This window comes from Micromonospora saelicesensis (assembly GCF_900091575.1).
GTDB lineage: Bacteria > Actinomycetota > Actinomycetes > Mycobacteriales > Micromonosporaceae > Micromonospora > Micromonospora saelicesensis.
In genome coordinates this window covers 856516-971858 of record NZ_FMCR01000002.1, presented here as the reverse complement: position 1 = coordinate 971858, position 115343 = coordinate 856516, and the positions used below count along the sequence as shown (strand labels likewise).

97 protein-coding genes and 1 riboswitch (2 of these 98 only partly in view) are annotated in these 115343 nt (G+C 71.3%); of the genes, 57 read left to right on the top strand and 40 right to left on the bottom strand.

The features are described from left to right. The 10 genes from GA0070561_RS12255 to GA0070561_RS12210 form a co-directional block, all read left to right on the top strand. Positions 1–89, top strand: partial view of a MarR family winged helix-turn-helix transcriptional regulator gene (locus GA0070561_RS12255; RefSeq protein ID WP_244166166.1) — the final stretch only. 391 nt of this gene lie to the left of the window's left edge; the window shows 89 of its 480 coding nt (coding positions 392–480); the start codon falls outside the window, past its left edge; it ends in the stop codon at positions 87–89. Positions 90–188: 99 nt separating this feature from the next. Continuing rightward, positions 189–1379 carry an MFS transporter gene (locus GA0070561_RS12250; protein ID WP_091399750.1) on the top strand — a complete coding sequence of 397 codons (1191 nt, stop codon included), beginning with the start codon at positions 189–191 and terminating at the stop codon, positions 1377–1379. 64 nt (positions 1380–1443) lie between these two features. Next, positions 1444–2073, top strand: a complete 630-nt coding sequence (locus tag GA0070561_RS12245) for a VOC family protein (RefSeq protein ID WP_091399748.1) — start codon at positions 1444–1446, stop codon at positions 2071–2073. 311 nt (positions 2074–2384) lie between these two features. Then, positions 2385–3209: an AfsR/SARP family transcriptional regulator gene (locus tag GA0070561_RS12240; RefSeq protein WP_091399745.1), complete on the top strand. Its 825-nt coding sequence runs from the start codon at positions 2385–2387 to the stop codon at positions 3207–3209. 33 nt (positions 3210–3242) lie between these two features. After that, a complete protein-coding gene (locus GA0070561_RS12235; protein ID WP_167362379.1) occupies positions 3243–6560 on the top strand; it encodes a type 2 lanthipeptide synthetase LanM family protein in 3318 nt (1105 codons plus the stop codon). 72 nt (positions 6561–6632) lie between these two features. Continuing rightward, on the top strand, positions 6633–6884 hold the full coding sequence (locus GA0070561_RS12230; RefSeq protein ID WP_091399741.1) for a mersacidin/lichenicidin family type 2 lantibiotic: 252 nt from the start codon (positions 6633–6635) through the stop codon (positions 6882–6884). Between the two features lie 88 nt (positions 6885–6972). Continuing rightward, on the top strand, positions 6973–7251 hold the full coding sequence (locus tag GA0070561_RS12225) for a mersacidin/lichenicidin family type 2 lantibiotic (protein WP_091399738.1): 279 nt from the start codon (positions 6973–6975) through the stop codon (positions 7249–7251). Positions 7252–7344: 93 nt separating this feature from the next. Next, entirely contained in the window at positions 7345–10689 is a 3345-nt protein-coding gene (locus GA0070561_RS12220; RefSeq protein WP_091399735.1) for a type 2 lanthipeptide synthetase LanM family protein, read from the top strand. Then, a complete protein-coding gene (locus GA0070561_RS12215; protein ID WP_141710364.1) occupies positions 10682–11176 on the top strand; it encodes a hypothetical protein in 495 nt (164 codons plus the stop codon). The genes GA0070561_RS12220 and GA0070561_RS12215 overlap by 8 nt, the downstream gene beginning before the upstream one ends. Then, positions 11173–13347, top strand: a complete 2175-nt coding sequence (locus GA0070561_RS12210; protein ID WP_091399730.1) for a peptidase domain-containing ABC transporter — start codon at positions 11173–11175, stop codon at positions 13345–13347. Before GA0070561_RS12215 ends, GA0070561_RS12210 begins: the two co-directional genes overlap by 4 nt. A 52-nt stretch (positions 13348–13399) precedes the next feature. Here GA0070561_RS12210 and GA0070561_RS12205 read toward each other — a convergent pair whose 3' ends face one another. Next, positions 13400–16222, bottom strand: a complete 2823-nt coding sequence (locus tag GA0070561_RS12205) for an AfsR/SARP family transcriptional regulator (protein WP_091399728.1) — start codon at positions 16220–16222, stop codon at positions 13400–13402. Positions 16223–16383: 161 nt separating this feature from the next. After that, positions 16384–16992: a TetR/AcrR family transcriptional regulator gene (locus tag GA0070561_RS12200; RefSeq protein ID WP_091399726.1), complete on the bottom strand. Its 609-nt coding sequence runs from the start codon at positions 16990–16992 to the stop codon at positions 16384–16386. A 116-nt stretch (positions 16993–17108) separates the two neighbouring features. Here GA0070561_RS12200 and GA0070561_RS12195 point away from each other — a divergent pair, with 116 nt between their 5' ends. Continuing rightward, complete coding sequence (locus GA0070561_RS12195; protein ID WP_091399724.1) at positions 17109–18119, top strand: aldo/keto reductase; 1011 nt, start codon at positions 17109–17111, stop codon at positions 18117–18119. Positions 18120–18134: 15 nt separating this feature from the next. Here GA0070561_RS12195 and GA0070561_RS12190 read toward each other — a convergent pair whose 3' ends face one another. Beyond that, a complete protein-coding gene (locus tag GA0070561_RS12190) occupies positions 18135–18962 on the bottom strand; it encodes a GNAT family N-acetyltransferase (RefSeq protein ID WP_091399722.1) in 828 nt (275 codons plus the stop codon). A gap of 7 nt (positions 18963–18969) precedes the next feature. Then, positions 18970–20550, bottom strand: coding sequence for a helix-turn-helix transcriptional regulator (locus tag GA0070561_RS12185; protein WP_091399720.1), 1581 nt, complete (start codon positions 20548–20550; stop codon positions 18970–18972). Positions 20551–20748: 198 nt separating this feature from the next. Between GA0070561_RS12185 and GA0070561_RS12180 the strand changes: the two genes are divergently transcribed. Together GA0070561_RS12180 and GA0070561_RS12175 are read left to right on the top strand one after the other, a co-directional pair. Further along, positions 20749–21009: a hypothetical protein gene (locus GA0070561_RS12180; RefSeq protein ID WP_091399718.1), complete on the top strand. Its 261-nt coding sequence runs from the start codon at positions 20749–20751 to the stop codon at positions 21007–21009. A 13-nt stretch (positions 21010–21022) separates the two neighbouring features. Then, positions 21023–22156 carry an oxalate decarboxylase family bicupin gene (locus GA0070561_RS12175; RefSeq protein WP_091399716.1) on the top strand — a complete coding sequence of 378 codons (1134 nt, stop codon included), beginning with the start codon at positions 21023–21025 and terminating at the stop codon, positions 22154–22156. A gap of 48 nt (positions 22157–22204) precedes the next feature. On the opposite strand, the gene GA0070561_RS12170 is transcribed toward GA0070561_RS12175, so the two are convergent. The 5 genes from GA0070561_RS12170 to GA0070561_RS12150 all read right to left on the bottom strand — a co-directional run bounded on the left by GA0070561_RS12170 (position 22205) and on the right by GA0070561_RS12150 (position 28293). Then, a complete protein-coding gene (locus GA0070561_RS12170; RefSeq protein WP_091400226.1) occupies positions 22205–23680 on the bottom strand; it encodes a PepSY-associated TM helix domain-containing protein in 1476 nt (491 codons plus the stop codon). Positions 23681–23880: 200 nt separating this feature from the next. Beyond that, entirely contained in the window at positions 23881–24465 is a 585-nt protein-coding gene (locus GA0070561_RS12165; protein WP_091399714.1) for a copper resistance CopC family protein, read from the bottom strand. After that, a complete protein-coding gene (locus GA0070561_RS12160; protein WP_373861683.1) occupies positions 24462–25703 on the bottom strand; it encodes a Dyp-type peroxidase in 1242 nt (413 codons plus the stop codon). The genes GA0070561_RS12165 and GA0070561_RS12160 overlap by 4 nt, the downstream gene beginning before the upstream one ends. Then, positions 25700–26302 carry a copper chaperone PCu(A)C gene (locus GA0070561_RS12155; RefSeq protein WP_091400224.1) on the bottom strand — a complete coding sequence of 201 codons (603 nt, stop codon included), beginning with the start codon at positions 26300–26302 and terminating at the stop codon, positions 25700–25702. Before GA0070561_RS12155 ends, GA0070561_RS12160 begins: the two co-directional genes overlap by 4 nt. A 65-nt stretch (positions 26303–26367) precedes the next feature. Next, the gene (locus tag GA0070561_RS12150; protein WP_091399712.1) at positions 26368–28293 is read right to left on the bottom strand and encodes a copper resistance CopC family protein; all 1926 of its coding nucleotides are present in this window, start codon (positions 28291–28293) and stop codon (positions 26368–26370) included. Positions 28294–28423: 130 nt separating this feature from the next. Beyond that, a riboswitch (cobalamin riboswitch) is annotated at positions 28424–28637 on the top strand. A gap of 197 nt (positions 28638–28834) precedes the next feature. Between GA0070561_RS12150 and GA0070561_RS12145 the strand changes: the two genes are divergently transcribed. From GA0070561_RS12145 to GA0070561_RS12135, 3 genes are all read left to right on the top strand, one after another. Beyond that, complete coding sequence (locus GA0070561_RS12145; protein ID WP_258400666.1) at positions 28835–29281, top strand: acyl-CoA thioesterase; 447 nt, start codon at positions 28835–28837, stop codon at positions 29279–29281. 114 nt (positions 29282–29395) lie between these two features. Next, a complete protein-coding gene (locus GA0070561_RS12140) occupies positions 29396–30382 on the top strand; it encodes a zinc-dependent alcohol dehydrogenase family protein (protein WP_091399708.1) in 987 nt (328 codons plus the stop codon). Positions 30383–30459: 77 nt separating this feature from the next. Then, on the top strand, positions 30460–30699 hold the full coding sequence (locus GA0070561_RS12135) for a hypothetical protein (protein WP_141710363.1): 240 nt from the start codon (positions 30460–30462) through the stop codon (positions 30697–30699). Between the two features lie 171 nt (positions 30700–30870). Here GA0070561_RS12135 and GA0070561_RS12130 read toward each other — a convergent pair whose 3' ends face one another. Both GA0070561_RS12130 and GA0070561_RS12125 read right to left on the bottom strand, forming a co-directional pair. Beyond that, positions 30871–32376, bottom strand: coding sequence for a restriction endonuclease (locus GA0070561_RS12130; protein WP_091399704.1), 1506 nt, complete (start codon positions 32374–32376; stop codon positions 30871–30873). Positions 32377–32752: 376 nt separating this feature from the next. Further along, complete coding sequence (locus GA0070561_RS12125) at positions 32753–32992, bottom strand: winged helix-turn-helix domain-containing protein (protein WP_088948848.1); 240 nt, start codon at positions 32990–32992, stop codon at positions 32753–32755. Between the two features lie 415 nt (positions 32993–33407). On the opposite strand from GA0070561_RS12125, the gene GA0070561_RS12115 reads away from it, so the two are divergent. The 3 genes from GA0070561_RS12115 (at position 33408) to GA0070561_RS12110 (ending at position 34939) form a co-directional block, all read left to right on the top strand. After that, the gene (locus tag GA0070561_RS12115; protein WP_091399700.1) at positions 33408–33626 is read left to right on the top strand and encodes a flavin reductase; all 219 of its coding nucleotides are present in this window, start codon (positions 33408–33410) and stop codon (positions 33624–33626) included. Then, entirely contained in the window at positions 33623–33796 is a 174-nt protein-coding gene (locus GA0070561_RS33565; protein WP_167362378.1) for a hypothetical protein, read from the top strand. Before GA0070561_RS12115 ends, GA0070561_RS33565 begins: the two co-directional genes overlap by 4 nt. A 249-nt stretch (positions 33797–34045) precedes the next feature. Further along, positions 34046–34939: a sigma-70 family RNA polymerase sigma factor gene (locus GA0070561_RS12110; RefSeq protein WP_091399698.1), complete on the top strand. Its 894-nt coding sequence runs from the start codon at positions 34046–34048 to the stop codon at positions 34937–34939. 60 nt (positions 34940–34999) lie between these two features. Here GA0070561_RS12110 and GA0070561_RS12105 read toward each other — a convergent pair whose 3' ends face one another. Further along, complete coding sequence (locus GA0070561_RS12105) at positions 35000–35359, bottom strand: ankyrin repeat domain-containing protein (RefSeq protein ID WP_091399696.1); 360 nt, start codon at positions 35357–35359, stop codon at positions 35000–35002. A 206-nt stretch (positions 35360–35565) separates the two neighbouring features. On the opposite strand from GA0070561_RS12105, the gene GA0070561_RS12100 reads away from it, so the two are divergent. Then, entirely contained in the window at positions 35566–36465 is a 900-nt protein-coding gene (locus GA0070561_RS12100) for an ABC transporter substrate-binding protein (protein WP_091399694.1), read from the top strand. A gap of 90 nt (positions 36466–36555) precedes the next feature. Here the strand turns inward: GA0070561_RS12100 and GA0070561_RS12095 are convergent, their stop codons facing one another. From GA0070561_RS12095 to GA0070561_RS34205, 5 genes are read right to left on the bottom strand one after another with little or no spacing between them, the layout of a single operon-like run. Continuing rightward, complete coding sequence (locus tag GA0070561_RS12095) at positions 36556–37236, bottom strand: ABC transporter ATP-binding protein (RefSeq protein WP_244166165.1); 681 nt, start codon at positions 37234–37236, stop codon at positions 36556–36558. Further along, complete coding sequence (locus tag GA0070561_RS12090; protein WP_208603745.1) at positions 37233–38237, bottom strand: ABC transporter ATP-binding protein; 1005 nt, start codon at positions 38235–38237, stop codon at positions 37233–37235. Before GA0070561_RS12090 ends, GA0070561_RS12095 begins: the two co-directional genes overlap by 4 nt. Next, positions 38234–39118, bottom strand: a complete 885-nt coding sequence (locus GA0070561_RS12085; protein ID WP_091399692.1) for an ABC transporter permease — start codon at positions 39116–39118, stop codon at positions 38234–38236. Before GA0070561_RS12085 ends, GA0070561_RS12090 begins: the two co-directional genes overlap by 4 nt. Beyond that, positions 39111–40130, bottom strand: coding sequence for an ABC transporter permease (locus GA0070561_RS12080; protein WP_244166164.1), 1020 nt, complete (start codon positions 40128–40130; stop codon positions 39111–39113). Before GA0070561_RS12080 ends, GA0070561_RS12085 begins: the two co-directional genes overlap by 8 nt. Further along, positions 40100–41689: an ABC transporter substrate-binding protein gene (locus GA0070561_RS34205; RefSeq protein ID WP_091399690.1), complete on the bottom strand. Its 1590-nt coding sequence runs from the start codon at positions 41687–41689 to the stop codon at positions 40100–40102. Before GA0070561_RS34205 ends, GA0070561_RS12080 begins: the two co-directional genes overlap by 31 nt. 186 nt (positions 41690–41875) lie before the next feature. Here GA0070561_RS34205 and GA0070561_RS12070 point away from each other — a divergent pair, with 186 nt between their 5' ends. Beyond that, positions 41876–42385 (top strand): signal peptidase II, encoded by a 510-nt coding sequence (locus GA0070561_RS12070; RefSeq protein WP_091399688.1) that lies wholly within the window; start codon positions 41876–41878, stop codon positions 42383–42385. Here GA0070561_RS12070 and GA0070561_RS12065 read toward each other — a convergent pair. From GA0070561_RS12065 to GA0070561_RS12050, 4 genes are read right to left on the bottom strand one after another with little or no spacing between them, the layout of a single operon-like run. Next, complete coding sequence (locus tag GA0070561_RS12065; protein WP_244166163.1) at positions 42374–42976, bottom strand: LutC/YkgG family protein; 603 nt, start codon at positions 42974–42976, stop codon at positions 42374–42376. The genes GA0070561_RS12070 and GA0070561_RS12065 overlap by 12 nt on opposite strands. After that, complete coding sequence (locus GA0070561_RS12060; protein WP_091399684.1) at positions 42973–44418, bottom strand: LutB/LldF family L-lactate oxidation iron-sulfur protein; 1446 nt, start codon at positions 44416–44418, stop codon at positions 42973–42975. Before GA0070561_RS12060 ends, GA0070561_RS12065 begins: the two co-directional genes overlap by 4 nt. After that, complete coding sequence (locus tag GA0070561_RS12055) at positions 44415–45125, bottom strand: (Fe-S)-binding protein (protein WP_091399682.1); 711 nt, start codon at positions 45123–45125, stop codon at positions 44415–44417. The genes GA0070561_RS12060 and GA0070561_RS12055 overlap by 4 nt, the downstream gene beginning before the upstream one ends. A gap of 28 nt (positions 45126–45153) precedes the next feature. Next, positions 45154–45873, bottom strand: coding sequence for a GntR family transcriptional regulator (locus GA0070561_RS12050; protein ID WP_091399680.1), 720 nt, complete (start codon positions 45871–45873; stop codon positions 45154–45156). Between the two features lie 124 nt (positions 45874–45997). Between GA0070561_RS12050 and GA0070561_RS12045 the strand changes: the two genes are divergently transcribed. The 11 genes from GA0070561_RS12045 to GA0070561_RS11995 all read left to right on the top strand — a co-directional run bounded on the left by GA0070561_RS12045 (position 45998) and on the right by GA0070561_RS11995 (position 57347). Beyond that, positions 45998–47047: a sugar ABC transporter substrate-binding protein gene (locus GA0070561_RS12045; RefSeq protein WP_181541253.1), complete on the top strand. Its 1050-nt coding sequence runs from the start codon at positions 45998–46000 to the stop codon at positions 47045–47047. After that, positions 47047–48135: a mandelate racemase/muconate lactonizing enzyme family protein gene (locus GA0070561_RS12040; protein ID WP_091400214.1), complete on the top strand. Its 1089-nt coding sequence runs from the start codon at positions 47047–47049 to the stop codon at positions 48133–48135. Before GA0070561_RS12045 ends, GA0070561_RS12040 begins: the two co-directional genes overlap by 1 nt. Continuing rightward, positions 48132–49205, top strand: a complete 1074-nt coding sequence (locus GA0070561_RS12035; protein WP_196923753.1) for an ABC transporter permease — start codon at positions 48132–48134, stop codon at positions 49203–49205. Before GA0070561_RS12040 ends, GA0070561_RS12035 begins: the two co-directional genes overlap by 4 nt. A 5-nt stretch (positions 49206–49210) precedes the next feature. Further along, positions 49211–50152: an ABC transporter permease gene (locus GA0070561_RS12030; RefSeq protein ID WP_167362377.1), complete on the top strand. Its 942-nt coding sequence runs from the start codon at positions 49211–49213 to the stop codon at positions 50150–50152. Continuing rightward, on the top strand, positions 50149–51681 hold the full coding sequence (locus GA0070561_RS12025; protein ID WP_091399675.1) for a sugar ABC transporter ATP-binding protein: 1533 nt from the start codon (positions 50149–50151) through the stop codon (positions 51679–51681). The genes GA0070561_RS12030 and GA0070561_RS12025 overlap by 4 nt, the downstream gene beginning before the upstream one ends. Further along, complete coding sequence (locus GA0070561_RS12020) at positions 51678–52655, top strand: aldo/keto reductase (RefSeq protein WP_091399673.1); 978 nt, start codon at positions 51678–51680, stop codon at positions 52653–52655. The genes GA0070561_RS12025 and GA0070561_RS12020 overlap by 4 nt, the downstream gene beginning before the upstream one ends. After that, positions 52652–53416 (top strand): amidohydrolase family protein, encoded by a 765-nt coding sequence (locus GA0070561_RS12015; RefSeq protein WP_091399671.1) that lies wholly within the window; start codon positions 52652–52654, stop codon positions 53414–53416. Before GA0070561_RS12020 ends, GA0070561_RS12015 begins: the two co-directional genes overlap by 4 nt. Beyond that, a complete protein-coding gene (locus GA0070561_RS12010) occupies positions 53413–54252 on the top strand; it encodes a fumarylacetoacetate hydrolase family protein (protein ID WP_091399670.1) in 840 nt (279 codons plus the stop codon). Before GA0070561_RS12015 ends, GA0070561_RS12010 begins: the two co-directional genes overlap by 4 nt. Further along, complete coding sequence (locus GA0070561_RS12005; protein ID WP_091399668.1) at positions 54252–55556, top strand: L-fuconate dehydratase; 1305 nt, start codon at positions 54252–54254, stop codon at positions 55554–55556. The genes GA0070561_RS12010 and GA0070561_RS12005 overlap by 1 nt, the downstream gene beginning before the upstream one ends. Before the next feature lie 81 nt (positions 55557–55637). Next, the gene (locus GA0070561_RS12000; protein ID WP_091399666.1) at positions 55638–56426 is read left to right on the top strand and encodes an SDR family NAD(P)-dependent oxidoreductase; all 789 of its coding nucleotides are present in this window, start codon (positions 55638–55640) and stop codon (positions 56424–56426) included. Positions 56427–56438: 12 nt separating this feature from the next. Beyond that, a complete protein-coding gene (locus GA0070561_RS11995; RefSeq protein WP_091399664.1) occupies positions 56439–57347 on the top strand; it encodes a hypothetical protein in 909 nt (302 codons plus the stop codon). A 164-nt stretch (positions 57348–57511) separates the two neighbouring features. Here the strand turns inward: GA0070561_RS11995 and GA0070561_RS11990 are convergent, their stop codons facing one another. Further along, positions 57512–57781, bottom strand: a complete 270-nt coding sequence (locus GA0070561_RS11990) for a DUF6959 family protein (protein WP_091399663.1) — start codon at positions 57779–57781, stop codon at positions 57512–57514. Positions 57782–57891: 110 nt separating this feature from the next. Between GA0070561_RS11990 and GA0070561_RS11985 the strand changes: the two genes are divergently transcribed. Both GA0070561_RS11985 and GA0070561_RS34200 read left to right on the top strand, forming a co-directional pair. Next, positions 57892–58890 carry an RNA polymerase subunit sigma-70 gene (locus GA0070561_RS11985; protein ID WP_091399661.1) on the top strand — a complete coding sequence of 333 codons (999 nt, stop codon included), beginning with the start codon at positions 57892–57894 and terminating at the stop codon, positions 58888–58890. Positions 58891–58894: 4 nt separating this feature from the next. Beyond that, positions 58895–59635: a DUF6069 family protein gene (locus GA0070561_RS34200; protein ID WP_091399659.1), complete on the top strand. Its 741-nt coding sequence runs from the start codon at positions 58895–58897 to the stop codon at positions 59633–59635. 56 nt (positions 59636–59691) lie between these two features. On the opposite strand, the gene GA0070561_RS11975 is transcribed toward GA0070561_RS34200, so the two are convergent. Beyond that, positions 59692–60462 (bottom strand): FadR/GntR family transcriptional regulator, encoded by a 771-nt coding sequence (locus tag GA0070561_RS11975; RefSeq protein ID WP_091399658.1) that lies wholly within the window; start codon positions 60460–60462, stop codon positions 59692–59694. A gap of 135 nt (positions 60463–60597) precedes the next feature. Here GA0070561_RS11975 and GA0070561_RS11970 point away from each other — a divergent pair, with 135 nt between their 5' ends. The 10 genes from GA0070561_RS11970 (at position 60598) to GA0070561_RS11925 (ending at position 71671) form a co-directional block, all read left to right on the top strand. After that, a complete protein-coding gene (locus GA0070561_RS11970) occupies positions 60598–61884 on the top strand; it encodes an ABC transporter substrate-binding protein (protein WP_244166162.1) in 1287 nt (428 codons plus the stop codon). Between the two features lie 75 nt (positions 61885–61959). After that, on the top strand, positions 61960–62913 hold the full coding sequence (locus tag GA0070561_RS11965) for a carbohydrate ABC transporter permease (RefSeq protein WP_208603744.1): 954 nt from the start codon (positions 61960–61962) through the stop codon (positions 62911–62913). Continuing rightward, positions 62910–63725 carry a carbohydrate ABC transporter permease gene (locus tag GA0070561_RS11960; protein WP_091399654.1) on the top strand — a complete coding sequence of 272 codons (816 nt, stop codon included), beginning with the start codon at positions 62910–62912 and terminating at the stop codon, positions 63723–63725. The genes GA0070561_RS11965 and GA0070561_RS11960 overlap by 4 nt, the downstream gene beginning before the upstream one ends. Before the next feature lie 7 nt (positions 63726–63732). Then, entirely contained in the window at positions 63733–64881 is a 1149-nt protein-coding gene (gene dgoD / locus GA0070561_RS11955; RefSeq protein WP_091399653.1) for a galactonate dehydratase, read from the top strand. Positions 64882–64912: 31 nt separating this feature from the next. Continuing rightward, the gene (gene manD / locus GA0070561_RS11950; RefSeq protein WP_091399633.1) at positions 64913–66142 is read left to right on the top strand and encodes a D-mannonate dehydratase ManD; all 1230 of its coding nucleotides are present in this window, start codon (positions 64913–64915) and stop codon (positions 66140–66142) included. Continuing rightward, positions 66132–66725: a gluconokinase gene (locus tag GA0070561_RS11945; protein ID WP_091399630.1), complete on the top strand. Its 594-nt coding sequence runs from the start codon at positions 66132–66134 to the stop codon at positions 66723–66725. Before manD ends, GA0070561_RS11945 begins: the two co-directional genes overlap by 11 nt. A 51-nt stretch (positions 66726–66776) precedes the next feature. Beyond that, entirely contained in the window at positions 66777–68483 is a 1707-nt protein-coding gene (locus GA0070561_RS11940) for an ABC transporter transmembrane domain-containing protein (RefSeq protein ID WP_091399627.1), read from the top strand. Continuing rightward, positions 68480–70306 carry an ABC transporter ATP-binding protein gene (locus tag GA0070561_RS11935; RefSeq protein WP_091399624.1) on the top strand — a complete coding sequence of 609 codons (1827 nt, stop codon included), beginning with the start codon at positions 68480–68482 and terminating at the stop codon, positions 70304–70306. The genes GA0070561_RS11940 and GA0070561_RS11935 overlap by 4 nt, the downstream gene beginning before the upstream one ends. A 170-nt stretch (positions 70307–70476) precedes the next feature. Continuing rightward, a complete protein-coding gene (locus GA0070561_RS11930) occupies positions 70477–71055 on the top strand; it encodes a sigma-70 family RNA polymerase sigma factor (protein WP_244166161.1) in 579 nt (192 codons plus the stop codon). Positions 71056–71209: 154 nt separating this feature from the next. After that, on the top strand, positions 71210–71671 hold the full coding sequence (locus GA0070561_RS11925) for a hypothetical protein (protein ID WP_091399619.1): 462 nt from the start codon (positions 71210–71212) through the stop codon (positions 71669–71671). 69 nt (positions 71672–71740) lie between these two features. On the opposite strand, the gene GA0070561_RS11920 is transcribed toward GA0070561_RS11925, so the two are convergent. Beyond that, a complete protein-coding gene (locus tag GA0070561_RS11920; RefSeq protein WP_091399617.1) occupies positions 71741–77203 on the bottom strand; it encodes an ATP-binding protein in 5463 nt (1820 codons plus the stop codon). A 347-nt stretch (positions 77204–77550) separates the two neighbouring features. Between GA0070561_RS11920 and GA0070561_RS11915 the strand changes: the two genes are divergently transcribed. Next, positions 77551–78807, top strand: a complete 1257-nt coding sequence (locus GA0070561_RS11915; RefSeq protein WP_091399615.1) for a phosphodiester glycosidase family protein — start codon at positions 77551–77553, stop codon at positions 78805–78807. 124 nt (positions 78808–78931) lie between these two features. Then, a complete protein-coding gene (locus GA0070561_RS11910) occupies positions 78932–80029 on the top strand; it encodes a winged helix DNA-binding domain-containing protein (protein ID WP_091399613.1) in 1098 nt (365 codons plus the stop codon). A 37-nt stretch (positions 80030–80066) separates the two neighbouring features. On the opposite strand, the gene GA0070561_RS11905 is transcribed toward GA0070561_RS11910, so the two are convergent. Further along, a complete protein-coding gene (locus tag GA0070561_RS11905) occupies positions 80067–81140 on the bottom strand; it encodes a hypothetical protein (RefSeq protein ID WP_091400208.1) in 1074 nt (357 codons plus the stop codon). Between the two features lie 315 nt (positions 81141–81455). On the opposite strand from GA0070561_RS11905, the gene GA0070561_RS11900 reads away from it, so the two are divergent. After that, complete coding sequence (locus tag GA0070561_RS11900) at positions 81456–82178, top strand: cellulose binding domain-containing protein (protein ID WP_091399611.1); 723 nt, start codon at positions 81456–81458, stop codon at positions 82176–82178. A gap of 55 nt (positions 82179–82233) precedes the next feature. Here the strand turns inward: GA0070561_RS11900 and GA0070561_RS11895 are convergent, their stop codons facing one another. From GA0070561_RS11895 to GA0070561_RS11880, 4 genes are all read right to left on the bottom strand, one after another. Further along, entirely contained in the window at positions 82234–83031 is a 798-nt protein-coding gene (locus GA0070561_RS11895) for an SAM-dependent methyltransferase (RefSeq protein WP_091399609.1), read from the bottom strand. A gap of 129 nt (positions 83032–83160) precedes the next feature. Beyond that, positions 83161–83817 (bottom strand): response regulator, encoded by a 657-nt coding sequence (locus GA0070561_RS11890; protein ID WP_091399607.1) that lies wholly within the window; start codon positions 83815–83817, stop codon positions 83161–83163. After that, positions 83814–85109 carry a sensor histidine kinase gene (locus GA0070561_RS11885; RefSeq protein ID WP_091399605.1) on the bottom strand — a complete coding sequence of 432 codons (1296 nt, stop codon included), beginning with the start codon at positions 85107–85109 and terminating at the stop codon, positions 83814–83816. The genes GA0070561_RS11890 and GA0070561_RS11885 overlap by 4 nt, the downstream gene beginning before the upstream one ends. Positions 85110–85150: 41 nt before the next feature. Then, on the bottom strand, positions 85151–87112 hold the full coding sequence (locus GA0070561_RS11880) for a serine hydrolase domain-containing protein (RefSeq protein ID WP_208603743.1): 1962 nt from the start codon (positions 87110–87112) through the stop codon (positions 85151–85153). 397 nt (positions 87113–87509) lie between these two features. On the opposite strand from GA0070561_RS11880, the gene GA0070561_RS11875 reads away from it, so the two are divergent. After that, positions 87510–89591, top strand: coding sequence for a PQQ-dependent sugar dehydrogenase (locus GA0070561_RS11875; protein WP_091399602.1), 2082 nt, complete (start codon positions 87510–87512; stop codon positions 89589–89591). Positions 89592–89727: 136 nt separating this feature from the next. On the opposite strand, the gene helR is transcribed toward GA0070561_RS11875, so the two are convergent. Beyond that, positions 89728–91875: an RNA polymerase recycling motor ATPase HelR gene (gene helR, locus GA0070561_RS11870; RefSeq protein ID WP_208603742.1), complete on the bottom strand. Its 2148-nt coding sequence runs from the start codon at positions 91873–91875 to the stop codon at positions 89728–89730. A 142-nt stretch (positions 91876–92017) separates the two neighbouring features. Further along, a complete protein-coding gene (locus tag GA0070561_RS11865) occupies positions 92018–92398 on the bottom strand; it encodes a YccF domain-containing protein (protein ID WP_181539259.1) in 381 nt (126 codons plus the stop codon). 240 nt (positions 92399–92638) lie between these two features. Between GA0070561_RS11865 and GA0070561_RS11860 the strand changes: the two genes are divergently transcribed. From GA0070561_RS11860 to GA0070561_RS11850, 3 genes are all read left to right on the top strand, one after another. Next, positions 92639–93406, top strand: coding sequence for a glycerophosphodiester phosphodiesterase family protein (locus tag GA0070561_RS11860; protein ID WP_167362376.1), 768 nt, complete (start codon positions 92639–92641; stop codon positions 93404–93406). Position 93407: 1 nt separating this feature from the next. Then, a complete protein-coding gene (locus GA0070561_RS11855; protein ID WP_112642952.1) occupies positions 93408–93956 on the top strand; it encodes an SLATT domain-containing protein in 549 nt (182 codons plus the stop codon). A 125-nt stretch (positions 93957–94081) separates the two neighbouring features. Continuing rightward, positions 94082–94678, top strand: coding sequence for a hypothetical protein (locus GA0070561_RS11850; protein ID WP_141710362.1), 597 nt, complete (start codon positions 94082–94084; stop codon positions 94676–94678). 49 nt (positions 94679–94727) lie between these two features. On the opposite strand, the gene GA0070561_RS11845 is transcribed toward GA0070561_RS11850, so the two are convergent. From GA0070561_RS11845 to GA0070561_RS11815, 7 genes are all read right to left on the bottom strand, one after another. Beyond that, positions 94728–96644, bottom strand: coding sequence for a glycerophosphodiester phosphodiesterase (locus GA0070561_RS11845; RefSeq protein WP_091399592.1), 1917 nt, complete (start codon positions 96642–96644; stop codon positions 94728–94730). A gap of 101 nt (positions 96645–96745) precedes the next feature. Continuing rightward, the gene (locus GA0070561_RS11840; protein WP_146758540.1) at positions 96746–97483 is read right to left on the bottom strand and encodes a cellulose binding domain-containing protein; all 738 of its coding nucleotides are present in this window, start codon (positions 97481–97483) and stop codon (positions 96746–96748) included. 74 nt (positions 97484–97557) lie between these two features. Continuing rightward, entirely contained in the window at positions 97558–97938 is a 381-nt protein-coding gene (locus GA0070561_RS11835; protein ID WP_091399588.1) for a DUF742 domain-containing protein, read from the bottom strand. Continuing rightward, the gene (locus GA0070561_RS11830; RefSeq protein WP_091399587.1) at positions 97916–98365 is read right to left on the bottom strand and encodes a roadblock/LC7 domain-containing protein; all 450 of its coding nucleotides are present in this window, start codon (positions 98363–98365) and stop codon (positions 97916–97918) included. The genes GA0070561_RS11835 and GA0070561_RS11830 overlap by 23 nt, the downstream gene beginning before the upstream one ends. Then, positions 98362–100314 carry a sensor histidine kinase gene (locus GA0070561_RS11825; RefSeq protein WP_141710361.1) on the bottom strand — a complete coding sequence of 651 codons (1953 nt, stop codon included), beginning with the start codon at positions 100312–100314 and terminating at the stop codon, positions 98362–98364. Before GA0070561_RS11825 ends, GA0070561_RS11830 begins: the two co-directional genes overlap by 4 nt. Further along, on the bottom strand, positions 100311–102872 hold the full coding sequence (locus GA0070561_RS11820; RefSeq protein WP_208603741.1) for a LuxR C-terminal-related transcriptional regulator: 2562 nt from the start codon (positions 102870–102872) through the stop codon (positions 100311–100313). The genes GA0070561_RS11825 and GA0070561_RS11820 overlap by 4 nt, the downstream gene beginning before the upstream one ends. A 5-nt stretch (positions 102873–102877) precedes the next feature. Continuing rightward, positions 102878–104137: an Hsp70 family protein gene (locus tag GA0070561_RS11815; RefSeq protein WP_091399583.1), complete on the bottom strand. Its 1260-nt coding sequence runs from the start codon at positions 104135–104137 to the stop codon at positions 102878–102880. Between the two features lie 300 nt (positions 104138–104437). On the opposite strand from GA0070561_RS11815, the gene GA0070561_RS11810 reads away from it, so the two are divergent. The 6 genes from GA0070561_RS11810 (at position 104438) to GA0070561_RS11785 (ending at position 114538) form a co-directional block, all read left to right on the top strand. Then, positions 104438–105319: an IniB N-terminal domain-containing protein gene (locus GA0070561_RS11810; protein WP_091399582.1), complete on the top strand. Its 882-nt coding sequence runs from the start codon at positions 104438–104440 to the stop codon at positions 105317–105319. A 115-nt stretch (positions 105320–105434) separates the two neighbouring features. Further along, positions 105435–107291 carry a dynamin family protein gene (locus GA0070561_RS11805; protein ID WP_091399580.1) on the top strand — a complete coding sequence of 619 codons (1857 nt, stop codon included), beginning with the start codon at positions 105435–105437 and terminating at the stop codon, positions 107289–107291. Next, a complete protein-coding gene (locus tag GA0070561_RS11800; RefSeq protein WP_091399579.1) occupies positions 107288–108748 on the top strand; it encodes a P-loop NTPase family protein in 1461 nt (486 codons plus the stop codon). The genes GA0070561_RS11805 and GA0070561_RS11800 overlap by 4 nt, the downstream gene beginning before the upstream one ends. 332 nt (positions 108749–109080) lie before the next feature. Continuing rightward, positions 109081–113016, top strand: coding sequence for a ThuA domain-containing protein (locus GA0070561_RS11795; protein WP_208603740.1), 3936 nt, complete (start codon positions 109081–109083; stop codon positions 113014–113016). Positions 113017–113120: 104 nt separating this feature from the next. Beyond that, on the top strand, positions 113121–113468 hold the full coding sequence (locus tag GA0070561_RS11790) for a PadR family transcriptional regulator (protein WP_091399577.1): 348 nt from the start codon (positions 113121–113123) through the stop codon (positions 113466–113468). Beyond that, positions 113465–114538 carry a hypothetical protein gene (locus GA0070561_RS11785; protein WP_091399575.1) on the top strand — a complete coding sequence of 358 codons (1074 nt, stop codon included), beginning with the start codon at positions 113465–113467 and terminating at the stop codon, positions 114536–114538. Before GA0070561_RS11790 ends, GA0070561_RS11785 begins: the two co-directional genes overlap by 4 nt. 81 nt (positions 114539–114619) lie before the next feature. On the opposite strand, the gene GA0070561_RS11780 is transcribed toward GA0070561_RS11785, so the two are convergent. Further along, positions 114620–115072 carry a hypothetical protein gene (locus tag GA0070561_RS11780; RefSeq protein WP_091399573.1) on the bottom strand — a complete coding sequence of 151 codons (453 nt, stop codon included), beginning with the start codon at positions 115070–115072 and terminating at the stop codon, positions 114620–114622. Between the two features lie 44 nt (positions 115073–115116). Continuing rightward, on the bottom strand, positions 115117–115343 hold the final stretch of the coding sequence (locus GA0070561_RS11775) for a septum formation initiator (RefSeq protein ID WP_091399571.1). The gene runs 292 nt beyond the window's last position; 227 of the gene's 519 nt are visible here — the last part of the coding sequence; the start codon falls outside the window, past its right edge — the gene reads right to left on this strand; its stop codon occupies positions 115117–115119.

The window sequence follows — 115343 nt, the reverse complement described above, 5'->3', positions numbered from 1 at the left end:
TCGGCCCCGACCGGTACCGCGACTTCAGGGACGCGCTGGCCCGCGGCGTGGCGAGCCTCCCGGCGACCGGCCAGGACACCGAGGGCTGAGCTGGCATGTGCCGGCGCCAACCGGGTACGCCGCCGTGGCCCCGGGGGCCGGCGGGACGCCCAGGCTGACCGCTTTTCACGCAGCCGAGGAGCACCGACATGCCTATCGCGGGGCGGGCCCGACTCACACCGACGGTCTCCCTGGTGCTGCTGGCGTCGATCCTGGTGTCGTTCCTGGCCGCGTCGGCGGCCCCGACCCCGCTCTACGGTGTGTACCAGGAACGTTGGCACTTCTCGCCGGTCACCACCACCGTGGTGTTCGCCGTCTACGCCCTCGCGGTGCTGGCGTCGCTGCTCACGTTCGGCAAGTTGTCCGACCACGTCGGTCGACGGCCGGTGCTGGCCGTCGCGATCGCGGTGCAGATGCTCGCGTTGGTCGTCTTCATCTTCGCCAACGGCGTTGCGGCCCTGCTGGTCGCCCGCCTCGTGCAGGGGCTGGCAGCCGGCGCCGCCACCGGCGCGGTGGGCGCCGCCATGCTGGACATCGACCGGGCCCGGGGCACGCTCGCGAACTCGATCGCCCCCGGCATCGGAACCGGAAGCGGCGCCCTGCTCTCGGCGCTGCTCATCCAGTTCCTGCCCGCGCCGACGCGACTGGTGTACGTCGTGCTGCTCGTGATCCTGCTGATCCAGGCCGTCGGGGTCGCGCTGATGCCGGAGACGGTCACCCCGATGGCCGGGGCCCGAGCCAGCCTGCGGCCGGACATCACACTGCCCCGCTCCGTGCGCCAACCGGTCCTGGTCGTCGTCCCGGTGCTCTTCGCGGTCTGGGCGCTGGCCGGGTTCTTCGGCGCGCTCGGCCCGGCGCTGATCCGCAGCCTCATGAACACGTCGATCGTGATCGGCGGTCTGGTCCTCTTCGTCTTCGCCGTCTTCGGGTCGATCGCCGTGCTGGTGCAGCGCAACACCGCCGCGCGGACCGTGATCCTGACCGGAATCGTCGCGCTCATCCTGGGCATGATCGTCACGTTGGTGGCGGTCATGGCGCAGTCCATCCCGGTCTTCTTCGTCGGCCTCGCGCTCGGGGGCGTCGGCTTCGGCAGCGGCTTCCAGGGCAGCCTCAAGACGGTCATGCCGCTGGTCGAGGCGCACCAACGCGCCAGCGTGCTGTCCGTGCTCTACGTCGTCTGCTACGTCGGTTTCGGTCTCCCCACGGTGATCGCCGGCTTCCTCGTGGTCTACGCCGGCGGCCTGCCGAGGACAGCCGACGAGTACTCCGTCGCCGTCATCCTCCTCGCTTTGGTCGCCCTGTTGGGGGTACGCAGGGCCACCAGGATGGCGCCGGGTTGAGCCCGGGAAGCCGGCGACGAGCACTGACGCAAGCAGCAGCGTGATGATCAGAAAGGGAGGGGCGATGAGCCCGAAGGTGGCCCAGGGCGACGCGAGTGCGACGTCGCGGATCGAGAGCCTGGACGTCAAGCTTGAGGTGATCGTCATCCCGGTGTCGGATGTCGACCGGGCGAAGGCGTTCTACGAACGACTCGGGTGGCGGCTCGACCAGACCCCGCCCGGCATCGTCCAGTTGACGCCGCACGGCTCCGCGTGTTCCGTACAGTTCGGCACCGGGCTGACGTCGGCGGCACCCGGCTCGGCCATGGCGTACCTGATCGTGTCCGACATCGAGGCGGCCCACGACACCCTCGCTGCCGCCGGTGTCGAGGTCGGCGACGTCTTCCACGTCAGCCCGGACGGCCCGGTCGACGGGCCGGACCCGCAGCGGCGCAGCTACTTCTCGCGCGCCACGCTGCGCGACCCGGACGGCAACACCTGGCTGATGCAGGAGATCACCACCAGGCTTCCCGGACGCATCGAGGGTGGCCTCACCTCGTTCGGCTCCACGAGCGACCTGGCGAGCGCGCTTCGACGCGCGGCCGCCGCGCACGGCGAGCACGAGAAACGTACGGGCGAGCATGACGAAAACTGGCCCGACTGGTACGCGGCGTACATGGTCAGCGAGCAGTCGGGGGCCACGCTGCCCGAGTGAGCTACGCCCACGCGTAAGACCTGCTGATCGCGGTGCTGCCGGTGAGTCACCTGATGACTCACCGGCAGCACCGTTTCCGTTTCGGAGTGCGCGGCGCTACTGGCTGCGCGCTGTTCGTACGGGCGATGTACGCGAGTTGTACGCCGACCGTCCTACCATCCCCTGAACACGATGATCTTCGATCCATGCGGCACCGCCGGATTCAGAGCTGACCCGGGTGCGTGCCGTGCCTCGTCGCCTGTGTGCGGTCCCCCGGCCGCCGGTAGGGAGGAGACCTCGATGACGAGTCCTGGTGCGGGCGGTGCGATGCCGTGACGCGGGTACGGTTTCTCGCCCTCGGCCCGCTGCACGCCGAGGTCGGCAGAGAGTGGCTCGACCTCGGGCCCGTCCGGCAACAGGCGGTCTTCGCGATCCTGCTGTTCAACGCGAACCGCGTGGTCACACCGGCGTCGATCCTGCAGGGAGTCTGGGGCGGCCAGACCCCGGCGACCGGCACGAAGCTGATCCCGCCGTACATCTACCGTCTGCGGCGCACGCTCCAGGCGGCGTGCGTCGGCCGCGACGGTCCCACGATCGACAGCTCCCGGATCGGCTACCGGCTGCGTCTCGGTTCGGCCCGCACCGACGTCGCGGACTTCGACGAGGCGGTTGAGCGGGCGGCTGCCGCCGAGGCGGCCGGCGACCTCGCCGGGGCCGCGGCGCTACTGGCCGAGGCCGAGCAGAGCTGGGCGGGCGAGCCGTTGGCGGGCCTGACCGGTCCGTACGCGGAGAGCCGTCGGCAACATCTGCTCGAACGCCGCATCGTCTGCCTGGAACACCGGCTGGAACTGCACCTGCGGCTGGGCGACTGCCGCCGGGCGATCCCCGCGCTCATCGCTTTGCAGACGGAGTATCCCCTGCGGGAACGGCTGGCGATCATGCTGATGACCGCCCTGTACCAGACCGGCAGGCAGAGCGAGGCGATGGACGTGTTCAGCGCCTTCCGTACCCGTCTGGCGACCGAGTTGGGCGTCGAGCCGACCCCGGCGCTGCTCGCGGCGTACACCTCGATGTTGCGCGGCGACCTGGGCCCGCCCTGGGTGTCGGACCTTTTTCTCGAAGGACCCGCCCGGGCACGGGCGGCCACCACCACGTGATGCGCGGCGATGCCGCGCGGTGAGGCGGAGCAGATGGACGACGGCCTTGCCCCGGTGCAGCCGGGGGACGCCGGATGGTTTCTGGGTCACTCCCTGCGGGAGCGGCTGACCGGCGCGGTGCCGACCGGCCCGGTCGACGAGGATCTCGGCCGGATCCGGCTGAAGATGTGGCTGGACGAGCCGGTGCACGCGAGGCGGCCCGACCTGATCCCGCAGCGGCTGGCCCAGCACGGGCTCGACGAGGCCGGTCTGATCCGGGCCCTGGGCGAGCAGCCCGAGACCGTTCGGGCCCGGTTCGGCACGGCACCGGATTACGCCCGGCGGCTGGTCGAGGCCGCGCGGCGACATCCGGCCGCCACCGTGGCGCCCGGCCACGGCGCGGCCGGACACGATGACAGCGCGGGATTCGCGGCGCTCGTCGCGCCACTGATCGCCGCCGCACTCGAACGGTTGGGCGCCCGGGTGGCGGCGTTGGTCGACGGCCACCCGCACCTGTCCGCCGACGCGCTGACCACGCGGTTGGGCCCGGGGCCGGTCGACACCGTCAACATGCTGGTGGCCCGGACGATGGCGCTGGAACTCAACGTGCTGCGGATCCGGGGCGAGCTGTCCGGAAGCAGCCCGCACGAGCGCTTCCACGACTTCCTCCACCGGTTGGAGCAGCCGCAGCACGCGCTGCGCCTGCTGCGCGAATATCCGGTGCTGGCCCGGGATCTGGTGCGGGTCGTCGACAACTGGGAGGCCAGCCGGCTGGAGTTCGCCGAGCGCGTCGTCGCCGACCACGCGGAGCTGTCCGACCGGTGCGGCGGGCCGGACTCGCTCGGCGACCTGGCCGAGGTGAGCTTCGGGGCGGGGGACAACCATCGGGGCGGTCGCTCGGTGGCGGTCGTCCGCTTCGCGACCGGCGCGCGGGTGATGTACAAGCCCCGGCGCCTACAGGTCGACTGCCACTTCCAACACCTGTTGGCCTGGCTCAACGAGCGCGGCGCGCACCCCGCGCTGCGGACGTTCTGGGTCGTCGACCGCGAGGTGTACGGGTGGACCGAGTTCGTCGAGAGTGGACCGTGCGCCGACCGCGACGCCCTCGGCCGGTTCCATCGGCGGCAGGGCGCGCTCCTGGCCCTGTTGCAGGCCCTCGGCGCGACGGATTTCCATCAGGAAAATGTGATCGCCTCCGGTGAGCACCCGATGCTCATCGATCTGGAGGCGATGCTGCACAACTGGCAGTGGGAGCGGCCGATCGGCGACCAGGCGGGCTACCTGCAGAGCGCCGGGGTCGGGTTGATGAGCAGGTCCGTCATCACGGTGGGGCTGCTGCCGGCACCCGTGGTCTGGACCGAGGGCAACCAGGTCAACCAGTTCGACATGAGCGGGATGTCCGGGGCTGGTGGGCAGTTGACCGCCCGGCCGGTCACGGTCTGGGACGGGTTCGGCACCGACGAGATGCGCCTGGATCGGCGGCGGGTCCCGCTGCCCGGTTCGGGGAACCTGCCCACCCTCGGCGAGCAGCGTCTGGACGTGACGGAGTTCGCGCCCGAGATCGGCGACGGATACCGCACGCTCTACCGGATCCTGCTGCGACACCGGGACGAGTTGCTGGGGCCGTCCGGCCCGTTGGCCGCGTTCGCGCACGACGAGGTGCGGGTGGTCCTGCGCGCCACCGAGTCGTACGTCCGGCTGCTCGCCGAGGCGCAGCACCCGGACCTGCTGCGGGACGCGTTGGACCGGGACCGGTACTTCGAGAACCTGTGGGCCGGGCACGAGCACCGCGAGGACCGCGACCTCCTCATCGCCGCGGAACTGACCCAGATGTACGCCGGCGACGTGCCGATCTTCGTGACCACACCGTCGTCGACGGACCTCACCGGTGGCGACGGCACAGTGGTGCCGGGGGCACTGCGCCAGACCGGCCTGGACGCGGTCCGCGACCGACTGGTGGGCATGTCCGAAGACCACCTGGCCCAGCAGAGCTGGATCATCGAAGCCTCGCTCACCGCGCTGATCATGGGAGACCCGTCGCGGTGGCGTCCACCGAGCCGCCCCGGCACGGTGGTCCTGCCGTCGCCGGTCGTACCCGCGAAGGTCGTGCACTCGCCTGTTGCCCCCGCGACGGTCGCACCTGAGCGCTTCGTCGACGCGGCGCGCATCATCGGGGATCGGATGCTGGCGACCGCGCTCACCGAGGACGACCGGATCTGCTGGCTGGGCCTGAGCCTGATCGCCGACAAGGTGTGGATGCTCGGCCCGAGCGCCATGGACCTCTACAACGGCATCAGTGGCATCGCCCTGTTCCTCGCCCGGCTGGCGGACGTCACCGGCGACACGGTCTACCGGCAGGCCGCCGACCGGGCCGCCACGATGATGCTCCGCGAGGCGCGGAGCTGGCTCGCCGGCCCGACCGCGACCGCGGGCGTCGGCGGCTTCGACCACCTGGGCGGTTCGGTGTACGCCCTGAGCCACCTCACCGCCGTCCTGGACCGCGCCGACCTGGTCGACACCGCCGTGGGCCTGGCCGCGTCGATGGTCACGCACGCCACCGAAAGCCGCGAGTACGACATCATCAACGGCAGCGCCGGCGGGCTGCTGGCCCTGCTGTCGCTGCACCGGGTCACCGCGGACCCCAGCCTGCTCGACGGCGCCCGGACGCTGGCCCGGCACACGCTCAGCGGCGCACGGCCGGTCGGCGACGGGGTCGGCTGGTCCGGCACCCTCTACGCGGACACGCCGCTGGCCGGTTTCTCCCACGGCGCGTCCGGTATCGCGACCGCCCTGGCCCGATGGGACCGGTACACCGGGACGCACGAGCATCGCGACGCGGTGGACGCGGCGCTGCGCTACGAACGCACGGTGTACGACGAGGCGACCGGCAACTGGCGCGACCTACGCCCGGACACGCCCGAAGGCGACTCCATGGTCGCCTGGTGCCACGGCGCGGCCGGGGTCGCGATGGCACGCGCCGAACTCCTGGGCTACGCCACCGACGACGCGCTGCTGCGCGACGACCTGCGGCGTGCGCTGACGGCGACGCTGGAGCCGAGCAACCTGCTGCACAACCACTCGATCTGCCACGGGGACCTCGGCAACGCCGAGGCCGCACTGGCCGCCGCCCGAGCCCTCGGGGACGACGAGGCGGCCCAGCGCGCCGCCGCGATCGCGGCGACCGCCGTCGCGGACATCGAGAACCGTGACTGGCGGTGCGGCGTGCCACGGGGCGTGGAGACACCGGGGCTGATGAGCGGCCTGGCCGGCATCGGCTACGCGCTCCTGCGGTGGGCCGACCCGGCGGGTGTGCCGTCGGTGCTGCTGCTGGAGCCGCCGACCGACCATCGCGGTGCCATCGATCTGCCATAGCGCGGTCCTACGGTTCCGCCGTGGAGGTCCATCCACGTATCGCGCTTCACCACCTATAGATCGGAGTTTCACATGGACTACATCAGGGCGTGGAAGGACCCGGTCTACCGGGCGTCCCTCAGCCCCGAGGACCGGGCCAGCCTGCCGGCGAACCCGGCCGGCTTCGTCGAGCTGAACGACCAGGAGCTCGACGGCGCCGACGGCGGAACGTGGACCCCGACTCCCACGATCACCGTGGTCACCGGGGCCGCCGGCTGCTTCTCCTTCAACGGCACCTTCTGCAACGGCACCTGCGCGGCGTTCACCGCCGGCTGCTGCGGCTGACCGATCCACCTCGGCGAGGAACCCGAACCGTCCCGCACGGATGCGTTTCCTCGCCGGCACACCCCGAACTCCCTGAGGAGAGCACTTAATGAACATCGTGCAAGCCTGGAAGGACCCCGAGTACCGGGCGAGCCTTTCCGCCGAGCAGTTGGCGGCGCTGCCGGAGCACCCCTGCGGCGTCGTCGAGCTCGGTGACGACGTCCTCGCGCACATCGCCGGCGCGCGTACCGAGGGACTGTGGACCCTCGGCTGCTGCGGCGGCTTCACCGCCCGGGAGACCCCGTGCGGTTCCTGTGGCGCGACGTGCGGCGGAACCACCTGTGGCACCTGCCAGACGCAGTCGACCTGCGGTCTGTGCACCGCCTGATTCACCCGCTCCACCGGTGGTGCCCGGACACCTGAGGTGTCCGGGCACCGTCCCCCGCGAGACCCGACCGCTGCGCGAGAGAGAGCACCCCCGATGACGCAGTCGCACCTGCCCGGCCACGACCCGGTGGACGTTTCGAACCCCTGCTGGTACCTGGCGTACTCCCTGCCGGAGAGGCTCGGCGGCGCGGCGCCGACCGGCTCGGTGGACGAGGACCGGGGGCGGCTCCGGCTCGATCGGTGGAAGAACGAACCGGTCTTCGCCGGTGACACGCACCTGTTCGAGAGCTGGCTCGACGCCCTCGACCTCGACGAGCCCACGCTGACCACTGTGCTCGGCGAATCGCCGGAAACGGTCCGCAGCAGGTTCACCGACATCCCGGGCTACGTGCGCACCATCGAGCGCGCATGGCGCGACCACCGGCCGGGCGAGACCGCTGACGCTGACCACCACGGGGACGACCACGGGCACGACCACGACCATGACCACCACCACGAGCCGCACCCGCACGCCGCGTTCGTCGAGTTGGTGCGCCCGCTGGTGGACGACGGCGTCCGCCGGGTACGCGAGGCGGTGCACGCGGCCTGCGTCGAAACGCCGGGAGGACACCTCGATGCCGACCTGCTCGCCGACCAACTCTGCGAGCCGCCCTACGGGGCGATCAACCTGCTCGTCGGCCGGGTGCTCGTGCTGGAACTCAACGTCCTGCGGTTGCAGGGGCAGTTGGAGGGGGAGACCTCGCAGCAGCGCTTCCAGGACTTCGCCCGGCGGCTGCGCGACCCGAAGTACACGCTCGACGTCCTGATGGAGTATCCGGTGCTGGCCCGGGACGCGACCATCCTCATCGACAACTGGGTGGACGCCCGGATCGAGTTCGCCCAGCGCCTCACCGCGGACGCCACCGCCCTGACCGCCCGGCTGGGCGACCCGGCGGAGCTGGGCAGCGTGACGGAGGTGTCGTTCGGCGCCGGTGACTCACACCGCGGTGGCCGCTCGGTCGGGTTCGTCCGCTTCGCCAACGGCGCCCGCGCCGTCTACAAGCCCCGCGGACTGCAGGTCGAGCTGCACTTCCAGCAACTGCTGGACTGGCTCAACACGCGTGGCGCGCAACCGTCGCTGCGCACCATGTGGGTGCTCGACCGCGGTGACTACGGCTGGTCGGAGTTCGTCACCGCCGGGCCCTGCGCCGATCACGACGCGCTGCGCCGCTTCTACACCCGGCAGGGCAGCTACCTGGCGTTGCTGCACAGCCTCGCGGCCGTCGACTTCCACCTGGAGAACATCATCGCCGCCGGCGAGCACCCGATGCTGGTCGACCTGGAAGCCCTCTTCCACCCGCAGGGCGAGCAGACGGACCAGCAGATCGGCGTCTCGGCGGAGTCGTTCCGGACGATGCGGGAGTCGGTCCTGGAGGTCGGGCTCCTGCCCCGGCCCATCATCTACCAGGACGACGACGGCGTCGGCGGCGTCGACTTCAGCGGTCTGGCCGGCACCGCCGGGCAGCTCACGCCCACCCCGGTTGCCACCTGGGAGGAGTCCGGCACCGACGAGATGCGCCTGGTCCGCAAACGGATCGAGATGGGCGGCGGGCAGAACCTCCCCAGCCTGAGCGACGCGGCACACCACACCCTCGACTTCAGCGCCGACATCATGGCCGGGTTCGAGCAGACCTACCGGCTGCTGCACCGCCACCGCGACGAGCTGCTGGCACCGGACGGGCCGGTGGCCGCGTTCGCCGGTGACGAGGTACGCGTGATCCTGCGCGCCACCCGCACCTACGGCAAGCTGTTGCAGGAGAGCCGCCACCCCGACCTGCTGCGCAACGCGCTGGACCGGGAGCGGTTCTTCAGCTTCCTCTGGTTGCAGGAGGAGTGGCCGGGCGCCGAGGCCCGGATCGCGACCGCCGAGCAGGCACAGCTGAGCCGCGGCGACATCCCCTTCTTCAGCACGACGCCCGCCTCGCACGACTTCGTCGCCGGAGACGGCTCGGTGGTCGCCGGGGTGCTGCCCACCAGCGGTCTGGAGCGCTCGCGGCAGCGCATCGGCGCCCTCTCCGAAACGCATCTGGCCCAGCAGACCTGGATCCTGCGCAGCTCGCTCGCGGCGCTGACGATGGGCGTGGAGAGTCAGGGGCAGTGGTCGGAGTACCAGGTCACCGCCGCCACCGTTCCCGCCGACGTGGACCGGTTCATCGCCGCCGCGCGCGCCGCCGGCGACCGGCTGCTGCTGTCGGCCGACACCGGCGAGGACTCGATCGCCTGGCTCGGGCACACCCTGGTGGCCGACAAGATCTGGCAGCTGGGCCCGGTCGGGATCGACCTCTACAGCGGGCTGTCCGGGATCGCGTTGTTCCTCGGCTACCTCGGCGAGGTCAGCGGCGAGCAGCGCTTCCGCGGCGCGGCCGAGGTGGCCGCCGGCATGCTGGTACGTCAGATCGACCTGCTCGACGAGACGCCGACGGAGAGCCTCGAGAACTTCACCGTCGGCGCCTTCAACGAGCTGGGCGGACCGCTGTACGCGTTGAGTCACCTGGGCGCCCTGTGGCAGCGCGACGACCTGTTGGACGCCGCCGGGCGGATCGTGCCCGTCCTGCTGCACCTCGCGCCGCAGGACGAGGCGTACGACGTGATCAGCGGCGCGGCCGGAGCGATCCTCGCGCTGCTGGCGCTGCACGCGGCGCGGCCGTCGGAGCCGATCCTCGACGCGGCCCGCACGTTCGCCCGGATCCTGGCGGACAAGGCCGAGCCGGCCGGCGACGGGATCGGCTGGGCGGGCGCGGTGAACCCGAGTCGGCCGCTGGCGGGTTTCTCACACGGGGGGTCCGGCATCGCCGTCGCCCTGGCCCGGCTGGACCGGGCCCTCGGCAACCGCGACCATCTGCCGCTGGTCGAGGGCGCGATGCGCTACGAACGCTCGGCCTTCGACCCGGAGCACATGTGCTGGCTCGACCTGCGCGACACCACGCCGGAGCGGTACTCCATGGTCGCCTGGTGCCACGGCGGGCCCGGCATCGCGCTCGCCCGCGCCGACCTGGCCGGCTACGTCGACGACCACGAACTGCTCGATCGCGACCTCTCCGACGCCAGCACCGGCATGCTGCGGTTCGGCCTGACCGGCGAGGTCATCACGGGCACCGGCAACCACAGCATCTGCCACGGCGACCTCGGCAACGTCGAGGCCCTGCTGGCCGCCGCACGGGTCCGCGGCGACGAGGACGCCGCCCGGCAGGCCGAGCTGGTGGCCGCCAGCATCCTGGACTACATCGACCGGGACGGCTGGCTGTGCGGGGTTCCGCTCGGTGCGGAGACTCCCGGCCTGATGAGCGGCATCGCCGGCATCGGCTACAACCTGCTGCGCCTGGCCTTGCCCGAGCGGGTTCCGTCGATCCTGCTGGTCGAGCCTCCGGTCGCGGCGGTGGGCGGTGACCCGCGTGGCTGAGCAGCAGCTCTGGCCGTACCGGCCGCAGGCGTTGGCGACCTACCGCGATGGCGTGCACGACGGTCCCGGACGGAGCCCGATCCGGTCCTCACGACGACCGCTGGTCGCGCTCGCCGTGCTGCTGCTGATCGGCGTGGGCTTCGCGGCGGTCATGCGGGTGCCGCGGACGGTCGACGGCGCCGTGATCGGTGCCGACGGGCCGAATCTGGTCTCCATGTTCGCCGGGCGCCTCAATCCTGAGCCGGTGCCCGGCACGGAGGTCACCCTCGTGCAGGAGGGTGGCCGGGCGACCCTGCGGGTCGTCCGGGCCGAGGTCGTCGACGACCCCGCCGATCGGCGCTGGAACATCCCGGCGGAGGTGCCCCGACCGATCACCATCGTCTGGCTCGCCGGAGACGCGAAGGAGAGCTTCGGTCGGCTCAGTCTCGTGGTCGCCAACCCCACCCTGCTGGAGTTGGTGCCGGGCGTTGAGGGGGTCCTGCGATGACGATGAGCTGGCTGCGACCGCGTCGCCGGGTGCCGATCATGCTCCAGATGAGCGCCACCGAATGCGGTGCCGCGTGCCTGGCCATGGTCTTCAGCTCCTACCGGCGGTGGACCTCCGTCGCCGAGTGTCGGGAGCAGTTGGGCATCGGCCGCGACGGGGCCACGGCGTTGCAGATGACCCAACTCGCCCGCCGGACGGGGATGCGGGCCCGAGGCGTCAGCGTCGACCTCGACGGACTGCCGCAGCTGCGGTTGCCGGCGATCGTGCACTGGAACTTCCGGCACTATCTGGTGCTGGAGCGGTGGGACCGACGCGGCGCCGTCGTCGTCGACCCGGGGATGGGCCGGCGGCGGATGAGCCGCGAGGAGTTCGGCGAGGGATTCACCGGAATCGCCATCGAACTCACACCGGGCGAGGAGTTCGAGCGACGCCCCAGCCCGGGACGGTTGGCCTCGCTGCGCTTCGCCCGCAGCATGCTGACCTTCTCCCGTCCGCTGCTCGGCCTGGTCCTGGTCGTCTCGCTGCTGCTCCAGTTGGCGGTGCTGCTGCCCGCACTGATCACCAAGTTCGCGGTCGACACGGTGATCGGGAAGGGACAGGTCGACGCCCTGACCGTCCTCGGCCTCGGCATGCTCCTGCTGTTGGCCACCCAGGGGGTGGGCACCTACGCCCGAGGTGCCGCTCTCAACGTGTTGCACGCGCGCATGGACGACACCATGATGCGGCGCTTCTTCGACCACCTGCTCGCCCTGCCGTACTCCTACTTCCAGTTGCGCAGCAGCGGCGACCTGCTGATGCGGATGTCCAGCAACACCGTCATCCGCGACCTGGTCACCAGCCAGACGATGTCGCTCGTCCTCGACGGCCTGTTCGTCGTCGTCTACATCGGCATGCTCCTGGCGTTCACACCGCTCTACGCCTGGCTGGTGCTGGGCCTGGGTCTGCTGCAACTGGGCGCGATCGTGGCGACGTACCGGGCCATGCGGGAACGCACGCACCGCGACATCGCCGCCCAGGCCGAGGAGCAGAACTACGCGGTCGAGGTGCTGGCCGGCGCCGAGACGGTGAAGGCGATGGGCGCCGAGCAGCAGGTCCTCGGCCGCTGGTCCGGTCTCTTCCAGACCCGGCAGTTCGCCTCGCTGCACCGCCGTCAGCTGGAGACCGGGTTGGAGGCGACGCTCGGGGTGTTCCGGATGGGCTCGCCGCTGCTCCTGCTGTGGGTCGGCGCCCACCAGGTCGTCGCCGGCGCGATGTCGCTGGGCACCATGCTGGCGCTCAACGCCCTCGCCGCAGCCGTGCTCACCCCGTTGATGGGCCTGGTCAACACGGCCCGTCAACTACAGACGGTCGGCACCCACCTGGAACGGATCCGGGACGTGATGGACGAGGCCGCCGAGCAGGACCGGTCCACGTCCCAGCCGCCGGGCCGCATCTCCGGGCAGGTGACGCTGACCGGGGTCGGCATGCGCTACAGCGCCAACGCCGCCTGGGCCGTACGCGGGGTCGACCTGACCATCCCGCCCGGCGCGAAGGTGGCGCTCGTCGGGCGGACCGGATCGGGCAAGACGACGCTCGCCAAGACCATCATCGGGCTGTACGTGCCCAGCGAGGGCGAGGTCCGATTCGACGGGCGTCTGCTCCAGGACCTCGACTTCCGCGAGCTGCGCCGCTGGTGTGGCATGGTCACCCAGGAGCCCGCCCTGTTCGCCGGGTCCGTCCGCGACAACATCTCCCTCGGACATCCGTCGGCGACCTACGACGAGGTTGTCCTCGCCGCCGAGCGCGCGCAGATCCACGACGAGATCATGGCGATGCCGATGGCGTACGAGACCCGACTCACCGAGGGCGGCGGAGGGCTCTCCGGCGGCCAGCGGCAACGGCTGGCCCTCGCCCGCGCCCTCGTGCACAACCCGCCGCTGCTGCTGCTCGACGAGGCGACCAGCCACCTGGACGTGGTCACCGAGCGTCGGGTGGACGAGGTCCTCTCGGCGCTGTCGTGCACCAGGATCGTCATCGCGCACCGGTTGAGCACAGTGCTCAACGCGGACCTGATCGGTGTGATGGAGGAGGGTTCCCTGGTGGAGCAGGGCACGCACGACGAGCTGATCGCGCACGGGCGCTACTACGAGGCGCTGATCCGCGACCAGCTCCAGACGGCCCGGCCGCTGTAGCCGGGGGTCCCAGTGCGCCGGGTCAGCGAGCCGGGGTGCCGGGCGCTCCGGGTCAGCGAGCCGGAGTGCCGGGCGCGACGCGTGCCAGCAGCTGTCGCACCACGTCGGCGGCGGGGTCGCCCAGGTCGTCGTAGATCCGGATGGCCCGCTGCCATGCCTCGGCAGCGGCCGGAGGGTCCGCCATCGCCTCGCGCGCCTCGCCGAGCCGGACGAGGGTCAGCCCTTCGTGATACCGGTTGGCCGATTCCTGGAAGCGTTGGACGGACTGCTCGTAACAGGCCGCCGCCCGGGCCGGGTCACCGAGCCGGTGGTACGCGAAGCCCAGACTGTCCAACGTCGCGGCCTGCCCGACCCGATCGTCGATCGCCTCCTGTTCGGCCAGCGCCTCGGCGCAGTCGACGACGGCCTGGTGGTAGTCGCCGGTCAGGGCGTGCAGGTAACCCTTGACGTTCAGCGCGCGCGCCTCGGCGTACCGGTTGCCGATGAGCCGCGAGACCCGCAGCGCCTCGGCACTGTGCTTGAGCGCCTCGTCCAGCCGGCCGTACTGGGTGCAGTGCTCGGTGTACTGGCGCAGGATCAGCGCCAGGCTGTCCAGGTCCTCAAGCTGTTCGTACAGTTCGAGCGCCCGCTGCACGTGGTGCTCGGCCGCGTGCTGGTCGCCGAGCCGCATGAGTGCGCGGGCGAGCATCCGGCTGGCCTGCGCCTGCGCCCGGACGTCGCCGATCCGCTGCGCCGCCGCGAGCGCCGCCTGCTGCGCGGCGAGCTGCTCCTGGAACATGCCCCGAGGCGCGAGGTACGCGGCCAGGGCCCAGGCGAGCTGGCAGGCGTACCGCTCGAAGCCGGTCTCCGCGGCCTGACGCAGCACCCGCAGCAGAACGGGGTGCTCGGCGTGGAACCAGGCCGCCGCGACGACCCGGTCGGGCATCGGCACGTGCACGTTCACCGGCATCGGTGGTTCCAGCGCGATGGGTGCCCAGGTCGGCTGGAGCAACACGGCGCCGGGGTGCGCGCTGTGCAGGTAGTGGTCGTACATCCGGCGCGCGGCGGCCTGTCGCTCCTCCGCCAGGTCGGATGCCTGGGCCAGTTCGGCCGCGTATGACCGGAGCAGGTCGTGCAGGGCGTACCGCTCGGGTAGGTGCTCGGTCAGCAGGTGCAGCCGGGTCAGCTCCTTCAGCAGCGGGGTGACGGCCGCCCGGGGACGGCCGAGCAGCGCGGCGGCGGCGTCTCCGGTCAGGTCCGGGCCCGGGTGCAGGCCCAGCAGGCGCAGCAGGCGGGCCGCCTCGGTGCTCAGCGCCCGGTACGACCAGGAGAAGATCCGGCGGACGTCCCCGTCGGCCAGTTGCTCCAGCCGGGACTCGGACGGACGTAGTTGGGCCGCGACGGCGTCGATCGGGAAGCTGGGCCGGGCGGTCAGCCGGGCCGCCACGATGGACAGGGCGAGCGGGAGGCGACCGGTCGACTCGATCACCTCGCTGGTCGCCGCCGCTTCCGCGATCACCCGGTCGTCACCCAGCCGGCTGCGGAGCAGCCTCGTCGACTCGGCGGCCGTCAGCACCTCCAGCGTCAACGGTCGGGCGCCCTCGGCCACGATGAGGCTGCTGAGCTGGTCGCGGCTGGTCACCAGGACCGCGCACTGGCCCACGCCGGGCAGCAGCGGTCGTACCTGGTCGGCGTCGCGCGAGTTGTCGAGGACGACGAGCATCCGACGCGAGGCCAGCAGGCTGCGGTACAGCCCGGCCCGAGCGTCGACGCTGCTGGGGATGCGGCCGACCGGTACGCCGAGCGCCTCGAGGAAGTCGACCAGGGCATCGGCGGGGGACACCGCGTCCGCGTCGTCGTAGCCTCGGAGGTTGACGTACAACTGGCCGTCGGGAAAGCGGTCGGCGGCCCGATGGGCCCAGTGCAGCGCGAGCGTCGTCTTGCCCACGCCGGCCATGCCGCTGATGGTGACGATGTCCACTGTGGCTGGTCGTTCGAGCCGGGCGCCGAGGGTCGCGTCGAGGAGGTCGAGTTCGGCGCTGCGCCCGACGAAACCGGGCAGGGCCAGTGGCAGTTGCTGAGGACGGCCCGGTGCCGCGCCGGCCGACGCGTCGTCCGCCGGCCCGGTCGTCGCGACCTGCTGGCCGAGGCGGTGGTGCAGGATGTCGTCGTGCAACCGGGTCAGCTCGGGGCCGGGGTCCATCCCGGTCTCCTCGGCCAGCGCGCGCCTGGCCTGCTGAAACGCTGCCAGAGCCCCGGCGATGTCGCCGATCTGGTAGAGGCCGGTCATGAGGTGGGACCAGGCCCGTTGCCGCAGTGGGTGACGGTCGAGCAGCGCCCGCAACCGGGGTATCACCTGGGCCGCCTCGCCGAGCGCGAGCCGAGCCGCGGCGTGGTCCTCCTCGGTCAGCAGCCGCCGCTCGGTGATCCGCGCGACCCGGCCGGTGAGGAGCCGGGGCAGCGGCAGCCCGGCGAAGGCGGGCCCCCGCCACATGCCGAGCGCGAGGGCCAGCTCCGGCTGCGCCGCCGCCGGGTCGCCGGCGGCCAGCGCTGCCCGTCCGCGCGCCGCCGCCGCGTCGAACCGGTCCACGTCCCGCTCGTCCGGCTCGACGCGAAGCAGGTAACCGCCCGGTGTGGTGACGATCCGGCGGCGCTCGCCCGCGGCGCAGTCGAGTGCCTGGCGCAGCCCTCGCAGGTAGGTGCGCAGGTTCGCGGCGGCCGAGGCGGGGGGCTGGTCGCCCCACACCATCGTCATCAGCTCGTTGGCGGAGATCGCCTCACCGGGGCGTAGCAGCAGCGCGGCCAGCACCAGCTGCTGTTTAGTCGACCCGAGGGCGACCGGTCGGCCGTCCCGTGACACTGTCAGCGGCCCGAGCAGGTCGAAGTGGAGGGGCATCCTCACCTCAGTTTGCGGTGCCGGCCGGGCGAGAGTGACGATCGTATGAGCATCGATCAATGACGTTAGCATCGATTGAACATGATCTTCATGTTTGGTCAGTGGTCGCCCACGGGGCCCGGTCGCTCCGTGGCATGCGCGGTGGCCGGACCGGTTGCCGGTCAGCGCAGTCCGCGGATGAGGTTGTCGACCAGGGTGCGGGCGAAGTCCTCGGTGAGCGGCAGGTCGGCGATGAGAAGCCGGTGGTAGCAGGCGCCCCAGAGCTGGTCGACGACGGATTCGCTGTCGATGTCGGGCCGTAGCTGCCCCCGGGCCATGGCCCGGGTGAGGGTCTCGACGGCGAGGGCCCGACGGGGGCCGGAGTAGCGCTCGCGGTAGGCGGCAGCCAGTTCCGGATCGGTCTGCGCCTGCCCGATGAGCTGGCTGATGACCCGCCCGGCGGTGGTGTCCCGCACCAGGTGGACGAAGGCGACGAGCTGGTTGGTCAGGTCGGCGACGATGTCGGCGGTGTCGGTGAAGGCCAGGGTGGGCGCGACGACTGTGAAGTAGCCGTCCAGGGCGAGCGCCCCCTTGGAGGGCCACCACTTGTAGATGGTCATCCGGCTGGCTCCGGCGTGGGCCGCGACCTTCTCGATGGTGAAGCCGGCCATGCCCTCGGCCAGCAGGAGTTCACCGGCGGCCGTGAGGATCTCCGCGCGTACCTGATCGGCGGGGCGGCGGCCGCGACCACGGCGGGCTGGCGTCTGGGCGTCCGGCGTGAGCTCGGCCACTGGTCCTCCCGGTTATATGGACACGCTGTCTACATGCTGGTTATATGGACACAGCGTACACAGCGGTGCCCGGACACGATGACGCACCGCCACGACGACCGAAGGAGACGAGCGACATGACGGGTCTACGACGGCGACGGTTGGGTGCCTCCGGGCCGGAGGTGTCGATCATCGGGCTCGGCGCGATGGGCATGTCCGACCTGTACGGGCCGGCCGACGAGGCGGAGAGCGTCGCGACGCTGCACGCGGCGATCGACGCCGGTGTGAACCTGATCGACACCGCGGACTTCTACGGGTCGGGTCACAACGAGATGCTGATCGGCCGTGTGCTGCGGGAGCGTCGCCGGGACGAGGTGGTGCTCAGCGTGAAGTTCGGCGCACGCCGGACACCCGACGGCGGCTTCCAGGCGGCACCGTACGACGTGTCGGCGGCGGCGGTGAAGGACCGGCTGGCGTACTCACTGCGACGGTTGGGCACCGACTACATCGACATCTACCGGCCGTCGCGGCTGAACCCGCAGGTGCCGGTCGAGGAGACCGTGGGCGCGCTGCTGGAGATGCAGCAGGCCGGCTACATCCGGCACATCGGGCTCTCCGAGGTGAGCGCGGAGAGCATCCGCAGGGCCGCGGCGGTGGCGCCAATCAGCGACGTCCAGATCGAGTACTCGCTGCTCTCCCGGGGCCCGGAGGCCACCATCCTGCCGGCGCTGCGGGAGCTGGGCATCGGGTTGACCGCCTACGGGGTGCTGTCCCGAGGTCTGCTCAGCGGCCACTGGTCCGCCGACCGTGCGCTGACCGGCACGGACTTCCGGGCCAACAGCCCACGGTTCCAGGGCGAGCACCTGGCCGCCAACCTGCGCCTGGTGGACGCGCTCGGCCGGGTCGCGCAGCGGCTGGGTGCGACCACGAGCCAGGTGGCGATCGCCTGGGTGGCGGCACAGGGCGAACAGATCGTGCCGCTGGTCGGGGCGCGGCGGCGGGACCGGCTGGCCGAGTCGCTGGCCGCTGTCGACCTGGTGCTCGACCAGGACGCGCTGGACGAGATCGAGCGTGCCGTGCCGGCCGGCGCCGCCTCCGGCCAGCGGTACGCGACCGCCATGATGGCGCTGCTCGACAGCGAGAAGTGACAGCGGCGGGCGGCCTCAGGAAGCTGCTCGCCAGACCCAGTTGCGGCGTTCGTAGAGCGGCACCAGCCCGGCCCGGCGCATGTTGTTCAGCGACGGGTTCTGCTGGCCGGGCGCGGGCTTGCCGGTCTCGGCGAACAGCCACCGGCATCCCGCCTCGGCCGCGGCTCGGGCGCGGGCGGCGATCAGCGCCGACTGTGCCCCGAGGCCGCGGTGACCGGTGGCCGTCGCGGCGGCGTTGAGCGACGCGGCCTCGCCGTGCAGGAACAGGTTGCCGCCCGCGACCAGTTCGCCGTCGTCCCAGGCCGCGTACGGTCGCCACGCCGGCTGGCCGACAGTCGCGGCCAGCATGTCGGTGAGCCCACCGGTCGGCATGCCGAAGCCGGTGAGCACCACGTCGGCCCAGCGCCGCGCCTCGGCAGCCGGCACCGGGGCGACGCGCAGGCGGGTCTGCGCCGTGGCGACGTCGCCGGGTCGGGCGCCGAGCTTGACCCAGGTGCTTCCCGGCTCAAGCCCGCGCGCGGCAGCGACCTCGTCGAAGCCCGCCGGCAGCACCGACGGAACGAGCTGGAGGACTGCCTGGTCGACGCCCTGCTTCCGATAGAAGTCGAGGACGCGGTCCAGGGTCTGCACGGTGAACGGCTCGGTGGTGCCGAAGCCGAGGGCCTTGTTCCAGTACCCGCCGGAGGGATCGTTGCGCATGGCGAGGGCGACACCGCCGCCGATGCGGGTGGTCGCGATCCCGAGTCCGGTGTACGTGGGCCCGGGCGCCTGCGACTCGTAGGAGTGCATGAATTCGCACTCCACGGCTTCGGCGAGCGGGGTCAGGTCGGCTGGCGCGGTCATCGGCCGATTATCGTCTGGTCCGTTCCCAGGCCCGCATCAACTGCATCCGATTGTGAATGCCCAGCTTGTGGTATATGGAGCGGAGTTGGGTGTCCACGGTGTGGAAGGAGACGAAGAGGCTCCGGGCCGCCTCCTTCTTGGTGGCACCAGTGGCGAGCATCTCGGCCACCCGCTCCTCGGCCGGGGTGAGCGCGCCGATGCCCCGGCTTGGCGGCTCGTCGATCGACGGCCGGTGGCGCGGGGTGGCGGCGAGGTCGGCGCAGCGCCGGTCCGCGATCGCCTGGTCGCCAGGAGCGCCGATCCGGGCGTAGAGGGCAGCCGCCTCGTGCGCGGCATCGCGCGCCTCCCCGGATCGTGCCCGGGGACTGTTCGCGAGGTCGAGCAACGCGTCGGCCAGCGCCGGCCGCGCGGCGGTGGTGCGCAGCCGGTCGACCGCCGAACGGAGGGCGTCCGGGTCGCCGTCGCGCAACCCGCGGCTCTGGTCGGCCAGCGCGTGCCACAGCGGCACCGGGGTACGGGTGGAGACCAGCTCGACCAGTTCGGTGACCCGGCGGGCGGCCCGGGTGTCGTCGGCCGCCACCGCCGCGCGTACCAGTCGGGGGCCGAAGTGCGGCACGGGCAGGAGCGACCGGACCGACCGGTGCAGGTCGGCGACGACAGTGGTGAGCAGGCCGGCCGGCGCGCTGAGGGCCGGGTCGCGCACCGCCACGCAGAACGCGAACGTCCACATCGTCCGGTCGGGCCACCGGTCCTCGGCGAGGCAGGTGCGCAGGATGGCGCGGGCGTCGTCGTGTTCGCCCCGGCGGTAGCGGACCTCGCCGATCACCGCGACCAATAGGGCACGCACCTCCCTACTGAGGTCCGCAGAGCCGGAGCTGAGTGTCGTGACGGCCAGCGCGGCCGCCTCGGGCAGCTCTCCCACTGCCACCATGCGCAGGCAGTCCAGCGCGGTCAGTCCGGTGAGTGGAACGTCGGCCGCGTCGGGCGTCTGGCGGGTCGCGGCCCGCGCGTCCTGGTGTCGGCCGAGGCCGAGCTGCACGAGGATCCGTTCCGCCCGGATGGACGGGGCGTCGGCGCGTGCCGCCCAGGAGTCCGGGTCGAGGGCCGCCAGCACGGCCTGGGCACCCGGCAGATCACCGTGTGCGAGCGAACGGGCGGCCCGGCCGAGGGCGAGGTGGCGAGCGGAGGTCGGGTCACCCGACGCGGCGTGCGCGGTGCCCGCGTCACGCAGCAGGGCATCGGTGTCCGGATGTCCCGTGCGGGCCGCGATCGTGGCGACCAGGGCGAGCAGGGTGCCGCGGCTGCCGGTGTCCAGTCGGAGGTTCAGCGCCTCCCGCAGACCGGCGAGGGCGGTGGTCGGCTGCTCCAGTGCCACGATCTGCGCCAGGCGACCGAGCAGGAGGGCGCGGTGGCGCTCGCCGCTGCGACTCGTGGCGAGCTCCGCCGCCAGGACGTGCAGCGCCTCCATCCCGCGTCCGGCGAGCCGGAGCTGGTCCGCCGTGGCGAACAGCCGGTGCCGTCGTTGCTCCGCGTCGGTGGCGATGTCGTCGGCCGGAAGCGTTCCGGCGTTGAAGGGTGATTCGGACAATGGCGTTCTCCCCGGTTGTTACCAGGCGCGTCGAAAGGCCGTCCTGCGACCGAGCCTAGCCATGGCGGCAGGTACGGGCGAGCAGATCGACGAACCGGCGGGATTGCGCCGAATGACCCCCACCGTCCGGGATTTGACCTGCGGTAATGGCGCGATCACGTGATGCGACCGGCGACGTGCGCCGCCGATCATCGGGTCATGGCCCAGTTCACCGAACTTCCCGGTCTGCGTCGGCTCCGGGTCGTACTGCTGATGTTCGTCCTCTACGCCAGCACCGGGGCGGGTGGTCACGCTCCGGCGTGGGCCCGCCTGGTGCTGATGGCGACCGCCGCGGCGATTCCGGTCGCGATCGCGGTCCAGTACGGCTGGCCCGGACTGCGTGCCCTGCTGGGGATCTCGTCCCGGCTACGGCTGCGCGGCGGATCCGTTCCCGCGCCCAATCCGATCCAACCCGAGTGAGGAGTCAGCGATCATGGCGAACAGCGATCCCGAGCCGCGACGCGGTGACCAGGGCGCGCCGCCCTTCGCGGGCCGCAACGTCGAGCTCGAACGGCAGAACCCGGACCTCCTGGTTCCCCCGACGACCGACAGCCGGCTGGTGCCCAACCTCAAGTTCTCGTTCTCGCAGGCGCACACCCGGGTGGAGAAGGGCGGCTGGACCCGCGAGGTCACCAGCCGGGACCTCCCGATCGCCAGTCAGTTGTCCGGCGTTCAGTTCGGTCTCGAGCCGGGCGCGTACCGGGAGATCCACTGGCACCAGCAGTCGGAGTGGGCGTACATGCTCAGCGGCAGCTGCCGGATCAGCGCCGTCGACCACGAGGGCCGCAACTTCATCGAGGACGTGAAGGCCGGCGATCTGTGGTTCTTTCCGCAGGGCGTGCCGCACAACATCCAGGCGTTGGAGGACGGCGCGCAGTTCCTGCTGGTCTTCGACGACGGGGCGTTCTCGGAGAACAACACCTTCCTGCTCAGCGACTTCTTCGCACACACCCCTCGACACGTGCTGGCCAAGAACTTCGGCTGGACGCTGGAACAGATGGAGAACCTGCCCGAGCGGGAGAAGTACATTTTCCAGGGCGACGTCCCCCCGCCCCTGCAACAGGACCGGGTGGTCAGCCCGACCGGCGACATCCCACGAAGCTTCAAGCACCGGATGCTCGCGCAGACCCCGCAGCGATTCCGCGGCGGAACGGTCCGGATCACCGACTCGACCAACTTCGCCGCCTCCGTGACCACCGCCGCGGCCCTGGTGGAGGTCGAGCCGGGAGGGATGCGCGAGTTGCACTGGCATCCCACCACCGACGAGTGGCAGTACTACATATCCGGCACCGGGCGGATGGGCGTCTTCGCCTCGCAGGCCGCGGCCCGGACGTTCGACTTCCAGGCCGGCGACGTGGGCTACGTGCCGTTCGCGTACGGCCACTACATCGAGAACACCGGCGACGAACCACTGGTGTTCCTGGAGATGTTCCGCCATCCCCGCTTCGAGGACATCTCGGTGATGCAGTGGATGGCCAACACGCCCCACGAGGTCATCGCCGACACGATCAACGTGCAGAAGTCGATCGTCGACAGCCTGCCGAACACCAAACAGGTAGTGATCTGAGCCAGGCGTCCGGTCGTCCGTCGGAGGACGGACGGCCGGTCCGGTGGATCAGCTCCCCGCAGGTGCCGGGGAGGTGGGAGCCGCGGCAGGTCGTCGGCGTCGAGACACCGCACCCACCACCCCGTCGATGACGAGGAAGGCGAGCACTGTGAGCCCGAACAGGGGCAGCGCCCAGCCGATCGCCACGGTCACCGGTACGCCGATCAACAGCGCCCAGAGCGGCAGGCCGCGTACGCCGCCGCGGGCTGGCGGGGTGCCGGCGATCGCACGGCGGTCGACGCGGGTGGGTCGGCGTTGCCACCACATGCGGTAGCCCCAGAAGATGACGCAGAGCAGGCCGAGGGCGAGCGCGGCGAGCAGGATCTGGTTGACCAGGCCGAAGAGGATCCCCATGTGGGCCTGGATGCCGAGGCCGCTCAGTTTGGCCAGCAGGGGCCAGTCGGCGAAGTCGCTGCGGGCGGTGATCGTGTCCGAGGCCGGGTCGACGGCGATGCGGTCCTTCCTGACCGGCCAGGTGTTGTCGACCTGCGTGACGGTCCAGGCGGAGCCCGGCTCCGGCGCGGGAGTGATCTCGACCGGCCCGGAGAGGCCGGCGCCGCGAGCGACAGTCAGGACCCGATCGAAGGCCGCCGACTCGACGACGCCGCCCGCCCCGGCGGCACCGTGCTCGTGGCCCCCGCCGGTCTCGGCAGGGGCGGGGCCACCGGCGGTGAGGCTGGTGGAGATCTCCGGAGTGCGGGCGCTCAGCGCGTCGAGCCCGGCGGCGAAGTTCGCGCCGGCGTAGCGGGACCAGGTCAGGCCGGTGACGGAGAGGAAGAGGAGTCCGACGGTGAGCCAGATGCCGGTGGTGGCGTGCCATCCTCGGGTACGGCGGACACCCTTACCGGTGGACAGGTCCGGCACGAGCAGGTGCCGAGCGGCGGCTCGGGCGGCGCCGCGTCGACGCCACCAGAGGATGACCCCGCCGAGCGCCATCACCCACAGCCAACTCGCTGCCAGTTCGGAGTAGTGCTCGCCCACCGTGCCCAGGTGCAGGTGGCGGTGCAGGTCGTCCAGCCAGGTGGTGGCCGGTGTGGACCCGAACCAGGTGGTGAGCTGCCCCTGGGACTCGCCGGTGTACGGGTTGATGTAGACGGTGTGCTGGTTCTCGCCCAGCTCGGGCACTGAGAACACCACAGTGGTGGTCCGGTCGCCGTCGCCGGGTTGCACTGTGGTGATGCTGCCGTCGGGGTGCGCGTTGCGCGCGGCCCCGATCTGCTCGGCCAGTGGGAGCTGACGGTCACCCACCTGGGCGACGGTCAGTTGGTCGCCGTAGAGGATCGAGTCGAGTTGCGGGGTTGTGGTGTAGGCCAGGCCGGTCAGTGCGGCGACCACCAGGAACGGGGCGACGAGGATGCCGGCGTAGAAGTGCAGCCGCAGCAGCAGCGCGCCGAACGGTGACGTGCGCCGCGCAGGCCGGGCCGGTTTCCCGGTGGTCGTGGCGGGCTCCGGCGTCGGTGTGCCGGACAGTTCGGTGAGAGACATGGTGATCCGATCGGAAGAGTCGGGAAGCACCCGAGGCTGTTTCCCGTACTGGTCTGGTCGCCCGGTGAGGTGTCGCGTCGGCCCTGACTGGTAGTCGGGGGAGAGACGCCGGCGGTTCCCGAAGATCAGGTTCCCGATGTCAGGGTTACCGAGGCGGTGGCGACGGTGCGGGCGAGCCGACCGCACGGGGGCGGGTCGGATCAGCGCCGGGCCGCCCGCCGCCACAGCAGCCCAGCCGTCACCAGGACGAGGAGGGCCAGCACGGCAGCCGCGACGAGTGCACCGGCGCTCGGACCGCCGCCGGACTTCGCTGCGGCGGCGGCGGACGGTGCGGGCGCTGACGCGCCGACGTTGGCAACCGGCGCGGCGCTGGACGCCGGATCGGCCACCGTGAACGGATAGGACCCCTGAACCGGGTGCCCGTCGACGGAGACGACCCGGTAGGCGACCGTGTATGTCCCGTTCGGCAGGGTGCCGGTCACCTGGACCGTGCTCTTCGCTCCGGTGACCACCGGCTCGCCGGTGGCAAGCTTCCGCTTGGCGGCGTCGGTGAGCACGATGGTGGTGAACGCCGGGTCGAGTCGCTGCATGAATTCGAGCGTGACCTCGGTCGGTGCGCTCGGCACTGTCGCGTCCCGAGCGGGCGTGGCCGTCTTGAGCGAGTTGTGCGCCCAGGCCGGGCTGGCCGGGATGAGCACCGCCACGAGAACGGCGAGCACCGCCGCGCCGAGCCGGACGGCGGTGGGGCGGAACGGCGGTACGGTCGTGACGGTTGGGGTGATCATCCGAGCACCTGCTCACCGATCCACCCGCCCGGTTGACATCCGGGCGGGATGGCGAAGACGGCCGACCCGATCGGCGTGGTCCACTCGTTGAGCAGGTCCCGGTCGGCCAGCCGGCGTTGGATGGGCAGGAACTGTCGGGCGATGTCGGCCTGGTACGAGGTGAAGATCAGCCCGCTGTCCGCGTGGCCCTCCGCCGTCGGCACCCCGTCGTAGTTGTAGGGCCGGCGCAGGATCTTCAGTCGGTCGTCGGTGACGTGGGCGCGGGTCAGGTGCGAGAAGTCGGGGATGACGGTGAGGCCGTCCGGGTCGGTGGCGGCGAAATCGGGTTCGTCGTGTTCGGCGGTGCCGGTGAGCGGGGCGCCGGTGTCGAGCCGTCGCCCGACGGCGAGTTCGCGGTCGGTCCGGCCGAGCAGGTCCCAGGTTTCCATGTTCATGCTGATCCGCCGGAGCACCAGTGTGGTGCTGTCGCGCAGCCACGTCGGGCCGTCCGGGACCCAGAGCGCGGTCTCCATGGGCGCGCCGGGTCGGGGGTTGGCGGTGCCGTCGAGCTGACCGAACAGGTTGCGCTGGGTGTGGCCGCCCGGCTCGACACCGGGGCTGCGCCGGAAGCCCTGCTGGACCCACCGCACCGTGGCGAACGGTCGGCTGTCCTTGATCAGGACCCGCTGGGCGTGGGCGACGGAGATCGCGTCGTCGGCGCAGATCTGCAGCAGCAGGTCACCGCCGGACCAGGCCGGCTGAAGCCGGTCGATGCGGAACGACGGCAGTTCGGTGACCGATGCCGGCCGGCGGTCGTCGACGCCGGCCGCTCGGTAGAGGCCGGGCCCGAAGCCGAAGGTCACTGTCAACCGTGCCGGCAGCAGCCCGAGTTCGGCCTCGGTGTCGGCCAGCGCAGGTCCGCCCTGGGTGAGCCGCGCGGCGTCGTCGGTGAGCAACCGCAACATCCGACCCAGCGAGGCGCGGTCGACGCCGGCCCGCACTGTGAACGCCACGAACGACGCGTGCGCCTGCGGTTCGGTGGCCACCCCGGCCTGCCGGGCGCCGTGGAACGGCTCGACCAGGCCGCCGACGGTCGCGGCCAACGTCGTGTCGGCGGCCGTCGCCGACGGCGGCCCGGTCCTCCCCGCGCGGGTAGCGGCGATCGCGGCACCGCCGGCCAGTGCTCCGCTGGCGGCCAGTGCTCCGCCGGTGAGCAGGCCACGCCTGCTCACCGGTCGGACCTGTGGAGTCTGCGTCACGATGCCGGGCTCATGCTCATCCCCGGCGTGGGGCTCATGCCGGGCATGGGCTCGCCGTGCCCGGGGGCGTAGCTCTCCTGCGCGCCGGTGAACGGCTTGGCCACCGCGCGGAACTCCTGGGTCTTGCCGTCGGCGAAGGTCAGGGTGACTGTCAACTCGTCGCCGGCCTGAACAGGCTTGGTGAGATTCATCAGCATGAGGTGGTCCCCGCCGGGCTCCAACGCGTGCGAGCTCTTGGCCTTGATCACGATGCCGCCCTGCTTCGCCCGCATGACCATCTTGCCGTCCTTCATGGCCATCTCGTGCAGCTCCATCGGCGACAGGGAAGTCGTGGCCCCAGTCACCGTGACATCGGTGTCGCCGTCGTTGACCAGGGTCCCGAAGGCCGCCGTCATGCCCTTGTCGGCCGCCTTCACCCACGGGTCACGAATGCCGAGCACACCAGCGTCCGGGTTGGCCGAGGTCGACGCGGACGGGCCCGTCTGCGCTGTCGACGGAGAGTCGGACGAGCCGCAGCCGGCGACGCCCACCGTCAGGATCGCGGCGGCGAGCACGGCGACCGAGCGGCGGCGTGAAGCGTTTGGGCTGGTGGTGCGCATGTGTTCTTCCTCCGATGGTTGCTGCTGCGAGGATGGTCGGCCGCAGCTCGGAGAAAGTTCCGGACTCAGGGCACGTTGATCGTGAACTCCCCGGTGTGCACAGTGCCGGCGACCTGGAAGTCGAAGAAGGCCCGGTACCGGCCTGAACTCGGCGCGGTCAGCCAGAACTTGACCGTCCCGTCGACCAGCTCCTGCTCGGGGTGGACGTGCACGTAGCCGAGGTCGCCCTCACGCACCACGACCAGGTGCCCGTACGCGCCCAGGTACCGCTCCAACTGCGCCGGTACGGTCGGGTCGGCGCTGACCTGGAAGTGCATCGGCGCCGTCACCCCCACCGTCGGGCTGCCGGTCATCGACACCGCGTACGGACCGGCCGTCGCCTGTGCCGCCGCTGGCGGCAGCGCGGTCGGGCTGTGCGCGCCGGGCACCGTGTGATCGACGCCCAGCACGAGAGGCTGCTGCTGGCCGTCGGCCGCGGTGACGGAGAAGTCGGCGAAGACGCGGTAGCCGCCGGGCCGGGCCAGCGTCAGGGGCACGCTCCAGGTGCCGTCGGGTGCCATCGTCGGGTGCAGGTGCTGGTAGCCGGTCAGGTCGCGGCCCACCACGATCAGGTGCAACGGCTTGTCGTGTACGACCGCGAAGCGGGTCGCCGCCTGCCGGTCGGTCCCGACGATCCGGAACCGGTAGTCCGCGCGTACACCGGGCGGTTGGGACCGCTCCAGCGGTTGCAGGGTGTACCCACCGGCGCTGACCGTCGTCCCGGTTGCCAGCGTCGCGCCCGTCGCGTCGTCACCCCGATGCGTGTGCGGCCCCGTACCGGCCGGGTGTTGGTGCCCGTCGGTCGCCGAGCCCACCTGTCCCGAGTCGGACGCGCCACCGGCTGACGGTCGTGAATTGCCGGTCGCCGGACTCTCGTTGGCGGTGCCGATACGGGCCAACCCGAACCCGGCCAGCAGAGCGATCACCAGCCCGCCGACGAGCAGCGCCAGGTGGGTGTTGCTCAACCGGGACCCAGGCGTCGCGGCGGCCAGGTCCGTGTCGGGCCGCGGTTTGGAGTCCACCGCCGGCTCGCCGTCCGTGCTGGCGAGGGTCTTGGCCACCTTGCCAGCGCCGGCTTTGCCCCCGACGGTCTTGTCCCCGGCAGCCTTGCCGCCGACGGTCTTGCCAGTGCCGGCCCTGTTCGTGGTACGGGCGCCACCGCCGCGTCGGCCGGAGGTCGCCGCCGAGGTACGGCCCCGGCCGGTGGGTGTGCCGGCGGATCGGCGACGCCAGACGACGAACCCGGCCACCGCCCCGACCGCCGCGACCGCCGTCGCCCAGCCGGCCCAGGCCAGTGCCCCGGGACCGCTCTCCTCGGTCGACCCGGTCGACGGGGCCGCCGCAGCCGGCGGGGTCGACGGATCGTCGGCGGTGGTCGGCACCGCCGAGGCCTGCCCGGACGCGTTGTGCTGCTCGGTGGCGGCTACCAGCGCCGGGTCCGGTTGGGTCGACGGCGGGCTCCACCCCTTCGGCGCTGCCGTCACCCGACCGTCGTAGCGGAAGGTCAGGGTGCCCCGCACGGTGTCGCCGTCCGAGGCGACCGACAGGTAGCTCACCGAGTACTGGCCCTTGGCGGGCAGGTGGGCGACGGACACCACCGCGGGGAACCCCGTCGTGTACTCCCGTGGCTCGAACTGCCCGTTGACCAGGAAGTACTCCCGTACCGGCTTCTCCAGCGGCTTCGGCTCCCCCTGCGACCAGCCGTTGTCGACACGGGTGCCGCCCGGGGCGGTGATCGTGAAGAACGCGTTGGCGGCGGCCTTCTCGGTGAAGAACAGCCGCACCTCGGTCAACGGCTCGCGCACCGTGGCGCCGCTCGCCGGTGTGGACATGGCGAGGGTCCCGTGCGCTGCGGCGGGTTGGGCGGACGCGAGGAGGGCGACCGCCGAGGCGAGGAGGAGTGCGAGGAGGCCCGAGACCACCCGCCCGCAAGTCTGGGGGAGACGACGCATCTGGATATCCTCACCCTCGCGAGACTTTTTTCAATAGGTGGCGATCTTCTTCCTCAGACGACAAAAGTTGACGATGAGGCCATCCGCCGCCCCGGCAGGACGCCCCGGGTTTGCAGATCCCCTTGCCAGCTATGCTGCCGACGGCGCTGGTTCGCCCCGTCGTGACCGGCTGGGCGTCGTAAGAGGGAACCCGGTGGAAATCCGGGGCTGCCCCGCAGCGGTGAGTGGGAACGACCGCCGTCATCAGCACTGGGCCAGTGGCCTGGGAAGCGACGGCCAGTAGGCGACCGGCGCGACCGGTCAGGCCCGCGAGTCCGAAGACCTGCCGGCGCCGCGTACACAACCGTGTGCGCTGCCGTCGGCCTCGCGGGTGGGCTGAGCGGGTGACGGGCCGTGCGTGTGGTGCACGGCCGGGTCCTCGTCAGCGTGTGTCCGCGACCCGATGGTGTGGTTTCCCGAGGGACGGACTACCGCTGTGCACGACACCACCACCATCGCCGGCCGAGCGCCGTCGGCGTCGCACCTGACCCTTTCGCAGATCATGGACCAGCACCACACCAACCTGATGGGTACGGTGCACGGCGGCCGGATCCTCAACCTCATCGACTCCGTCGCCGGTGTGGTCGCCGCCCGGCACTCCGACGGGCCGGCGGTGACCGCCGCCATCGACGAGACGGCGTTTCTCCGCGCGGTGCGGGTCGGTGACGTCGTGCACGTCGACGCCCGGATCACCTGGGCCGGTCGCAGCTCGATGGAGGTGGCCGTCAAGGTGACCGCCGACCGGTGGGACCGGGCGGTGCCGCCCACCGACGTGGCCACCGCCCACCTGGTCATGGTCGCCATCGACGACGACGGCCAGCCTCGGACGGTGCCGCCGCTGCTACCGGAGACCGATGGGGACCGCCGACGGTACCGGGAGGCGGAGATCCGCCGGAAGCACCGACTGGCGCTGCGACGCGCGCTGCTCGACGGCGCCGACGACGACTGATCCGCGCTCGGCCTGCGGGTCGCGGCGCTGGCGCGGTCCGAGGAACCCGCCCCGCCGCCTATCCGGTCGGATAGCGTCCACGTGACGTTTCGATCACGGAGAGTGTGGATTGCGATGCGTGCTGCGGTGCTGCGGGAGTTCGACGTTCCGCTGACGGTCGAGGAGATCGATAGACCCACCCCCGGGCCTGGCGAGGTGCTGGTGCGGATCGTCGCCAGCGGGGTCAACCCGCTCGACACGAAGATCCAGGCTGGAAAGGCCGCCCACGCGCGTGTCGAGCTGCCAGCGGTGCTCGGCCTGGATCTTGCCGGTGTCGTCGCGGCGGTGGGCCCGGACGTGACCGGCTTCGAGTCGGGGGACGAGGTGTACGGGCTGTGCGGGGGCGTCGGCGACCTGCAGGGCTCGCTGGCTGAGTACGCCGCCGTGGACGTCCGGTTGCTGGCCCACAAGCCGAAGAGCCTCTCGATGCGGGAGGCCGCCGCGTTGCCACTGGCGGCGGTCACCTCCTGGGAGGGGCTGGTCGACCGGGCGGGGGTCCACGCCGGGCAGAAGGTGCTGGTGCACGGCGGTGCCGGCGGTGTCGGTTACGTGGGCGTGCAACTTGCCCAGGCGCGAGGCGCCGAAGCGTACGCCACCGGCGGGCCGGCGAGCATGCAGGTGATCGAGAGTCTGGGCGCCGTGCCGATCGACTACACCGCGAGCAAGGTCGAGGAGTACGTCGAGAGGTACACCGGCGGCGAGGGGTTCGACATCGTCGTCGACAACGTCGGCGGCGCGACGCTCGACGCCTCGTTCGCGGCGGTACGCACCTACCACGGGCATGTCGTCAGCGCGCTGGGCTGGGGCTCGCACTCGCTCGCTCCGCTGTCGTTCCGTGGCGCGACCTACTCCGGGGTGTTCACCCTGCTGCCGATGCTCACCGGGCGGGGCCGCGAACACCACGGCGACATCCTGCGCGAGATCGCGGCGCTGGCCGATGCCGGCGCGCTGCGCCCCCGACTGGACGGGCGCAGGTTCACGCTCGACACGGTCATGGATGCCCATCACCTGGTCGCCGGCGGCACCGCCGAGGGCAAGGTCGTCGTGGACGTCGCCGGTTGAGCCGAGCCCTTCGTCTGGGACGAAGCGGTCGAGGCTGAGGGGTGAGGTGGGGGTCGCTGTCGTGGCAGCATGCGGCGGTGACCTTCGATGATGACCGCTACCTGGATGCCTTCGTCGACTACAGCAGGGGGCATCATTTCGTTCGGCTTGACGTCGAATTGCCAGCGGAGACTCTGACGGAAGGGTTGGCCGGTCCTGATGACGGCGTGCCGCACGGCTCGTTGTGGTTGTCGGCGGACCGGGCGGAGGCGCTGGCTAGGTCGTTGCTCAGTTGCGCGGCAGAGGTGAGGGAGCAGAGCCACAGGCGCGACGCGTGAGTGACTAACCGGGTGTCGATCGGGTTGGACGCCGACGGACGAGCATGGACACCGGAGGACCATCCGGCAGTTCAGCGCCTGTGATACAGCAGGTCAACGATCGGCGTTGGTTGCCTGGGGGTCAAGGAGTCTCCGGGCACACAGAGTCTCATCCAGCCGGTGAGGCTGTTCCTAATCCAAGTCAGCCCTGTCCCAACCCGGTGGGATCTTTTCTAGACCTATCAGGACGTCTAAGCCAAGGTGCTCCTTCAGCAGGTACTTGAGATTGCGGCCCTCGATAATCTCGATGCGTCCGTTTGCTGCGGCGAAATCGCGGCTCGCCTTGCCAACCCAAGAGGTAGTGACGAGTACGCCCTTGGCTGCACGCTTATGATCCATTACGCCAGCAAGTGCGTGAACAGCTTCTAGACCGACGATTTTGCTGTAACGCTTTGCTTGAATGATGCAAAGCCCGCCGACAATCGGATCCTCATTGACAGCAACACCGTCGACACCCTCATCCTTGGAGGGTTGCGTAACCAAGGACTTCATGCCGAGGCTCTCGAAGAGGCTGCGGATGAGATGCTCGAACTCTCCCGATGAGAGTGTCAGTAGGTCAGTACGGCTATCCAGGCCTGCGACGACATCCATGCCGTCGACGAACTTGTACTTCGAAAGATCGAAAGAAACGACCGGTCTGACGCCTTCTAGGTCGTACGGATGGGGAGAGACGATGGCGTTCAAGTGGCTACGAAGGCACAGCACTGGATCCAGTTCTGGCTCATCCAGTTGTACAACGGCAAACTTGTCCCGCTCCGCCCCCACGCTCATGAGCAGCGGGCGGATGGCGCGTCCAGTTGCCTTGTCCTTGGTTGAAGCGTAGCCGTTGAAGACGATGCTGGTGATGAGGTCGGGAGGGGTCACGCCGAAAGTCTCATCAATGGTTCGCAACGTTAATCGAGCCAGGAGGGCGCCATACAGCTTCTTAGTCTCGGATTCCTTACGCGGTACCGCTACCATGCCTTTCGCTGCCGTGTAACGGTAGGCGGCAATAGTGGGCACGACCTCTCGAAGCGGCAGCTCATATTCGATCAGCAGCTCGCTGGAGGCCGGATCATAATGAGCGGCAACTTTGCCTGTCAGGCCCTCTGGGTATCGAGACTGGGCGAGGGCGTGCTGTAGACGCTCGACAAACGCGTTTGGTCCGCCGTGCGTCAACGCCGCCCTAAGCTCAAGGGCAGCCGTAGCGGCCTGCCGGTTTCTGTGGGCAAGCAGTTGTGTGTACTCGGCAATCCTCGTTCTGATGGCGTCGGTCCGAAACTCCGCCTCTGCCGTCTTGCGGGCGTGTGCCTCCCGCTCTGTCAGGCGATTCGCGGCGGCGGTCTCCTGCGCCTTTGTTCGTCCATCAGCAGCTCGCTGACGTTCCTCGGCACGCTGGCGCTGGAGGGCCTCCCGGGCTGACTTTGCTTCTGCTTGGTCGGCTAGACGCTTCGCCTGTGCTTCCTGCCGCAGCCGCGCTGCCTCTGCCTTCTTCGCAGTTGCCTCGGCTTGCTTGGCCTCGCGGTTTGCCTCGGCCTCATGACGCTTTTGTTCGGCCACCAACTCGCGGTGCCAGCGCGCCTCTGCTTGCGCTTGGAGCTTCTTGGCCTGCTTACGCGCGTCAAGCATCTGAGCAATCAGGCCCTTGCGTCGCGCCATGCGTCCTCCGAAGCTCCGCTGTAGACAAGCACGACCGTAACTCACCTCGCAACGCACTGGAAAGCCTCAATGACAGGGAGTAGTGAAAGGTTGTCGAGCATGTCGCGAGGATGGTCAGTGGGACGAGCCATGCCACAGCCCTGTGGGGCGTGCTGCCCCTAGGGCGGGGCATGCCCGATTCCAGGGCTGACGATGGTCAACCACGGTCAAGCCCGAAGAGGCCGTCGGCAGCAGTGCGTCCTGCCGAGGACGCTTGGCGACGGAAACGTGCGGACAGTCGTCCGAGGTCGCGGACGCGAACAAGCGGCGCCGGGTGAGCTGCCCAGGACTTAAGGCGTGGAGTCGCGGGCTGCGACGGCTGGCTCTGCGGAGGGATCTACTCGGCGACGAAGACGCCAACGCCGGGAAGCGTTTCGGTCATTCCTTTGATCCGTAGTACCTGCATGGCACGGTCGATCACCGGCTCGGTGACCCCGTAATGCTCGATCAACTCACGGCGGCTGGGCAGCTTGGAGCCGGGCTGGAACTCGCCTGACGCGATGCGTTCGGCGAGGTCGTCGGCGATCTGCTCGTAGCGATAACGCGGTGGCACGTGGTTCTCCTCGGTTGGCAACACGAGTAGACCACCTACGTCAGCCCTTGACTACCCAACGGTACCTATGGGAGGTTGCCGAGGAGGTCGATTCCCTCGGTTGGCGCTGTGGGCCGTCCTCGCTGGCGTGGATGTTCGGCGCGTCCCCCGCGTTCGGGCATCCACGCCTCCAGATCGCTCCGGCACAAGGAGACGGCAGTGCTCCGATCGACATGGGCAGGGCAGGCCCTGGCGCGAGTGGGCGAGGCGAGCCGATGAAGCGGGTTTCGTACGACGAGTACGTACTGGCGGTGGCGCTGACTCTCGCTCGCCGGCACCGACCCGTCTGGTCCTGGCGACACTGGCGGCGCGTCTGCCGCTGCGGAGGCGATCTGCCATGCCGAAGCCGTCACCGCATCCCGATCAACCGCGGCCACTGGCCCAGCCAGGACGGCCCGCAGTGACCACTCACCATCCCATCAAGCCCGACTGGACGTGCGGCGGCTGTGCGGGGGAGTGGCCCTGCCAGACCCGGCGCCGAGAACTGCGAGCCGAGTACGACCGCGCCCCGGTGTCACTAGCCCTCTACCTGGCCGCCCAACTCGTCGACGCCGCCCAGGACCTGGCCCACGTTCCCGCCGGCCACCTGCACTACCGATTCCTCGGCGGGACCCGATGAGCATCCTGCGGCCTGGCGACGAGAAGTTCCACTACAGCGACGGCTCGCACAAGTGGATCCCGCCGGACTCGGACTACGACCAAGAGGTCTGGGACGAACAGGTCCGCCAGCACAAGCACGGCCACCTCAGGAACGAGCGTCCGAAGGTCCGCATCCAGCGCCTCATCTGATGCCAGCAGTACAGCATCCATGCCAGCCGAACCGGCCCGAGAAGCGCGCCAACAGGCCGTCTGACCTCCCATCAAGCCTGAGCCGACCGGCTTGCCGAGAGTTCACACCGAGGAGGTCACTGGTTCGGTACCAGCATCGCTCACTCTCAGTTTGCGCAAGTCAGAGGCCACTTCCCGGTTCGGCGGTGTCACGTTCGCTGTGCCTGAGGGTTCATCTCTGTGAGCCTTGGCGATGGGATGGTGTGACCGATGGACGAGAATGAGTGGTTGGCCGCGCGCTTCGAGCAGCACCGACCCCGGCTGCGGGCGGTGGCTTATCGAATGCTCGGTTCGCTGGCTGACGCGGACGACGCTGTTCAGGATGCCTGGCTTCGGCTGAGCCGGTCCGACGCCGATCAGATCGACAACCTCGGCGGATGGTTGACCACTGTCGTCGCCCGGGAGTGCCTGCACATGTTGCGCTCTCGCCGACGCCGCCGGGAGGATCCGTTCGCCACGCACCTGCCCGACCTGGTTGTCATCCCGGACGGGGACCTCGACCCCGAGCAGGAGGCGTTGCTGGCCGATTCGGTGAGCTTGGCCCTGCTCGTCGTGCTCGACCAGCTCACTCCTGCTGAGCGGTTGGCGTTCGTGCTGCACGACATGTTCGACCTGCCCTTCGAGGAGATCGCCGGCATCGCGGGCCGTACCCCGGCCGCCGCGCGACAACTCGCCAGCCGGGCACGGCGCCGGGTGCACGGTGCCGAGATCCCTTCACCCGATCCGGATCTAGCGCACCAGCGGCAGGTAGTCCGTGCCTTCTACGCGGCTGCGTGGACAGGTGACTTCGACGCCCTCGTGCAGGTCCTCGACCCCGACGTCGTCCTGCGCACCGACTTCGGCACCGCCAGGCCGGCGACCGTCGTTCGCGGCGCGGCGGCCGTGGCCAAGCAGGCGCGCGCCCCACGTGGTGGCCAACTGCGTCCCGCCCTGGTCAACGGCGCGATCGGAACGTTGATCACCCGCGACGGGCAGCCGTTTTCTGTCATGGCCTTCACTGTCGCGGGCGACAAGATCGTCAGGATCGACGTTGTCCGTGACCCCGACCGCGTCCACCGGCTCGCGTCCACCCTCCTGAACCAGGCGGAGCGAACAATGGGGTGAATGCCGAGCCCCACTTCCACGAGCTGTGGGTCCGATGCCGCGTGACCGGACGGCGCAGCTTCAGGCCAGGGACTCGAGATACTTCTGGGTTTCCCGCTTCTTGAAGTACTGCGCCCAGCCCGCCGGCTGCGCGTTGAACCCAGGTTCGCGGGCGGTGTGATCGGCACCGTGCTCGACCAGCAGGCGCGCGATCGACAGCTCACCCGCTGCCGCCGCATGGTGCAAGGCGGTGGCGTTGGCGGCGGTGACACCGTTGACGCCGAAGCCAAGATCGATGAGCAGCCGGACCGTTGACCAGTTGCGCGCCTCGGCCATCCGCGCAACCAGGTCTGCATGTCGACCGCACAGCCCAGGGTCGGCGGACAGCATCGACCGCATCGTCGCTTCGTCGGCGGCCTCGGCGGCTTCTTCAAACTGCATTGTGTCCTCCTCGCGTGTTTGCACTCGTGCTTATGAGCCCACACGACGAGCCGATGTGACAGGGCGAGGTACTCGAACGAAGCCAGACGCGAGGCTGTCGACAGCCACGGTGGCAGCACCACGCCGATGAAAACGCCCGTCCGGCGGCCGTGTACGGCTGTCGGGTGAGTGGACGTGGCTCGGTCGCGCCTGGTAGGCAGGCGGACGTGCGAATCGTCTCCCTGCTGCCGGCGGCCACGGACATCGTGGCCATGCTCGGCCTGACCGGGCAACTGGTCGGCCGTACCCACGAGTGTGACTGGCCGCCGGGGGCTCTGGCCGACATCCCGGCGGTGACCGCGACGTCCCTGCCGGAGACCTTGACGAGCCGGGAGATCTCGGCGGCGATCGCCGGTGACGCGCACCGAGGATCGTCGGTGTACCAGCTCGACATCGCCATGCTGGAGGGGCTGAAGCCGGATCTGATCCTGACCCAGGATCTGTGCGACGTGTGTGCGGTCTCCTACGAGCGGGTCAACGACGCGGTTGGTCTGATCGATCTCGACACCACTGTGATGTCCCTGGAGGCGAGGACCATCGACGGGATCCTGGACACTGTCGATGCCGTGGCCGCGCTGACCGGCACCGAAGGCAGGGCGGCGGAGATCCGAGCCGACGCCGAGCGTCGCCTCGCCGCGTTGCCGGGGCCGGTGCCCGGCGCGCCGACGGTGCTGTTCGTCGAGTGGCTCGACCCGTTGATGCCTGGCGGGCACTGGGTGCCGGAGCAGATCACCCACGCGGGTGGGCGGTCGCTGCTGCTCGGGCCGGGTGCGCACAGCACCCCGCACCAGTGGTCGGTGGTAGCGGACCTGGCTCCCGAGGTGCTCGTGTTCGGGCCGTGCGGGTTCACCCCCGAGCGGACCTTCGACGAGCTGTCAGTGGCGACCGCGCAACCCGGTTGGGCGGACCTGCCCGCGGTGCGTGCCGGGCAGGTGTGGGTGGTCGACGGGCCTGCCTACTTCAACCGCCCCGGCCCGAGGGTCGTCGACGGCGCGGAGATCCTCGCCAGCATCCTCGGCGGCCGTCCGGACTCCCGCGCTCGGCGGGTGCCCCTCGACGTCGGCTGACGCTGCCGCGCCCGAGTGGCGGAGGCGGACCTCCGATGCCGATCGCCCGTTGCCCGCCGGCATTCGCACCGCACCGCACCGCACCGAGGGTCAGGCGCGTACCCCTGCTGCGGCGGCGAGGTCGACGATCCGGTCGCTCCAGCGGTCCAGCAGGGTCTGGTCGTGGGTGACGACCAAGACCCCGGCCTGCTGGGTCCGCTGGTAGTCGCGGATGACGGCGGCGACGTGCGCCTGGGTCGAGGCGTCGAGCATCGCGGTGGCCTCGTCGCAGAGCAGGTAGTCGGGGCGGTGTACGAGGGCCCGGGCGAGGCAGGCGCGTTGCAGTTGCCCGTCGGACACCGCGTGGGGACGCCGGCTGCGCAGATCCGCAGTGAGGCCGACGAGGTCGGCGAGTTCGTCCACCCGGTCCCGGACCGCCGACTCGGGCGTTCGGGTGGCGCGCAGCGGTTCGGCGATCAGATCGGTGAGGCTCAGTCGAGGATCGGCGGCGGCGCGCGGGCTCTGGAAGAGGGCGGCGACGCGGGTCCGTAGGGCGACCGGCACTGCGTACCGGACGGCGTCGACAGCGGTGCCGTCGATGCTGACCCGGCCCCGATCGGGGCGGTGCAGCAGGGCCAGGACCCGGACCAATGTCGACTTTCCGCAGCCGGACGGCCCGCGTAGTCCGACCGTCTCTCCCCGGCCGATTCGCAGGCTGACGCCGTCGAGGACGACCTGGCGGCCGTACCCGACGGTCACCTCGTCGGCGAGCAGGTGCTGCGCGCTGGTCACGTGGTGGCTCCGGTCGGGATCGGGTGGTGGCAGGCCACAGTGCCGCCACCGGTTACCGGTGTCGGCTGTGGTCGGTCCGCGCAGGTGTCGGTGCGGCGTGGGCAGCGGGGCGCGAACGCGCACCCGGGGGGCAGCGCGGTGAGCATCGGCGGGTCGCCCGGCACCGGCCGGAAGGCCCGGTCCGGCAGGGCGTCGAGCAGTGCCGAGGCGTACGGGTGAGCCGGCGCGGCGAAGAGCTGGTCGGTGTCGCGGTGTTCCACGATGCGACTGGCGTACATCACGGCGACGGTGTCGGCGACCCGGCGTGCGGCGGCCAGGTCATGCGTGATGAGCACGACGGCCGCGCCACTCTCGCAACGGCGGCGCAGCAGATCGAGGGTGTGGTCGACAAGCGGCCGGTCCAGCCCGGTGGTGGGCTCGTCGGCGATGAGCAGCGACGGGTCGGGTGCCAGTGCGAGCGCGGTGGCCAGACGCTGTGCCATGCCACCGGACAGCTCGTGGGGATAGCGGTCCAGGTCCGCCGGGTCGAGCCCGACATCGACAGCGAGCCGGTCGGCGTCAGCGCGGTCGCGGCCGTGCGCCCGCAGCGTCTCGGCGAGCAGCCGCCGTCCGGTGCGGACCGGGTTCAGGGCGGTGGCCGGGCTCTGCGGGACCAACCCGACCCGGCGCCCGCGTACCCTGCGGGCCAGCTGGCGCTGGCCGCAGGTGACCAGGTCGACCGGGTCGGCGCCGGGGTGGTGCAGCACGGCGTGACCGGTGGTCGTGGCGTTGCCGGGCAGGAGGCCGAGCAGGGCGTGGGCCAGGACGGACTTGCCGCAGCCGGACTCGCCCACGACGGCCAGCAGTTCGCCGGCCCGGATGGTGAGGCTGAGATCGCTGACGGCGCGTACGCGCGCGTCGCGGAGCCGGAACTCGACGCCGAGGCCGTCGACGGCGAGCAGCGGCTGACTCGCGGCGGCGCGGGGCGACGCCTCGGTCGGAACGGTTTCGGTGGTGGTCACAGGTGCAGCTCCGCTCGGACCCGGGGATCGAGACGGTCACGCCAGCGGGCGGCGAGGACCGCGATGGCGAGGGTGACGACGACGATGACCGCCCCCGGTGCCAGGCTGGCCCACCAGGCGCCGGTCAACAGCGACCCCTGGCCGTCATTGATCATGTTGCCCAGCGAGGCGAGGTGCGGCGGCAGGCCGAGGCCGAGGAACGACAGGGCGGTCTCGTGCCACACCGCGTGCGGGATCATCAGGGTGGTCGCCAGGGCCAGCCGGGGCAGGACGTGCGGCAGCAGGTGCCGGGTGAGGACCCGGAGCCGGCCGGCCCCGCCGCTGATTGCGGCGTCGATGAACGGTCGGGTCCGAAGGCTCAACAACTCGGATCGGACGATGCGCGCGGTGGAGAGCCAGTGGGTGAGCCCGACGGAGGCGATCACGGCACCGAGGCTGGGACGCAGCATGGCGACGATGAAGATGCCCAGTAGCAGGTGCGGCATCGCGGCGATGGTGTCCACGATCCGCATCAGAATGCGGTCGACCCGGCCGCCGAGGGTGCCGGCAATCCCGCCCACCACGCCCCCGAGGACGGTGGCGACGACCGCGGCGACCGCGCCGACGAGCAGCGAGACCCGCAGCCCGTAGACCGCGCGGTGCGCCACGTCGCGGCCCAGGTCGTCGGTGCCGGCGAGGTGGGTCCAGGACGGCGCCAACCGGGTCTGGCCCAGCGCGACCGCGCTCTGGTCGAGCGGCCAGACCAGCGGAGCGAGCAGCGAGCCGGCGATGGCCATGAGCAGGATCAGGCCGGCCACGACGACACCGGCCCGGCCGGGCCGCAGCCGCAGCCGCGACCGGGCCACCCGGAGCAGCGGCGGTCGGGCAGCGAGGTCAGCCATCGAGTCGTACCCTCGGGTCGGCGGCGGCGTAGGCGAGGTCGGTCGCGAGGTTCGCGGCCAGCACCACCGCGGTGGTGACCAGCGTGATCGCCGCCAGCAGCGGAAAGTCGCTGCCCAGCGCGGCGGCGACAGTGACGGCGCCGAGGCCCGGCAGCGAGAAGACCGTCTCGACCAGCACCGCCCCGCCGACCAGCTCGGGCAGGTGGGTGCCGACCAGGGTGAGGAACGGCAGCAGCGCGGTCCGCAGCGCGTGCCCGAACAGCACCGTCCGGCCAGGCAACCCGCGTGCCCGCGCCGCGAGCACGTGGTCGTCGCGCATGCTCTCCGCTACCGCGTCCCGGACGAACAGCACGAACCACGGCGCCTGGGACACGGCCAACACCCCGACCGGCAGGATCAGGTGGTGCGCCACATCGGACCAGGAGGTGCTGGTCGCTGTGACGTCGGTGAGCCCGCCCGCCGGCAACCAGCCCAGGGCCAGCGCGAACACGGCGATCGCGGCCAGGCCCAGCCAGAAGACCGGCATCGACTGCACCGCGTACGCGGCCGCCCGCAACGCCCGATCGAACAAACCACCCCGCCGGTACGCCGCCAGCGCGCCCAGCAGCAGGCTCGCGACCAGGACCAGGGCGAGGGCCACACCGATCAGGAGCAGCGTCCAGCCGGCCCGGGCGGCGAGCACCGAGGCGACCGGCTCGTGGCGGCTGGTCGACCAACCCAGGTCGCCCTGGGCCAGGTTGCTGATCCAACGCAGGTACTGCACCGGCAGGGGGTCGTCGACGCCCCAGTTCGCGCGCAGCTGGGCCAGATTCTCCTCGCTGGCGGTGAAGGCCGCCGCGCCCGCGTACTGCTTCGCGGGGTCGACCGGCGAGGCCGCACCGAGGGCGAACATCCCGACGCTGGTCGCGGCGAGCACCGGCACGGCGACGAGGAGCCGCCGCCGGACCACCGCACCGACCCCGGCCAGCCGACCCGAGCGGGTCACGACCGCGTCCAGGTGTCGATGTTCCACCAGAGGCTGTTCGCCACCCCGTGCTCGTGCGCCTCGACCCGCGGCGCCACGCCCTGAACCGAGGACTTCAGCACGTAGGTGTGCCGCAGGTAGGTGAGGAACAGCCACGGTACGTCGGCGGCCAACTGCTTCTGGAACTGCGCGTACGCGGCCTTGCGAAGGGTGGGGTCGATCTGGTCGCGGCCCTCCTGCAGGGCCCGGTCGGTCACCTCGGAGCGATACGAACCGGGGTTGAAGTAGCCCTGTCCCGCGAACGTCGAGCCGAACAGCTTGTACGAGACGAAGTCCGGGTCGTACGGCGTGCCGTAGCCCATCAGCAGGGCGTCGGACTTCATCCGCGGGTCGATGGCGTCCCAGGTGAGCCCCGCCGGAGTGACAGCGATGCCGACCTTCTTCGCGTCGGCGGTGACGGCGAGGGCCAGATCCTTGCGCAGCGTGTCGCTCGCCGGGTACATCAGCGTGAACCGGGCCGGTCGGCCGTCCTTGACGCGTACCCCGCCGGGGCCGGAAGTCCAGCCGGCCGCGTCGAGCACCGCTCCGGCCGCCGTCGGGTCGGCGGTCGGCTTGCCGATGATCGACGGATCGGCGAACTCGGAGGTCGGCGGGATCGGCCCGAACGCCGGTTCGCCGGCGCCGCCGAGGAGCCCGGTCACCATCGCGGCCCGGTCGACGGCCAGGCTGAGCGCCCGACGGATCGCCGGGTCGGCGAGGACCGGGTTGCCGGTCGGCAGCATCACGCCGCGGTAGTCGGCGGTCGGCACCCGCTGCACCCGGTACGTGGCGTCGGCGTCGAAACCGGAGGCCAGCTTCGGCGGCAGCTCGGCGGCGTCGAACTCGCCGGCGCGCATCCGCTGGGCGCGGACGTTGTCGTCGGCGACGAACGCGACCACCACCCGGTTGTTCTTCGGCCGGCCACCGAAGTAGCGCTCGTTGGCGGTGAGCACCAGGCGGTCACCCGGCGTCCAGGAGTCGACCCGGTACGGCCCGGTCCCGATCGGCTTGCGGTTGAACCCGGCGGTGTTGATGTCCTGCCCGCTGAGCAGCTTCGCCGGCACGATGCCGAGGGTGAGCCGCTGCAGGAACGGCGCGTACGGGTAGCGCAGCCGGAACACGACAGTGGCGGCGTCGGGCGCGGTCACCGACTCCACCATGTCCAAATCGGAGCGGAGTGTCGAGTCGACAGTCGGATCCAGCACGGCCTGGTACGTGAAGACGACGTCCTGAGCGGTCAGCGCGGTGCCGTCGTGGAACTGCACGCCGTCGCGGAGCTTCGCGGTCACCGTGCGCCCATCGGGGGACAGCTCCGGCAACGCCGTGGCCAGACCGGCGACGAGGCGGTTGTCGTCGTCCCGGCTGACGAGGCCGTCGAAGATCAGTGAGGCACCGTCGACGCCGTAGTTGAGCACCGGATTCAACGCGTCCGGCTCGTCGGAGGTGGCGACGACCAGCGTCGCGCCGCCGGATGAGCCGTCGGGGATGGCCGGGGCCGAGCAGCCGGCGAGGACGAACATCCCCGCCGCCGCGGTCGACGCCACGAGGCGTCGGAAGGTCGGACGCATCCGGGTCACAGAGGGCTCCTGTGTGTAGGGAGGATCGTTTGTCGGGTGGGCGCGGCGCCGCAACCGTTGATCATCACGGTGGCACAGTTGCCACTCTTTGGCAATTACCCATGGCATGCAACACGTCGTTGATCAGGACGCATCCGTCGGTGGTGACGGTCAGCGGTGACCGGCTAGGGTTCCCTGATGTTCCGCGCCGTCGTGTTGATCGCTGCTGTGGTGCTCGCCGCGGATCAGCTCACCAAGTACTGGGCCGAGTCCACGCTCTCCGGAGGGCAGACCATCACCGTTCTCGGTGACCTGCTGCAACTGCGACTCGTGTACAACCCGGGCGCCGCCTTCTCGATCGGCTCCGCGTACACCTGGATCTTCGCCGTGTTCGCGGCGGCGGCGGTGGTCGCGGTGACGGTCGTGGCGTGGCGGGTCACCTCACGCGCCTGGGCGGTGGCGTTGGGCCTCGTGCTCGGCGGCGCGGTGACGCACCTGCTGGACCGCCTCTTCCGCGAGCCGGGGTTCGCTCGCGGGCACGTGGTGGACTTCATCGACTACGCCGGGTTCTTCGTCGGCAACGTCGCCGACATCGCACTGGTGGCCGGGGTGGGCATCATCATGCTGCTCAACGTGCGCGGCATTCCGCTGCGCGCGACCCCGGGGGAGAGCCGCAGCGACGAGCAGGTGTCGTCGTCAGGCTCCTGAACCGATCAGGACGACCTCCAGCCGGCGCGGGCCGTGCACTCCCTCGACGCGGTTGAGTTCGATGTCGCTGGTCGCGGACGGGCCGGAGATCCAGGTCAGCGGGGCGCGCGGGTCCAGTTGGGTCAGCGCCTCCGGCAGCAGACCGACGACCTGGTCGGTGCGGACGACGCAGATGTGCCGGTCGGGCACCAGGGTGAGCGCGCGTCGACCCTGCGCCGGGCCGGCATCCAGGATGATGGTGCCGGTGTCGGCGACCACGACGGCGCAGCCGGTCAGGACCGCGTCCAGGTCGTCGAGCGCGGCCGCTGACAGTGGGGGCGCGTCGCGGTGCAGCTCTCCGGCGTAGCCGGCCAGCCAGTCGGCGGGGACGTCGATGGGGACGGCGAGCCGGTCGACCTCGCTGAGCAGCCGGGGTAGGGCGTCGATGCCACGGTGGACGACCGCCCGGTAGTCCTCCAGGCGATCGACCAGGGTTTCGATCACGTCGGAGCGGTCGTCGACCCGGCGGTACCCGCGGGGCACCTGCACCGGCGGCGGGTTGTCGGCCAGCGCCGTCCGGAGCCGCGCCAGGATCTCGTCACGTGCGCTCACTGCTTTTCCCACCATTCCCGGAAGGTCTGCGACGCGGGCAGCGGCAGGTCGCGCGACCGGGTCCACGCCGAGGCGGGCCAGGGCAGTCGCCGCAGCGTGCGAGCGCCGGTGGTGCGTTCACGGTACGCCCCGAGCGGCCCCGCGCCGGCCCGGGCCAGGCGCAGGGCGGCGGCCCACCGTCGGGGGCTGCGCATCACCCACGACAGGACGCGCATGGTGGCCCGTTCGGCGGGCGGGTGCGGTGCCTGCTGGCGGAGGTGGACCAGGATCTCCGGAATGTTGATCTTCACGGGGCACACGTCGTAGCAGGCGCCGCAGAGGGTCGACGCGTACGGCAGCGAGGCGTTGTCGGCCACGCCGGTCAGCTGCGGCGACAGGATCGCCCCGATCGGCCCCGGATACACCGAGCCGTACGCGTGCCCGCCGGCCCGCTCGTACACAGGGCAGACGTTGAGGCACGCGGAGCAGCGGATGCAGGACAGCGCCGGCCGCCCGACCGGGTCGGCGAGCACCGCGGACCGACCATTGTCGACGAGCACGATGTGCACGTCCTGCGGGCCGTCGCCGGGGGTGACGCCGGTCCACATCGAGGTGTACGGGTTCATCCGCTCGCCGGTCGAGGATCGCGGCAGCAGTTGCAGGAAGACCTCCAGGTCGGTGAAGGTCGGCAGCAGCTTCTCGACGCCGACGACGCTGATCAGCGTCTCGGGGAGGGTGAGGCACATGCGGCCGTTGCCCTCGGACTCCACCACCACGAGCGTGCCGGTGTCGGCGACGGCGAAGTTGGCGCCGGAGACGGCGACCCGGGCCGAGAGGAAACGCCGTCGCAGGTGGGCGCGGGCCGCCTCGGCCAGCGCGGCCGGTTCGTCGCTCAGGTCGGCCGGCGCGTCGGCCATGCGGCGCTGGAAGATCTCCCGGATCTGGGCCCGGTTGTAGTGGATCGCCGGCACCAGGATGTGCGAGGGGGTGTCGTCGCCGAGCTGCACGATCAGTTCCGCGAGATCGGTCTCGTACGCCGCGATCCCGGCGGCCTCCAGCGCCTCGTTGAGCTCGATCTCCTGGGTCGCCATCGACTTGACCTTCACGACCTCGTCGGCCCCGGCGGCCCGGGTCAACGCGACCACGATCCGGCACGCCTCGGCCGCGTCACGGGCCCAGTGCACTGTGGCGCCGGCAGCGGTGGCGGACGCCTCGAACTGCTCCAGCAGCTCCGGCAACCGACGTTGGACGTCCGCCTTGATCGCCGAGCCGGCGTCGCGCAGTGCCTCCCAGTCGGGCACCTCGTCGACGACCCGTGCTCGCTTGGCCCGGATGGTGCGGGTGGCCCGGTGCAGGTTGGCCCGGAGTTGCGTGTCGGCGACGGCCGGCTTGGCGGCGGTGGGAAACGGCAGCGGCGTGCGGATCCGCCCGCCCCCGGTGGCGGGTGCGACCGGTGGGTTCATGAGGTGGCTCCCGTCTCGGCGAGGATCTCGGCGTAGTGCACGGCCCGTACGCCCGACCGGTGGCGGTCGAGGCCACCGCCGATGTGCGCCAGGCAGGAGTTGTCGGCCGCGGCGAGCACCCGTGCGCCGGTGTCGCGGACCCGGGCGCACTTGTCGGTGAGCATCGCTGTGGAGACGTCCGGGTTCTTCAGGGCGAACGTGCCGCCGAAACCACAGCACTCCTCGGCGTCGCCCAGCTCGACCAGCTTGATCCCGCGCACCTGGCGCAGCAGGGTCAGCGGCCGGTCGCCGAGGCGCAGCATGCGCAGGCCGTGGCAGGTCGGGTGGTAGGTGACCGTCTCCGGGAACTCGGCGCCGACGTCGGTGACGCCGAGAACGTCGACGAGCAACTCGGACAGCTCGTACGTGCGGGCGGCCACCGAGGTGGCGGGCGGGTGCAGGCTCGGGTACTGGTCGCGGATCATCGCGGTGCACGACCCGGACGGCGCGACGATGGCGTCGTAGGAGTCGAAGACGTCGACGTAGTTGCGCACCATCGGCATGGCCTCGGCCCGGTAACCCGTGTTGGCATGCATCTGCCCGCAGCAGGTCTGGTCGGCGGGGAAGTCGACGGTGTGGCCGAGTCGTCGCAGGATGCGGGTGACCGCGATGCCGGTGGCCGGGAACGCGAGGTCGTTGACGCAGGTGATGAAGAGGGCGATCCGCATGGCGGCTCCTCGGAGGTGTGGGGGTGGGTCACGCCGAGTCGCGCGGTGTTCCGGGGGTGGGGAGCTGGTCGAAGGCGGGCAGGTGACGCTCCCGGGCGGCGCTGAGGTGGGCGCGCATCGCCTCGGTGGCGGCTGCCGCGTCGCCGGCGACGATGGCGGCGGCGATGCGCTGGTGCTCGGTGTTGGTGTCCGGCGCGCCGGCGACCGGGAAGTACAGCCGGTGCAGGTGCAGGTGTGAGTGCAGCCGCGTGATGGTGTCGCGCAGCAGTGGGCTGCCGGAGACCTCCGCGATCAGGTCGTGGAACTTCGCGTCCAGCGCGGTGAAGGCGGCGTGTCGGCGGTAGCCGTCGCCGGCCTCCACGTCGATGCTCGCCGCCGCCTCGGCGCTGATCCGTTGGCGGGCTTCGGCGGAGGCGTGCGTGGCGGCCCGCCCGGCGGTGGCACCCTCCAGCAGTTGGCGGACGTCGAACAGGTCGTCGAACTCGGCACGGCTCAGCAGCGGCGTGGTGGTGTAGCCGGAGAGCGGGCGTTTACGGACCAGGCCGTCGGCCTCCAGCCGGGCGAGGGCCTCGCGGACCGGGGTGGGGGAGACGTCCAACTCCCGGGCGAGCGCGTCGATGTTGACCCGCTCGCCGGGGGGAAGGATGTGGTCCATGACCAGCGTCTTTATCGACTCGTAGACGTCCTCGGTGAGGGTGAGTCGACGGGCGGGACGGAGTCGACCCTCGCGAGGTTCCTGCTGGGCCATCTCGTCTCCTCAGCAACCCCTTGACTGTGCCGGTGTGAGCGAGTACACACTAGCAAAGCAACATCCTATAGGAAATAGGTTTCCCCGCCACCGTCTCGCCACCGCCACCCCCGAGGAGACGAACATGTCGCGCAGAATGCTGTCCCGAATCGGCTCCGGCCTGACCGTCGTGGCCCTCGCCACGACCACTGTGGCCTGCACGAAGAAGAGCGACACCACCGACGCCGAAGCCGGTGGCCGGGAACCGGCGCAGGTCAAGGTCGCGCTCGTGCCCGGGGGCTCGCACCCGTACTTCCAGCCCTGGAAGGACGCCGGGGCCAAGGCCAAGACGGAACTGGCGCTCGGCGACGTCACCTTCAACGAGACCGCGGGCTGGGACCAGACCAAGCAGAACGACGTGCTCAAGTCCCTGGCAGCGCAGGGCTACAACGCCTTCGGCGTCTTCGGCGTCTCGCCGGACAACATCAACTCCACCTTCGAGGACCTCAAGCGGCAGGGCTTTCCCGTCGGCTCGCTGGCCTCCTGCCCGGCCGGGGCCAACAAGGCCGACTTCTGCCTCTCCACGGACGTGGAGGTCGCCGCCTACAAGGGCGCCAAGGCCGCCATCGACGCGATGGGCGGTCAGGGCAACCTGGTGCACCTGACCGGGAACAAGGTCGACTCCAACACCCAGCGCCGGATCGCGGGCGTGGAGAAGGCGGTCGCCGAAACCGGTGGCAAGGTGACACTGCTCCAGAGCGTCACCGACATCGACAAGGATCTGCAGAGCGCGCAGAGGGCCGTGGCCGACCTCCTCGCCGCGAAGGGCCGCCAGATCCAGGCGATCGTGAACACCGCCTACAACCCGGCGGTCGCCTCGGCCGAGGGCGTCCGCCAGTCGAAGCTGCCCATCAAGGTCATCGCCATCGACGACGACCCGACGGTCCTCGACGGGCTGCGCGGCGGCTCGGTGGCCGCCACCGTCCTGCAGAACCCGGTCGGTCAGGCCCAGGTCGGCTCGTACGCCCTGATGAAGCTCAGCGGCGGCTGCACCATGGCCGAACCCGGAGTGACAATCGACTCGGGCTCGTTCGTGGTGACCACTGACAACCTGGACGGCTACGAGGCCGACCGCACCTCCACCACCGAGGCGCTGCGGAAGAAGTTCGACGGCGACCTGCTCAAGTGCAGCTGATGTCGACCATCACCAGGGCCGAGGCATACCTCGTCGACATTCCCGTCGAGACCGTCCGCACCGACGCGGTACAGGCGTTCCTCAAGCAGGAGACGCTCTTCGTCGAGGTGCGCACGGCCGACGGCGGGCACGGCACGGGGTACGCGTACACGATCGGGACCGGCGGCACGGCGGTGCTCGCACTGCTGCGCGACTACCTGCTGCCGCACCTGGTCGGCCGAGATGCCGCCCGGGTGGAGGCGGTCTGGCGGGACCTGCACGCCGCCACCCGCGCCACAGCGGTCGGGGCCATCACCTCGTTGGCGCTCGCCGCGATCGACACCGCGCTGTGGGACCTGCGCGCCCGCGCCGCCGGCCTGCCGCTGTGGGTGCTCGCCGGCGGCGCGAAGGACCGCATCCCGTTGTACGACACCGAGGGTGGCTGGCTGCACCTCACCGAGGACGAGCTGGTCGCCGGCGCGAAGGCGTCCCAGGCGGCCGGCTGGCCCGGGGTCAAGTTGAAGGTCGGCAAGCCCAACCCTGCCGAGGACGCCGCTCGCATCGGCGCGGTCCGGGCGGCCCTCGGCGACGACTTCGACGTGATGGTCGACGCCAACCAGTCGCTGACCGCCGCCGAGGCGATCCGCCGGGCCCGGCTGCTCGAACCGCACCAGCTCGCCTGGTTCGAGGAGCCGTTGCCCGCCGACGACGTCGCCGGGCACGAGCTGCTGGCCCGCGCGACGAGCATCCCGGTGGCGGTGGGGGAGTCGATGTACTCGATCGGCCAGTTCGCCGAGTACCTACGCCGGCAGGCGGCCGGCGTCGTCCAGGTCGACGTCGCGCGCATCGGTGGCATCACCCCCTGGCTCAAGGTGGCGCACCTGGCCGAGGCGTGCAACGTGGTGGTCTGCCCGCACTTCCTGATGGAACTGCACGTGAGCCTCTGCGCCGCCGTGCCGAACAGCCGCTACGTCGAGCACATCCCGCAACTGCGCGCGATCACCCGGACCGAGATCGCGATCGTCGACGGCCACGCGCTCGCCCCCGGCGAGCCGGGCCTCGGCATCGACTGGGACCGCGACGCGATCGAGGACAGGAGGGTGGCGTGAAGACGGAAACAGCGCCGGAGGCGCCGGCGGTGCCTCCGGCCGCGGAGCCCAGGCCGCCGGCCAGGGCCCTGCCGGTCTGGGCGAACCCCCGGCTCGGCCTGCTCATCGTCATCGCCGTGCTGGTCGTCCTCTTCTCGTCGCTCACCCCCGCGTTCCTCGACCCCCGCCTCACCCTGGCACCGCTACAGGCCGACATCAGCGTGTACGTCGTGGTCGGTCTCGCCCAGCTAGCCGTGCTCTCGCTCGGGCACATGAACATGGCAGTGGGCCGGATGGCCGCGCTGTCCACCTTCGCGATGGGCCTGGCCTACGACCGGCTCGGCGTCCCACTGCTGGTCGGACTGCTCGTGGGTCTCGCCGTCGGGGCGGGCATCGGCGCGCTCGCCGGCCTGCTCATCGCCAAGACCGGCGTGAACTCCTTCGTGGTCACCCTCGCGCTCGACTTCGGGCTGCTGGGCCTGGTCACGATCCTCTACACCTGGGCGACCGGCGGGGTGTCGTTCGCGGTGCAGCCGAGTGGGCTCTCCGCCCTGCGCTTCGACACCTTCGCCGACTACTGCATGGGCGAGGTCTGCGGGCCCCGGATCCCGCTGGTAGTGCCGATCGCGGTCGCCGCGGCGCTCGGTGTCGGGTTGCTGTTCCGGCACGCCCGGCTGGGCCGGGAGATCCTGATGACCGGCTCCAACACGGTCGCCGCCGAGCTGTCCGGCATCCCCACGCACCGCCGGGTCGTCGCCGCGCACGCGTTGAGCGGCCTGCTCGCCGCACTGGCCGGGTTCCTGCTCGCCGCCAACAACGGGGCCTTCTCCGCCAACATCGGTGAGTCGTTTCTGCTGCCGTCGTTCCTGGCCCCGGTGCTCGGTGGGACGCTGCTCGCCGGTGGTGCGGTCAGCGTCCTCGGCACCGCCCTCGGCGCGACCCTCACCCAGGTCATCTACAAGGGCCTCAACCTGCTCCAGTTCTCCCTGGAGGAGCTCAAGCTCTACATCGGACTCGTGCTGCTCGCGGCGCTGTCGCTGGACCGGCTACGGGCCGTGCTCGCCGAGCGAAGGGCGGTGTCCTCATCATGAGGAGCGTGATCCGGACCAACGAGTTCACCCTCGCGGTGATCGCGGCGCTCGGGTTCGCGGCACTCGCTGTCGCCACCGACTTCAACCTGCTCACCGCCGGCACCCTGGACGCCTTCCTGCGCTTCCTCGCCCTGCCGATCGTCATCGGCCTGGCCCAGATGGTGGTGCTCGCCGTCGGTCAGATGAACCTCTCGGTGGGCGTGCTCACCGGGTTCTGCGCTGTCGCCTCGGGCTGGCTGATGGTCGACGCCGGGCTGCCCGCCCCGGTCGCGGTGCTCGCCGCGTTGGCCCTCGGCGCCGTCGTCGGGCTGGTCAACGGCCTGTTGGTGATCTTCACCCGGATCAACGGGTTCATCGTCACCCTCGCCACCATGACGATCCTCGAAGGGCTGCGGTACGGGGTGAACGGCACCGGCACCTACCAGGGCTACTCGCCCGGCCTGCGCGGGTTCGGGCAGGCGTCAGTGGCCGGCGTACCAGTGGTCTTCCTGCTGGCGGTCGTGATCGCCGTCGCGGTCGCCCTCTTCTTCCGGCGCACAGTGCCCGGACGGCACCTGCTCGCCTCCGGCGGCAACCCGTTCGCCGCCCGGTTGTCGGGCATCTCCAACGACCGGGCGCTGGTGCTGGCCCACACCCTGTCGGGGCTGCTGGCCGGCTTCGCCGCGGTGATCGTGGTGGCCGCCTTCGGCTCGGTGAACGCCTCGATCGGCGACGACCTGCTGCTGCCCAGCTTCGCCGCGCCGATCATCGGCGGGGTGGCACTGGCCGGCGGCATGATCAGCGTGACCGGCACGGTGCTCGCCGCCTTCCTGGTGCGGCTGGTCGACGTGAGTCAGTCGCAGTTCGACATCAACCGACGGTGGGTGGACCTCATCATCGGCGCTGTCGTCCTCGGCGCGGTGCTGCTCGGTCAGTTCCGCGACAAGCTCTCCGGAGGTCCACGATGAGCGTCGTGCTGTCCGCCGAGAAACTGGTCAAGACCTTCCCCGGGGTACGCGCCCTGGACGAGGCGACGCTGACAGTGACCGCCGGCAGCGTGCACGCGCTGCTCGGCGAGAACGGCGCCGGCAAGAGCACCCTGATCAAGATCCTGACCGGGGTGTACCGGCCGGACGGTGGGCAGTTGCGGCTGCCCGGGCCCGACGGCGAGCTGCGCGCGGTGCAGCTGGGCAACCCGCAGGACGCCCAGCGGGCCGGCATCGGTGTCGTGCACCAGGAGCGGAATCTGATCCCGGCGTTCAGCGTCGCCGAGAACATCTGCCTGCAACACCTGCCCCGCCGCGCCGGCCTGCTCGACCGCGCGGCGCTGCGTACCGAGGCCCGCCGTTGCCTCGACCTGCTCGACCTCGACCTGGATCCCGACCTGCCGGTGTCGCGGCTGTCGGTGGCCCAGCTGCAACTGGTGGAGATCGCCAAGGCGTTGTCGGCGGACTCGACAGTGCTGCTGCTCGACGAACCGACCGCGTCGCTGACCAACGACGAGGCCGACCGGCTCTACGGCATCGTGCGTCGGCTGTCCGAGCGGGGCCACGCCACCGTGCTGGTCAGCCACAAGCTGGAGGAGGTCTTCGCGGTCGCCGACACGGTGACCGTGCTGCGCGACGGGCGCAGCGTCGCCGAGGCGGAACCCCTCGCCGACCACAGCCGCGAGGAGATCGTCGACCTGATGGTCGGCCGGGCGTACCAGCAGGTGCACCTCGCCGCCCGGACCGTCGCGGCGGACGTCGAACCGGCGCTGGCCCTCGATGCCGTCGCCACCACCGCCGGCCACCACGACGTCAGCCTCGCCGTCCGCCCCGGTGAGATCGTCGGCCTGTACGGGTTGGTCGGCGCGGGCCGCAGCGAGCTGGCCAAGGCGCTGCTCGGCCTCGACCAGATCACCGCCGGGGAGGTGCGGGTACACGGCCGTCCGGCCCGGATCCGGGACGTGGGCGACGCCCTGCACCGGTACCGGATCGGCTACGTCACCGAGAACCGCAAGGAGGAGGGCCTCTTCCTCGACCAGACCGTGGCCCGCAACACGGCGGTGACGGTGTGGCGCAAGCTGGCCCGGCTGGGACTGGTCCGCGACCGCTCCGAGCGGCTGCTGGTCGACGAGTACGCCGATCGGCTGGGCATCCGACTCGCCTCGCCCGACCAGCACGCCGGTCAGCTCTCCGGCGGTAACCAGCAGAAGGTCAGCCTGGCCAAGTGGCTGGCGGCCGACTGCGACGTGCTCATCATCGACGAGCCCACCGTCGGCATCGACGTACGCACCAAGGCCGCCTTCCACGAGTTGATCGCCGGCTTGGCCGCGCGCGGAATGGCCATCCTGCTGATCTCGTCGGACCTGCCGGAGATGGTCACCCTCGCCGACCGGATCGCGGTGATGCGGGAGTTCGCCATTGTTGGTGAACTGGACAACGACCACGACTACGACCGGATGAGTCAGTCGGTGATCCGGTTCATCCATGACGGGCAGGGGGTCGTCGCGTGAAGGCCACCGAACCAGTGGCACTGGGGCGTACCGACGTGGCGGTGACCCGGCTCGGGCTGGGGCTCGCCCCGATCGGTGGAATGTTCGACGCCGTCGGTGACGAGGTTGCCCACGCCACCGTCGAGGCGGCCTGGGATCTCGGGCTCCGATATTTCGACACCGCCCCGCTCTACGGCTGCGGCCTCTCCGAGCGGCGCGCCGGGGCGGTCCTCGCCGGCAAGCCGCGCGACGCGTTCACAGTCTCCACCAAGGTGGGTCGGCTGCTCGTCCCCGACGGTGGTGACCGGCAGGAGTTCTGGGCCGAGCCGACCGACCTCACGCCGCAGTTCGACTTCTCCGCCGCCGGGGTACGCCGATCCCACACGGAGAGCCTGGCCCGGTTGGGGCTGGACCGGATCGACATCGCGCACATCCACGACCCGGACGACCACCTCGCCGAGGCGGTCGCCGGGGCGTACCCGGCGTTGGCGCAGTTGCGGGAGGCCGGCGAGATCGGCGCGGTCAGCGCCGGGATGAACCAGGCCCCGGCGCTGGTCGAGCTGGCCCACGCCGGCGACTTCGACTGCTTCATGCTCGCCGGTCGGTACACGCTGCTCGACCAGTCCGGCCTCGACGAGCTGCTGCCGCTGGCTCATGCGAAGGGGATCGCGATCATCGCCGCCGGGGTCTACAACTCGGGCCTGCTGGCCGACCCGACACCGGGCGCCCCCTACGACTACGCCCCGGCCGCGCAGGGGCTGCTCGACCGGGCCACCGCGATCCGGTCGGTGTGCGAGCGGCACGGCGTACCGCTGCGGGCCGCGGCGATCCAGTTTCCGCTCGGGCACCCGGCGGTCGCCAGCGTGGTGGTCGGCGCCCGGGACCCGGAGCAGATCGCCGACAACGTGGCGATGTTCGAGTGGGACGTGCCCGGCGCCCTCTGGGCCGATCTCAAGGCCGAGGGTCTGCTGCCGAGCGAGGTGCCGACGCCGTGATCATCGACGCGCACCACCACCTGTGGACCGCCGACTACCAGTGGCTCGCCGCACCGGGCCTGGAGGCGATCCGGCGCGACTACGCCATCGCCGACCTCGTACCCCAACTGGACGAGGCCGGGGTGACGGCCACCGTGCTGGTCGAGGCGGGCCGCTGCGACGCCGAGGAGACCGCCGAGTTCCTGGCCCACGCCGCCACCACGCCCCGGATCGCCGGCGTGGTCGGCTGGGCGTCGCTCACCGACCCGGCGATCGCCGCCACCCTCGCCGGCTACCGTGAGCTGCCCGGCGCGACGAAGCTGGTCGGGCTCCGCGACCAGGTGCAGGGCGTCGCCGACCCCGGGCACCTGACCCGCTCCGACGTCCGCGCCGCCCTCGCGGCGATCGGGCCCGCCGGCCTCACCTTTGACCTGGTTGTCCACGTCGGACAGCTGACCAGCTGCGCCGAGGCGGCGCGGGCCACGCCGGGCACCACCTTCGTCCTCGACCACCTGGGCAAGCCGAGGATCGCCGCCGCCGGCCTCGTCGAGTGGCGCACGGCGGTACGCGACCTGGCCGGCTGCGACAACGTCGTCGCGAAGCTCTCCGGCCCGCACCGGCTGATGGCCGGCTCGGACTGGCCCGTCTGCGACCTGGTCGCCTCGTACGCCGAGGCGTGGACGGCGATCGACGCCAGCCTGGGGGAGCTGTCGGCCACCGAGCGGGCAGACGTCCTGGCCGGCACCGCAATTCGTACCTATGCACTGGAGGTTGGTTCGTGAGACTCATGCGTGTCGGGCCCGTGGGGCGGGAACGTCCCGTTCTGTACGTCGATGGGCGGCACTTCGACCTCTCGTCGCTCACCGCCGACATCGACGGCGAGTTCCTCGCCGGCGACGGCGTCCGGCGGGTCCGCGAGGCCACCGACCTGCCCGAGATCGACGTCACCGGTCAGCGGGTCGGCGCACCGATCGCCCGGCCCGGCGTGGTGCTCTGCGTGGGGCAGAACTACGCGGCGCACGCCGCCGAGTCGGGCGCCGCGCCACCGACCGACCCGATCATCTTCTACAAGGCGCCCAACACCGTCGTCGGCCCGTACGACGAGGTCCTGATCCCGCGCGGATCGACGAAGACCGACTGGGAGGTGGAGCTGGCGGTGGTGATCGGCCGGACGGCCCGCTACCTCGCCTCACCGGCCGACGCCCTCGGGCACATCGCCGGGTACGTGCTGTCCAACGACGTCTCCGAGCGGGACTTCCAACTCGCGGTCTCCGGCGGCCAGTGGTCGAAGGGCAAGTCCTGCGCGACGTTCCAACCGCTCGGCCCGTGGCTGGTCACCGCCGACGAGATCGGCGACCCGCAGGCGCTGCGGCTGCGCTCCTGGGTCAACGGCGAGCCCCGCCAGGACTCCAGCACCAAAGACATGATCTTCGACGTGGCGTACCTGATCTGGCACCTGTCCCAGTACACAGTCCTGGACCCGGGCGACGTCATCAACACCGGCACCCCGCAGGGGGTGGCGCTCTCCGGTCGGTTCCCGTATCTGTCGGTTGGCGACGTGATGGAGGTCGAGATCGACGGCCTCGGCCGGCAGCGCAGCACGCTCCGGGACGCCTGATGGCGGTGATCACCTCGGTCGACACGTACGACGTCCGGTTCCCGACGTCGCGGGACCTCGACGGCTCCGACGCGATGAACCCCGACCCCGACTACTCGGCCGCGTACCTGGTGCTGAGCACCGACGACGGCCCGGACGGGCACGGATTCACCTTCACCATCGGGCGGGGCAACGACGTCTGCCGGGCGGCCATCGAGGCGCTGGTGCCGTACGTGGTCGGCCTTGACCCGGACACCGTGGACCTCGGCGCGTTCGCCCGCTCGCTCACCCAGGACTCGCAGCTGCGCTGGCTCGGCCCGGAGAAGGGCGTGATGCACCTGGCCGCCGCAGCGGTGATCAACGCGATGTGGGACCTGGTCGCCAAGAGGGCGGGCAAGCCGGTCTGGCGCTACCTGGCCGACCTCAGCCCCGAGCAGATCGTCGACCTGGTCGACTGGCGCTACCTCACCGACGCCCTCACCCCCGACGAGGCGCTGGAGATCCTGCGCGCCGCCGAGCCGGGCCGGGCCGACCGGATCGCCCGGCTGACCGAGCGGGGCTACCCCGCGTACACCACGTCACCCGGCTGGCTCGGCTACTCCGACGACAAGGTGGTCCGGCTGGCCCGGCAGGCCGTGGCCGACGGGTTCACCCAGATCAAGCTGAAGGTGGGCGCGGACGCCGCCGACGACGTGCGCCGCCTGAAGATCGCCCGCGAGGCGGTCGGCCCGCAGATCCGGATCGCGCTCGACGCCAACCAGCGCTGGGACGTCGCCGAGGCGGTCGAGCGGATGCGGGAGCTGGCACCGTACGACCCGTGGTGGATCGAGGAGCCGACCAGCCCCGACGACGTGCTCGCCCACGCGGCGATCCGTTCCGCCCTGACCACCAGCGCACCCGACGGCGGGCCGATCCGGGTCGCCACCGGCGAGCACGTCGCGAACCGGGTCGTGTTCAAGCAACTGCTCCAGGCCGAAGCCGTCGACGTCGTGCAGATCGACGCGTGCCGGGTGGGCGGCGTGAACGAGAACGTCGCCATCCTGCTGCTGGCCGTGAAGTACGGGGTGCCGGTGTGCCCGCACGCCGGGGGAGTGGGCCTGTGCGAGCTGGTGCAGCACCTGTCGATGTTCGACTTCGTGGCGGTGTCCGGTTCGATGCGCGACCGGGTCGTCGAGTACGTCGACCACCTGCACGAACACTTCCTCGATCCGGTGGTGATCAAGGACGGGCACTACGTGGCACCCAGCGCCCCCGGGTTCTCCGCCGCGATGCGTCCGGAGAGCCTCGCCACGTACGCGTACCCCGACGGGCCGGCATGGGTCTGACGAACCTCGACACGCACTACCGCACGGCCTCATCGACGGCGGTGCGTCATCTCAGCGGACCACTCGGAAGGGGAGAGCAGTATGCGGTGTGACGGTCTCGTGGCGGTGGTGACCGGAGGTGGATCGGGGATCGGCCTCGCCTGCGTGCGGGCGTTCGCCGCCGCCGGCGCCCGGGTGGGTGTCCTGGACCTGGAACTGGCCGGGTTGCCGGAGGATCCCGGCGTACTCGGCGTCCGCGCGGACGTGGCCGACCGGTCATCCCTCAGCGCGGCCGTCGCCTCGGTCGCGGAGGCGTTCGGCGGCATCGACATCCTGGTGAACAACGCTGGCATCTCGGCCGTGGGCACCGTCGAGGAGGACGACGACGAGCAGTGGAGCCGGGTACTCGACGTCAACGTCTCCGGCGTGGCCCGAACCAGCGCCGTCGCCCTGCCGTACCTGCGCCGGTCGTCGTCCGCGGCGATCGTCAACATCTCCTCGATCGCGGCGACCGTCGGCCTGCCCCGACGCGCCCTGTACTCGGCCTCGAAGGGTGCCGTGCACGCCCTCACCCTCGCCATGGCCGCCGACCTGGTGACGGAGGGCGTCCGGGTCAACTGTGTCGCCCCCGGCACCGTCGACACGCCCTGGGTGGCCCGCCTGCTCGCCGGTGCGGCCGACCCGACGGCCGAGAAGCGGCAGCTGGCGTCCCGGCAGCCGACCGGTCGCCTGGTGACCGCCGACGAGGTGGCCGCCGCCGTCGTCTACCTCGCCTCGCCCGCGACCGGGTCGGTGACCGGTTCGTCGCTGCCGGTGGACGGTGGCATGTCCGGCCTGCGCCTGCCCGCCCCGGTCCCGCCCGCGGCCGGTACTGCCGAACCGGGCGCGTGACATGATTGCGGGATGGGGAAACAGCAGGACGTCGGCGAGGCCGACCGTCACAGCGAGTCCGGCACCACCGCCCACCGTCCGATCGGTGGCAGCGCTGACGCTCGGCTCGCCCTCGCTCAGGACCCCACAACGCCACAAATGACCCTTATCGACCTGGCGTCCGATCCGTCAGTCCTGGTCCGCAAGGCGGTCGCCTCACGGGCCGACGCACCCGCCCAGGCCCTGCGACCGCTCACCCGCGACCATGATCGTCAGGTCCGGGAGGCCGTGGCGAGGAACCCCTCCACCTCGATCGCCAACCTCATGCGCCTGGTCAAGGACGCCGACCGGTGGGTCCGCTGGGCGGTCGCCGGCAACCCGGCCTGTGACGAGTCGATCCGCCAGGTCATGTCGCAGACCTCGGACAAGGAGCTTCGCGGTCTCCTCGCGGAGAGTCGTGAGCTGGAGCCGGAGCTGGCCGCCAAGCTGATCGACGACGTGTCACCCGAGGTACGGGAACGACTCGCCACGCACACCCACGACCCCGACGTGATCAACGCCCTGCTGGCCGATCGCACCGCACGCGTACGCAAGGGGGTTGCCCGCAACCCGCGGACCACCGCCGAGCAGCGCAGCGCGCTCGCCGCGGACCCGGTGGTCGACGTCCGTGCCGCGCTGGTGCGGGCCGTCGAGCTGGACGACGCGGACCTGGCCCGCCTGGTCGACGACCGCGCGGTGCAGGTCCGACTGGCGATGGCGACGTCCGAGTTCGTTCCGCCGCACATCCGGCAGGCGCTCGCTCGCGATGCCGACGAGATGGTGGCCAGCGCGGCACGGGACTACCGCCCCGGCGCCGGCAACGCCTCCGCCGTGCGGGCACCCCGCATCGCGCACCGGCCCTCCGCCGGTGCGGGCCGATCGGGTGGCGGCACCGCCCGCTAGAACCACGCCGGCGCGTCACCGCTCCGAGCGGCGGACGCGCCAGCGAGCGTTATGACTCACGGGTATAAATATTTCGCTGAGTCATAACGCCGATCAGGGCGTCCGCTTCCACGACGACGACCGGGTGGGGTTCCCGAGGTCAGCTGCCGTCGGTGGCCGTCGGATCAGTACGGCCGCCGGATACCTCGCTCCGACAGCGTCACTTCGTAGAAGCTGAGCAAGCCCTCCACCTCTCGGACGGCGCGGTCCAGCTCGTCGAGCGCTTCGCGCTGGTCGGGGTCCTGGCGCAGTAGGCGGGCCGCGTCCGCCAGCTGCGTCAACAGGGCGGCGAACGTGTCGCCCTGCACGTGGATACCGGGAAATGCCCTGCCCGACAACTGCACGACGGCGCAGTTCGTGCCACGGGACAGCACCTGCGCCTGCTCCTCGCTCATCTGAGCATGATCCCAGCACACTCACCACGTTGATCAGGCCGAGTGATGAGTTGTCGCGTCCGCGCCCGTCATACCTACGACAGGACATGACGAGGCGGAAGGATGACGTGATGAGTGCGGACACGCGGCTGGAGGAGCTGGGCGTGAGCGGTCTGGGCGAGGTCGACGAGCCGGCGTTCTCGGGGCTGGCGCAGCGGCACCGGCGGGAACTGCACGTGCACTGCTACCGGATGCTCGGGTCGTTCGAGGACGCCGAAGACGCCGTGCAGGAGACGCTCCTGCGCGCCTGGCGGCGGCGGGAGACGTTCGAGGGGCGGTCGACGTTCCGGGCCTGGCTGTACCGGATCGCCACCAACGCCTGCCTGGACCTGCTCGCCAAGCGCCGCCCGGAGCCGGCGACCGGCGGCGAGGTGCTGTGGTTGCAGCCCTACCCGGACCGGCTGCTCGACGAGCTGCCCGCTGGCGACGCGGACGAGCCGGAGACCGTCGCCGTCGCACGGGAGACGATCGAGCTGGCGTACCTGGTCGCGGTCCAGCATCTCGCGCCGCGTCCGCGGGCCGTGCTGATCCTGCGGGACGTGCTCGGGTGGCCGGCGAAGGACGTCGCGGAGCTGCTCGGGGACTCGGTCAACTCGGTCAACAGCGCCCTGCAGCGGGCTCGCGCCGGCATGCGGGAGCACCTGCCCGCCGAGCGGCAGGACTGGACCGGCGGCGAGGAGGACGCCGGCACGCGCGAGCTGGTGCGCCGCTTCACCGACGCCAGTGTGGCCACGAACATCGACGTGCTCGCTGGCATGCTGCGGGACGACGTCCGCTGCTCGATGCCGCCCACGCCGGGCCTGTACGTCGGCCGCGACGCTGTGGTGAACAACTGGGTCGAGGATGGCTTCGATGGCATGACGGGCCTGCGCGGGGTCCCCACCTCGGTGAACCGCCAGCCCGCCGTCGCCTTCTACCACTGGCGCAAGCAGGAGGGCGCGTACCTGCCGCTGACGATCGATGTCCTGCGCATCACCGGCGGCAGAATCACCGAGGTATTCACCTTCCACGACGACCAGTTCCCGCGGCTCGGGCTGCCGGAGCGCCTGCCGGCGGACGGCACGGAGTAGTCCGGTGTGGACGCTCACGCTGCGCGGTGGCGCGCGTGCCGCGGTGGTCACTGCGGAGTGGTACGACGCGTTCGGTGTCGTCACCAGTGGGCGGGTGCAACTGGAGTTGCGCGACGGAGAGCCCGGGCCGGTCCTCGGACGCGATGCCGGGTTCTGGCTGCGCGGCACCGGCGTCCGCGCGCTGCGCAACCCCGGCCGTCGCACGGCGAAGGTGCGTGTCTTCACGCCCGGTGCCGTCACACGCCAGTCAACACATTCGGTACGACAGCCTCCAGATGAGGGAGACGACATGAACAGCATGAAGGACACCGAGATCGTCGCCGGCCCGGCATCGGGCCGACCCAGCCACACCCACCGATTCCGTGGGCTCGCCGGCACCGGCCTGATTGCCACGCTCGTGGCGACGGTGAGCACCACCCTCGCCGCCGCGTTGGCCCGGGCCGCTGGCGTCGACTTCGAGATCCCCGATGGTGGCGAGACGATTCCGTTGTCCGGGTTCGCCGTGGTGACCGGCTTCTTCTCGGTCGTGGGCGTCGTCATCGCCGTGGCTCTGCTCCGGTGGAGCGCTCGACCCGCCGACCGGTTCACCTGGACGGCAGTGGCGCTGACCGCGCTCTCGCTGGTCCCGGCCCTCATCTCCGGGGCGAACGCGGCCACCGTCACCGCTCTCCTCGGGCTGCACCTCGTCGCCGCGGCGGTGATGATCCCTGTTCTGGCACGGAGCCTTCGTTCCCGGACCGACTGACGGATGACCCCAGGAGGGCCGGCCCGACGGGCCGGCCCTCCTGGGGACTACGGGACCTACTCGGCTTTGCTTCGGTCGGGTAGAGCGGTCTGCTCCCACAGCGACTTCATCTCGTCGAAGGCCTGCTCCATCAGCTGCACCATGGCCCGCCGGGCACGCTCCCCGTCGCGCCGCTGGATCGCCTGGGCGACGTCGGCGTGCATCTGGAGGGCCTGCTCGTGCGGGTGGTGTGGCATGAGGTGGTGCTTGTGCCGGCCGGTGAGCACCTCCGCGACCAGTTCCTGGAGCCGGACGAACATCTCGTTGCCGGAGGCGACCAGGACGCGCCGATGAAACTCGATGTCGAGGTGCAGGAAGCGCTCCTCGTCACCGGCCTCGCCGGCCGCCCACATCTTCGCCGCCAGCCCTACGAGGTCGCTCGCCTCGTCACGGCCAATCCGGCTGGCGGCCAGGTAGGCCGCGTGCGGCTCGACGGCGGTGCGCAACTCGGTGATCGAGCGGAGCTGGGCCATCCGGCCGGCCGAGGCGAGACGCCAGCGGATCACCTGCGGGTCGAAGACGTTCCACGCGCTCGCCGGTCGGATCATCACACCTACCCGTCGGCGCGCCTCGATGAATCCGATCGAGGCCAGCACTCGCAGCACCTCGCGGACGACCGAACGGGACACGGCGTACCGGTCGACCAGCTCGTCGATGTTGAGAACCGATCCGGGTGCCAACTCGCCGCCACAGATGGCGGTGCCGAGGTGTTCGAGGACGCGCGCGTGCAGCCCGGACTCGGCGGGGAGGGTCGGAGCGGCTGCAACCTCTGGTGAGGACGGTTCCACTCAAAGATCATATCATTTGCATCAACCTCTTGAGGTAATCAGCTTTTTCGGCCTAGCATCCCGATGTTAAGCGGATGTAACACCGAGGTAGCGGCTCTCTTGAGGGCGGCGACCACGACAGAAGGAGAGACAAGCGTGCGACGTCGATCGATAATCGGCACTTCTCTGGCTGTGGTCACCGCCATGAGCCTGGCCGCGTGCGGCGGCGATGACGGCGGCGAGGGCTCGAAGACCGTTCGCGTGACACTTGTCAACCACGTGTGGACCGAGAACATCAAGAAGGCCCTGCCGGAGTTCGAGAAGCAGTCCGGCCTCACTGTGGAAGTCACCCAGCTCGGCGAGGACCAGCTCTCCGACCAGTACAACGTCAAGCTGAACGCCGGGTCCACCGACCTCGACGTGATGATGTACCGGCCCCTGCAGGAGGGGAAGCAGTTCGGCAAGAACAAGTACCTCGCCGACCTGAGCGAGAAGGTCAAGTCCGACAGCGCCTTCGAGTTCGGCGACTTCCAAGCTGGGCCGGTGCAGGCGACGACCTATGAGGACAAGGTCGTCGGCCTGCCGATCATCACCGAGCAGGAGGTCCTCTACTACCGCAAGGACCTGCTGACGAAGTCCGGCTTCACCGCGCCGCCCAAGACCCTCGACGAGCTCAAGGCACAGGCCGCGAAGATCGAGGCCGACAACCCGGGCGTCGCCGGCTTTGTCGCGCGTACCGGCAAGGCCGCTGCGGTCACGCAGTTCTCCAGCTTCCTCTTCAGCTTCGGCGGCGACTTCGTGGACGCCAGCGGGAAGGCCACTGTCAACACCGAGCAGGCCAAGCAGGCGTACGCCTACTACGGCGGGCTGCTCAGGGACCACGGCCCGGAGAACATCAGCACCGACATGAGCTGGTCCGAGGCGATGGCGATCTTCACGCAGGGCAAGGCCGCCTTCTACACCGAGGCCAACTCGCTCTACAAGAACGCCACCGACCCGACCAAGTCCAAGGTCGTCGACTCCGTCGGCTTCGCCGCCTTCCCGTCCGGCCCGGCCGGATCGAAGCCGTACAACATCCCCTCCTGGGCGCTCGGCATGAACGACAGCTCGGAGAACAAGGACAACGCCTGGAAGTTCATCCAGTGGGCGGCCGGCAAGGAGCAGGCGCTGGCGCAGCAGACGGCCGGCGTACCCGGTGCCCGTACCTCGGTCTGGGCGAACCCGGCGAGCACCGCGACCCTGCCGAAGGACCTTGCCGAGGCCAACACGGTCAGCACCGCCAACGGCGTCGGGCACGACCGTCCGCTGGTGGTCAAGGTGGCTGAGGCGCGGGAGATCGTCGGCCAGCCGATCGTCGACGCGATCACCGGCAAGGACGCCGCCAGCTCGGCGGACGCGGCGAACGCGGCGTTCCAGAAGTTCCTCGACGACGAGGCGAAGTAACCCACGCGCCGGGCGGCGGGGCCGACCGGCTCCGCCGCCTCGCCGGGACCTGACCCCTCCAACCCGGAGATCTCAATGTCAGCCGTTCTCACCCCCCGTACCGATTCGCCCGAGGCCCCCGCGGCGTCAGTGGATACGACGTCGGCCTGGTCGCGTTGGGCCAACGAACACCGCAAGTGGCTCTTCGCGGCACCCGCCATGGCGTTCGTCGCCGTGCTGATCATCTTTCCGGTGGCGTGGACCGGGTACCTGAGCCTGACCGACGCCGAGGGTTCGGTACGCGCCGAGTCCGAGTTCATCGGCTTCCAGAACTACCTCGACGTGCTCACCGACACCGACCGGTTCTGGCCGGCGGTCTGGCGCACTGTCCTCTTCACCGGCGTCGTGTTGTTCTTCGAGGTCATTCTCGGCATGGCGATCGCCCTGCTGCTGTGGCGGCCCTTTCGCGGTGAGAAGTGGGTCCGCGTCGCGATCCTTCTGCCGCTGGTGGCCACCCCGGTGGCGGTCGGCATGATGTGGCGCCTGATCTTCGACCCCAACATCGGGATGGCGAACCAACTGCTCGGCTGGATCGGCATCGGCCCCCAGCCCTGGCTGGCCGGGCAGCACTCGGCCCTGCCGACGACGATGTTCATCGACATCTGGCAGTGGACCCCGATGGTCGTGCTGATCCTGCTCGCCGGGCTCACCTCGCTGTCCGAGGAGCCCCAGGAGGCGGCCCGGATCGACGGCGCCAGCAGTTGGCAGCGGTTCCGGCACGTGACCCTCCCGCTGCTGATGCCCACGGTGATCGTCGCCATCCTGCTGCGTGGCATCGACGCGCTGAAGACGTTCGACATCCTCTACGCCACCAAGGGGCGCGGCGGCGGGTCGTTCCACGAGGTAGAGACCCTCAACGTGTACGCGTACGGCCTCAGCTTCGACTACAACGACTACGGCGTCTCCTCGACCGTCCTCATCATCTTCTTCCTGATCATCATCGGGGTGATGTGGGCCCTCACCTATCGCAAGAAGGGGCTGGGCCGATGAAGCCGAGCAAGCCGTACCGGGTGTTCCGCAACTCGGCTCTCGTCGTCGTGGTGTTCGCGCTGATGGCACCGCTGCTCTGGATGATCGCCGCATCGTTCAAGACCAACGTGGACATCTACGACACCGCCAAGGCGTTCGTCTTCTCGCCCAGCCTGAAGAACTACGAGACCGTCCTCCAGCAGGCCAACTATCTCGAGTTCATCGGCAACAGCCTCTGGGTGGCGTTCGCGGCCACCACGCTCTCGCTCCTGCTGGGGGTGCCCGCCGCCTACTCGATGAGCCGCTTCAACATGAAGAAGTCCGCGCTCGTCGTGCTCATGGCCCGGGTGATCCCGGGCGTCTCGCTGCTGGTGCCCTGGTACTACGTCTTCTCGAACCTGAAGCTGGTCGGCGGGTTCAGCGTGCTGATCCTGAGCCACATGTTCGTGTCGCTCCCGCTGATCGTCTACATCATGATGGGCTACTTCGACGGCCTGCCGACCGAGTTGGAAGAGGCCGCGCTGGTCGACGGGCTGACCCACATCGGCGCGTTCCGGCGGATCACCCTGCCGCTGTCGGTGCCCGGCGTCGCGACCGCCGGCATCCTCTCGTTCATCTTCTCCTGGAACAACTTCATGTTCGCCCTGGTGCTCTCCGGCGCCGACACCAAGACGCTGCCCGTGGCGATCTTCGACTTCGTCGGCTACGCCAGCATCGACTGGGGCGGCCTGATGGCCGCCGCGACAGTGGTCACCCTGCCGATCATGCTGATCGCCCTGTTCGTGCAGAAGTACGTCGTCTCCGGCCTCACCGCCGGTGCCACGAAGGGCTGACCGGGACATGACGACGATCGCGAAGGTGGAGACGTTCCTGGTCGCGCCCCGCTGGCTGTTCGTCCGGATCGAGACGGAGTCCGGCATCGTCGGCTGGGGCGAGGCGACCTGCGAGGGCCGGTCCGAGACCGTGCGCACGGCCGTCCACCAACTCAGCGAGCTGCTCATGGGACGGGACGCCCTGCGCATCGAGGACCACTGGCAGGTGCTGACCAAGGGGTCCTTCTACCGGGGTGGCCCGATCCTGGCCAGCGCGGTGTCCGGTCTGGACCAGGCGCTCTGGGACATCGCCGGTAAGCACTACGGCGCCCCCGTGCACCAGCTCCTCGGTGGGCCGGTCCGGGACCGGATCCGGGTCTACGGCTGGATCGGTGGTGACGAGCCCGCCGAGATCCGCGACCAGATCAGCGCCCGGATCGAGGCGGGCCTGACCGCGGTGAAGATGAACGCGTCCGGGCGGATGGGCCCGCTCGCCTCGGTCGCCGACCTCGACGCGGTGGTGCAGCGGGTGGCCGTCGCCCGCGAGGTCCTCGGCGACGACCGCGACGTCGCTGTCGACTTCCACGGTCGGTTCACCCTCGCCAACGTCCGGCGGGTCGCCCCGCTGCTGGAGCCGTACCGGCCGTTCTTCCTGGAAGAACCGGTGGTGCCGGAGAACTCCCACCTGATCGGTGAGGTCGTCCGCTGCACCACCACCCCCGTCTCGACGGGGGAGCGGCTCTACAGCCGGCAGGAGTTCCTGCCCGTGTTGCAGGCCGGCATCGCCGTGGCCCAGCCGGACCTCGCGCACGCCGGCGGCATCACCGAGGTTCGCAAGATCGCCACGTTGGCCGAGCTGTACGACGTGCAGCTCGCCCCGCACTGCCCGCTCGGGCCGATCGCCCTCGCCGCCTGCCTCCAGGTCGGCTTCGCCACGCCCAACTTCCTGATCCAGGAACAGAGCATCGGCATCCACTACAACCAGGGCGCCGAGGTGCTCGACTACTGCCTCGACCAGACCCCGCTGACCTTCGTCGACGGGTACGTGCAGCGGTTGACAGCGCCCGGTCTTGGCATCGAAATCGACGAACACGCCGTGCGGACCGCTGACAAGCGCGGGCACGCCTGGCGCAGCCCGACCTGGCGGCACCCCGACGGCTCCTACGCGGAGTGGTGAGACCCCGACCGGCAAGAACGAAAGGCACCCCGTGAAGATCGTCGCAGCAGACATCATCGTGACCAGCCCCGACCGGAACTTCGTCACCCTCAAGATCACCACTGATGAGGGCATCACCGGTCTGGGCGACGCCACGCTCAACGGCCGCGAGCTGTCCGTCGCCTCGTACCTGCGCGACCACGTCGCCCCGCTGCTGATGGGACGGGACCCGCACCGGATCGAGGACACCTGGCAGTTCCTGTACCGGTCGGCGTACTGGCGGCGGGGCCCGGTCACCATGGCGGCCATCGCCGCGGTCGACGTCGCGCTCTGGGACATCAAGGCCAAGGCCGCCGGCATGCCGCTCTACCAACTGCTGGGCGGCGCGTCGCGCACCGGCATCATGGCGTACGGGCACGCGTCGGGGCGGGACATCCCCGAGCTGTTCGACTCGATCCGTCGCCACCTCGACGAGGGCTTCCGGTCGATCCGGGTGCAGACCTCGGTGCCGGGGATCAACGCGGTCTACGGCGTGGCCGCGCAACCCAGTTCCACCGGCCAGCGCTACGACTACGAGCCCGCGCAGCGCACCCCGCTGCCCGCCGAGGAGGACTGGGACACCCGCGCGTACCTGCGCCACCTGCCGTCGGTCTTCGAGGCGGTGCGCGGCGAGTTCGGCCCGGAGTTGCCGCTGCTGCACGACGGTCACCACCGGATGACCCCGATCCAGGCCGCCAAGCTCGGCAGGGCCCTCGAACCGTACGACCTGTTCTGGTTGGAGGACTGCACCCCGGCCGAGAACCAGGAGGCGCTGCGGCTGGTTCGCCAGCACACCACCACCCCCCTGGCCATCGGTGAGGTCTTCAACACGGTCTGGGACTACCAGACCCTGATCCGGGAGCAGCTGATCGACTACGTGCGGTCCGCTGTCACCCACACCGGCGGCATCACCGCCATGCGCAAGCTGCTCGACTTCGCCGCCCAGTACCAGATCAAGTCCGGCATCCACGGCCCCACCGACATCTCCCCGGTGGGCATGGCCGCGGCGCTGCACCTGGACCTGGCCATCCACAACTTCGGGATCCAGGAGTACATGAAGCACACCCCGTTGGCCAACGAGGTGTTTCGGCAGTCGTTCACCTTCACCGACGGCTACCTGCACCCGGGCGACCAACCGGGGCTCGGGGTGGAGCTCGACGAGGAGGCGGCGGCCCGGTTCCCGTACGAGCCGGCGTACCTGCCGTTCAACCGACTCAAGGACGGCACGGTTCATGACTGGTGAGCGGCGCGGCGCCCGGCCCACCCGGCATGTCGTGGTGATGGGTGTCTCCGGGGCCGGCAAGACCACTGTGGCGCGCGGGATCGGCGCGGCGACGGGGCTGACGTTCGCCGAGGCGGACGAGTTCCACTCCCCGCAGAACGTGGCGCGGATGCGCTCGGGCGTACCGCTGGACGACACCACCCGGTGGCCCTGGCTGCGGGACATCGCCGGGTGGATCGCCGATCGCGGTGCGGAGGGCCGCTCGACGGTGCTGGCCTGCTCGGCCTTGAAGCGGTCGTACCGGGACGTGCTCCGTCAGGGCCCCCTCCGGGTGGACTTCGTGCACCTGGACGGGCCGGCGGAGGTCATCCGAGCCCGACTGGCCCGGCGCGAGGGGCACTACATGCCGGCCAGTCTGCTGGAGTCGCAGCTCGCCACGCTGGAACCGGCCGAGCCGGACGAGTCGGTGCTCGTACTCGATGTCTCGCTGCCCCCGGAGGCCCTGGTCGCGGCGGCCGTCAAGGGTCTCGGTCTGCCGGCTTCGGTGCCGGTGGGGGAGCACCGGGACCGCGCGTCCAACCCCGCTTCGGGCATGTTAGGTTAGCCTGCCCTAATCATAAGTGGAGTCCGTCGCCGTGCCCTCATCGATCCGAGCATGACAGTCGCCGAGACCACCGGTGGCGTGGTGCTCCGTCGCGCGCTGCGTCGACAGCGGGCCCGGGTGGCCGCCGGCATCGCGCTGCTCTGCACCCACCAGGCCACCGAAGCCCTCGTCCCGGTGGCCATCGGCGTGGTCATCGACCGTGCGGTGGCCACCGGGGACGTCCGCGCCCTGCTGCTCTCGCTGGCCGGCCTGGCCGCCCTGTTCACAGTGCTCGCCTTCGCCTACCGGGCCGGCGCACGACTGGCGTTCGCCGCCGTCGAACACGAGGCGCACGCCACCCGGGTCGAGATCGTCCGCAGCGCCCTCGACCCGCGCGGACGCCGGTCGGGCATGCGCGACGGCGAACTGCTGTCCGTGACGGCCTCCGACGCCGAGCTGTCCGCGCTCGTCGTGCGGGTCGCGGGACTCACCGCCGCGGCGCTCACCGCCATCGTGGTCGCGGCCGTCGCGCTGCTCGTCGTCGACATTCCTCTCGGCCTCGGGGTGCTCATCGGCGTACCCCTGCTGGTCGTCGCCCTCCAGCGGATGGCGCCGCTGCTCACCCGGCGCAGCACGTCGCAGCAGGAGGCGCTCGCCGCCACGACCGCCCTCGCCGTCGACCTCGTCAGCGGCCTGCGCGTGCTGCGCGGCATCGGCGCACAGGACCACGCCGCCCGCCGGTACGCGGGAGCCAGCCGTCACGCGCTCGACGTCACCCTGCGCGCCGCCACCACCAAGGGTCTGCACCTCGGGCTCACCACCACTGTCAACGGCCTCTTCCTCGCGACGGTCGCCGGATTCGCCGGTTGGCTCGCACTACAGGGCCAGCTCACCATCGGCGAGCTCGTCGCCGTGGTCGGGCTGGCCCAGTTCATCGCCGAGCCGGTGCAGACGCTCGGGTACTGCGTCCAGTTGTTCGCCATGGCCCGAGCCTCCGCGGGGCGGGTCGCCCGGGTCCTCGGCGCCGCGCCGGTCGTCCAGCCGGGCGACGCCGGGCCGCCCGCCCCGAGCCCGTCCCGGCTCGCCCTCGACGGGGTCTCGTACGCGGGCCTCGACGACGTCAGCCTGCGCGTCCGCGCCGGTGAGATCCTGGGCGTGCTCGCCTACGACCCGAGCGAGGCCGAGGCGCTGGTCGCGCTGCTGGCCGGTCGGGTGCCCCGGGCAGACCACCGGGGGACGGTCCGCGTGGACGGCGTGCCCGCCGACGAGCTGCACATCGACGCCGCACGCGCCGTGGTCCTGGTCGAGCAGCATGACGTGGCGCTGTTCGAGGGGACGCTGCGCGCCAACCTCAGCGCCGGCGCCTCCGTCGACGACGAGGTGCTGCGTGCCGCCGTGCGGGCTGCCGCAGCCGAGGACGTGCTCGCCGCCCACCCGCACGGATTCGACCGCCTGCTCACCGAACGCGGGGCGAACCTCTCCGGTGGGCAGCGGCAGCGGATCGGGCTGGCCAGGGCGCTCGTCGCCGACCCGGCGGTGCTGGTGCTGCACAACCCCACCACGGCGGTCGACGCGGTGACCGAGGGGTTGCTCGCCACGAGGCTGGCCGGGGCGCGCGGGGCGGGAAACCGCGGCACGGTGCTGATCACCACCAGCCCGGCGCTGCTGCGGATCACCGACCGGGTCGCGGTGATCGACCGGGGACGGGTCGTCGCCGAGGGTCCGCACGAGCGGTTGCTCGCCAGCGACGCCCGCTACCGGGAGGAAACCCTGCGATGACGTCCGAGCCGATCACCCGGCACCTGCTGCCGACGGCCACCGGCCGGCAGACCTGGGCCGCCCTCCGTACCGAGCTGGCCCTCCTGCCCGGGCTCAGCGCCGTCGCCGGCACGTTGCTGGTCGTCGCCGCCGCGACCGGGCTGGTCGCCCCCTGGGTGCTCGGTCGCCTCGTCGACGACGTCATCGCCGGGACCGACACGCCTCGCGTGATCGCCTGGGCCGGCGTGATCGCGGGTGCCGCCGTGCTCGCGGGACTCCTCACCGCGGCCGGAGCGGCGGTCGCCGCGCGTCTCGGCGAGACCGTGCTGGCCCGACTCCGGGAGCGGGTCCTCGACCGCGCCCTGCACCTGCCGTCGGCCACCCTGGAGCGAGCCGGGACCGGGGACCTGGTGGCCCGTGCCGGCGACGACGTGGCAGTGGTGACGAATGTGATCGCCACGAGCGGCCCCGCCTTCCTCGGCGCGCTGCTGTCCGTCGTGCTGACCGCGGCGGGGCTCTTCGCCCTCGACTGGCGCCTCGGCATCGCCGGGTTGGTCGCGGCCCCGGCGTACGCGGTGGCGCTGCGCTGGTACCTCAAGCGGTCGGTGCCGTACTACGCCCGCGAGCGGGTGGCGACGGGCGAGCGCGCGCAGGCGACGGCCGAGGCGCTGCGGGGCGCGGCCACCGTGCGCGCCTACCGGATGGAGGACGCCCACGTCGCGCGGATCGCGGAGCGCTCCGGCGTCGCCCGCGACCTGTCGCTGGAGATCTTCGGTCTCTACACCCGCTTCGGGCTGCGCATCAACCGCTCGGAGTTCGTGGGGCTCGCCGCCGTGCTGCTCGCCGGCTTCCTACTGGTACGCGGCGACCTGGCCACCGTCGGCGCCGCCACCACTGCCGCCCTCTACTTCCACCGCCTCTTCAACCCCATCGGCCTGCTGCTGTTCGAGTCGGACTCGGTGTTGCAGGCGGGGGCCAGCCTGGCCCGACTCGTCGGGGTCACCACCCTGCCGGACACCGCGACCCCCGCCGGCACCGCGACCAACCGCCACGACCGGGGTGCACCGGCGGCGCTGGAGGTGACCGTCGGGCAGCACCGCTACGACGACGGGCCGGTGGTGCTGCGGGACATCCGCCTGCGTCTCGCCCCCGGAGAGCGCGTCGCCCTGGTCGGCGCGAGTGGCGCGGGCAAGAGCACCCTCGCCGGCATCATCGCCGGCATCATCGCGCCCACCGACGGCGCGGTGACCCTGCGCGGCGTGCCGCTGACACAGCTCGACGAGCACCGCCTCCGTCGCGAGATCGCCCTGATCAGCCAGGAGGTGCACGTCTTCGCCGGGCCGCTCGCCGACGACCTGCGCCTCGCCGACCCGGACGCCACCGACGCCGAGATCGCGGCCGCCCTCGACGTCGTCGGCGCCACCGAGTGGGTGCGGACCCTGCCGGAGGGCCTCGCCACCGCGGTGGGGGAGGGCGGGCGGCAGCTCACCTCGGCCCAGGCCCAACAGCTCGCGCTGGCCCGCCTCATCCTCGCCGATCCGGCCGTCGCGGTCCTCGACGAGGCCACCGCCGAGGCGGGCAGCGCGGGCGCGCGCGACCTCGACCGCGCCGCCGTGGCGGCCACCGAGGGCCGTACCACGCTGATCGTCGCCCACCGACTCAGCCAGGCGGCCACCGCGGACCGCATCGTCGTCCTCGACCAGGGGCGTGTCGCCGAGCACGGCACGCACGCCGAGCTGCTCACTGCCGGGGGCGGGTACAGCCAGCTGTGGCGCTCGTGGAGCATGCCCGACCCCGTGGTCCCGAGAGAACGCGAGAGCGCGGACCAGCCCGTCTGGAGCTGAGCGGCCCCGGTTCCCGTCACCTCGGACATCCGCGAGATCAGTCGAACGGGGGAACCCCGGGAACTTTTCCGGACCGGCCGGCGACCACCAGAGTGCGCGGCCGACCGGCGGCGTTCCGACGACGGCATCTCGGCATGAAGGAGCGCCCGTGGCACACAGGACGGTGGTCTGTGCGGAACGGCGTCGCTGACGACGACCAGGTGACCCGGTGGGCACGGGAGGCGGGCCAGGGTGACCGGCAGGCCGCCACGGCGTTCATCCGGGCACTACAGGACCAGGTCTGGCGGTTCCTGTCCCACCTGGCCGGGCCGGGAGAGGCCGACGACCTGACCCAGGAGACGTTCCTACGGGCAATCCGCAACCTGCCCGGCTTCGCCGGCCGCTCGTCGGCCCGTACCTGGGTGTTCACCATCGCCCGGCGCGTCGCCGTGGACCACGTCCGGACGGCGGTGGTCCGGCCGAGGATGGCGTCGGTGCCGGACTGGCAGGCGGCGGCCGAGGCCGCCGGTGCGATCACCGCCGGTGCCGACGAGGGCGTGACCCTGCACCAGTTGATCGCCGGACTGACCCCGGAGCGCCGCGAGGCGTTCGTCGCCACCCAGGTGCTCGGCCTGTCCTACGCCGACGCGGCGGACGTCTGCCAGTGCCCCGTCGGCACGATCCGTTCCCGGGTCGCCCGGGCGCGCGAGGACCTCGTCGCCGCCTGGCAGGCCGACACCGACCCGGGCCACGGGCGACGAACCGGCTGAGGTGGATGCTGCCGCCATGAGTGCGCCCCCGACGAGGTCGTCTCGCTCATCCACGAGCTGCTACGACACGCCACCTGACCGAGGGCTGCGGGCGGCAGCCCCCGCTCGGTCAACGGGATGGACGGGGCGTGCCCAGCTTCCTAAGATCACGCCGGTGAACACCGAACCGCTCAACGTCGCCGGCGTGGCTGGCCCGATCGTCATCGCCACCAAGGCATTCCTTGGCCACCCTGCCGTCACCGTGGGCGGAGTACCGGCCCCCAGGACGGGCAGACGCTACGCGTTGCCGACGGTGGACGGTGGTGTCGTCCAGGCCACGGTACGCAGCGTTCTCGCCGACCCTTACCCGACCGTGGAGGTCAACGGTGTGCAGCACCGGACCGGGCCCCCCATGCCGATCTTCCTGCGCATCCTGGTTCTGCTGCCGATCCTGCTGTTCACCGTCGGCGGCATCCTGGGCGCGCTGGTCGGGGTGTTGGGCGTCTGGGCGAACCTGACGGTCGCCCACACCCGGATGACAACCGCCGTCAAGGCGCTCGCCATGGTCGGCGTCGGTATCGGCTCGGTCATCGTCTGGCTCGCCGTCGCCGTCGCGCTGAACGCGGCGCTCAGCTAGACCGCCAAACGGTCAGCACCACCGGTCGACGACCGGTGGTGCTGACGCGGTGCGGGCGTTCCGGCCGCTCTACCCCAGGCGGGCCTCGATGGTCTCGATGATGCGCGGACGCAGCTCAGCGGCGCGGATGACGGCGTCCACCGAGCCGACCTCGACGGCCCGGTGGATGTTGTGCACCCGGTCGAACTCCGCGGCCACCTCGCTGAGTTTCTCCGCGCGCACCGACGAGCGCAGCTCGTCGAGTTCCGCGGTCAGCGCGGCGCGTTCGGTGCCGGCCGAGGCGGCGGTGCGGGCCTCCAGGTCCCGCACCCGCGCGTCGGCCGCCGTACGGGCGTTGACGTCGGCGGAGAACACCACGGCGGCGGCGGGTGCGCCACCGAGCACCGAGGCGAACGAGCCCTCCAGCGCCAGCACCGTCATGTTCGGGTTCAGCGCCTTCGAGAACACCACGAACGCACCGCCGTGGTAGCGCGAGATCACGCAGAAGACGATGGGCCCCCGGAAGTTCACGATCGCCCGGCCGATCTCGGCGCCGTACTCCAGTTGCAGCTTGCGCATCGACTCCGGTGAGCCGTCGAAGCCGGACAGGTTCGCCAGCACGACGAGCGGCCGGTTGCCGCTGGCCGCGTTGATCGCCCGCGCCGCCTTCTTCGACGAGCGGGGGAACAGCGTGCCCGCCGTGTAGGTGTCCGGACCGTCGGTGGGCGGGAAGCCGTGCCGGGGCACCGACCGGGACTCGATGCCGAGCAGGCAGACCGGGATGCCACCGAGGTGGACGTCCTGCACGACGGCGGTGTCCGCGTCCGCCATGCCGGCCCAGCGCTCCAGCACCGGGTGGTCCTGGTCGGAGAGGGCCCGCATCACCGTACGGATGTCGAACGGCTTCTTGCGGTCCGGGTTGGACTCGACGGAGAAGATCTCCCCGACGGTGGCGAAGGCGCTGCCCGCCACGTCGTGCGGGAAGTTGGAGATGTCGCGGTCGGCCGGGTCGGTGGTGACCGCCCGCCGGGGCGCGTCCTCGCCGGGCGCGACGTACGTGTGGTCGTAGTGCGCCATCACCACGTCCCGTGCGGCCGTCAGGTTCGGCGCCCAGTACTGCGCCTGCCCGTTCGGCCCCATCACCCGGTCGTAGCCGCCGATGCCGAAGTTGTCCTCGGCCGACACACCACCGGAGAAGTCGAGCGACTGCTTGCCGGTGAGCACCATCGCCGAGTCGGGCGTCATCACCAGGATGCCCTTGGTGTGCATGAGCATCGTCGCCTCGGCGTTCCAGTACGGCTGGGCGCCGACGTTGATGCCCGCGACCACGATGTTGATCTCACCGCCGGCCTGGGTGAACTCGACGATCCGCTTGAGCGCCGCAGCCACCCAGTCCATGTTCTCCGTACCGGAGGTCATCGAGATCCGGGCCCCGGCGGACAGCGCCCACCACTCCAGCGGCACCTGCATCCGCTCGGCCAGGTCCAGTGCGGCGATCACGCGCCGGCACTCCGGCTCGGACAGGGCGCCCAGCGACTTCGTCGGGTCGCCGAGCAGCACCACCCGGGTGACACCCTGCGGGTAGCGCTCGGTCGGCGTGGTGACCACCCCGGCGACGATGGCGGCGCTGTTGCGCCCCTTCGGCCGGTCCACCGGCACCAACACGTGATCGTCGTCGAGGTCGTGCTCGACGAAGTCGCCGAGCCGGCCGGTCAGCTCGTACGGGTACACGGTGTTGCGGCTGCTGGCCCGCAGCACCTTGAGCCGGTACTCGTCGAGCGGCTCGATCGGCTCGACCGGCGGCTCCCCGACGGCCAGCTCGGCGCCGCCTGCGGCGTCGAACGAGATCCGTACGGCGATCTTGGTCAGCTCGCCGGTCCGGCGGTCGCGCTGGCGCGCGATGAACAGGATCTCCTCCAGGCCGGCGCCCGCTGTCGTCGGGCGGACCCGCCCGGCGATCATCTCCATCTCCTCGCGGGTCAGCTCGCTCGGCGGCCACACGTAGACCACGATGCGGTTGGTGTTGAAGCGCGTCTTCGAGGGCCGCCGCGACTGGGCGCGGCGGATCGAGTCGAGGCAGGCGGCGATGGCGTCCTCGGTCGTCGGCAGCGCGACCAGGCGGCCGTCCTGCTCGCGAAGCTCGGTCAGGTCACGCACCTGCGCGAACGCGACGAGGCGCTCGTCGGCGCGGTTCTCCCGGGCCACGCACTGGAAGAGGTAGACCTCCTCGTCCGACGACGGCAGCCGGGTCAGGTCGAACTTGTGCAGCCGCTCCAGCTGCATCCGCTGCGCGATGTACGGGTGCAGCCCACGGATCAGCCGGTCCTCGGTCAACTGGGCGCCCGACGGGCGGAAGGTGAAGTGGTGGTGCATCACCGCCCCGCCGCGACCCGCGACGGTGGTGGTGACCCGACGGACCTGGGGCGGCAGCGGGTGCGCGGCGATGACCTCGGCCAGCGCGGCCGCCATCGCGTCGAAGTCCTCCGGCTGGTTCTCCCAGCCGAGGTAGATGTCGGCGTCCACGGCGTCCTCGCCGGTGGCCAGCTCGGCCAGCCCACGCAGGGCGCTGCCCAGCGAGTCGAAGCTGACCGCGGCGGAGACCACGCTGGAGTCGGCGCGCTCGGCGACCACGAACGTGCAGTCCGCGACCTCGCGGGTGAGCACGCTGGTGAGCGACCGGTTGCCGTAGTACCGCCGGGTCAGCACCTCCAACATGACCGCGTTGTCGAGGTGGTCGCGGACGAGCCGCTGGCCGAGCAGCCGGACCAGCGGCTCGGTGCTGCGCACCATCTCGGCGATGCGCTCGGCGCGGTCCGGCGCGTCTGGGTGCGCGTCGAGGTGCCGCAGGTGCCCACGGACCTCGGCGTAGACACGGGCGCGGTTGCGGCGCAGCAGCGGCTGGGCGAACCAGGCGAACACCACGCCGCGGGCGAGGTCCGCGACCACGGGGAAGCGGACCTGCGTCGCGGCGATCAGCCGCTCCAGCGCGAGGCCGGCCGGTTCGCGCAGCGTCTCGTCCGGCGGGGTCTCCCGCAGCCACGCGCGCAGCAGCGCCGTGATGACCTGCGCGTCCGCGGAGGCGCGCTGCTGGGCGAGGAAGATCCGGAAGACGGCGGCTTCGAGGGCGGGGGTGCGGTCCAGGTCGGTGACACCGTACCGGCCGAGTGCCTTGCCGAGCCTGGTCTGGAAGGCGTCCGGCAGCCCGGCCCGCTCGACGTCGAGGCTCTGCAGGTAGGTGTGGAAGTACTCCCGGGCGCTGTGCACGTGCGCGGCGCCGCCGTCCTCGCCCGTCGGCCGGTTGCGGCTCAACTCGGCGAGATCGGCGAACACCTCGATGAGGTCGAGTTCGGCGGCCAGGGGCCGCTGACCCGCTTCGGTGGCCGCCCGCCGCGCGGTGAGGTAATCGTCGAGCACCCGGCGGTCGTCGTGCGGGTCGACGTCGAAGCCGAGCAGCAGACCCCGCAGGTCCTCCTGGCCGCGCCTGCTGCGCTCGTACGCCGGGATGTCCGCGGCGGCGGTGGGCAGGTCCAGTTCGACGGTCTCGGTGCCCGGGTCGTCAACGGTCTCCTCGGCGTCGTCCGCGAGCGGCTCCAGGCGCAGCAGCGGCGCACCGGCCTCCACCTGGCTGCCCACCGACACGGCGCACTCCTTGAGCCGCGCCTTGAACGGCGCCCGCAGCACCGTCTCCATCTTCATCGCTTCCAGCACCAGCACCGGCGCGCCCGCCTCGACCTCCGCGCCGACCTCCAGCGGCGTGGCGACGACCAGCGCGGGCATCGGGGAGCGCAGGACGCCACCCTCGTCCCGGCTGACCCGGTGCGTCACGCCGTCCACCTCGACCAGGTGGGTCGGCCCGTACGTGCCGGTGAGCAGGCGGTAGCGGATGCCGTTGACGACGATCTGACCGGTGTGCCGGTCGAAGCGGTCGAGTTCGACGTCGGCGGTGCGCACGACGGGGCCGGTCTCGATGCCGACCCGGAACCGGTGCGCGCCGACCCGCGCCACCCGGGTGCGGTAGCCGACGCCGCGCAGCTTGAGGTCCAACGGTCGGCCGCTGGCGTGCTGCACCTGCGGGCGCCCGCCGGCCGCCGTCGACAGCAGCCGCTGCCGCTCGACGCGCTCCTCCTCCTCGTACGCCTCGATGGCGGCGGCGGCCAGGGCGACGGCGGAGTGGCGGTGCGTGACGAGGCGGCCCTCGCCGCGGACGCGGTCGATCCAGCCGGTGTCCGCGCTGGCGTCGATCACCTCGGGCTGGTCGAGCAGGTCGAGCACGAAGCTCTTGTTCGTCGCCCCACCTTCGATGATCACCGTGGTGTTCGCCATGGCCCGGCGCAGCCTGCCGAGCGCCTCGTCGCGGTCACGGCCGTACGCGATGATCTTCGCGATCATCGAGTCGAAGTCGGCCGGGATGGTGTCGCCCTCGCTGACGCCGGTGTCCACCCGGATGCCGGGGCCGCTGGGCAGGTCCAGCCGGGCGATGCGGCCGGGGGAGGGGGCGAAGTCGCGGTCGGGGTCCTCGGCGTTGAGCCGCGCCTCGATGGCGTGCCCGCGCTCGGCCGGCGGCGCACCTTCGAGGCGCCCGCCGGAGGCGACGTGCAGCTGCGCCTTGACCAGGTCGAACCCGGTGGTCAGCTCGGTGATCGGGTGCTCGACCTGGAGGCGGGTGTTGACCTCGAGGAACGCGAACAGCCGGTCCCCGGGGTGGTAGAGGAACTCGACGGTCGCCGCGCCTCGGTAACCGACAGCCACGGCCAGCCGCTCGGCCGACGTCTTCAGCTCGGTGACCTGCGTCGGGTCGAGCACCGGCGACGCCGACTCCTCGATGACCTTCTGGTTGCGTCGTTGCACTGAGCAGTCGCGGACGCCGAGCGCCCACGCGGTACCCTGCCCGTCGGCGATCACCTGGACCTCGACGTGCCGCGCCCCGGTGACCAGGCGCTCCAGGAACACGATGCCGCTGCCGAACGCCCGTGCCGCCTCCTGGCTGGTGCGCTCGTACGCGTCGACCAGCTCGGCCTCGTTCCTGATCACCCGGATGCCGCGCCCGCCGCCCCCGGCGGTCGCCTTCAGCATCAGCGGGTAGCCGACCTCGGCCGCCGAGGCCTGGGCGGCGGCGAGGGTCTCGACGGCGCCGCGGCTCCACGGCGCGACCGGCACGCCGACCTTCTCGGCGATCAGCTTCGAGCCGATCTTGTCGCCGAGCTGGCGCATGGCGTCCGCGCTCGGTCCGACGAAGGTGACACCGATCTTCTCGCACAGCTCGGCGAACGCCGGATCCTCGGCGACGAAGCCCCAGCCGACCCACGCGGCGTCGGCCCCGGTCTCGGTCAGCGCGCGCTCCAGCACCGCCAGGTTGAGGTACGGGCGAGCGGACGCCGGGCCGAGATCGTAGGCGATGTCCGCCTCGCGGACGAACGTGGCGTTGCGGTCGACATCGGTGTAGAGAGCCACGGTTTCGAGCTGGATGCCGGTCTCCGCGGCCAGCTCGCGGACCGCGTGGATGAGCCGCATGGCGGCTTCACCACGGTTGACGATGGCGACACGGTTGAACACCCGAAGAACCCCTTAGCTAGACCTCGACCTGCGTGCCGAGAGACGACGGCTCCCAGCAGTGATCACCTTTCCGCGTGGCGGCGGCCAGCGCTATGGCGCAACCACCGAACCCAGCGTCCCTCAGTTGTAGGAAGTGCACAAAACTTTTTGGCACCCCCGGGGACGCGCCGACCGATCCGGCCGCTCCGGCAGTTGATCAAGACGGTGCGGGCGGTTCACGTCCGCAGCCTCCCGTGTTCACCCCCGGGTGATCGGCTGACCAGGAAGATCATCGCCGGTCCGGTCAACCGCCGGCCCGGCTCGACCATCCCGGCCCAGGCCAGGAACGCACCAGGAAAGGAGCGGCAATGAGGGCACCGCACCTCGTACGCCCACGTCTGGCGCTGCTGCTCGCGGCGGGACTCACCGCGCTCGTCACGCCGGCCGGCGTCGCCCACGCCGCGACCGCCACGGTACCCGCGACGGGCACCCCGATCACCATCACCTCGACCGCGCAGCTCGCCCCCGGCGTCACGTACGGCTCGTTCGAGGTGAGCACGCCCCGGGGCGTCACCGTCGGTTACCTGCTCACCGCCGACCTGAAGAAGAACAAGGTCTCCCTCGACCTGCTGCACCCCGACGCGGTGGCGCAGCGCACTGTCGTCTCGGCGATGACGAACGAGCAGGGCGCCGTCGCCGGCGTCAACGGCGACTTCTTCAACAACAGTGAGACGCACGCCGGCGTCACCCCGACCTACTCGTCGTCCGGTCCGGAGATCGCCGACGGCGAGGAGTTGAAGTTCGCGGTGCCGACCGCGCAGCGTTTCGGCCCCGGCCTGGCCCCGGGCACCTCGACCCGGGACGTGTTCGGCGTCGGCGTGAACGGCAAGGCGCGCGTCGACACCCTGAGCCTGGACGGCGAGGTGCGCAGCGCGAAGGGCACGATCGCGCTGGGCGGCCTCAACCAGTACGCGCTCCCGGTCGACGGCGTCGGCCTGTTCACCGCCGACTGGGGGACCGCCTCCCGGGTCCGGTCCACCTGCGGCACCGACACCAGCCGCAGCGACCCGTGCAGCACCCACACCTACGAGGTGACCGTACGCGACGGTGTGGTGACCGCGGTCGGCCCGGCGCCCGGTGCGGGCGCGATCCCGGCCGACACCCAGGTGCTGGTCGGCCGGGAGGGCGGCGCGGACGCGCTCGACGACCTCGCCGTCGGTGACCGGGTGCAGGTGCGCGAGAAGCTCGTCTCCGCCGGCAAGCCGAAGCTGACCTTCGCGGTCGGTGGCGCGCCGATCCTGCGCGACGGTGCGCCGCTGGCCGGCCTGGACACCAGGACCGCGGCGGTACGCAGCGCGGCCGGTGTCAGCCCCGACGGTCGGACCGTGTACCTGGTCGCCCTGGCCGGCCGCGCCCCGGCCAGCGCCGGGTTCACGATCGCCGAACTGGCCGACCTGATGCGCTCGCTCGGCGCGGACGCCGCGGTGAACCTCGACGGCGGCGGGTCGAGCACTGTCGCCGTCCGCGAGCCGGGCCAGGCCGTGGCCACCGCCCGCAACAGCCCATCCGACGGTACGGAGCGTCTGGTCGCCAACGGCATCGGGATCTTCGTGGGCAGGCACTGATCGGTGCACCGTTCGAATTCGCCCCGCCCGTTGCCGCCGGACGGGGCGAATTCGCGTACCCGGGACGCCGGGCAACCAGACTGTCGGCCCCCGGTCGGACAATGTGGTCGACCGAAGGGACCCGATGACCGTTCTCGACACCCGGGCGCTCAACCGCGCGACGCTCGCCCGGCAGTTGCTGCTCGACCGCGCCGACCTGCCGGCGCTCGACGCCGTCGCCCACGTCGGTGGCCTACAGGCCCAGGAGCCGCAGGAGCCGTTCATCGGGCTGTGGTCGCGGCTGCGCGCGTTCGACCCGACGGTGCTCTCGACCCTGCTGACCGAGCGGCACGTGGTGCGTACCCACCTCATGCGCCGCACCGTCCACCTGCTCGTCGCCGACGACGCTGTGGCCTGGCGACCTCGTCACGAGGCCATGCTGCGCCAACGCGTGCTCGGGGTCTACCGCGGCGAGCTCGACGGGGTGGACCTCGACGAACTCGCCGCTGCCGCGCGGGCGGTGGTGGCCGACGGTGAGCCCCGCTCGATGCCCGACATCGGGCGGGCGCTCGTCGAGCGCTGGCCGTCGCCGGGCCCGCGGGTGCTGGGCGAGATGGCGGTCGCGCTGCTTGCGATGACACAGCTCCCGCCGCGCGGCCTGTGGCGGGCGAAGGGGGGCGCGCGCTACGTCCTGCTCTCCGCGTGGCTCGGCCGGGAGGTCTCCCCGCCGACCGCGGCGGGCACCGATCCGGTCGACCAACTGCTCGTACGCCGCTACCTGGCCGCGTTCGGCCCGGCGGCCACGGCCGACCTGCGGGCCTGGTGCGGCCTCGCCGGGCTGCCCGCTGCGGTGACCGCCATGCGGGACGAGTTGGTGACCTTCCGCGACGAGCGTGGCCGGAAGCTGATCGACCTCCCCGACGCGCCGCGCCCCGACCCGGAGACACCCGCCCCGGTGCGGTTCCTGCCGGCGTTCGACAACGCGATCCTCGGCTACAACGACCGCAGCCGGATCATCGACGACGCCCACCGTGGCCTCTCGGTGGCCGGCGAGCGCGTGATGCTCGTCGACGGCCGGGTCGCGGCGACCTGGAGCGTCGAGTCGGGCACCGTGACCGTCAACCCACTACGCGGCTTCTCCCGAGCGGACCAGGCCGCCGTGACCGAGCAGGGGCAGGCCCTGGCGTCCTTCCTCTCCGACAACGAGAGCGACCGGGTGCGGGTGGGGTCGTCTCCCCGGTGACGGACCAGGACGGTCCGACCCCGGGGAGACGGAGAGGTCAGTCGACGGTCGGCGGCGCCGTCCTCGCCGCCTCGGCGAGCGCCGCAGCCGCGCCGGCGTACGGGTTGTAGCTGTAGGTGCGCGCCAGACCGGCCGGCACCGTGAAGTACGCGGCCGACAGTTTCGCCGGGTCGCTGGCGATCTCACCCCGCGCCGAGGCGTCGTTGCCGTCGTCCCAGCCCCAGGGCGCGTTGGCCGAGTTGGTCGAACAGCTCCAGGTGCCGACGCCGCAGTCGCCGGACGTGTCACCGGCGAACGTGCCCAGACTGGCGAACAGGCTCGCGTTGGACCGCTGCGCCCACAGGCCGCCGGCGGCGAAGATGTCGATCAGCTGATACCGCACGTCGCGGTCGTTGCCGCTGCTCGGCGTCTCGGCGACTGTGGACGGGTAGTAGACCAGGCCGTCGCCGTTGATGTCGTACTGCGGGTGTGCCTTGAGACCGTGGCCCTGCGCCTCCTGCGCCGTCACCGGGTGCTGGAACGCGTCGTGCGGTGACGCCTGGAACCCCAAGGTGCCGTCGACGCTCTCCGCGCCGCTGGTCCAGGTGCTGCCGGTCGGCGTGTAGGAGAAGAAGTCGCTGTGCGCGACCGTGACGGCCGAGCGGAGGACGCCGTACGGGGAGCCGTCGCGCTCGATGGCGAACAGCGCGCCCTCACCGTCGTTCTCGTGCTCGGTCTCGAAGAAGGGGTGGTCGGTCCAGTCGCGAGGGTGGAAGAAGAAGTACGTGATGTACCAGTGGGTGCTCGTCTCCACCACGGAGTAGTACGCGTGCGCGGCGAGTGGGGCGCCGGCCTGGCCAGCCCGGTCCCAGTTGTTGCGTCCGTCCAGGTCGCCGTCGAAGTCGACCCGGGTGAGGTAGTCCGACTGCCCGCTGAGGGCGTGGCTGCCGGTGGCATCGACATCCTGGTAGTGGATGGGCGCCCAGCGGAGGGCCAGCTCGGCCCGGCTGACGGCGGCGCTGGCGGGGGTCGGTGCGGCCAGCGCGGCAGCCGCCAGCACTGCCGCAGCGCCTGCCGCCACCAGCGCCCTGACCACCCGGGGTCGCCGGGTCGCGTTGTTTGCGTCGAGCATGGTGTGCTCCCGTGTCCGAATGAATAGACCGTAATAGATCATTCGGGGTTCGGGCGCCCGGCGGGTGTCCCTGCGGCGACGAGAAAGCGGACGATGTTCGACGGGATCGGGATCGGGTTGTATCGATGCTCACCGACTGCCATGCTGTGGTTCGGTCGTGCTCGGGGAGCCAGCGCGCACCAGATCTTCTCCGGTCCACGGGGCGCGCGAGGTGACCATGTCACCCGTGCCGGGCAGCCTCGTCGGCGACCGGAAACCCGAGCGCGGCACCGCCTACCACCTCGGTCATCGGTGCCCGTACCACGGAGGTACCGGATGCTTCGCATGTTCCTCGCTGTCACGACCATGGCGCTGGCCACCTGGACCGGAACGACCACCGCCGCCGAAGCGACACCCACGCCAACGCCATCGTCCACACCGACGCCGACCTGCCCACCGGCGATACCGATCAGCGCGAGCGTGACCGGGGCCACCACCACGAGCCTGACCATTTCGTACTCCATCTTCTTCCGCCCACCCTGCGGCTACGACCCGCCGATGACCGTCAGCCTCTTCACCAGCCGCGAGGACGCCCAACAGTGGCGGGCCGCGGTCGCCGAGGTCGTCTCCGGGTCGGAGCGCAACGGCTCGGTGACCATCGACCGGCTCACTCCCGACACGGAGTACTGGTACCGGTTCACCGACGCCGAGGGCCGACGGGACCCGTACGTCATCGCCTCGGCCCGGACCGCGCCGCTGACCTCGTGCCAAGCCACGGCCACGATCGACGCCCGCTGGGGCAGCGGCTTCGTCGCGACGGTCACGGTCCGCAACACCGGGACGCTTCCGCTGGACCGGTGGCGCGTCTCCTGGCGGTGGTCCGGTGACGAGCAGGTCCACACGGCCTGGGGTGGGGTGGCCGAGACGGCCGGCTCCGACGTCACCGTTCGCAACGCCTCCTACAACGGAACGCTGGCGCTGGACGGGGCGACCACATTCGGTCTACTCGTGACGACCAGCGCGGTGCCGGACGGCCTGACCCTGACGTGCGCGCGGTGAACGACGTCCGCCCCGCTCCGGCACGACGGCGGGAGCGGGGCGGACGTCGTGTCGGTCAGGGCTTGCGGGCCACCGCGCCGTAGGCGTCGATCCCGACGGCGTCGGGATCCTCCGGTCGCCACAGCGGGATCGGCACCAGACCCGGCTCCACCATCACCAGCCCGTCGAAGCAGCTCGCGAGGTCCTCCGGGCTGCGCAGGATGTACGGAACTCCGCCGCTCTGCGCCAGCCGCTCGGCACCCGAGACCACCGCCGGGCTGGTGTTGGTGCCGTCCCAGAGCACCAGGTGTGAGCCGGACGGCACCGCGTCCATGGTGCGCCCGACGATCGAGCGCACCACGTCCAGGTCGGGCTCGTAGCCCATCACGCCCATGTACATCACGGCGATGGGCTGGTCGAAGTCGAGCGTCTGCGCCGCCTCGGCGAGGATCTTCTCCGGGTCGTGGTAGTCGGCCGGGACGTAGGTGGTGACACCCTCCGACGTGGTGCTGGCCAGCAGTGCCCGCGCGTGCACCAGCACCATCGGGTCGTTGTCCACGTAGACGATCCGCGAGTCGGGCGCCACACCCTGGGCGACCGCGTGCGTGTTCTGCATGGTGGGCAGGCCGGTGCCGATGTCCAGGAACTGCCGGATGCCCGCCTCGGCCGCGAGGTGACGCACGGCCCGCACCAGGAACACGCGCGACTGCTGCGCCATCAGGACGATCTCCGGGTAGACCTCGGCGACAGCGTCGCCGGCCGCCCGGTCGGACTGGAAGTTGTCCTTGCCGCCCATCCAGTAGTTCCAGATCCGTGCCGCGTGCGGCACGTCGGGCTGAAGCTTCGCGGCGAGTTCGGGGTCCGGGCCGGCCATGCCTGGCTCCTATCGAGGGGTCGTCAGCTGGAGGTCATCACAGCGGTACGCCCGGGATCGTACTCCGACAATGTCCACTCTCGACCGGGGGTGGACCCACCGCCGCCAGGCAGGGGACCAGGCTCGCTGTCACCGGTGGACCACCCCGTTCTGGTACGCCCAGACGACGGTCTGTAGTCGATCCCGTGCGCCGATCTTCGCCATCGCGCGCCCGAGGTGCGACTTGACGGTGCTGGTCTCGATGAAGAGCTGCTCGGCGATCTCGACGTTCGACAGGCCCTGCGCGAGCAGCTCCACGATCTCGGTCTCCCGCGCGGTCAGCTGGTGCGCTGCCGCCGCGTCCGAGCGAGGAGCGGGCGTACGCCTGGCGAACTCCGAGATCACCCGACGGGTGACGGCCTGGTCGACGAGCCCGTACCCGCTCGCGAGGCGACGGATCGCCTCGATCAGCTCCTCGGGCTCACAGTCCTTGAGGATGAACCCGCTGGCGCCGGACTCCAACGCGCCGAAGACGTACTCGTCGAGGTCGAAGGTCGTCACGACCAGCACCGCCGGTGGCGTACCGGTCGCCTCGGCGACGATCTGCCGGGTCGCGGTGAGCCCGTCGCCGTGCGGCATCCGGACGTCCATGCAGATGACGTCCGGTTGCAGCCGGCGGGCCAGCTCGACGGCGGCCGACCCGTTCGACGCCTCGGCCACGACCTCGATCTCGCCGGCCTGCTCCAGGATGACGCGGAAGCCGGCGCGGACGACCGCCTGGTCGTCGACGAGCATCACTCTGATCATGCTGGGGCCTCTTCCTTCGGGCGCGATGCGGCGGGACCGTTCGTCGGCAGTGTCGCGGCGACCGACCAGCCACCGGCCGCCGTCGGACCGGCGGTAAAGGTCGCCCCGATCAGCTGGGCGCGCTCGCGCATGCCCACCAGGCCGACGCCACCGGTCCGTGCCGCCGGTACGCGTCGCGGCGCGGCGGGTTCGTTCACCACCTCCAGCGACACCGAGCGGGACTCGAAGCGGAGCACCACCCGCGCCGCAGCGCCCGGGGCGTGCTGGCGGGCGTTGCTGAGCGACTCCTGCGCGATCCGGTAGAGCGCCACGTCGGCGATCGGCGACACCTCGCGCTGCTCGCCCTCCCGGACGAACTCCACCGGGCCGGCGAGGTTGCCCGCGGTGCGGACGAGATCGTCGAGCATGCCCAGCCCCGGAACCGGGGTGGGACCGTCGCCGCCCTCGTGCCCGGGCCTGCCGCGCAGCACACCGACAACCAGCCGCAGGTTGTCCAGGGTCTCCTTGCCCTGGCTGCGGATCCAGGCCACACCGGCCTTCGCGGCCGCCGGGTCCCGGTCGATCAGCCGCTCGACCGCCGCCGCCTGGACGACCATGCCGGAGAGGTGGTGCGCGGCCACGTCGTGCAGCTCCCGGGCCATCCGGGAGCGCTCCGCGCCGATCGCCGCCTGGACCTTCGTGCGCTGCTCCCGGATCGCCTCGTCCGCCCGTACCCGGACCAACTCGACGTAGCGCCGGTAGGTGGCCACGTAGCCGCCGACGAAGGTCGCGCCGGCGTAGGTCAGGGCGCTCGCCGAGACGTACGCGATGGCCGTCAGCAGATCCGGGGTCACCACGACGGCCGCCCCGATCGACTCCACCGCCACGACCGCGCTGACGGCCAGCAGTGCACGCCGAACCGGCAGCAACGACCCGACGGTGTACGCCGCGACGAACGGTGCGAGGCCCCGGATGGTCGCCTCGGGCAGGGAGAAGCCGATGATGGGCAGTTGGAGGCCGACGACGAGCGCGAGGCAGAGCAGTGGCCGGACCCGACGCAGGCACAGCAGCATCGCCTGCGCGCAGCAGATGGCGACGAGCAGCCAGGCCCGCGCCGGGTCGAACGACACCCCGTCCTCCGGTGCCACGAACCAGAACAGCCCGGTGAGCAGTACGAACGTCAGGACGGTCAGCACCGCGGCCAGCAGGCAGTCCCGTGGGAACACTCCGGTCACCCCGAGCCGGGTGAGCCGTCCGTCGAGCCACTTCGTCAGTCGTGGTGTGCCGGGTTCGGTGTCGGCGTGGTCCCTCATGGGGTGCGCATCCTTGCTCCGGATCGTCCCGGGTCGGCGGGTCAGTAGGAGATGCTAGGCGCGAGCAGGTGGAACTCCACGGCGAACCAGCCCGCGCCGGCGAGAGCGAACAGGATCAGTCCGCTGGCGGTGATCCGCCGCCAGCCGAGGTGGCGGCGCACGTCGTCGATCAGCCGGACCGCGGCGGGCAGCACTCCGAGCAGACCGACCAGTTGCAGCACCTGAATGGCGCGCAGGACGGGCCCGGGAACGTCCTGCAGGCCCATGATGCTGCCGATGCTCAGCACCCAGCCGGCGAACGCGAGCAGCGTGCCGGCGACGGCGACGCGGCTCAGGATCCGCGCGGTGCGCCCCGCCCGCTCCCGGCGAGCGCTGCCCAGCCAACGGCGGGCGATCGCGCCGACCGGCCAGGACAGGACGGTGAGCAGCAGCACGACGGTGGACAGGGCCAGCACCGGGACGGCCACCACCCAGGCGCGGGCGGGCTCGACGGGCAGCAACGCGAACGCGGAGTCGAAACTGATCGCCTCGACCCGGTCGTCGGTCGCCCGCATGGCGATCGTGCGCTGCCCGCCGACCTCGCGCCAGACCCAGGGCGCCACCTCCTCGTAGAGGGCGGGGGAGTCCGACAGCGGGCCTGGCTCCACCAGCAACCGGTCACCGTCGGCGACGCTGACAGTGGTCCGACCGACCAGACCGATCGCCGTCAGGAAGTTGCTCTGGATCGCTCGCGAGGACTCGTACGTGCCCGCGGCCAGCGCGGCGTGCTTGGCGGTGGTCGCCGGGTCCACGCCGGCGGTCGGCTGGTCGTCGCGGGCGGGGAAGTAGCGGTCGGCGAAGCCGTTCACGATCGACTCGCGAAGCTCGTGGCTGTCGAGGGCGCCGGAGCCGTTGCTGTTGAGCGACAGGAAGATGCCGGCCCGGTCGTCGGGGTAGATCTGCAGGTGGGAGTGGAAGTACTTGGTGTCGCCGCCGTGACCGAGGATGCGGTGGCCGTTGCGGTCCTCGGCGAAGAATCCGAGGGTCATCCGGGGCCCGTCGGCCAGCGTGCCCAACGACGTCGCGTCGAGTGCCGGCCGCTGCATCAGCTCACGGGTCGGTTGGTCCAGCAGGGGCGCGAAGCCCACCGGCTCGCCGAGCTGGGCGAGCATGAAACGCGCCATGTCCGTCGCCGGGGCGCTCAGCGCACCGGGTGGGGGCGTACCGACGATCTCGAACGGCGCGGCGGGCCCGGCGGAGGTGTCGTACCCGTTGGACACCCGGTCGCGCAGCGCCGCCGGGAGGGGCTGCTCGAAGGTCGACGACGGCATGCCCGCGCGGTCCAGGACATTGCGTTGGACGTACTCCTCGAAGCGCGTCCCGCTGACGCGTTCGACGATGTAGCCGGCGAGCGCGTTGCTGTAGTTGGAGTACGCGGGGACGGTGCCGGGCTGGTAGATCTGCTCCGGTGGGTCGGTCATCAGGGCCCTGCGCAGGTTGAGGTCACCGCCGTTGGTGCCGATGAGGCCGGCGATCCGCTCCTCGAAGCCGGCGGTGTGCGTCAGCAGGTGCCGCAGGGTGACGGCCCGCTCGTAGCGGAGGGGCAGTTCGAAGTCGAGGTACGTCTTGACGTCGGCGTCGAGGTCGAGCTTCCCGCTCTGCACGAGTTGCAGCACCGCGGTGGCGGTGACGAGCTTCGACACCGATCCCATCCGGAACAGATGCCGGTCCGGGTCGACCGGTACGGCCGCGTTCCCGCCGGCGCCGGTGTCGGCGTACCCGTACCCCCGGGTTGTGAGGATCTTGCCGTTGTTCACGACGGCGACAGTGGCTCCCGCGATGTCGGTACGGTCGAGCGCGGCCGGCAGCAGGCCGTCGAGCCAGGCGTTGACGTCGGCGCCCGTCAGGGCGGACGCCGTCCCGCTCGCGGGTGCCGCCGGACCGTTGATGGGCGGTGCCGGGTTGTGCTGCGGTGTGCCGCAGCCGACGGCGCTCACGGCGAGGACGACAGCGGTCGCCAGCACCGCGCCGAGTCGGACGAGAGGCCGGGCGCTTCGGGGTGAGCCGGGTGCGTGAAGCGGAAGAGAACGCATCGTCTGCCAGTACCTTTCCTGGCGAACGGGTGTCCGGAGCAGGTCCGTGCGGCGTCACCCGATGCCTTGGTGACAAGCCTGTTCGAGCGATCGCCCCCCGCCATCTGGCGCAGGACGGCACTACGTCTACGACCTGAGGAGGAAGCGGGTACGCCGAAAGGTGCCGCCGCTGCCGCCCCGTACGCGATCTACGGGTTTGCCCACCGATCGGGGGACATCGTTTGACATGTACGCGGAACGCATCTTTGATGGTCGATGTGTCTGTTCGGCGTGGTCGGGCGCTTGGTCGTCTGGGTGGGCCGGTCGATGCCCTGAGCCTGGAGGACGGATGCGAGTCATCGCGCGGAGAAACCCACCCCGCTCACGACGGCGGCTGTTGCCGTTGGCGATGGCGGCGGTGACGCTGCTGAGCCTGGCCGTCGGTGTGCCGGCGGCCGCCGCGGCGCCGTCGACCGTCGTCGGCGTCGCCAGCGGTCGTTGCCTGGACGTGGTCGGCAACGTCCGGACCGCCGGTGCCGGCATCAACATCTACGACTGCAACGGCCAGGCCAACCAGGCGTGGACCTTCACCTCAAGTGGTGAACTGCGGGTCTACGACGACACGATGTGCCTGGACGTCGTCGGCCAGGACACCACCGCCCCGGCCGCGCTGCAGATCAACGGCTGCACCGGCGGGGCCAACCAGCGCTGGCGGATCACCACCTCCGGGACCATCGTCGGGGTCCAGTCCGGCCTGTGCCTGGACGTGACCGGCGCGGGCACCACCAACAGCACCACCGTCGGTCTCTGGACCTGCAACGGGCAGTCCAACCAGCGGTGGACGACGTCGCTGGGCAGCGCCGACAGCCAGCCGCCGACCGCGCCGGGCAGCCCACGGGTCAGCGGCCTGACCTGCAATTCGGTGACGTTCGCGTGGAACGCCTCGACGGACAACGTCGCGGTGGCCTTCTACGACATCTACCACGACGGCCAGCTGATGACGTCGGTGAGCGGCACGGCGCTCTCCACCAACCTCACCGTGGTGCCCGGGGCGACCTGGGGCCTGTACGTCAACGCCCGCGACGCCGCCGGCAACGTGTCGCAGGCGAGCGCCACCGTGTCGATCACTCCGCCGCCCTGTCAGGCCGACAGTCAGCCACCGACGGCGCCGCAGCAGCTCACCGGCACCGCCTCGGGCACCACTGTGACGCTGCGCTGGACCGCGTCGACCGACAACATCGGGGTGCGGGCGTACGACGTCTACCGGGCCGGCGCGAAGGTGGGAACGGTCACCGGTGCGCCGCCGGCGACCACGTTCACCGACAGCGGTCTGGCGGCGAACACCTCCTACCAGTACTACGTGGTGGCTCGGGACGCGCAGGACAACGCGTCGTCGCGCAGCGGCACCGCGACGGTGACCACCGGCGCGGCGTGCGCCAACCCGGTGTGCGGGGTGCGGCAGGTCACCACCGACACCGACATCCCGTGGGGTCTGGTGACGTTGCCCGACGGCAGCGTGCTCTACAACCGCCGCGACGCGCACGACATCATCCAGCTCAACCCGACCACCGGGGCCAGGACCAACCTGGGCACGGTGCCGAACGTGCAGAGCACCGACGGTGAGGGTGGCCTGTTGGGGCTCGCCATCTCGGCCAGCTACTCCAGCGACCGCTGGCTGTACATCATGCACACCTCGCCGGCCGACAACCGCATCGTCCGGATCAGGCTGGAGAACGGGCGACTCAACACCGCCAGCGAGCAGGTCCTGCTCAGCGGCATCCGGCGTAACAAGTACCACGACGGTGGTCGCCTGCGGTTCGGCCCGGACGGCAAGCTGTACGCCAGCACCGGCGACGCCCAGAACGGCAACTACGCCCAGGACCGGTCCAGCCTCGAAGGCAAGATCCTGCGACTCAACCCGGACGGCACCGTCCCCTCGGACAACCCGTTCGGCAACTACGTGTGGAGCTACGGCCACCGCAACCCGCAGGGGTTGGCGTTCGACTCGCAGGGCCGGCTGTGGGAGCAGGAGTTCGGCAACTCGGTCATGGACGAGACCAACCTGATCACCAAGGGTGGAAACTACGGCTGGCCGGCATGCGAGGGCACCAGTGGCGCCTGCGGCACGGCCGGGTTCATCGCGCCGGCGCGCACCTATCCGACCGCCGAAGGGTCCTGCTCCGGCATCACGATCGTGCGCGACGCTCTCTACGTGGCCTGCGCCCGAGGCGCTCGGATGTACCGCGCGGTGATCAGCGGCAGCAGCCTGACGAACGTGCAGACGTACTTCAGTGGCACCTACGGTCGGTTGCGGACGGTGGAGCCGGCTCCCGACGGCGGGCTGTGGTTGACCACCACCAACGTCGGTGACAAGGACAGCACCCCGAACAACAGCAACGAGAGGATCCTGCACGTCACGCTCGGCAACTAGGCCCTGATCGAATGCAGTAGGGGCGATGTGGCTGGAGAGCGGTATACCGCTGAGGAATGAATATTCCTCAGCGGTATACCGCCGATGAGTGCCACATGGCCCGGGGTGCTCCCGAACCCGGTCGGGCGGCATGCCCTCAGTCGCTGGTCAGGAGCACGAGTTGCTGGGTGGCCCGGGTCATCGCGACGTAGCGGTCGACCGCCCCCGAGATGCCGGTGCCGAAGGTTTCCGGGTCGACGAGGACGACCAGGTCGAACTCCAGCCCCTTGGCCTGCTCCGGGCTCAGTGACCGGACCCGGGCGGTGGGCGGGAACGTCGGGTCGCCGATGACGCAGGCGATCCCGTCGGTGTGCGCGGCGAGCCAGGTGTCGAGGATCGACACCAGGTCGGCGACCGATCCGTGGACGACGGGAAGCCCGTTGCCACGGATGGAGGTCGGCACGTTTGCGTCGGGGAGCACGGCCCGGATGACCGGTTCGGCCTCCGCCATGACCTCCGCCGGCGTCCGGTAGTTGATGCCCAACGAGGCCACTGTGACCCGGTCGAGCCCGATCCGCTTGAGGCGTTCCGGCCACGACTCGGTGAACCCGTGCCGGGCCTGGGCGCGGTCGCCCACGATGGTGAAGCTGCGCGACGGGCAGCGTGCCAGCAGCATCTGCCACTGGGCGTCGGTCAGCTCCTGCGCCTCGTCCACGACGATGTGCGCGAACGGACCGGCCAGCAGGTCCGGGTCGACGTCCGGCAGCGCGGACTCGTCGACCAGGACGTCGCGCAGGTCGGGTTGGCGCAGCATCGCCAGCAGACCCTCGCCGTCGTCGTAGGTGTCGGCCGCGAGCAGTTCGTCGACGACCCGGGCCATGTGCTCGCGCTCCACGGCGGCGGCCGGGTCGCGCCGACGGGTGCGCCCCGACCTCTCCGCGTCGCCGAGCCGCTGTCGGGCCGCGTCGAGCAGCGGCAGGTCGGACACGGTCCAGGCCCGGGGCTCGTCGCGTTGCAGCTTGCGGACCTCCGCCGCGCTGAGCCACGGCGCGCACCTGCGCAGGTACGCGGGCACCGACCACAGGTCACCCACGAGATCGGCCGCGTCGAGCAACGGCCAGGCACGGTTGACAGTCGCCCGCAGCTCCCGGTTACGCAGCAGCGAGTCGCGGAGCACGTCGTCCGGCTCCTCGCCGTCGTACCGGTCGACGAGGATCGTGAGCAACTCCTCCCAGATCTCCTCGCGCGCCTCGTTGTGCGGGGTGCCGGGGCCCGGTGCCTGGAACGCGTCGGCCCAGTCGTCGGCGCTCAACCGGACGTCGGAGTCGCCGACCGTGATCGTCATCGGAGCGGTCGGCGGGTCCTCGTAGAACCGCACCGCCGCGTCGATGGCCCGGACCAGCTCGGCCGAGGACTTCAGCCGGGCCACCTCCGGGTCGGTGTCGGCGGTTGCCGTGGCCCCCTCGGGAACGAGGTCGTGCAGGGTGCAGGTCTGCACGTCCTCCTCTCCGAGGCTGGGCAGGACGTCGGCGACGTAGGCCAGGTAGGGCTGGTGCGGCCCCACGAAGAGCACCCCACCCCGGCGCTGACCGAGACGCGGGTCGGAGTAGAGCAGGTACGCGGTGCGGTGCAGGGCGACGACGGTCTTGCCGGTGCCCGGACCACCGTCGACCACGAGGGCACCGGCCGACCCCGCCCGGATGATGGCGTCCTGGTCGGCCTGGATCGTGCTGAGCACGTCGCGCATCCGGGCCGACCGGGCGCTGCCCAGACTGGCGATGAAGGCGGACTGGTCGTCGAGCGCGACGGCGTGCCCCACGAACCCGTCCGGGGTGAACACCTCGTCCCAGTAGTCGCTGATCCGGCCGCGGGTCCAGCGGTACCGGCGGCGGCTCGCCAGACCCATCGGGTTGGCGTGTGTCGCGCCGAAGAACGGCTCGGCGGCGGGTGAGCGCCAGTCGAGCAGCAGCCGCCGGCCCGTGCTGTCGGTGAGACCGCGACGTCCGACGTACACCGGCTCGGGGTTGTCCGCCTCGACCACGTGGCCGAGGCACAGGTCCAGCCCGTAGCGGCTCAGCGAGCGCAGGCGGGCGGTCAGCCGACGGACCTCCTCGTCCCGGTCGACGGCCTGCCGGCCCTTGCCGCCGGGCGCTCGACGAGCGGTGTCCAGACGGTCGGACAGCTCCGCGCTCAGCTGCGCGAGGCCCTGCGCCATGGCCGCGAAGTGCCGCTCGTCGTGGGCGATGAGCGCCGGGTCGGCCTTGGGGGCGAGGTGATCGGGAAGTTCGAACACGGAGGTGGGCAAGGAATCCAATTCATGACTTCCATTTCGGCAGAATTTGGCCTCGGCCGACGATTCTGCGTCATAAACGGGGTCTTGCCGCAAGCCCCCCAGTGCGGTATAAGTTAGAAGTGGCGGGAGACCAGGTGTCTCCCGTTTTCCGTGTTCAGGGCACGTCGAGGACCTCGCGGCCGAGGGGCCAGAACGCGGCCGGAACGAGCTTGAAGTTGGCGATGCCGAACGGGATCCCGATGATCGTGACGCAGAGGGCGATGCCCGCGAGGATGTGGGAGAGCGCCAGCCACCATCCGGCCAGCACCACCCAGAGGATGTTCGCCACGCCGGAGCCGACGCCCGCGCCCGGCTTGGGTACCAGGGTGCGGCCGAAGGGCCACAGCGAGTAGACCGCCAGGCGCAGCGACGCGACGCCGAACGGGATGGTGATGACCAGGACGAAGCAGATCAGCGCGGCGATGCCGTAGCCGACCGCCAGCACGAGGCCGCCGCCGAAGACGAGCCACAGCACATTCAGTACGAAACGAATCACCACTCCAGCATGAAACATGCTCGCCACCCGGTCGGCTCGCCCCGTTCCCCGCTCACCAGCGACGACTACCCCCCTCATCAGCGACCGCTGAGCGCGCGTACCACCGGGAGCACGAGGACCGCGACATCGACGGCGCCGCCCACCGCCGCCGCGGGACCGGCCGCTGTAAGGTACGCGAAAACCCTTCCACGGCCTGCTCCGGAGTGCGGTAACCCGGTCCCGGAAGCTCAGGAGGATCGCGTGTCGTCCGACGACCGTTGGCTGCTCGACATCCCGATCGCGCACCGCGGGCTGACCGGCGACGATCGACCCGCCAACTCGCTGGCGGCGTTCGAGGCGGCCGCCGAGGCCGGCTACGCCTGCGAACTGGACGTGCAGCTCACCCGCTCGGGCGAGCTCGTTGTCGTCCACGACTACGACCTGACCGCGCTCACCGGTGCGGCGATCGCCACCGCGGAGCTGACCCCGGCCGATCGGCAGCGGCTCCGGTTGCAGGGCACCGACCAGCGGGTACCCACGCTGTCGCAGGTGCTGGACCTGGTCGCCGGCCGGGTGCCCCTGCTGATCGAGCTGAAACGGCCGACGCTCGCCCTCAACTTCGATCTCGTCGACGAGGTGCTGCGACAGACCGCCGACTACCCGGGGCGTTACGCGGTCGAATCCTTCGACCCGTTGCTCGTGGCGGCGCTGCGGGTCGCGGTGCGAAAGCTGCCGCCGCACCGCCGGGTGCCGGTGGGGCGCATCTGCGGCCTGCTGCGCACCGCCGGGCCGCTGACCCGGATGGTGGGTCGCAGTATGGTCAGCAACCTGGTCACCCGGCCTGATTTTCTGGCCTACGAGGTGGACGCATTTCCGTCCAATCTGACGGCGTGGTGGCGTCGCCGCGGTGTTCCGGTGATTTCCTGGCCAGTCGCCTCACCGGAGCGGGAGATGTTCGCCCGTCAATACTCCGACAACATCGTTTTCTCGGGCTATAGACCGTCGCATGGCCAGCATCTAGCATCGTGACGTGTCTGTTGACCAAGGACAGAGCGGGTTGTTCGCCGAGTCGCAGAACGGCGCTCCCGGCGATCCGTTGCAGGTCTACCGCGCGTTGGCCGAAGAAAGCATCAACAAGCTCAGGGACCATTACGACTGGCGGGCGAAATGGCACCGCCGACTGTTTCGTTTCACCGGCATCCTGGTCATCGTCGTCAGTGCGTCACTGCCACTGCTCGCCGGCTTCAGCTATCCGGGTAAGAACCTGGTAATCGCGGTCTCGGGCGTGGTCATCGCCACGGCCACCGCGCTACGCACCTTTTATCAGTGGGATCAGATGTGGGCACTGCTGCGGCGTACCCATTTCGCCCTCATCGAGGCGAGCAGCCAGTGGAGACTCGCGTTCGGTCGCGCCGAGGCAACCGCTGATCCGGCCGAGCGCGAGCAGCGCGCGTACGCGGCGACAGAGGTGCTGCTGGTGAAGATCGAGGGCATCCGCAGTGCCGAGACGGAGAAGTTCTTCAGCTCGTTGGCGTTTCCAGAGGAATCCGCGCTGACCGGCAAGCCATTTCGTCCCTGACCGCCGGCACGTGGTGGTCGGGCGGGTCTCGGGGTTGCTCGGTGGAAGACCTGAGACGAAAGCCAGGGCGACCCGAGGGAACCTCCCGGAGGCCGGCCGGGGTCGGCGGCCACATGCTGGCTGGCATGAAACGCGCTGTGCTCTACGTGATCGCCGGACCGGTCGGCATCGTGGCCTACGGCCTGGTCCGGCTGTGGGCAAGATCCGACGGGGTGTACGGCCCCGGGCTCGACTGGCAGGCCGCCCACCTGGTCGCTCTCGCCGGCATGGTGTGCTTCGTCCCGGGTGTGCTCGCGCTGTCCCGCCTGCTGCCCCGCAGTCCGTGGCGCACCGGGGTGGTGATCGGCACATTGGTCGGCCTCGCCGCGACGATGGTGCAGTTCGGTGCGGACATCGTCGAGGGGCTGCTGGCCGAGGACCGGGCGGAGATGTCGAGGCTCGGCGCGGAATTCAAGGACATCCCCGGTGTGGAGGTGGCCTTCTACGACGTCGTACCCCAGTTCTTCTTCCTGGGCCTGCTCGTCCTCACGGGCATGCTCGCCGCCCGACGGCGGCTGCCGTGGTGGAGTGTGCCGCTGCTCCTCGCCGGGATCGTCCTGCCGGCGGTCACCCTCGACCTGCTTCCGTTCGGTGGCCTGTGCATGGCGCTGGCGTTGGTCCCGGCGCTGCCGCTGGTGCGACAGCAGGACGAGCGTGCCGAGTCGCCCGTGCCCGTCCCCTGAGGACTCGGGGTGGCGCCGGCCCCTCGGACCGGCGCCACCCTTCGAACCTCTACTTCAGAGCGAGGGTGCGGGCGTCGGCGGCGATGACGCTGGCGACCTCCGCCGGCACCAGCTTGCCGGCCTGCCGGTCGGCGTAGGTGGCCAGCTCGGCGTACTGGGCGTGGGCCAGCTTGGTGGTCATCGCGGTGACGGCGGCCGGGTCCGCGCCCGAGGTGAGGATCAGGTAGCCGAGGCCGGCCTGGCCCACCGTCACGGTGAAGGTGCTGGTCGCGGTGGCGGTGCCCTCGGGCCCGGTCGCCTCGGTGGTGATGGTGTGCCGGCCGGCGGTCAGCCTGGCCAGGTCGAGCTTGCGCCCGGCGGCCGACTTCTTACCGTCCAGCGTCACTGTGACGGTGTCCGCGTTGGTCGCGGCGACCGCGATCACCGGGGACTGTGCCCGGTCCAGCCGAGCCCCGTTGGCCGGCGAGGTGATCTGCACGGTCGGGTCGGCGGAGGCCCGCTGGACGAACGCCGAGTTCCAGCCGACCAGCTCCGCCGCGCGGTTGGTGATGATCGCGTCGGTGCCGATCCGCTCCAGCCGCTGCCACAGGCCGGCGGAGTCCATCGTCCAGGCCATCACGGCGACCCCGGCGGCGTGCAGTGGGGCGACGACCTCCGGCTTGGCCAACAGCGCGTTGCCGTCCGGGTTGTACGCGGTCAGGTGCAGCTCCTTCGCGATCGCCACCGGGTCGGCGTCAAGGGTGCTGCGGAGCAGGCCGAGCGGCAGCTCGGGGGCGATCTCGTAGGTGTACTTCAGGGCGTCGACCTCGAAACTCTGGATGAAGACCCGGCCCATCATCTGCTCGTCCCGGATCACCTGGATGATCGTGGCGACCTCGTCGCGGGTGTGCCTGCCCTTGATCTCCACGAGCAGGTTGCCGCCCCGCGTCCGCAGGTCGGCGAGTTGCTCCGCGAGGGTGGGCACCCGCTCGCCGACGTACTGCGGGCCGAACCAGGAGCCGGCGTCGAGCGCCTTGATCTGCGCGGCGGTCAGGTCCCGGATGTTGCCGGTGCCGTCGGTGGTCCGGTCGACGGTGCCGTCGTGCAGGATGAACGGGATGCCGTCCCTGCTCGGCTGGACGTCGTTCTCGATCCAGTCGGCGCCGCCCTTGCGGGCGATCTCCTGGGCGACGAGGGTGTTCTCCGGTGCGGCGGCGGACGCGCCCCGGTGGGCGATCACTGTGAACGGGCTGCCCTCGGGGCGCAGGTAGCCGTTCGGCGCCAGCTCGGTGACGGTGACGTCGTCGTACGACACTGTCGCGCCGTTGACGAAGAGCCCCTGGACCCCGTCGGCGGAACGCTGGAGGCTGCTGGTCCGCATCGCCTCCCGCCCGTCGAAGATCCAGCGGGCCTGGTTGCCGTGCACCTCGACGGCGACGCGCACGTCCCGGCCGGTGCCGGCGGCGGACGGGGCAGAGGCGGTGTTCGTCACGACCCAGGCGTTGGCAGTGGTCCGCTGGGCGAATTCGAGCCCGTTGGCGGCTGTGGTGCCGCTGCGCATGGTGGCGATCCACCATGGGGTCGCGCCGCTGGCGGGGACGTCGATGCCGAGCGAGGCCCAGCGGGTGGCGGCCGAGACCGACTCGAAGCGCATGGTCGCCTCGAGGCGGAAGTCGTTCAGGTGCCGACCGAAGGTGATCTTGTTGTTCTCGCTGGAGCTGGCGGAGGTTCCGTACAGTCGGCCGTTCTCGACCTTCCAGGTGCCGTCGACCGCGTGCCAACCGGCGGGCAGCGACCCGGCCGAGAAGTTCTCCGAGACGACGACGCTGCCCGGCTCGGCGGTGGCGGGTGACGAGGTCGCGACGGCGACCGCGACGGCAGCGCCGGTGACGGCGAGAACGGCGACGGAGGCGGCGGCCCGGGTACCCAGGGCGCCGAGGCGTGACCCGGCGCGGCGACGCGACGGTGATGCGGGTAGGACAGTCATGGTCGCGACGGTACGAAGCGCGCCCGAACTGATGATCAATCAAGCATGGCTGCCGCCGGAACGCCGGGTGTACCGCGCTCGATCGGGGCGTCCCGGACTGGTCAGTTCGGCAGGCCGGAGCAGGCGACCCCGTCGATCGTGCACGCCTTGGGGGCGGAACCGGTCAACGAGCCGTTGACCCGGAACGTCACCCGGACCGAGGCGCTGCCGGGCACCTGACCGCTGTTCGGGTCCGGCACGAACGTCCACACCGCACCGTCCCGGCTGGCCTGCGCTCCCTCGACCCCGCTGATCCCCAGCGACTCCCGGGGCAGGGTGACGACAAGCGTCCACCCCGGGGCCGGGACCGAGCCGGGATTGCTGATCGTCACTGTCGCGCCGTAACTGAGCAGGGCGTTGTCCGTGATGGCGAAGTCCGCGCCCAGGGCCGCCGGGGTGGGTTCGGCGGTCGCACCGGTCGGCGTGGGCCGGGTCGACGACGTGACCGCCGGTGGGTCCGAGGAGGCCGAGGCGGGCGGGGAAGCGGGCACCGCAGGGCTGGTGACCGCCGGTCGCGCCTGCGCGCGGGGGGTACCGGACGGCGACGCGCCCACCTGCTCGACCGACGGCGGCGGGTCGAGGGTCACCGGCGTCAGCTTCTCCGGCGTACGCAGCACCCCGACGACGGACACGGCCGTCGCGATCAGCACCCCGAGCGCCGCGACGACGGCCACCCAGGTGGCCCGCGAGACGTCCTCCCGACCGGTGAGCACCCGCCGTGCGGCCGTGACGAGGGCCACGACCCGATCCAGCAGGATGATCGCCACGGTACGGCGTGGCTGGGGTGGTGTTGCCGGCACTGCCAGTCTCTCCTTCAGTTCGTCGCCGGGTGCGCGCCCACGATCCGCCCGGGTCGCGGGTGGCGCCTGCCCGGTCACAACCCGCGAAGCCCGACGAGTATCGCCTCGAGCAGATCCTCGGTCGGCAGCTCCGACAGCATCGGCGGTTCGTGCGTCTCGATCAGCCCGGCCGCGAGCAGGTCACCGAGCAGTACCCGGACCGTCCCCAGCGGAAGATCCAACTCGGCACCCACCTCGGCCACCGACACTGGATGGTGACACAGCTCGACGATCCGCGCCTGTTCGGGGAAGAGCGGTGTGGGAGGCGTGACCCCCCTCCGGGCGACGACCAGCGAGATCAGGTCGAACTGGCCGCGTGCGGGCGCGGTGCGCCCCCCGGTCATCGTGTAGGGCCGGGCGACCGGGCCCGCGTCGTCGTCGTACCACGCCTCGTCAGTGGTGCCGCTGGTGTGCACCAGTGTCCCCGATCGTCACCGAGGAGGCCGGGCCTAGCGTGATCGGCAGGTGCTGTTCGGCCTGCCCCACGAAGAGCGCCACCTCGTACGCCATGTCACCGACCTCGACGTCGTCACCGGCGATCCGCACGGTGAGGATGGTCCCGTTCGGGATGGTGGCGATGAACAGGAACGCTCGCGACATCTGCACCACTACCTGACGCAGCCGACCCGCGTCACAGGTCCGGGTGGCCGCCAGCCCCAACGCGATCAGTCCGGCGACCACGCCGGAGATCTGCTCGGCCAGCTTCGCCCCCACCCGCCGCGAGCCGCCGAGCGGCAGCCCGTCCGGTGAGAGCACCACTGCGAACTCCGCACCGTGCACCCGGTCGACCAGGTTGTTCAGGGCGTCGGTCAGGCCGTCCTCGGTGACCACTGCAGACGTCATTGTTGTCTCCTTGCTGTTCTGGCGACCGGCAACTCAACCGTGTCGAGGCTGGTCCTGCCGTGTTCCGGGCCGGTCGGCCCGTTGTGGCGGACCCGCGTCGGCAGCGCGCCGTCGCCGTTGGGATCGGTCAGGTCGGCGCCGGTGCGGGCCGGTGGGAACGGGCTGTCGGGTGGTGCGTCTGTCGGTGCACGGCCGGCGTCGGCGACCGTGATCAGCCGGGAGGGTAGGAGCACGATGGCGGCCGTTCCGCCGCGCCGGCTGGGGCGTAGCGAGACCTGGGCGCCGCAGCGGCCGGCGAGTACGGCGGCGGCGTACCAGCCGGCGAGGCCCGCGGGCGGGCCGTCCGGTGGGGGATTGCCGAGCAGGTGGTTCGCCTCGGCCAGCGCGGCGGCGTCCAGGCCGGGCCCGTCGTCGACGACGAGGACGGCACACCCCTGCGGTCGCTGTTCGCCGCTGACCCGGACGGTGGTCTCCGCCCCGGAGAAGGCAAGAGCGTTCTCGATCAGCTCCGCCAGCAGGTGGATGACGTCCGTGACGGCCGGCCCCGCGAGCGACCACGGCCAGTGCGGCGCGATCAGGACCCGGTGGTAGTCCGGCACCTCGGCGACCGCGCCGCGCGCCACGTCGAGCAGTGGCACCGGGCGTCGCCAGCGGCGGGCGGGTGTCGCGCCGGCCAGGGTGATCAGTTTCTCCACGTTGCGGCGGACCCGGGTGGTGAGGTGGTCGAGGTGGAACAGCTCGCCGGATTCCTCGGTGGACCGTTCCCGACGTTGCATCCCGTCCAGCAGGCTGAGCTGGTCGCGCAGCAGGACCTGGTTGCGTCGGGTCAGCCCCAGGAACAGCTCCCGCTCGGCGTCACCCCCCGGCGTCGCCGGTTCCTGGGCTGCGGCCGGCGTGCCCGGCACCGGAGCCGGAAGGTCGGCGTCGGTCCTGGTCAGCTCGTCGGTCAGGCGTCGGACGGTGCCCGCCCAGCTCAGCAGGAGCACGAGCACGACGATGAGGCCGAGCCCCACCACGGCCCCGGTACGGGCGATGAGCACGGCGGCACCGGGGGTGGCCCGCTCGACGCTGCTGCGGGCGGTGTCCGTCACCAGTGTCTGCAGCGCGCCGAGGGCGGCGTCCGCCGCGGCCCGCCAGCCCTGGATTGTGAGACCGGCCAGGGCGTTGGCGGTGCCGGGCTGGAGCAGCAGCCGGTCCTCCAGGGCGAGCAGAGTCGCGAACTCGGGGCCGGCCGCGAGGCGCTGATGCTCGTCCTGGCCGTCGGGCGGAAGCCCGGCCGCGGCCTCGGTGCACGCGTGCCGCTGGATGCTGACCAGTGCGGTCAGCCGGCGCCGCTCGTCGGCGCCGAGCCGTGCACCGGTCAGGGCAGCGCTGACCACTGTGTCCTCCCGGGCGAGCAACTCCCGGGCGCGGGCCAGCGCGATCACCGCGCGGGTGTCGGCGGCCAACCCGCTCTCGTACGCGCCCCACTCCGGGCCGTACACCCGGAAGGCGACGTCGATGACCTCGTCGTACCCGTCGACTGCCGCGCCCTGGTCGAGCCGGCCGGTGTCGACCTGGGATCGGGTCGTGCCCAGGCCGTCGAGCCGTCGGACCAGCTCGCCGGCCCGGTCGCGGACGCTGCCGGCGCTGAGCAGCCGGAGGTCACGGCCCTTCGTGAACTCGCGGATCTCGGCGGCGGCCCGGTCGGTGCCTTCGCGGGCCCCGACCAGCGCTGGGGTCGTCTGCCCCGCCCCGGCGATCGTCTCGGCGGTGATCCGGCGTTCCGTCTGCAGGCTCAGAATCAGGCGGTCGATGGGCTGGCCCAGCGTGTCCGCCAGCGCCCGGACGCGCAGCAGGTCGACGGCGTCCTGGCTGGACACGTAGGCCGTGTACGACCAGAGCGTGATCAGCACGGCGGCCAGCACGGCCAGCCTGGTCCGGATCAGCCGAACGTCGTTACGGGTCATCGGGACGCCCGCTGCGGCCACGGTTGCCCGGCCGTGTCGCTGGCCCGGTCGGCGACGAGGGTGCGCAGCAGCGCCAGCAGTTCGGTGCGGTTGGCGCAGTTGAGCCGGTTGCGCATCCGCGCCACGTGGTGTTCGACGGTCTTGGCCGAGATGAAGAGCCGATCGCCGATCTCCCGGTAGGTCAATCCGGCCAGCACCAGCTCGGCGACCTCGTACTCGCGGTCGCTGAGACCGTGCTGGGTGGGGCCGGCGACCCGTGCTGTGCTCGCACCGGTCGTCGGTGTCTGCCCGCTCTGCCCACCGGAAGGCCGCCCCTGCAACGCTCGGGCGCACTCCAGCAGGGTGGTCATCGCCCGCCGGTCCGCCGTGCGGATGGCGGCCTGCCCGGCGAGGCGGGCGCCGTCCCAGCACAACCCGGTGTCGTGCAGCCCTCGGGCGGCGGCCTCCACCCGGATCGGGTCGACGACTCCCCGGAGCACCTCCACCCAGCTCTCCGCGGCGGCGGCGACCACGGCCGCGTACCGGCTGTGGCCAGCGGTGGCGAGCAACGCCGCGACGTGTTCGTCGGCGATCGTCGGCTCGCCGGTCAGGATGGCGGCGTGCAGCCCGCTCCAGTGCAGCGGCACACTCCACAGTGGTGGATTGCCGAGGCGGTCGAGCAGTGCACGCCCCTGGTGCAGGTACGGCTCCAGCCGGGCCAGGTCACCCAGCCGCGCGCCCGCGATGGCCATCTCACCCAACGGCAGCAGGGTGAACAGGTCGACGGGGTGCCGCACCACGGCCTCCAGCGCCTGCCCCCAACCCCGCTTGAGCGCCCCGAGGTCACTGTTGCGCCGGCCGATGCCCATCCGGATCGCGGCGGCGAAGAGCTGGTCGCGTGACTCCAGTGGCCGCCCGTCGAGCGTCACGGTGGCGAGCCGCTCGCCGGCGGCGTGGATCTCGCCACGGACCATCAGGATCCAGGCCTGCAACAGCCGGTGGCGGCGGGCCATCAGCGGGCCGCCGACACCGGCGCCCAGAGCGCGGTGCAGCACCCGCTCGGCGATTTCCAGCTCACCGCAGTGCACCGCCGTCAACGCGGCGAGGGCCGCCGGGCTGTCCGGCAGCAGCGCCGCCCGGCCGTCCGGCTCCAGCAGCGCGGCGGCCTGCACGAGCGCGGAGAGCGCGGCGGTCGGCGGGCCGGTCACGCTCTCCCGTACACCGTTGGCCATCAGTCGGGCGGCGCTGGCGTGCAGGGTCGGGGGCTCGCCCGCCGGGTCACCCGCCGGTGACTCGGTGCTGGCGGCCGGGTCACCGGTGGCCAGCCCGCCGACGATGGCGAAGGCCGCCGCCGAGGCGGTGCCCGACCACCGGAACAGCTCGACGCTGCGACCGACGTGACCACGGTGGGCCAGGGCGGTGGCGGCGACCACGGCCGCCTCGGAGCGCTCCGGGGGAGCGGCCGTGGCCAGGAGCCGGTCCGCCAGCCGAAGCGCGTCGTCGAGGTCACCGGCGAGCGCGGCGGCGAGCGCCTGCCGCGCGTTGGGCGGCTGTCCAGCCGCCGTGGCCGCCGCGAACAGTTCGGCGGCGAACGCCGGCGCGTCGGCCAGCGCCTCGTCCGCCGCGGCGGCCAGGGTCGCGGCCGGGCAGTCGCCGAGCGCGCCGACCGCGAGCAGGGAGCGGACCAGCGGCAGCACCGCGCCACCCCGAGCGAGCTGCAACTCGGTGAGCCGCCGCCAGACCGCTGTCCGCTCGGTGGTGGGGCTGAGTGTCGCGACCGCCTGCCGGACGATCGGTGCGAGCCGGCCGTCGGCGCCGAGCAGCCCGGCCGCCCTGGTCGTGGCGATCAGTTCGTCCACCCCGGCCGGGTCTCGACCCAGCAGCGCGCCGAGCATGCTCACCGGCAGCGCCCCGCCGGCCGCGACAGCGAGCAGCAGTCGTCGTACCGCGGCGGGCTGGACGTCCAGGTCCGGTCCGAACTCGAGGATGACGGACCGTGGTGGGTCCACCGTGCCGGTCCGGGTTTCCGGGCCGACCAGGCCGCGGGCCAGCCGTTCCACGTCCCGGGGTACGCCTGCGGTCTGCGTGTGGACGAAGTCGACCAGGTCGGCGGGGCGGCCCAGCTCGGGTGTGGTGGCGAGATAGGCGGCGGTCTGCTCCCGGGTGAACGGCGTGAGCAGCACGGCCTGCCCGTCGCGTCGCAGGGCGTCGACCAGCTCACTGAACGCCGCCGACCGGGGCCACGGGCGGTGGGCCACCACCAACCGGTGTCGCCGGCCGGCGACCAGACGCAGCAGCGCTTCGGTCCGCGCGTCGTCGAGCAGGTGTGCGTCGTCGACCAGCACCACCGTGTCGGGGTCGACCGGCTCATCCGGCTCCGGGGCGGCCGTGCGGACGGCGATGCCGGCGCGCTGGTGAATGCGCTCCAACTCGGCGAGGAGCGCGGTCTTTCCGTGACCGGCCGGGCCGGCGACACCGACGGCGAGCGGGCCGGTCGGGTCCTGCGCGACAGTGTCCAGTAGCGCCTGCAACCCCTTGTCCAGGGTCAACCCTGGTGCGGCGAGGTCATTCATGATCATCGGGGTTATCCTTCGCGTCCACGACCGCGGGCCAGCGCCAGGCGGGACGGCTTCGGCAGTTCCAGTGGGAGGACCCGGACCGGGGGCCGCGGTGGCGGTTCGCCCGGAACGGTGTGATGGGCTCGGCGTGGTGCCGGGAGGGTGGCCCGCCCGGCACCGCTGACCGGGGCCGGAACGCGGGCCGGCGGCGGCTGGCGAGGGCGTGGTGACACCACCTGACAGGCGGCCATCGCCGCCCCGGTGGCGGCGGTCAACTGTGCGTCCGGCTCCACCTCGACGGGCACCGGGAGGGCCGCGCCGATCAGCTCGGTCACGAGCGGGACCCGGGTGGAGCCGCCGGCCAACAGGACGCCGTCGAGCTGCGAAGGAGTCAGGTCGGCACTGCGCACGGCCCGGAGCAGGAGGTCGACGGTGGCCTGCACCGTCGGGCGGATCATGGCCTCGAACTGTGCCCGGGTCACCGGCACCCGCGCCGGGCCGGTCGGCAGGGTCAGCACCACGTCGGCCGTGAGGTCGACGGTCAGCACCCGCTTGACCCGGTCACACTCCGCGCGCAGCCCGCGCAGCGCGGCCTGGGCCCCGCGACGCCCGGTCGCGGCCAACTCCCGGGCCAGCACGGTACGAGCATGCTCGGCGAGCGCCTCGTCGAAGTCGGCGCCGCCGATCGAGTCGAGTCCCTGCGGGGTGCCGAACGTCTCGTACGTGCCGCGCGGGGTGCGGCGCACCAGAGCCGCCTCGAAACTGTTGCCCCCCAGGGCGTAGACCACGGCCGTGCTGCCCGCGAACCCGCGAGCGGCGTGGCTCTCGGCGACGGTGACCGTGCGGGGCAGCAACGTCACGTGCCGTAGGCCGAGGTCCGACAGGGCCCGATGCAGCACCTCCCGCCGGTAGGGGCGCCACCCCGCCGGGTGGCTGAGCACGATCGCCTCGGCCGCCCCACCCTCCAGGGCGTGGACCCGCTCCACCACCCACGCCGCCAGCTCGGCGGTCAGCGTCTGCGGCGCGCACGGCTCGCCGCCGAGCAGCACCGGCACGTCGTCGCCGATCCGGTGGACGAAGTCCCGGGTGGTGCGGCTGCCGTCGTCGGTCACTGGCTCGCCGACGCGCAGCGAACCGTCCTCGGCCAGGCACAACACCGACGGCATGAGAGGTGAGCCGGCGCGCAGCGGGACGGCCTCGGGACGGGTCCAGGTCGCGCCGCGTCGTCGTGCGACGGCTGCGGCCGTGTTGCTGCTTCCGATGTCTATCCCCAGGACGTACGGCATCGTCTCTGTCTCTCCCCGTGAGTCGGCCGGTCGGTGGCGATGGCGTCGGCTGCCCGACGACCCACCCCCGGCGAACCCCGCGGGCTCCTACGTTCGTACCAGAGATCAGTCCCTGGTCGGGACCCTAATCTCGCCGGGACGGTTTCCCCCTGTCCCCCTAACGTACGAGGTGGCGGAGCCCCTAGTTCAACCGGCCCGGATGCGGGCTCAGCCCCGATGCCCGGGGGCGGGCCCCGGCAATAGCGTCGTCACTGTCGACGTACGACACCCGCCAATGCCACATCCGAGGAGAACCGGCACATGGACTCGCAGCAGACGCTCCACGACTTCGTGCTCGACCTACTGACGAACCCGGACGCGCGGTCGGCCTTCGACCTCGACCCCGAGGGTGCGTTGCGGGGCGCCGGGCTCACCGACATCACCGCTGCGGACGTGCAGGACGTCGTGCCGCTGGTCGTCGACTACGCGCCGGGAGCGGGCCTCGCGCCGTTGGCCTCGCCGGTCGGGCAGCTCGGGCTGGACCCGCTGCTCACCGACAGCACCGACGTGGTGGGTCAGTTGCAGAGCGTGGCGCAGCAGATCAGCGTCACCAGCTCGCCCAGTGGCGTGGACGTCAAGGCCGGCGTGCTCGGCGCCATCGCGGTCGACCCGTCGACCGCCGCCGCCGGGGTCACCGTGCTGCCGGGCATCGGTCTGGGTGTCGGCCCGTCCGGCCTCGACACCGACCTGGCCGGTGTCTCCGACGTGGCGCACACCCTCGACGCCGATGTGGTGCAGCCGGTGGACGCGATCGCGGACCCGGTGCTCGGTGACGTGACCGGCACCGTCGGCGACCCGACCGGTCTGCTCGGCGTCACTGACTCGAACCTGATCGGCGGCGACCTGACCGGTGGTGTCCTCTCCGGCACCCACGGTCAGCTCGGCGGGGTCGTCAGCTCGCTGGGTGTCGACGACACCCTCAACGGGCTGGGCCTCGGGCACGGCGGCGGTATCGTCGGCGGGGTCCCGCCGCTCGACGTGCCGTCGACGGTGGGCGGCGTGACGCACCAGGTGGACAGCCTCCTCCCCGGTGTCACCGACACGGTCGGTGACGTGACCGGTGGGGTCACCGATGGTGTGCTCGGCGACTCACACGCCTCGTCCGATCACGGGCTGCTGGGTATCACCGGCGGTCTGCTCTGATCCGGATCTCCGGTCGGAGCGGAGGGTCGGATCGTCTCGGGCGATCCGGCCCTTCCCGGTTCCACATCCGGTCCCTCTTGATAATTGAGCCGAAATCCGCACACTTGGTGCGGTGATGGCCGGGATCTGGTTGGACGTGCTGGACGAGATCGCTCGCACGTGCACTGCACACGGTCGCGGTGACCTACTTCAGACGGTGCGGCAGAAGCGCGCGCAACTGCTGGACCCGACGCTGCGTGTCCTGGTCGTCGGTGAGCCGAACCAGGGTAAGAGTCAGCTGATCAACGCGATCATCAACGCTCCGGCCTGCCCGGTCGGCGACGGCCGGACGACCGTCCTGCCGACCGTGGTGCGGCACGCCGAGGCCCCCACCGCGGCGGTGGCGCAGGCGCCCCCACCAGCCCCGGGGCACCCCATCGGCACCGCCGACGCGGTGGCCGTCGAGCGGACCCCGGTGGCGCTCAACCAGGTCGCGGCGGGCGTGGCCGGCCTGGTCGGACGTCGGCCGGGCGGCGGCCCGGCGTACGTCGAGATCGGACTGCCCCGTGCCCTGCTCGGTGCCGGGCTGGTGCTGGTGGACACTCCCGGCACCGACGAGGTCACCGGCATCGGCGCCGCCGCTTCGGTCGCCGCACCGGCCCGCGCGGACACCGTGCTGCTGGTCTCCGACTCCACTCGGGAGTTGTCGGTCGCCGAGCTGAACATGCTGCTGCACATCATGCGTTCGCATCCGAACGTGGTGGTGGTGCAGAGCAAGACCGATCTGGTGGCGGACTGGCGTACGGTCGCCGAGCGCAACCGGCAGCACCTGGCCGAGGCGGGCGTTCCGGCGACGCTGATCCCGGTCTCGGCGGCGCTGCGACTGCGCGCCGCCGCGGCCGACGACCGTGGGCTCAACGCCGAGTCGGGTTTCCCCGCGCTGATCGCCCGTCTGCAACGCGACCTGGCCGGCAAGGGCGACCACCTGGCCCGGGCGGCGGTGCAGACGGTGGCCCGGACGGTGGTGGAGCAGTTGGCCGCGCCGCTGCGCGCCGAGTTGGCGACCCAGGAGGCCGAGGAGCAGTCCGGGCCGATCTCCCGGCTGCACGCGGCGCAGCGCGAGGTCGACGAGCTGCGCCGGTGCTCCACCCGGTGGCAGAACACGTTGACCGACGAGATCACCGACCTGCTCGCCGACCTTGAGTACGACCTGCGTGACCGGACCCGGCAGATCCTGCGCGCGGTGGACGAGGCGTTCGACACCGCCGACCCGCTGGTCGCCTGGGACACCTTTCAGGACTGGCTGGAGCGGAGCCTGGTGGAGGCGGCGGAGGCGAACCACGAGTGGCTGATCCAGCGCTGTGACTGGATCGCCCGGCGGGTGGCCGCCAACTTCGACCGGTACGGCTACGACGTGCTGCCGCCCTGGTCGATGACGATGCCGGACGACATCGGCGAGCGGCTGCCCGAGCTGCAACGGCCGACGATCGACCGGTTCACCACCGGCCAGAAGCTGTTCACCGGCATGAAGGGCTCGTACGGCGGCATGCTGATGTTCGGTCTGGCGACCACCCTGGCCGGCATGCCGATGATCAATCCGGTCTCGGTCGGCATCGGGGCGCTCTTCGGTGGCAAGAGCATTCGTGACGAGAGCAAGCAGTTGCTCCGTCGTCGGCAGGCGACGGTCAAGACGGCCATCCAGCGGCACGTCGACGACTTCTTCGTCCGGATCATCCGAGACTGTCGCGACGCCGCCCGGCAGGTGCAGCGGATGCTGCGGGACCACTTCACGGGGCTGACCGAGGAGCTCCAGGAGGCCATCGTGCAGTCGTTCCGCAGCGCGAAGCAGGAGGCCGACACCGATGCCTCCCTGCGTGAGCAGCGGCAGCGCGAGATCCGGTTGAAGATGACCCGGTTGGCGGCGGTGTACGAGCAGGCTCAGCAGTTGACCGGTGCCCGTTCCGCCCCGCTGCTGCTGGAGCCGCAGGCATGACGGTGGGAGTGCGCCTGGACGAGGCGGCGTGGGGGTTGCTGCACCAGGCCATCGAGCTGTACCAGGACAATCCCCGGGCCGTCGCTGAGCTTCGGCAACAGGTGGCCCGGTTGGAGCAGCCGCTGCGGATCGCCATCGTCGGCCAGTGGCGATCGGGTAAGTCGACGGTGCTCAACGCGTTGATGGGCGAGGAGGTCGCGCCGGTCGAGCGGGCGGACGGGGCCTTCACCTGGTACGAGGACGGGGCCGCGCCGCGTGCCACCGCCTTCCCGGTCGGGCAGCCACCGCAGGAGTTGGCAGTGGTGAAGTCGGCGACCGGGCTGCGGGTGGATCTGGGCTGGGGTGCGGGGGAGGTGCGGGACATCGTGGTGCGGTGGCCGACGCGGGCGCTGCGGCAGATCACGCTGATCGACACCCCGCCGGTCACCGGCGGCGCCGAGCCGGGCCGGGCACCGGTGTTGGAGCGGGTGCTGCGCGACTCGGACGCGGTGTTGTACCTGACCCGCGACGGTCGCGACAGTGACCTGCGGGTGCTGGAGTCCGCACGGGACAGTGCCGTCGGACAGTCCGCTCCGGTCAACGTGATCATGGTGTTGTCCCGTGCCGACGAGACCGGCGGCGGCCGGATCGACGGCCTGCTGACGGCCCGCCAGCTCGCTCGCCGGCACTACCGTGACCCGAGAGTGAACGCGCTCAGCGTCAACGTCGTGGCATGCAGCGGCATGATCGGCCTGGCCGGCCGGCTGCTCGGTGAATCGGATTTCGCCGCGCTCGCGACAGTGGCCCAGGTGCCCCGGGCCGAACTGGACACGCACCTCATCTCCGCCGATCGCTTCCTCCGCGGTGAGCTGCCGGTACGGCTGGACACCGAGGTGCGCGCCGCGCTGCTGGGCCGGTTCGGGGTCTTCGGTGTCCGGCTGGCGGCCACGCTGGTGCGCAGCGGGTTCGACAGCCGGGTGAAGCTCTCCGCGGAGTTGATTCGGCGGAGCGGTCTCACCGAGCTGCGCGAGTCGGTGACGCGTTGTTTCATCGATCGCCGCGACGCCCTGAAGGCGCGGTCGGCGCTGGCCGCGGTGGAGGCGCTGCTGCGGGCCGAGCCCACCCGGGGGTCCACCGAGCTGGTGGGCGCGGTGGAGCAGATCCTCGCCGGTGCGCACGAGTTCCGGGAGCTGCGTCTGCTGGTGGCGCTGCGGAACACCCGGCTGGGGTTCGACGCGGAGTTGGCCGCCGAGGCGCAACGGTTGGTCGGCGGCGACGGGGTGGGCCTCGCGGCTCGGCTCGGTGTCGAGCATGAGGCCGACGTGCGGCAGCTCTGGGAGGTCGCCTCCGAGGCGCAGTGGCGGTGGCGGGACCGGGCGGAGGATCCTCTGCTCCCGCTGGCGCAGCGGCGCGGCGCTCAGGTCGTGGTCCGCAGTTGCGAGGGGATGATCGCCGAGCTGGCCGCAGGCGGGCGCTGAGCGTCCGGTCGTCGTATCGCGGCGGTGGTTGGCCGTCTTTCGAGGTGGGCCCCCGGCATTGGCCAGGACCGGAAGTGTTGGCCTTGCGCAACCGCCGACGGGCGCGGGCACCTGCACGGGGCCCTCCGAATGTGGATCGCGGCCCGAAAACCGTTATTCGATCTCACTCCACACGGTCGTGCCTGACCTGCGGAGATAACGCTCTCACGGATGGTGGGAGAGTGCTTGACGCGCCCGTGATCCGGACGCAACGATGCATTCGCATGTCTCGTCCCACCACCGCCAGGCGTGATCGGCGCACGCCGTCCCTCGCACCGCGAAAGGACCCCACTGTGCGCAGATCCCTGAGATCGTGGCTCGGCCTCGCGCTGAGCACGATCCTCGTGGCGGGCGGCATCGTCGCCTCGCCATCCACGGCCAGCGCCGCACCGTTCACCGTGCTGGTCTTCAGCAAGACCGCCGGATTCCGGCACGGATCCATCACCCCGGGCATCGCCGCGATCCAGCAACTTGGTGCGGCCAACGGCTTCACCGTCGAGGCCACCGAGGACGCCACCCAGTTCACGGACGCCAACCTGGACCGGTTCGCCGCGGTGATCTGGCTCTCCACCACCGGCGACGTGCTCAACGCCGCCCAGCAGGCCGCGTTCGAGCGCTACATCACCGGCGGCGGCGGGTACGTGGGCGTGCACTCCGCCTCCGACACCGAGTACGACTGGCCCTGGTACGGGGGACTGGTCGGGGCGTACTTCGCCTCGCACCCGGCCGAGCAGAACGTCACAGTGAAGGTCGCCGACCAGGTGCACCCGTCCACCGCGACGCTGCCGCAGCGGTGGAACCGGTTCGACGAGTTGTACAACTACCGCACCAACCCCCGCGGCAACGCGCACGTGCTGGCCACCCTGGACGAGAGCACCTACACCGGGGGGAGCATGGGCGCCGACCACCCGATCTCCTGGTGTCAGAACTACTCCGGCGGCCGAGCCTGGTACACGGGCCTGGGGCACACCGACGCTTCGTACACCGAGGCGAACTTCCGTCAGCACCTGCTCGGCGGCATCCGGACGGCCGCCGGCGCGGTCGACGCCGACTGTGGCCCCACCGTCACCAGCAGCTTCCAGCAGGTGGAGCTGGCCAAGGGCGCGGCCGAGACCGGTGAGCCGATGAGCCTCACCGTCCTGCCGGACCGGGGCGTGCTGCACACCTCCCGCAACGGCGTGATCCGGCACACCGACGCCGCCGGCAACACCAAGATCGCCGCCACCCTGCCGGTCTACACCGGCGACGAGGAGGGTTTGCAGGGCATCAAGGCCGACCCGAACTTCGCCACCAACCGCTGGGTGTACGCGTACTTCGCACCACCACTGAGCACCCCCGGCGGCGGTGCGCCGGCCACCGGCACCCCGGCCGACTTCGCCGTCTGGGAGGGCGTCAACCGGCTGGCCCGGTTCACCGTCAACGCGGACAACACCATCAACCTGGCCAGCGAGACGTTGATCCTGAACGTGCCGACCAGCCGGGGCATGTGCTGCCACGTCGGCGGTGACATGGACTTCGACGCGGCCGGCAACCTCTACCTGTCCACCGGTGACGACACCAACCCGTTCGACTCGGCCGGCTTCACCCCGATCGACGAGCGGGCCGGCCGTAACCCGGCCTTCGACGCGCAGCGCACCTCGGCGAACAGCAACGACCTGCGCGGCAAGGTCCTCCGGATCAAGCCGAGCGCGGCCGGCGGCTACACCATCCCGGCCGGCAACATGTTCGCACCGGGCACCGCGCGGACCCGCCCGGAGGTCTACGCGATGGGCTTCCGCAACCCGTTCCGGATGAGCGTGGACAAGGCCACCGGCATCGTCTACCTCGGTGACTACGGCCCCGACGCCGGCACCGCCGACCCGAACCGGGGGCCGGCGGGCAACGTCGAGTTCGCCCGGATCGACCGGCCCGGCTTCTACGGCTGGCCGTACTGCACCGCCCGCAACGACGCCTACAACGACTACACCTTCCCGTCCGGGCCGTCCGGGGCGAAGTTCAACTGCGCCGGTGGGCCGGTGAACAACTCGCCGAACAACACCGGCATCACCCAGCTGCCGCCGGCCGTCTCGGCCTGGTTGCCGTACGGCGGCTCCGGCTCGCCGCCGGAGTTCACCGGCGGTGGCCTGTCGCCGATGGGCGGGCCGGTCTACCGGTACGACCCGAACAACACCTCGCCCGTGGCGTTCCCCCAGTACTACGACGGGACCTACTTCGCCGGTGAGTTCGGTCGCCGCTGGATCAAGAACATCAAGCTCGACGCGTCCGGCCAACCACTGAAGATCAACCCGTTCCCGTGGACCGGCACCCAGGTCATGGACATGGAGTTCGGCCCGGACGGCGCGCTCTACGTGCTCGACTACGGCACCGGCTGGTTCAACGGCGACGCCAACTCGGCGCTCTACCGCATCGAGTACGCCCGCGAGGGCAGAGCACCCATCGCCAAGGTGTCCGCCACGCCGACCAGTGGCAACGCGCCGCTGACAGTGGCCTTCTCCTCGGCCGGCACCCTCGACCCGGACGGTGACCCGTTCACCTACGCCTGGGACTTCGACAACAACGGCACCACCGACTCGACAGCGGCGAACCCGAGCTTCACGTACACCACCAACGGGACCCGCAGCCCGACGCTGACGGTCCGGGACACCACCGGCAAGACGGCCACCGCGAGCGTGGTCGTCACGGTCGGCAACAGCGCCCCGGTGGTCACCGTCAACACCCCGTTGAACGGGCAGACCTTCAATTTCGGGGACGCGGTGCCGTTCTCCGTCACCGTCACCGACGCCCAGGACGGCGCGATCAACTGCGCCCGGGTGAAGGTGAACTACGTCCTCGGCCACGACTCGCACGGCCACCAGCTCGGCAGCGTGCAGGGCTGCACCGGGGTCATCCAGACCTCGGCCGACGGCGAGCACGACACGGCGGCGAACATCTTCGGCATCATCGACGCGGAGTACACCGACCTGGGTGGGGGCGGCCAGCCGGCGCTGACCACGCACACCCAGGCGGTGCTGCAACCTCGGGTACGCCAGGCCGAGCACTTCGGTGACTCGTCCGGCGTCCAGATCGTCGCCGGGGCGGCGGGGCACGGCGGCGCGGCGGTTGGCTACGTCGACAACAACGACTGGATCTCGTTCCGTCCCTACAACCTGACCGGCATCCAGTCGTTCAGCGCCCGGGTCGGCGCACCGGCCGGCGGTGGCGGCACGTTGGAGTTGCGGGTCGACTCGCCCACCGGGCCGCTGGTCGGTTCGGCCACCGTCGTGCCCACCGGCGGGTACGCCAACTTCGCCACGGTCACCGGTGGGGTCACCGCCCCGACCGGCACCCGGACCCTGTTCCTGGTCTTCAAGGGCACCGGCCCGTACTTCGACATCGACGAGTTCACCCTCTCCACCAGCCCGGGCGGTCCCGGACCTGACCCGGACCCGGATCCCGAGCCGGGTGCCAACCTGGCCCGGGGCAAGCCAGCGCGCGCGTCCAGCTTCGAGGGCGCGTTCACCGCGGCCAACGCTTTCGACGGCGTGGCCGGCACCCGGTGGGGCAGCGCCTTCGGTGACCCACAGTGGATCGACGTGGACCTCGGCGCCACGTACACCGTCAACCGGGTCAAGCTGACCTGGGAAGCCGCGTACGGCAGCGGGTACCAGATCCAGACCTCGCCGGACGGGGTCAACTTCACCACGATCCGTACGGTGACCGGTGGCGACGGCGGGGTGGACGACCTGACCGGGCTCAGCGGGTCCGGTCGGTACATCCGGTTGCTCGGCACGGCCCGGGGGACCGCCTGGGGCTACTCACTGTTCGAGTTCGAGGTGTACGGCGGCACCGGCAGCCCGACCGGTGGCAACCTGCTGCTGAACAAGCCGACGTCTACGTCCAGCAACGAGGGGGCCGACGTCTCCGGCGCCCAGGCGGTGGACGGCAGCCTCACCACCCGCTGGTCGAGCACGTTCTCCGATCCGCAGTGGATCCGGGTGGACCTCGGCAGCCCCACCGCGATCGGTCGGGTCAAGCTGAGCTGGGAGGCGGCGTACAGCAGCGCGTACCAGATCCAGACCTCGAATGACGGCACCACCTGGACCACAGTGAAGACGGTGACCGGGGCCGACGGCGGCGTGGACGAGCACACCGCCCTCGGCGCCAACGGCCGCTACCTGCGGATCAATGGCACCGCTCGGGGCACCGGATATGGCCACTCCCTCTGGGAGTTGGAGGCGTACGCCAGCTGAACCACCACCGATGACGTGGCCGGCACGGTGATCCATGCCGGCCACGTTCATCGCTCCGCACTCGCCGTTCTTGCATATACTGTCTATCGGTATATGCTCCTGGCATGGCTGAGGCTCCACTGCGGGAACCGACGTTCCTGGTGCTCACCGCGCTGGCGGAGGCGCCCATGCACGGGTACGCCGTCATCGAGGACGTGCTGCGCATCTCCGACGGCCGGGTGCGACTGCGCGCCGGCACCCTCTACGCCGTCCTCGACCGGCTCCGCGCCGACGGTCTTATCGAGGTCGAGCGCGAAGAGGTGGTGCAGTCGCGACTGCGCCGCTACTACCGCCTCACCGCCCTGGGCGCACGACGGCTCACCGAGGAGGCGTCCCGCCTGCGACACAACGCGGACGCCGCTCGGGTACGGCTGCGCCGCAGCGGCCTCCTGACCGACGGGGGTGCGGCGTGAGCAGCGACGACCTGGAGCGCCGCTACCGACGGCTGCTGGCCGTCTACCCGTGGGAACACCGCCGGGTGTACGAGGACGAGATACTGGCCGTGCTCCTCGCCGGCGCGCGGCCGGGCCAGCGGCGACCCGCCACCGCCGACGTGCGGAACCTGGTCGGGGCCGGATTGCGGGCGCGGCTGCGGGTGGGCGCACGGGGGTTCACCGAGCCGAGTTGGGCGGACGCAGCGACGGTGACCGGCCTGCTGGCCGGGGTCGTCCTGCTGGCCCTCGCCGGAAAGGCGCTGCTCGACCTGCTCGTCCTCGCGCCGAGCCTGCCGCCCGGGTTCGGGTCGAGCAGCCCGGATCTCGTCGACTGGCTGCACGTCGCCGGCTGGGCGGGCGTCTGCGCGGCGGTGCTGGTCGGGTGGCGCTGGGTCGCCGCCGGTCTGGCCTGGGCCGGCGTGCTCGGCTGGGGTGCGCTCGTCGCCCCGCAGACGGGTGACAACCCGACGTACGTGGTGGACACGTTGCCACAGCTCGCCCTCGCCGTGCTGGCAGCCGCCGCGCTCACCGTGCCGGCACCGCGCCGCCGGGCGATCGCGGTGCTGGGCGTCCGCCGACTGCTGGCCCTGTTGCTCGCGCCGGCCGCGATGGTCGCGCTGTTGGTGACCAACCGGGTCACCAGCCCCGCGTTCGCCTTCGTCGGTGGGGTGTCGTACCAGGTCTTCTACGACCTTGAGGCGAGCAGTGAGCTGGTGCTCTGGCTCTACGTCGCCGGCCTGGTGGCCGCCGCGTCGGCCATGGTGATCGCGGTGGCCACGCTCACCCCGGAGGTACGCCGGCGGATCGTCGTCATGCTCCTGCCCGTGGCGGCCCTCGCCCTGGTGATCGACAGCGCCCTCGCCGGTTGGGTCACCTCGACCATGCACATGGGACACGTCGTCCCCCTGGTGCCGGCGCAGTGGGCGATGCTGGTGCTGGTCGCGCCGGTGACCTTCCTGGCCGGGGCGTTGCTCGTGCGACGTCGGGAGGAGACGATGCGCATGGTCGCCCTCGGCCGCGACGCGGACCGCGAGCGGCCAGTGAGCTAGTCGCAACGAGTTCAGCCAGGTCGAGCGAAACTGCGAGATCGCCGCGGCGTGGGTTGTTGGACCCGCCCGGGTGACTGAGCTTCAGGAGAGGGAGGCACTCCGGTCCGGAGCGGCCGGTTGGTCGCCCTCTTCGGGGTGGCCCTGCCGTTCGATGTTCCGCACCCACTGCTGAGTGAGAGCCACGGCGGCGGCCCGGCCGGCAACCCGTCGCCGGTGTGGCCGGTCCCCACGCTCGTCATCCGTACTGACGAGCGAGGAAACAAGCGGGTAGGCCACGACTGGCCAACGGCCGGAGACCGCGCGGTACGGCCAGACGACCGAGGTGGCGAGCAGCGCGGCGAGCCAGTTGAGGAGGTGGACGAGGCCCAGCACAAGAACAATGGCGAAAACGATGATCTCGAACGGCCCGCCGTCTGCGCCCTGAAGCGCCGCTGGTTCAGGGAAGCGGGGACGCCAGGCGAGGCGGCGGCGGCCCACCCGCCATGCGCGCAGGTGACCAGACTCGTCCCGCCAGAGTGCCACCATGACGGCCATGATGGCTCATTGCGGCAACCCGCCAGCCCCGGGCCGCGTCGACGCTAGTCGTCGGCGACGGCCACCGGCTCCGCGCCGATGCAGCGCACCTTCAACTCGTACTCCCGGGTCGCCCCCTGGAACGTGACCTCGACGTCGTCGTCCGGGCCCCGGTCCACGTCGCGAACCCGGTAACCCTGCGCGGGCGCCCAGGAGACGAGGCGTACGCCGCCGACGCCGCACTCGGCGACGGCGGTGCCGCCGTCGGTGGCGAACCCCCGGCGAGCCCCGG

What these genes read in the sequence shown, in the direction of transcription:
- GA0070561_RS12225 (WP_091399738.1), top strand. Translation starts at nt 6,973, where the DNA reads ATGAACATCGTGCAAGCCTGGAAGGACCCCGAGTACCGGGCGAGCCTT.
- GA0070561_RS12210 (WP_091399730.1), top strand. Translation starts at nt 11,173, where the DNA reads ATGACGATGAGCTGGCTGCGACCGCGTCGCCGGGTGCCGATCATGCTC.
- GA0070561_RS11845 (WP_091399592.1), bottom strand. Translation starts at nt 96,644, where the DNA reads ATGACTGTCCTACCCGCATCACCGTCGCGTCGCCGCGCCGGGTCACGC.
- GA0070561_RS12180 (WP_091399718.1), top strand. Translation starts at nt 20,749, where the DNA reads ATGGCCCAGTTCACCGAACTTCCCGGTCTGCGTCGGCTCCGGGTCGTA.
- GA0070561_RS11995 (WP_091399664.1), top strand. Translation starts at nt 56,439, where the DNA reads ATGGGGAAACAGCAGGACGTCGGCGAGGCCGACCGTCACAGCGAGTCC.
- GA0070561_RS11810 (WP_091399582.1), top strand. Translation starts at nt 104,438, where the DNA reads ATGGACTCGCAGCAGACGCTCCACGACTTCGTGCTCGACCTACTGACG.
- GA0070561_RS12005 (WP_091399668.1), top strand. Translation starts at nt 54,252, where the DNA reads ATGGCGGTGATCACCTCGGTCGACACGTACGACGTCCGGTTCCCGACG.
- GA0070561_RS12060 (WP_091399684.1), bottom strand. Translation starts at nt 44,418, where the DNA reads ATGAACCCACCGGTCGCACCCGCCACCGGGGGCGGGCGGATCCGCACG.
- GA0070561_RS11900 (WP_091399611.1), top strand. Translation starts at nt 81,456, where the DNA reads ATGCTTCGCATGTTCCTCGCTGTCACGACCATGGCGCTGGCCACCTGG.
- GA0070561_RS11965 (WP_208603744.1), top strand. Translation starts at nt 61,960, where the DNA reads ATGTCAGCCGTTCTCACCCCCCGTACCGATTCGCCCGAGGCCCCCGCG.
- GA0070561_RS11790 (WP_091399577.1), top strand. Translation starts at nt 113,121, where the DNA reads ATGGCTGAGGCTCCACTGCGGGAACCGACGTTCCTGGTGCTCACCGCG.
- GA0070561_RS12055 (WP_091399682.1), bottom strand. Translation starts at nt 45,125, where the DNA reads ATGCGGATCGCCCTCTTCATCACCTGCGTCAACGACCTCGCGTTCCCG.
- GA0070561_RS11985 (WP_091399661.1), top strand. Translation starts at nt 57,892, where the DNA reads ATGAGTGCGGACACGCGGCTGGAGGAGCTGGGCGTGAGCGGTCTGGGC.
- GA0070561_RS11875 (WP_091399602.1), top strand. Translation starts at nt 87,510, where the DNA reads ATGCGAGTCATCGCGCGGAGAAACCCACCCCGCTCACGACGGCGGCTG.
- GA0070561_RS12045 (WP_181541253.1), top strand. Translation starts at nt 45,998, where the DNA reads ATGTCGCGCAGAATGCTGTCCCGAATCGGCTCCGGCCTGACCGTCGTG.
- GA0070561_RS12110 (WP_091399698.1), top strand. Translation starts at nt 34,046, where the DNA reads ATGGACGAGAATGAGTGGTTGGCCGCGCGCTTCGAGCAGCACCGACCC.
- GA0070561_RS12140 (WP_091399708.1), top strand. Translation starts at nt 29,396, where the DNA reads ATGCGTGCTGCGGTGCTGCGGGAGTTCGACGTTCCGCTGACGGTCGAG.
- GA0070561_RS12190 (WP_091399722.1), bottom strand. Translation starts at nt 18,962, where the DNA reads ATGACCGCGCCAGCCGACCTGACCCCGCTCGCCGAAGCCGTGGAGTGC.
- GA0070561_RS12175 (WP_091399716.1), top strand. Translation starts at nt 21,023, where the DNA reads ATGGCGAACAGCGATCCCGAGCCGCGACGCGGTGACCAGGGCGCGCCG.
- GA0070561_RS34205 (WP_091399690.1), bottom strand. Translation starts at nt 41,689, where the DNA reads ATGCGTCCGACCTTCCGACGCCTCGTGGCGTCGACCGCGGCGGCGGGG.
- GA0070561_RS11820 (WP_208603741.1), bottom strand. Translation starts at nt 102,872, where the DNA reads ATGATCATGAATGACCTCGCCGCACCAGGGTTGACCCTGGACAAGGGG.
- GA0070561_RS11780 (WP_091399573.1), bottom strand. Translation starts at nt 115,072, where the DNA reads ATGGCCGTCATGGTGGCACTCTGGCGGGACGAGTCTGGTCACCTGCGC.
- GA0070561_RS12165 (WP_091399714.1), bottom strand. Translation starts at nt 24,465, where the DNA reads ATGATCACCCCAACCGTCACGACCGTACCGCCGTTCCGCCCCACCGCC.
- GA0070561_RS12245 (WP_091399748.1), top strand. Translation starts at nt 1,444, where the DNA reads ATGAGCCCGAAGGTGGCCCAGGGCGACGCGAGTGCGACGTCGCGGATC.
- GA0070561_RS11940 (WP_091399627.1), top strand. Translation starts at nt 66,777, where the DNA reads ATGACAGTCGCCGAGACCACCGGTGGCGTGGTGCTCCGTCGCGCGCTG.
- GA0070561_RS12205 (WP_091399728.1), bottom strand. Translation starts at nt 16,222, where the DNA reads ATGCCCCTCCACTTCGACCTGCTCGGGCCGCTGACAGTGTCACGGGAC.
- GA0070561_RS11890 (WP_091399607.1), bottom strand. Translation starts at nt 83,817, where the DNA reads ATGATCAGAGTGATGCTCGTCGACGACCAGGCGGTCGTCCGCGCCGGC.
- GA0070561_RS12105 (WP_091399696.1), bottom strand. Translation starts at nt 35,359, where the DNA reads ATGCAGTTTGAAGAAGCCGCCGAGGCCGCCGACGAAGCGACGATGCGG.
- GA0070561_RS12170 (WP_091400226.1), bottom strand. Translation starts at nt 23,680, where the DNA reads ATGTCTCTCACCGAACTGTCCGGCACACCGACGCCGGAGCCCGCCACG.
- GA0070561_RS11800 (WP_091399579.1), top strand. Translation starts at nt 107,288, where the DNA reads ATGACGGTGGGAGTGCGCCTGGACGAGGCGGCGTGGGGGTTGCTGCAC.
- GA0070561_RS11910 (WP_091399613.1), top strand. Translation starts at nt 78,932, where the DNA reads ATGACCGTTCTCGACACCCGGGCGCTCAACCGCGCGACGCTCGCCCGG.
- GA0070561_RS12250 (WP_091399750.1), top strand. Translation starts at nt 189, where the DNA reads ATGCCTATCGCGGGGCGGGCCCGACTCACACCGACGGTCTCCCTGGTG.
- GA0070561_RS12155 (WP_091400224.1), bottom strand. Translation starts at nt 26,302, where the DNA reads ATGCGCACCACCAGCCCAAACGCTTCACGCCGCCGCTCGGTCGCCGTG.
- GA0070561_RS12130 (WP_091399704.1), bottom strand. Translation starts at nt 32,376, where the DNA reads ATGGCGCGACGCAAGGGCCTGATTGCTCAGATGCTTGACGCGCGTAAG.
- GA0070561_RS11990 (WP_091399663.1), bottom strand. Translation starts at nt 57,781, where the DNA reads ATGAGCGAGGAGCAGGCGCAGGTGCTGTCCCGTGGCACGAACTGCGCC.
- GA0070561_RS12150 (WP_091399712.1), bottom strand. Translation starts at nt 28,293, where the DNA reads ATGCGTCGTCTCCCCCAGACTTGCGGGCGGGTGGTCTCGGGCCTCCTC.
- GA0070561_RS11885 (WP_091399605.1), bottom strand. Translation starts at nt 85,109, where the DNA reads ATGAGGGACCACGCCGACACCGAACCCGGCACACCACGACTGACGAAG.
- GA0070561_RS11850 (WP_141710362.1), top strand. Translation starts at nt 94,082, where the DNA reads ATGAAACGCGCTGTGCTCTACGTGATCGCCGGACCGGTCGGCATCGTG.
- GA0070561_RS12195 (WP_091399724.1), top strand. Translation starts at nt 17,109, where the DNA reads ATGACGGGTCTACGACGGCGACGGTTGGGTGCCTCCGGGCCGGAGGTG.
- GA0070561_RS12070 (WP_091399688.1), top strand. Translation starts at nt 41,876, where the DNA reads ATGTTCCGCGCCGTCGTGTTGATCGCTGCTGTGGTGCTCGCCGCGGAT.
- GA0070561_RS12050 (WP_091399680.1), bottom strand. Translation starts at nt 45,873, where the DNA reads ATGGCCCAGCAGGAACCTCGCGAGGGTCGACTCCGTCCCGCCCGTCGA.
- GA0070561_RS33565 (WP_167362378.1), top strand. Translation starts at nt 33,623, where the DNA reads ATGAGCATCCTGCGGCCTGGCGACGAGAAGTTCCACTACAGCGACGGC.
- GA0070561_RS11815 (WP_091399583.1), bottom strand. Translation starts at nt 104,137, where the DNA reads ATGCCGTACGTCCTGGGGATAGACATCGGAAGCAGCAACACGGCCGCA.
- GA0070561_RS11825 (WP_141710361.1), bottom strand. Translation starts at nt 100,314, where the DNA reads ATGACCCGTAACGACGTTCGGCTGATCCGGACCAGGCTGGCCGTGCTG.
- GA0070561_RS12235 (WP_167362379.1), top strand. Translation starts at nt 3,243, where the DNA reads ATGGACGACGGCCTTGCCCCGGTGCAGCCGGGGGACGCCGGATGGTTT.
- GA0070561_RS11945 (WP_091399630.1), top strand. Translation starts at nt 66,132, where the DNA reads ATGACTGGTGAGCGGCGCGGCGCCCGGCCCACCCGGCATGTCGTGGTG.
- GA0070561_RS12145 (WP_258400666.1), top strand. Translation starts at nt 28,835, where the DNA reads ATGGACCAGCACCACACCAACCTGATGGGTACGGTGCACGGCGGCCGG.
- GA0070561_RS12040 (WP_091400214.1), top strand. Translation starts at nt 47,047, where the DNA reads ATGTCGACCATCACCAGGGCCGAGGCATACCTCGTCGACATTCCCGTC.
- GA0070561_RS12000 (WP_091399666.1), top strand. Translation starts at nt 55,638, where the DNA reads ATGCGGTGTGACGGTCTCGTGGCGGTGGTGACCGGAGGTGGATCGGGG.
- GA0070561_RS12230 (WP_091399741.1), top strand. Translation starts at nt 6,633, where the DNA reads ATGGACTACATCAGGGCGTGGAAGGACCCGGTCTACCGGGCGTCCCTC.
- GA0070561_RS11935 (WP_091399624.1), top strand. Translation starts at nt 68,480, where the DNA reads ATGACGTCCGAGCCGATCACCCGGCACCTGCTGCCGACGGCCACCGGC.
- GA0070561_RS11960 (WP_091399654.1), top strand. Translation starts at nt 62,910, where the DNA reads ATGAAGCCGAGCAAGCCGTACCGGGTGTTCCGCAACTCGGCTCTCGTC.
- GA0070561_RS11830 (WP_091399587.1), bottom strand. Translation starts at nt 98,365, where the DNA reads ATGACGTCTGCAGTGGTCACCGAGGACGGCCTGACCGACGCCCTGAAC.
- GA0070561_RS11895 (WP_091399609.1), bottom strand. Translation starts at nt 83,031, where the DNA reads ATGGCCGGCCCGGACCCCGAACTCGCCGCGAAGCTTCAGCCCGACGTG.
- GA0070561_RS12085 (WP_091399692.1), bottom strand. Translation starts at nt 39,118, where the DNA reads ATGGCTGACCTCGCTGCCCGACCGCCGCTGCTCCGGGTGGCCCGGTCG.
- GA0070561_RS12220 (WP_091399735.1), top strand. Translation starts at nt 7,345, where the DNA reads ATGACGCAGTCGCACCTGCCCGGCCACGACCCGGTGGACGTTTCGAAC.
- dgoD (WP_091399653.1), top strand. Translation starts at nt 63,733, where the DNA reads ATGACGACGATCGCGAAGGTGGAGACGTTCCTGGTCGCGCCCCGCTGG.
- GA0070561_RS11905 (WP_091400208.1), bottom strand. Translation starts at nt 81,140, where the DNA reads ATGCTCGACGCAAACAACGCGACCCGGCGACCCCGGGTGGTCAGGGCG.
- GA0070561_RS12025 (WP_091399675.1), top strand. Translation starts at nt 50,149, where the DNA reads ATGAGCGTCGTGCTGTCCGCCGAGAAACTGGTCAAGACCTTCCCCGGG.
- GA0070561_RS11805 (WP_091399580.1), top strand. Translation starts at nt 105,435, where the DNA reads ATGGCCGGGATCTGGTTGGACGTGCTGGACGAGATCGCTCGCACGTGC.
- GA0070561_RS11915 (WP_091399615.1), top strand. Translation starts at nt 77,551, where the DNA reads ATGAGGGCACCGCACCTCGTACGCCCACGTCTGGCGCTGCTGCTCGCG.